Genomic DNA, 92,118 nt, shown 5'->3' on the forward strand with positions numbered 1-92,118 from the left:
TCGCCAGCCAGGTAAAGCCAAAGATCAGGTATCGGAATGCCACCGCACCGAGCCCCGCACCGATTCCGACCACGATCGCCACGCAAAACAGTCCGAGGTGGTTCGCCCTCAGCCAGCCGGCGACCACACCCGCGGCGCCGGACACCGTCCGCGGCGGCCGAACCGGATCAGCGACCGGTTTGTCCTGCCCCATGCCCGCCATCCTTTCCAACGGTCTCGACCTATCGCCTCACCGGACGTCCTGGATTCCCCTGCGGCCATCATTTGGGCAGCATGTATTGCCCCTCAAACTATCGTCCGGTGCGATTCCGAAATTGTTCGCCATGTTCCGGCCGTACGCCCGGCTGGCTCGCGGAGGTCCGAGCCTCACGCTCAACACCCGAAATCTTTGTCCGACACGCCCGCGTTGCCGCAAACGGAAAACCCCTGTCGTCACCATGGTGCCGGCAGGGGTTTTCGCTGTGTAGTGAGTCTGGTGCGCGGTACTGGGATTGAACCAGCGACCTCTTCCGTGTCAGGGAAGCGCTCTCCCGCTGAGCTAACCGCGCTTAGAGCCTTGGGACGGAGGTGGAGACGGGAATCGAACCCGTGTGCACGGCTTTGCAGGCCGTTGCCTCACCACTCGGCCACTCCACCGCAAGGGGTTGATGCCACTTGACACCCTCGAGCGGATGACGGGATTCGAACCCGCGACCCTCACCTTGGCAAGGTGATGCGCTACCAACTGCGCTACATCCGCGTGCCTCGGGCGAGATCGTCGCCCGGTGCGATGCAGAACATTAGCGGACACATGTGAGACAACACAACTTTGCATGTCAGAGCGGCGAGTCGCCCGAAAAGGGCCTGCGCATTGATGCTTCGCGGGTTGGGCGTGCTACTGTTCGTCCTCGTTCATCCGGTCTCGTAGCTCAGGGGGAGAGCGTCCGCCTCACACGCGGAAGGTCGCTGGTTCGATCCCAGCCGGGACCACAAGGGAGCCACCTGGCGACAGGTGGTTTTTCTCGTTTCTGGGGGTATGTCGGGGTGTCGGAAGGTGTGGCCGAGCCAGGCCACGATCACGGCGGCCGGAACCCCGTTTGGGTGCATCAGGGTCGCGCAGCTGTGCCGCGTCTCAACCATCCTCGTTGTCGCTGACCCACGCGGCGTGGCACCGATCCGGTAACGGTCGCGGGCGGCGCTGGAGCCGGTGCCGGTTGCGGCCGCCGTAGCATCCGGACCCGTTGGGTGACGCTCGAACCCGCGAGGACATCGGCGCCTGGTCACCCAGCTCCCGCCGTGATCGTCGTCGGGAACGGAATGTCATCGCGGACCAACTCAGTGGGGAAGCAGGGCGAGGTACCGGTGATGTGGGGCGATCCGGGAAGCCCTGGCACGCCAATATGTAGTTCGTAGCCGTCCGGTGAAAGCCCGGAGAGGTTGGGTTTGGGGATGCCGTCGCGCTCGAAGACCCACCAGCCCCAACGCTTCCACGCATCGCCAGCTAGGGAGACGAGCTGGTCTGGATGAATGTCCGGCGGCGCATTCAGATCGCCCAGCGCAGAGAACAGCTCGGTGGTGCTGTGGGGTTTGTCTTCGCAGGGTGTGTTTCCTCCGGCTGTGCCGTAGCGGCTAGCGTCGAAAGTGACGCCGTTCGGCAGCTGGTCGACCGTCTGCGTGAGGTACCGCAGCACCGTGTCCTGGGCCTCTTGCTGGCTGGCGGGAATGACGGGGTGCAGTTGCCAGCCCGAAGGCGGCGGGGGCGCCGATGTCATGGAACCTCCCAAAATAGTTGCCCCAGTGGGGACAGGCGGATCTAGCGGCTGTCCGGTGTGGCAGCCAGCTGTCAGAAGCCCCAGCAGCGCAAGTGCGGTGAATCGCCGGAGCTGCGCAGTGCCGCGTCGGTGCTCGTCGCGCACCATGACTAGCCTCCCACCGGGTAGGGCGTTTGCACGCCGGCGATCACCGCGCCCATGTTGGCCAGTGACGGGGTGTTGGGATTCCAGTAGCTACCGTGCGTGTCAAAGCCCGGTAAGAGTCCGGCTGGCCCTGCGCCAGTGCCACTTCCGGCGTAGAGGTCACGTGCCCCGAAGTCCGGGCCCATCGGGTTGGGGCCGAGGGTGTGGGACGTGACGATGTTGGCGGGGATGATCGGGTCGGACGGGTCAGTCATGGCGTACACCGTGCCCCCAGGATTGATGTTCAGGTCGCTGGCATGGTCTACCAGCATGCCTGGGCTGGCGACCGCGATGACATTGTCGGCGGCCAGCTGATGACCGTCACTGGCCGCCGCACCGACCAGGGTGGTGCCGTAGCTGTGCCCGATCACGGTGTCTGTCGAAGGTGCCCCGACGTGCGAGGCCCGCATGCCGTCCTGGAACGAGTCCAGGGCGCCGGCCCCATGTTGGGCATAGCTCGGCCAGGGAGCCTGTGCTAGCACCGACATCGGGCGGTCGTAGTCCATCCAGGTCGTCACCGATACATCCCCCGCTCGGAGATTGGGGTTGGCCGCCACAGCTGCGCCGTGCATATCTGCAGAGCGTTTGGCGTTTTCGCCCATGGTGGTCAGGTCAGCCCCGGTGCCTGGGACAAAGACAGCGTTGTGGCTGGCCGTGTCGGGGTTACCGATGGAGACCGCCGCATGCCCTTGATTGTCGAGGTAACCCAGGTAGCGCGGCAGTCCGTTGGGGTCGGCCTGCATGGCTTGTTGGACGGCGCGGTACCCGTCGAGGTTGTGCTTGGTCTCCTGCAGCCGCGAGTCGAGCACGCTCAATTGGGACAAGGTGGCCAGGTTGCCGCCCGGGGTCAGGGCGAGTTGGTCTCGACTGGCCTGGAGGCGATCGACATCGGCCTGGGCGTTGGCGATCAGTTCGGGCATGTGCCGCTCGTTGTAGCGGGTCTTGTCGTCGAACGGCATTCCCGGGTGGTTGCCGATGAAGTGGTCGCGGTCGTAGACGGCGTCTTTCTCTGCTTGCGTCAATCGATTCCACCACTGCGCGAACTGCTTCGGGTCCTGCGGCGGTGGTCCCGGCGTGTGATTGTCAGCGGCACCCGCCCCGCCATCGGTCCCGTCGTCGGGAAAGGCGAACCCGTGCAGGCCTGCGGTGGCGGTGGTGAGGTCGCGGGCGATCTCGTCTTCGTTGTTGGCCAGGGTGTGGACTTGGGACGTGATGAACTCGGCGTGGCGCTGGGCTTCGTTTTGACGCTCCTCTTGTTCGGCTGCAGAGGTGTAGTAGGTCCAGGTATCGGTGACGGAGAAAAATTCGCCGACCTGGAAGTCTTGGCGCTCGGCGGCGTTGACGGCGTCGAGCACTGACTGCTTGTTGCCGTCTTGCGCATCGGCGCCGCGGCTGGCGATCCCGGCTGCTTTCACCAGCAGATCGGCGGCGCCGCGGACTTTTACCACGTCGGCGGCGGCGCGCTGCTGGAACGCTGTGGCGCCGGCGCCTGTCCACGGGGTACCGCCGGGACTTGTCGAGGCGTCGCGGATTTCGGTGAACGCGCTCTCCCAGGTGTGGGCCAGGCTGCTCCAGGCGGTGGCGTTGGCCCGCAGGAAATCCCAGCTTGCGTTCTCGACCTGCGACAGCGTCGGAAAAGCCACCGCGATCTACCTCGGGGTCTCGAGCCCACCGGCCGCGCCACCGTCGATGCCGGAGCCACGCGGGACCAGCGGAGTGAAGCCCACTGCGCCCTGTGGCATCGCGGCCAGAGCGGCGGCTCCGTCGTTGTCCATCGTTTCGTATTCCTGTGCCGCGGTGGTGAGTTTGCCCCCGCTGGCCGTCATCCGTCCACCTAGCGCCATCGCGACCGTGCTGGTCACGACATTCGTGGCGCTCGCCGCCGCGGCGCTGGACTGCCATGCCGATGCGTTCGCAGGAGGACCTGCCGGCGCGAACTGACCCGACAATGCGGCACAGCGCTGCGCCAGGGTGCGCAGGCTGACCGGGGTGACCCGCAAAACGGGGGAGGTCATGGGGGAACTGTATTAGTGAATGACGGTTTGTGGAATTCGCTGCCTTCGCGCGGGGCGGCGCGGCACCTGGCTGGCTCCGGCGGCATGTCGAGACTTCGGTCAGCGCTGATGCCGGGATGCGGTGTTCAGCTGCACCATCACTGTGGACGGCATGCCGGCGGCGCAGTGGTTTTCAGCGCAGATGGTCGTTGAGGGCACCCTCGGCGCCGAACAGGCGTGAGCGCCAATGGTCAAGCAATACAACGGTATCCACATCGTCGGGGTGAAATCCGGGTCGTAGGTACACCGCCGCGTCCCGCAGAAATCCGCGGAAGAAAGGCCCGCGGTACAGCGCGGCGATTCCACACAACGCCCGCCGCGGATGCCGGCGCGCCGCGGGATCGCGGGCCAGCGACACGAGCAGCCCGAGTGCGATGAGCGGAACCGTGGCGGCGATCACGACCGCCATCGCCCCGATCCGGATCGCCTCGGAACCGCCGACGGCGCGATAGAGGTCAAACGCCACCGACTTGTGCTCAAGTTCTTCCACCGCGTGCCAATTCAGCAGATTCCAGACCTCCGGCGTCCCCGTAATGGCCTGGATCTCGTCGGTGGAAAGAATGCGCTCCGCCAGCACAGCGGTGTAGTGCTCCAGTGCCGCGGTCTGGGCCAGGTGCACGATGGCCGGGGTGCGTTCTTCGGTACGAATTCGCCAGCGGTGCACGGCTTCCGAGTCCTGCCAGCGGATCGGATACCCCTTGGCTGCCAGCACCGCGTTGAGCCGGCGGTGCTCCTGGCCATGGGTGGACTCCTGACCGATGAACCCGGCCACGTGCTTCTTGAGCACCGGGTCGGTGACGCGATCGGCGAAGCGGCGCACCGACCGAATGAAAGACTCCTCGCCTGCCGGAAAACCACCGGACAAAGCGGCCAGGAAGTGACTGAGCACCATATCGTCGTCGGCGAAATATTTGCCGTAGCCGTCGCGGTTGTCGAGGCCGTCGTCGAAGCGGAAACGGATCCGGCGAGCCTTTGGATAACTCGGGGCCGAGTGCGGTCGCCGTTGGCGTGTCATGAAGCAGAGCGTAGCCAGCGCCGCGCGTTCGGGCGGGGCGAGTTTCCCGGCCGCCACGCACGCTATCAGGGGTGGCCGCGCCGATACGCCTACCTCAGCGGCCGCGGCCGACGCCGGCTTCAGGCCATCTCGGGCACGTTCAGATGGGCGATGGCCAAATCGAATTCGGCGACTTCGAGTACCTCTGCGTCGGCTTCATTGACGGCCCGGGCCCAGATCGCCTGCTCGCCGCTGCGACTGGCCACCAGTGCCGCCCGGTCGTCGAAGCTGACCGACGAAACCGCGCGTCCCGAATTCCGGTCCACCAGCAAAGTGGTGCTGCAGAAACCGTGGAGATCCGCCAGCGCAGGCATCAGCGCCAGCTTGTAGGTGTCGATCATCCGCTCGCAGGCCGCCGGGTCGGTCCGCAGCCAGGTGACGCGCACACCCGCGTGCCGCCGCGACCGGTGATCGCGGCGCACCGCAGCGATCTCCCAGCGGCTCACCTCGGCGGTGGCGTGGAAGATCTCGGTGGCGCGGTCGCGCAAGTGCTCGGCGCTCGCCTCACTGGCGCGCAGGGTGTCCTCATCCAGCCACGACGAGGTGATGATGCACCTGCCGGCGTCGCGGTCGACCAGCATGGACATTCCTGCGCAGCCATCGGTGTCGGCCAGGGCTGGCATCACCACGCCGCGGACGTGGGTGATCCCCTCATCGAGAAAGGAAGGATGGGCGTGTATCGAGGTAGCGCGCGCGAACATGTCGGCCTCCGGTTGGACGGGGCGACGCCGCGGCGGCGCCGCCGGTCCCTTCCACCATGCTCCGGCGGTGTTGCGGGGACAACCCTTATTCGCCCCTCAATTCGCTGACTATTCGGTAACCGGGTCCGGCTCGGCACGATGTTGGGCGTTCAACTCCGCGATCTGGGCGCCGATGCGGCCCCTCAGCGCCAGGGCCGCGATCAGCCCGGCGAGCAGCGCGATCAGCAGCGCCACCCAGGAGAACCGGGACAGCCAGTGCTCGGCCGCCACCCCGGCGTAATAGACCAGGGCAGTGGTCCCACCGGCCCAGAGAATCGCGCCGGTCACATTGGCGACCAGAAAGTGCGGGTAGCGCATCTTCAAGGCCCCGGCCAGCGGGCCGGCCAAGATGCGCAGCAGCGCGACGAAGCGGCCGAAGAACACCGCGCTGGCGCCCCACCGGCCGAAGGACCGTTCGGCGAAGGCAACGTGGCCGGGACCGAAGTGATTCGGAAATCGCCGGCCCAGGCGGTCGAAGAGGGGCATACCGAATCGCCGGCCGATCGAATAGCCGATCGAGTCGCCGATCACCGCGCCGATCACCGCCGCCACCGCGACCCCGACCGGGTCGACCGCCAACTCGTGCCGCGATGACAACAGCGCGGCTCCGACCAGTATGAGCTCGCCCGGCAACGGGACACCCAGGCTCTCTATCCCGATCACCGCGCCGACCAGCAGGTAGACCAGGACGGGCGGGATCGAGTACAGCAGGACATCCACCGACATGCGGCCAAGCATGCCTGACGTTGCACAGGAATGCCCGTCGCGAACTGTCCGCGGTCGAATATGCGTCACCTAGTAGCGTTGCCCAGGCATTGCGATCGAATCGAGGAGCGGCAGTGGAATTCAACCTCGCCCAAGTGTTCTCAGCAGTGGCGGCGGCCAATCCCGACCGGGACTGCATCGTCTTCGGCGACCGGCGATTCAGCTACCAGCAGATCGAGGACCGGTCTCGCCGGTTGGCGCGGGCGCTGCACGAGCGCGGCCTGGGCGCACGGCGCGAGCGGTCCGAGCTGGCTCCCGATGAATCGGGCCAGAGCCACCTCGCGCTGTACCTGGCCAACGGCAACGAATATCTGGAAGGCATGCTCGGGGCCTACTACGCCCGGGTCGCGCCATTCAACGTCAACTACCGCTACGTCGCCGACGAACTGGTCTACCTGCTGACCAACGCCTCCACCGAGGCGATCATGTACCACGCCCGGTATGCCCCCACATTGGCCGAAGCGTTGCAGCAGGCCGGTGACCGGCTGCCCGCGATGCCGCTGATCCACGTCGACGACGATTCCGGCAATGCGCCGCTGCCCGGTGCGGTCCGCTACGAGGAGCTGCTGGCCGCCACCTCCGCCGAACCGTTGGGCCTGGAGCTGTCCCCGGACGACCTCTATGTGCTCTACACCGGTGGCACCACCGGCATGCCCAAGGGCGTGTTGTGGCGCCAGCACGACATCTTCATCAACGCGATGGGCGGCCGTGAGTTCGGCACCGGTGCCGTGCCCACCACGTTGGAGGAGATCGTCGAACGCACCCGAGCGGCAGGGGCGGCAGGTTCGATGACGGTGGCACCGTTGATGCACGGCGCTGCCCAGTGGGCGGCCTTCATCACGCTGCTGGGCGGGCGGCCGTTCGTGATGTCGGCGACCACCGACCGGTTCGACCCGGTCGGGACCTGGGAACTGGCGGCCAAGGAGCGGGTCATCTCGCTGTCGATCGTCGGCGATGCCTTCGCGCGTCCGCTCGCCGACGCGTTAGAAAACGCGGCAGCCGGGCACTATGACCTGTCGGGACTGTTCGTGCTGGCCAGCGGCGGTGCGCCGCTCACCGTGCCGATCAAGCAACGGATCTTGAATCTGCTGCCGCAGCTGTCGATCCTCGACGCCGGCGGCTCCTCGGAGACCGGGGCGCAGATGGGACAGACCACCAGCCGCGCGGTGGCATCCACCGGCCGCTTCACCCCGAACCCGGGCGCGGTCGTGGTCAGCGAGGACATGACCCGCATTCTCACGCCCGGCGACGACGAGATCGGCTGGCTGGCGCAGCAGGGATATGTGCCGCTGGGTTACCTCGGTGACCCGGAGAAATCCGCGCGCACCTTCCCGGTCATCGAGGGAATCCGGCATTCGGTCCCCGGTGACCGGGCGCGCTGGGACGCCGACGGCGGCATCGAGCTGCTGGGCCGAGACTCGGTGACGATCAACTCCGGTGGCGAGAAGATCTTCGCCGAGGAGGTCGAAGCCGCGATCGCCCAGCACCCCGCGGTGTACGACGTCGTGGTGGTGGGCCGGCCCAGCGAGCGGTGGGGCAACGAGGTCGTCGCGGTGGTGCAGCTGGCGCAGGGCGCCGACGCCGGGGCCGACGACATCGTCACCGAGGCCGCCAACTACATCGCGCGCTACAAGCTGCCCAAGGACGTGGTGTTCTGCGCAAAGGTGCAGCGCTCACCCTCGGGCAAGGCCGACTACCGCTGGGCCAAGGAACAGGCGCTCGCCGCGCACCAGGTCTGAGCGCCGGCCCGGCCCGGTTCAGCCGAACTGCGGCTTGCGCTTCTCTCGGATGGCGGCCAGGCCTTCGTGCACGTCGGGACCGGAGAAGCCGAGAAACTCCAGCCCCAGCGCGGTCTCGAAGGCCGGCGCGAACTGCCGATACCAATAGTTGAGGCTGTGCTTGGTGAAGCGGATCGCGTCCTGGGCGCCGTGCGCCAGATCGTCGGCGATGCGGGTCGCGGTGGCCAGCACCTCATCGTCGTCGACGCACTTGGAGACCAGGCCAATCCGTTCGGCCTCCTCGCCGTGCAGCGTCTCGCAGGTCAGCAGGTAGTACTTGGCCTTGGCCATGCCCACCAGCAGCGGCCAGCAGATCGCCGCATGGTCGCCGGCGGCCACCCCGAGCTTGGTGTGGCCGTCGATCAACCGAGCGGTGCGCCCGGCCACCGAGATGTCCGAGAGCAGCGCCACCACCAGTCCGGCGCCGACGGCCGGCCCGTTGATCGCCGAGATCACCGGCTTGGAGAAGTTGACCATGTTCAGCACCAGGTCGCGGGCCTCCCGCAGCACCTGCATCCGTCCGGCGTAGTCGCCGATGGTCTTCTCGATCAGGTCGAAGCTGCCGCCCGCGGAGAAGGCCTTGCCCTCCCCGCGCACCAGCACCGCGCGCACGTCGTCATCACGATCGATAACCGGCCACACGTCGGCGAGGTCGCGGTGCATCTGCGGGCCCACCGAGTTGAGTCCTGGCGCGTCGAGCACCAGCTCCAGCACGCCGTTGCCGCCGGGCTCGAACCGAAGGCTGGGGAAGTCGGCGGAGGCACGGTAGCGGGGGGCGTCAGTCATCCTTCGTTTCTACTCGACGGCCTCGCATCGCGGCACTGGAGGCCTCCCACCGCGCGCTCACGGAATCGCCACCAAGCGAGCTGGCGATTTGTCGTGAATCCTCAACGAGCGCAATCGTTCTAAGGTCGGTGGGACGGCCGCTGCGGGGCGGCCTAGGGGGGTCGCATTCGGCCCGCGGGATTTAGGTCCGCCTTTCTAGTTTCTACAAAATCCCTTGTGTAAACTCTCTGCCCATGGCATATGTGATCGGGAAGCCGTGCGTTGACGTGATGGATCGGGCCTGCGTGGAGGAGTGCCCGGTTGACTGCATCTACGAAGGCGGTCGAGCCCTGTACATCCACCCGGATGAGTGTGTGGACTGCGGAGCCTGCGAGCCGGTGTGCCCGGTCGAGGCCATCTACTACGAAGATGACCTCCCGGACGAGCTCCAACCGCACCTGGCCGACAACGCGGAGTTCTTTACCGAGGCCCTGCCCGGGCGCGATGAGGCGCTCGGCTCACCCGGCGGCGCCGCCAAGATCGGCCCGCTGGGCATCGACACCCCGCTGGTGGCCAGTTACCCACCCCAGGGGGAGTGAGCAACATCGCCAAGCCGCCTGTGCCACCTGGAGGACGTCGCCTCGACGTTCTGCGGCTGGTACAGGCCGCCGAGGACCCGCTGAGCATCGCGCAGATCGCCGACGAGTTGGGGGTGCACCCCAACACGGTGCGTTTTCACCTGGACACCCTGGTTGAGGAAGGCCGCGTCGAGCACACCGAACCCGACCACAAAGGGCGGGGACGGCCGGCGCTGATGTTCCGGGCCATCCGGCAGATGGACCGGGGCGGAACCCGCCGGTTCCGGCTGCTCGCCGAGATCCTCACCATCGGATTGGCCGCCGACTCCGATCCCAGCGGCAAAGCGTTGGCTGCCGGCCGGGCATGGGGTCATCGGCTGCGGCCGCTGCACCAACCGTCTGGGCCCGTCGACGCCGAGGAATCCACCGATCATCTGCTCGAGATGCTCGATGAGCTGGGCTTCGAACCCGAACGCCTGGAACCCGATGCCACCGGAGACGAGCAACTCGGGCTGCGCCACTGCCCGTTCCTGGAGCTCGCCGAAACTTCCACCCAAGTGGTCTGCCCGATCCATCTGGGATTGATGCAGGGAGCGCTGGAGGCCTGGGACTCGCCGGTGACCGTCGACCGACTCGACCCCTTCGCCAAGCCCGATCTGTGTGTGGCGCACCTGAAATCGGCGAACCTCAACGGAAGCCCGGTCGAGGCCGCGCCTCCCACCGCCGTGGGTGCCGACGGGACCACCGGGTGAGTGCCGGCGCCTCGGTTGCCATCGCTGCGACATTCATCTGGCTGGGGATGGTGACCGCGATTTCGTTCATGGAGGCGCCGCTGAAGTTTCGGGCACCCAACGCGACCATTCCGATCTGTCTAGGCATCGGCCGGCTGGTCTTTCGGGCGCTCAACTCCGCTGAATTCGTGCTGGCCGCGGTTATCGCGGTCACGTTCGCGTTCGAGCGGCCGACGGTCGGCATCGCTGTGACATATGCGGTTGCCCTGGCGATGCTGGCGGCTCAGGTGCTCGCGGTGCGCCCGGCCTTGGGTCGACGCGCTGACCAGGTGCTGTCCGGACTCGAGGCGCCCCGCTCGCGGGCGCACTACGCCTACGTGGCGCTGGAGCTGATCAAGGTCGCCGCGCTGGTGCCGTTGGGCATCCTGCTGCTGTCTCGCTGAACTTGTCCCACCGAGTGTGAAGGAGAACCGATGGAATCGACCTCGTTGAACGTGCTGGCCGACGAGAAGCTCGCCGAGGCCACCCAACATCACAGCGGTCGAGCGGCCCACACCGTCTACGGCGGATCGGTGCACCATCTGCGCCAGACCCTGGTCGCACTGCAGGCCGGCCAGTCGCTGGCCGAGCACGACAGCCCGGGGGAGTCGACCCTGCAGGTGTTGCGCGGGAGGGTGCGGCTGACCGCCGGCGATGACAGTTGGGAGGGGGCGGCCGGTGAACTCGTCACCCTGCCGCGCACCCGCCACGCGCTCGAGTCGCTGGAAGACTCCGTGGTGCTGCTGACTGTCGCCAAGAGCGCCTCGCACTGAGCGTGCCGCTGAGCACACCCTGGTCGCAGGCGGCCGGGCTGCGGTTGCCCATCCTCAATGCCCCGATGGGCGGGGTGGCCGGTGGCCGGCTGGCCGCCGCCGTCACCGCCGCGGGCGGGCTGGGCATGATCGGGATGGGCAGCACCGCCACGGCGGCGTCGCTGGCCACCGAGCTGGCCGCGCTCGGCGCCGCGCCCCGGTTCGGGATCGGGTTGGTGGACTGGGTGATCCGCGATCAACCGGACCTGTTCGAGGCCGCACTGGCTGCCCATCCGACGTTGCTCTCGGTCAGCTTCGGGGCCGACCTGTCCTGGGTGCAGCGCGCCCACGCGGCCGGGATCCTGGCTGCCACTCAGGTCTATGACGCCGACAGTGCCCGGCGTGCCCAAGACGCCGGGCTGGACGTGCTGGTGGCGCGTGGCGCCGAGGGCGGCGGCCACGGGGAGATCCGGCTGGCCACGTTGCCCCTGCTCGACGCCGTCCTGGACACCGTCGAGATTCCGGTGCTGGCCGCCGGCGGGATCTGCGGGCCGCGCAGCCTGGCCGCGGTGTTGGCCGCCGGTGCCGCCGGGGCGTGGCTGGGCACGGTCTTCTCGGCGTGCTCCGAGGCGCTGACCGGCGAGGGCGCCCGCGGCGCGGTTCCCGTCACGAGTGCTGCGCAACGAGTTCACCAGCCGCTGGACCGGCCGCGAGGACGCCCTGGCCGACGACCGGGAGGCGGGCGCGGAACTGGCCGCCGGGATTGCCGCCGACGACCAGCGCGTCGCCCCGGTCGACGCGGGTCAGGGCGTGGGCATGCTCACCGACAACCGCCTGGCGGCAGCGGTCCTCGACGAGCTGTGCACCGGGGCGCAGCGTCTGTTGGCGCGCTGGAGCTGATCCGGATCACACCGCCCGCAGATAGCGCCTGGCGATCACGCGCTGTGTCAACCGCCCGACCGGACCGCCTACCTTCGTCCACCAGGTGGCGGGCCGGGAGAACGCCCGCACCTGCGCGTACACCGTCTCATCGGCCGGGTCGTAACGCACCGAGAACAGCTCCTCGCCGGATTCAGGATGGCCCGCCAGCGTGCCGTAGGCGAAGCCGCGCCGGTCGGGCTCGTTCACGACATAGACCACCCGGCACGGCGCGCTCATGAGACCGAGCCGCACCAACGCCACCGTGCCGACATCGGCGACATCGCTGTCGGTATCCACCCGCACACCCACTCCGGCGCCGCGCTGCATGCCCCAGCGCAATACCGCGTCACCGGCCTGCTCAAAACGCCTCCGGCCCTTACCGATTGGCGCACTCAGGTCGAGGTGGTGATACCCGGCAGGAAGCGATCCAGCCGTGGCGCCCACTTCGGCATAGGTGAGCGGCAATTCACGCAGCGTGCTCAAGTCCACGGTCCAACCCTGCCATCGCGGGCGTGCCGCCGGCACCGCAATCGCCGGAACGTTAAATAGGGGGGTGAATGCCCCACACGCCGGCGGCGGTTTCAACCCGCCCGAACCGACCGAGAGGGGCGGGCCGGACTATGGCCGGTTCCTGGAGACCATGCGCGCGCTGCAAGATCACGCCCGCGCCGTCGACGCCCCCGCCGAGGTGATCACCCGCGCCGCCGACGCACTGCAGGAGGTTTGCGACCTGCTGGCCCCCTACGACACCGACGAATGGTCGTCACCGTCGGGGCGCCGGCTGGACCTGCCGATGCGCGGCAATCTGCTGCCGGTGCCGATGAAGCTCAAGAAGCACGATGACGGGCGACTGCGCGGCTGGGCCAAGTTCCGGAGGTTTCACCTGGGCCGCAATGGTGCGGCGCACGGCGGGGCGATCGGGCTGCTGTTCGACTCAGTGCTGGGAACTGCGTCCTGGATGCTGACCGGGGGGCCTTATCAGCGCACCGCCTACCTGCATCTCAACTACCGCCAGATCGTCCCGATCGATAAGGAGCTGCAGGTCGAAGCCTGGGTCAGCCGTACCGAGGGCCGCAAAATCTACGTCGAGACCAGGCTGTGCGACGGCGACACCGTGCTGACCGACGGAGAGGCATTGTTCGTGGTGCTCAAACCCGGCCAACCATGACGCGGGTGTACTCGCGAACGGTTCGCCAGCAGTACCCCGATAGCATGGTCGCGGACGTTTCTAGCCCCTAGCACCCCCTTGGAGACCACGTCATGACCGCGCCCGCCATCCCCGCCCCGGCAAGCCCGATCCGGGTGGCTGCCGGGACAACCGCGGCCGCGGCGGTACGCGCGGCGGGCCTGCCCGACCGGGGAGCCCCGGATGCCATTGTGGTGGTGCGCGACGCGCAGGGCCGACTGCGCGACCTGAGCTGGATTCCCGAGGTCGACGTCGAGGTGACCCCGGTGGCCGCCGACACCGACGACGGCCGCAGCGTGATCCGGCACTCGTGCGCCCACGTGCTGGCCCAGGCGGTCCAAGACCTGTTTCCGGCCGCCAAACTCGGCATCGGTCCGCCGATCACCGACGGCTTCTACTACGACTTCGACGTGCCCGAGGCGTTCACCCCCGAGGATCTGGCCAAGCTGGAGAAGCGGATGCGCGCCATCATCAAGGATGGGCAGCTGTTCTCCCGGCGCGTCTACGAGTCCAAGGACGCCGCTCGCGCCGAGTTGGCCGGCGAGCCCTACAAGCTGGAGCTGGTGGACGACAAATCGGGCGACAGCGACATCATGGAAGTCGGCGGCGACGAACTGACCGCCTACGACAACTTGAATCCCCGGACCCGGGAACGGGTTTGGGGTGATCTGTGCCGTGGCCCGCACATCCCGACCACCCGGTTCATCCCGGCGTTCAAGCTCACCCGGTCCTCGGCCGCCTACTGGCGCGGTGACCAGAACAACGCCAGCCTGCAGCGCATCTACGGCACCGCCTGGGAATCGCAGGAGGCGCTGGACAGTCACCTCGAATTGATCGAGGAGGCGCTGCGCCGCGATCACCGCAAGCTCGGCGTCGAGCTGGACCTGTTCAGCTTCCCCGACGAAATCGGTTCGGGACTACCGGTTTTCCACCCCAAGGGCGGAATCATCCGCCGGGAGCTGGAGGAGTACTCGCGGCGCAAGCACATCGAGGCCGGCTACCAGTTCGTCAACACCCCGCACATCACCAAGTCCGAACTCTACGAGACCTCTGGGCACCTGGAGTGGTACCGCGAGGGCATGTACCCGGCGATGCACATCGACGCGGAGTTCGCCGAGGACGGCACCCTGCGCAAGCCCGGCCAGGACTACTACCTCAAGCCGATGAACTGCCCGATGCACCACCTGATCTTCCGGTCGCGTGGCCGCTCCTACCGGGAACTTCCGTTGCGGCTCTTCGAATTCGGCAGCGTCTACCGCTACGAGCGGTCTGGCGTGGTGCACGGGCTGACCCGGGTGCGCGGGATGACCCAGGACGACGCGCACATCTACTGCACCCGGGAGAACATGCGCGACGAGTTGGCCTCGTTGCTGCGCTTCGTGCTGGACCTGCTCGCCGACTACGGCCTGGACGACTACTTCCTGGAGCTGTCCACCAAGGACCCGGAGAAGTACGTCGGCTCCGACGAGGTGTGGGAGGAGGCGACCGACACCCTGCGCGAGGTCGCCGAGGCGTCCGGGCTGACCCTGGTGCCCGACCCGGGCGGCGCGGCGTTCTACGGACCGAAGATCTCGGTTCAGGTCAAGGATGCCCTCGGCCGCAGCTGGCAGATGTCGACCATCCAGCTCGACTTCAACATGCCCGATCGCTTCGAGTTGGAGTACACCTCCTCTGATGGGACGCGCCAACGACCCGTGCTCATTCACCGGGCGCTGTTCGGTTCGATCGAGCGTTTCTTCGGGGTGCTGACCGAGCACTACGCCGGCGCCTTCCCCGCCTGGCTGGCGCCGGTCCAGGCGGTCGGCATCCCGGTCGCCGACCAGCACGTGGCCTACCTGGACGACCTCGCCGCGCAACTGCGCCGCCACGGAGTGCGGGTCGAGGTCGACGCGAGCGACGACCGGATGCCGAAGAAGATCGTGAACCACACCAACCAGAAGGTGCCGTTCATGCTGCTGGCCGGCGACCGCGATGTCGAGGCCGGCGCGGTCAGCTTCCGGTTCGCCGACCGCACCCAGATCAACGGGGTGCCGCGCGACGAGGCGGTGGCGGCCATCGCCGGCTGGATCGCCGCACGCGCCAACACCGTGCCGACCGCGGAGGCGCTCAAGACGGTCCTCGAGTCGGGCCCCGAAACGAGTGAGGCGCCGTGAGCGGCGACCAGGCCGGCGAGGAGGCGATCGTCGACACCGGCGCCGGTGAGCCCGACCGGCTGGAGCGACTGTGGACGCCCTACCGGATGACCTATCTGGCCGAGGCGCCGCTCAAGCGTGCGGATTCCGGATCGGCGCGATCCACCAGGCCGTTCACCGATATCCCCACGCTCTCCGACGAGGACGGGCTGGTGGTGGCGCGCGGTGAGCACGTCTACGCGGTGCTCAACCTCTACCCCTACAACCCGGGGCATCTGATGGTGGTGCCCTACCGGCGGTTCTCGGAGTTCGAAGACCTCACCGACGACGAGGGCGCCGAGTTGATGGCATTCATCCAGAAGGCGATCCGCGTCATCAAGGCAGTCTCACGCCCGCACGGATTCAATGTCGGGCTGAACCTCGGCGAGTCGGCCGGCGGGTCGCTGGCCGAACACCTGCACGTGCACGTGGTGCCCCGCTGGGGCGGTGACGCGAACTTCATCACGATCGTCGGCGGCGCCAAAGTCATCCCGCAACTGCTGCGCGACACCCGCCGGCTGCTCGCCGACGAGTGGGCCAAACAGCAATGAGCAGACTGCCGTTCCTGTCCCGGGCAACGTTCGCCGGCATCACCACGCCGGTGGCGCGAGTGCTGTTGCGAGCCGGCCTGACCGCCGACATCGTCACGATGGTGGGCACCGCCGGCGCGGTGCTGGCGGCGCTGACGCTGTTCCCGACCGGTCAGCTGTTCGCCGGCACCCTGGTCGTCTGGTTCTTCGTGCATTTCGACATGGTCGACGGGGCGATGGCCCGGCAAAGCGGCGGCGGCAGCGCATTCGGCGCCGTCCTGGACGCCACCTGCGACCGGATCAGCGACGGTGCGGTGTTCTGCGGACTGGCCTGGTGGGCGGCGTTCGGCCTGGACAACCCGCCACTGGTGGTGGCCACCCTGATCTGCCTGGTCACCTCGCAGGTGATCTCCTACATCAAGGCCCGCGCGGAGGCCAGCGGACTACGCGGTGACGGCGGCTACATCGAACGGCCCGAACGGCTGATCATCGTGCTGGTGGGCGCCGGATTGTCCGGCCTGCCGGTCTTCCCGCTGCCGTGGGCGTTGCCGGTGGCGATGTGGCTGCTGGCGGTGGCCAGTCTGATCACCTGCGTCCAGCGGCTGCACACCGTGCGGACCTCGCCGGGCGCGGTTGAGCCGTTGCCGCAGGTGGCCGACGGCTCCGATGGCGAGGAAACCACGGGACCGTGACTTTCATCCCGAGCGGCCTGCGAGTTCCCGGGCTCAGTGCGCTGGATGCCTGGGCCACCGACGCCGGATTCGCCGCGGGCTGGATGCTGGTGCGCGCAATGCCGGAATTGCTCGCCCGCAACGCCTTCGACGCCGGCGCCTGGTACGCGGCCCGCGGCGGGGGACCCGAGCAGCTGCGCAAGAACTTGGCCCGCGTCATCGGGGTGGCCCCGCCGCAGGTGCCGGCGGAGTTGATGCGGGCCTCGCTGGCGTCCTATGCCCGGTACTGGCGCGAGGCGTTCCGCCTTCCCGCCATGGACCACGCGGCGCTGGCAGCGCAGCTGCACGAATCGGTGCGGGGGCGCGACAATGTCAACGCCGCGCTCGAAGCCGGCCGCGGGGTGGTGCTGGCGTTGCCGCACAGTGGCAATTGGGACATGGCCGGGGTGTGGATGGCCCAGACCTACGGCGGATTCACCACCGTCGCCGAACGGCTCAAACCCGAGTCGCTGTACCGGCGGTTCCTCGCATTCCGGGAGGGTCTGGGCTTTGAGGTTTTGCCGTCGTCCGGTGGTGCGCGCCCGCCGTTCGAGATTCTCACCGAGCGGCTGAATGACAACCGGCTGGTGTGTCTGATGGCCGACCGCGACCTGACGCGCAACGGGGTGCCGGTCGATTTCTTCGGCGAGCCGACCCGAATGCCGGCCGGTCCGGCCAAACTCGCCCTGGCGACCGGCGCGGCGTTGCTGCCCGCGCATGTCTGGTTCGAGGGCGCAGGCTGGGGCGTCGACCTCGGTGCCCCACTGGACTGCAGTGGTGGGGATGTCGGCGTGATCACCCAGGCGCTGGCGAACAAGTTCGAGGAGGGTATCGCGGCTTACCCGCAGGACTGGCACATGATGCAGCCGCAGTGGATCGTCGACCTTCCCGAATCGCGACGGGCGCGCTTGGGGGAGACCTGATGCGGATCGGCATGGTCTGCCCCTACTCGTTCGATGTACCGGGCGGGGTGCAGGCACATGTGCTGCAGCTGGCGGAGGTGCTGCGCGGCCGCGGGCATCACGTCAGCGTGCTGGCACCGGCGTCACCGGATGTCGTGCTGCCCGACTACGTGGTGTCGGCCGGTAAGGCCGTCGCGATCCCCTACAACGGCTCGGTGGCCCGACTGCAGTTCAGCCCGGCTGCGCACCGCAAAGTCAAGAAGTGGCTCATGCAGGGTGATTTCGACGTACTGCACCTGCATGAGCCGAACGCCCCCAGCCTGTCGATGCTGGCGCTGAACGTGGCCGAGGGCCCGATCGTGGCGACGTTTCACACCTCGACGACCAAATCACTGACGCTGAGCGTGGTGCAGGCCCTGCTGCGGCCGATGCACGAGAAGATCATCGGCCGCATCGCGGTCTCGGATCTGGCCCGGCGCTGGCAGATGGAGGCCCTGGGCTCGGACGCGGTGGAGATCCCCAACGGGGTCGACGTGGCTGCGTTCGCCACGGCGCAGCCCTTACCGGGTTATCCGCGAGCGGGGCGGACAGTGCTGTTTCTCGGCCGCTATGACGAGCCCCGCAAGGGGATGGCGGTGCTGCTGGGCGCGCTTCCGGCGCTGGTCGAGCGGCACAGCGACGTGCAGGTATTGATCGTCGGTCGAGGCGATGAGGACGAATTGCGCCGCAGCGCAGGGAAATTGTCGAGCCATCTGCGCTTCTTGGGGCAGGTCGACGACGCCGAGAAGGCGTCGGCGCTGCGCAGCGCCGACGTGTACTGCGCGCCCAACACCGGCGGGGAGAGCTTCGGGATCGTGCTGGCTGAGGCGATGGCCGCCGGCACCGCGGTGGTCGCCAGCGACCTGGACGCCTTTCGTCGGGTGCTGGGCGACGGGGAGGCCGGCCGGCTGGTGCCGGTCGACGACTCCGCGGCGTTGGCCGCCGCCCTGATCGAGCTCCTCGACGATGACGCGCTGCGGGCGTCGTATGCGGCGGCCGGCGCCGAGGCGGTGCGTCGCTTCGACTGGCCGGTGGTCGCCGACCAGATCATCCGGGTCTACGAGACGGTCGCCGGGGTCGGCAGCAAGGTGACGGTGGGCGACTGATGGAGCTGACCATCGTGGCGACCGTACTGGTGCTGGTCGGGGTGGCGGTGCTGGCTGCCGCGGTGGCCTGGGCCTACCAGACCGCCAACCGGCTCAACCGGCTGCACGTGCGCTGCGATCTGTCCTGGCAGGCGCTGGACGGGGCGCTGGCGCGCCGCGCAGTGGTGGCCCGCCCTGGCCGATGCCGCCGAGCGGGCACCGCGCGCCGCGCGGGAGGCTGCCGAGAACGCGCTCTCAGCCGAGCTGGCGATGGTCGACGCCGAGTCGCTGCCGCACGTGATGGTCGCTGAGTTGGCGGACGCCGAAGCGAGAGTGCTGTTGGCCCGCCGGTTCCACAACGATGCGGTCCGCGACACGGTGGCACTGCGTGAACGTCCGTTGGTGAGAGTCCTGCACCTGGGTGGAACAGCCCCGATGCCAACGTATTTCGAGATCGTGGAGCGGGCAGGCATGGTCGCTCACGGTGGTCGCGGCGTCTTGGATCCGCGCATCTCGGCGCGGGTGGTGCTGCTCGACGAGGCGGGATCGGTGCTGCTGCTGTGCGGCTCCGATCCGGCGTTGGGTGCCGACGCGCCGCGCTGGTGGTTCACCGTCGGCGGTCAGGTATTGCCCGACGAGCCGCTCGCCGAGGCGGCGGCCCGTGAACTGGCCGAGGAGACCGGTCTGCAAGTCGACCCGGGCGAGCTGGTGGGACCGATCTGGCGGCGTGACGCCGTCTTCACGTTCAACGGCGAGCGCATCGACAGCCAGGAGTTCTTCTTCGCCTATCGCACCGCGCGGTTCGAGCCATCCGGGGCCGGCCGGACCGGGTTGGAGCAGCGCTGCCTGCACGGTCACCGCTGGTGTGACGCCGCAGAGATCGCGGTGTTGGCCGCCGGCGGTCAAAAGGTCTACCCGCTGCAACTGGGTGATCGTCTCGCCGAGGCTGCTCGATCGGCCGACGGCAGCACCGGAGCCGATGGGAGTCTTCGCCGGATTTCCTGACCTGCGCGGCTTAGGCTGAACACGCCTCGGGCAAATCGTTCCCGCTACCTCCGGAGCCGCCAAGGAACCTGACGCCCGCACGCTCGGCGCGAATCGAAGAGCGGCCGCTGGCGCAGGCGGCCGAGGCATATGCCGCCATGGAAGCCGGGCGCGCCCGCTACCGCATGGTCTTGACCATGTGAACAGGCGCGCTCGCGGCATCGGCGGAAAATTCGCTGGTGGTTGCCCACTATGCTGGTTGGGTAGCAGGACCAGCAACGATGAGGGGCAACAGTGGATAGCGGGTCGCAGAACGGCCAGAACGGCCAGAACGGCGTGACCACCAGCGAACAGACCGGCACCGCCCGGGTCAAGCGCGGCATGGCCGAGATGCTCAAGGGCGGCGTCATCATGGACGTCGTCACCCCGGACCAGGCCCGCATTGCTGAGGCCGCCGGCGCCGTCGCGGTGATGGCACTGGAGCGGGTGCCCGCCGACATCCGTGCCCAGGGCGGCGTTTCGCGGATGAGTGACCCGGACATGATCGAGGGCATCATTGCCGCGGTCACCATCCCGGTGATGGCCAAGGTGCGAATCGGGCACTTCGTCGAGGCGCAGATCCTGCAGAGCCTCGGGGTGGACTACATCGACGAGTCCGAGGTGCTCACGCCCGCCGACTACACCCACCACATCGACAAGTGGCGGTTCACCGTGCCGTTCGTGTGCGGGGCGACCAACCTGGGCGAGGCGCTGCGCCGGATCACCGAAGGCGCGGCCATGATCCGCTCCAAGGGTGAGGCCGGCACGGGCGATGTCTCCAACGCCACCACCCACATGCGTTCCATCGGTGGCGAGATCCGCCGGCTCACGTCGCTTTCCGAAGACGAATTGTTCGTTGCGGCGAAGGAACTGCAGGCGCCCTACGAGCTGGTCGCGGAAGTAGCCAGGGCCGGGAAGCTGCCCGTAACGTTGTTCACCGCCGGCGGCATCGCCACCCCCGCGGATGCGGCGATGATGATGCAGCTCGGCGCCGAGGGCGTGTTCGTCGGCTCAGGCATCTTCAAGTCCGGAGACCCCGCAGCGCGCGCCGCGGCCATCGTCAAGGCCACCACCTTCTACGACGACCCCGATGTCTTGGCGAAGGTGTCGCGCGGGCTGGGCGAGGCGATGGTCGGCATCAACGTGGAGGACATCGCGCAACCGCACCGGCTTGCCGAACGCGGCTGGTAGAAGTGGCGATGAGCGCTTGCGTGCAGAGCAGACGGTCATAGCGTGGCGATCGAAGAGATCCTCGATCTCGAACAACTCGAGGTCAACATCTATCGCGGGAGCGTGTTCAGCCCGCTGTCCGCGGACAACCAGCGCACCTTCGGCGGGCACGTCGCCGGTCAAGCGCTGGTCTCGGCGGTGCGCACGGTAGATCCCCGTTACCGGGTCCACTCGCTGCACGGATACTTTCTGCGTCCCGGTGATGCCAAGGCGCCCACGGTGTTCCTGGTCGAGCGGGTCCGCGACGGTGGTTCGTTCTGTACGCGGCGCGTCAACGCCATCCAACACGGCGAAACCATCTTCAACATGTCGGCTTCGTTCCAGACCGAACAACAGGGCATTGAGCACCAAGATGTGATGCCCGACGCACCCGACCCCAAAGACCTGCCCGACATCGCCGCGATGAAAGCCTTCGATGACGAAGGCTTCAAGGCGTTCGCCGAGTGGGACCTGCGCCGGGTGCCGCGCGAGCAGCTGCCCCATATGCCCGGCAAGGTCGCCGAGCAGCAGGTCTGGTTCCGCCATCGCGACCGGCTGCCCGACGATCCGGTGCTGCACATCTGCGCGCTCGCCTACATGAGCGACCTGACCCTGCTGGGCACCTCCTGGGCGATCCACCCCGGTGAGCGGGACCACCTGCAGGTGGCGTCGCTGGATCATGCGATGTGGTTCATGCGCCCGTTCCGGGCCGACGAATGGCTGCTCTATGACCAGTCATCGCCGTCGGCGGGCGCCGGCCGCGCGTTGACCCAGGGCAAGATCTACAACCGATCCGGGGACATGGTGGCCGCCGTCATGCAGGAGGGGCTGACCCGCTATCCGTCCGGATATCAGCCGACCGGCCAGTGAGCGGCTCGCACATCGGCGTGCTCGCACTGCAGGGCGACGTCCGTGAACACCTCGCCGCCCTGAGCGCGGCCGGGGCCGATCCGGTGCCGGTACGCCGCCGCTGTGAACTGGACGCGGTCGACGCGTTGCTGATTCCCGGTGGGGAGTCGACCACGATCAGTCATCTGCTGCGCGAGCTGGAGCTGGTGGACCCGCTGCGGGCTCGGCTGGCCGACGGGATGCCGGCGTACGGTTCCTGTGCGGGAATGATCCTGCTGGCCAGCGAGATCATCGATGCCGGCGCACCGGGGCGCGCCGCCATCCCGTTGTCCGGGATCGATATGGCCGTGCGGCGCAACGCTTTCGGTCGTCAGGTCGATTCGTTCGAGGGCGACGTCGACTTCGACGGTCTGGACGAGCCGGTGCACGCGGTGTTCATCCGGGCACCCTGGGTGGAACGGATCGGCCCTGGTGTTCAGGTACTCGCCGAGGCCGCCGGCCATCCGGTCGCGGTGCGGCAAGGGCACGTGCTGGCCACCTCGTTTCACCCGGAGGTGACCGGCGACCGCCGGATTCACCGGCTCTTCGTCGACATTGTCGCGGGGCAGGCCTGACCATCGCCTTCGCAGCCAGCCGGCAGTTGGGTGACCGGGACTACTGTCGCTGGAACCGGCCAGGCATGATGTCCGCATGGCAGATCTCGCGCGGGGCGGATTTCGCCGCGCAGTAAAACTGGCAAGCCTCCCGGCCGGAGTCGCAGGCCGCGCAGCGCTCGGTGTGGGCAAGCGGATGACCGGCAAGACCAAAGACGAGGTCAACGCCGAGCTCCTGGAGAAGGCCGCCGACGAGATGTTCAAGGTACTCGGTGAGCTCAAGGGCGGCGCGATGAAGGTCGGCCAGGCACTGTCGGTGATGGAGGCCGCGATTCCTCCGCAATTCGCCGAGCCATTCCGCGAGGCGTTGGTCAAGCTGCAAAGCGAGGCGCCTCCGCTGCCGGCCGCCAAGGTGCATCGGGTGCTCGACGCCCAGCTCGGCACCAAATGGCGAGAGCGTTTCGCGTCCTTCGACGACACCCCCGCTGCTTCGGCGAGCATTGGGCAGGTGCACCGGGCAGTCTGGAAGGACGGCCGCGACGTCGCGGTGAAGATCCAATATCCCGGTGCCGACGAGGCGCTGCGCGCCGACCTCAAGCTGATTCAGCGATTCAACTGGGTCGCCAAGCAAGTGGTTCCCGGCGCCGATGTGGACCGGCTGATCTCGGAGATCAACGACACCCTGGAAGCCGAACTGGAATACCGGCAGGAGGCCGACAATCAGCGCGCCTTCGCCAAGGCCTATGCCGGAGACCCGAAGTTTTTTGTGCCAGCGGTGATCGCCAGCGCGCCGAAAGTCATCGTCTCGGAGTGGATCGACGGCCGGCGCCTGTCGGCGATCATCAACAGTGGCACCAAAGCGGAGCGAGACGCCGCGTGCGCGCTGCTGCTGGAGTTCACCTTGAGCTCACCGGCCCGCGTCGGACTGGTGCATGCCGACCCGCACCCGGGCAACTTCATGATGCTGCCCGACGGCCGGCTGGGCGTGATCGACTTCGGCGCGGTCGCCGAACACCCCGAGGGTATTCCCCCGGGGTTCGCCGAACTGCTGTGCTGGGCGCGTGACGAGCAGTGGGACGAGGCGATCCGGCTGCTCAAGCAACTCGGATTCATGCCGAACGACTACGACCTGAGTGCCGAGCAGCTGGTGGAGTACATCCAGCCGCTGTGGCCCTACATCGATCCGCTGCGTTCGGGGGAGTTCCACTTCACCCGCAAGTGGTTCCAGAAGTCTGCGCTGGTCACCACCGATCCGATGGCGGAAGGCTTTGCCGACCGATTCAAGATGGCTCGCCGGCTGACCATTCCCGCTGGTTACGTCATGTTGCTGCGCACCCTGGGCGGCCTGCTCGGAGTCGCGGTGCAGCTGGACGCGCACGTCGACTACGCCGCGCTGATCGAGCGCTGGGCACCGGGGTTCTTCCCGCCCGAGCAGCCCCCGGCGCGCGACCAGGACTGACACGTAGACTCGTCGCGCAAAGTTTTGATGCGACAGTGAGGTGGGGCAATCGATGAGCGGCCATTCCAAGTGGGCGACCACGAAGCATAAGAAGGCTGTCATTGACGCTCGTCGTGGCAAGAATTTTGCTCGGTTGATCAAGAATATTGAGGTTGCGGCGCGGGTTGGTGGTGGCGATCCGTCGGGTAATCCGACGTTGTTTGACGCTATTCAGAAGGCGAAGAAGAGTTCGGTTCCCAACGACAATATTGAGCGGGCGCGGAAGCGTGGTGCTGGTGAGGAAGCCGGTGGGGCTGATTATCAGACCATCACCTATGAGGGGTATGGGCCCAACGGCGTGGCGGTGCTCATTGAGTGCCTGACCGACAACCGCAACCGTGCTGCCAGTGAGGTGCGGGTGGCGATGACCCGCAACGGTGGCCAGATGGCCGATCCCGGGTCGGTCGCCTACCTGTTCAGCCGCAAGGGCATGGTCACCTTGGACAAGAACTCCTTGACCGAGGATGACGTGTTGGCGGCGGTGTTGGATGCCGGTGCTGAGGACGTCAATGATTTGGGGGACAGCTTCGAGGTGATTTCGGAGCCGGGTGATCTGGTGGCGGTCCGCAGTGCGCTGGTCGATGCCGGTATCGACTACGACTCCGCAGAGGCCAGCTTCCAGCCGTCGGTCAGCGTCCCTGTTGATGTNGACCGACAACCGCAACCGTGCTGCCAGTGAGGTGCGGGTGGCGATGACCCGCAACGGTGGCCAGATGGCCGATCCCGGGTCGGTCGCCTACCTGTTCAGCCGCAAGGGCATGGTCACCTTGGACAAGAACTCCTTGACCGAGGATGACGTGTTGGCGGCGGTGTTGGATGCCGGTGCTGAGGACGTCAATGATTTGGGGGACAGCTTCGAGGTGATTTCGGAGCCGGGTGATCTGGTGGCGGTCCGCAGTGCGCTGGTTGATGCCGGTATCGACTACGACTCCGCAGAGGCCAGCTTCCAGCCGTCGGTCAGCGTCCCTGTTGATGTTGAGGGGGCTCGTAAGGTGTTCAAGCTGGTCGAGGCTCTTGAGGACAGCGACGACGTGCAGAACGTCTGGACCAACGTGGACCTGTCCGACGAGGTCCTCGCCGCACTCGACGCCGAATAGGCGATCGCGGCCGGCTCCCGTTTAGCTCACCGGGAATGCAATCCGGTACAGCTCTGTGGGGCTGGCTTTCAGCATCCGAGCGATCTCACCGTTAAGGCTTTGCCGTAGGTCGGCCGACGATAGCTCCTCGATCCCCGTCGCTGAGCGCAGGAACGGCTCGAACAGCTGCCAACCCAACTGCAGCGCAATCACATTGGCGGCAGCGAGACGGCCGGTGAGCTCCTCTTCGTAGCTGCACTGGACGTGCTTCACCAGATTTGCTGCGATGGGGAACCGCTCCTGGAGCTGCCCGACCGGGAAACCGTCGAGGATGGCGCGGGCCAGCACCCGCCATTGCAGCTCGGTCTTGGCCGCGATTACGTCCGCCGACGCGCCGGCCTGTACCGCCGTGGAAACTTCGTCGGCCAGATGATTCAAAACCGCCTTGACCAGCTGATCCTTGGTTCCGAGGTACCGGAACACCAGTCCATGGTTCACCCCAGACCGAGCGCCGATGTCGCGAATCGAAGTGGCCGCGGGCCCACGCTCGGCGAACAGGTCGGCCGCATGGATCAGCACTGCGGCAATGGCCTCTTCGCGGGCCGCCGAAGCGTTGTCGTCGACTCGGGCGCCTGTTGCATCATTGTCAGCCACATCGCTACGCTAGCCGCACCACTTCGGTGTAGTCGCTTGACTAGCGGGCGCGCGTCGCGGCGGGCCCGCATGCTGATCCACCAATCCACGGAGGTCCTGATGGCCGCTCCCACGCAGGTCACCGGCCGAGTGGTGCCGGGCTGCCAGGAGTCGCGGGACCGTCAGCTGAACCGCCAGGGGCGATGTCGCTCCTGCTTCCCGTGACATCACGGGCCGGGTTACCCGTTCGGTGACCGCGAAGCGGGCACCTGTCAAAATTGCCACAGTCGGTACGCCACATTCTGGCTGTGCTTCGATACTTCCTACTCGCGGCCCATACGTTCGCCACCGATAGCCGCGGTCATCTCGCCGATTCGCCTGACGGCGAAGACGGTCGGATCTTCTTGCGCGTCGCCGAGTTCGCGGCGCCGCGCAGTTCCTCGACGCGAATCATTCTGTCGTCGAGTCCATCACGCTGTTCACCGTGAAGCCTGCCTGCGAATCCGCACGCACCAATGAGCCTTAACTTCGACAGTAAGGCGCTGTGTGACAGCGTCATTCAATGAATCGACCGTATGAAGGTGTCGTTCTCCAGGGCAAAGGCTGCGTACGTCCGAATCAGCGTCCAGCGTTGCTTGCCTGTCTCGTTCGATGTTCAAGTGCCGGTGCACCTTTCGGAACCTACTGATTCAAACTCAACTCCAACCCCTTTTCAGGATTAACATAACTTCGTTGAATGCTGAAACATGTTTCAGTACAACAAATTTCGCCACGGCCCGGATGCCATTCGCGGCTCGTCTCCTGCCACCGTGGGGCAGTGCGACTCGGGTCGGTGGTCGACACGCATTCGGCCCTGGTGGTCGTATGGGTACCCACGAGGCCGTTGCAAGGAATTTGCCACCCAGTGCGGAAGGAGATTGGTCATGCCGCTACATGTCGTCCCCGAAGGACTGGCCGCCGCCTGCGCACGCGTGGAAGCACTGACAGCCAAACTGGCGGCAGCACACGCCAGCGCGGCGCCGGTGATCACGGCGGTGGTTCCTCCTGCAGCCGACCCGGTCTCACTGCAGAGCGCAGCCACGCTCAGCCTCTTCGGCAGCCGGCATGAAGTGGTGGCGACCCAGGGCACGGCCGAACTCGGCCGATCAGGGATCGGAGTGGGCGAGGCTGGCGTCAGCTACGTCGCGGGCGATGCCGCCGCGGCGTCGGCGTATCCGAATTGGCCGCTGGCGTGACCGCCCCGGCCTGGATGGCATTGCCGCCGGAGGTTCATTCAGCACTCTTGAGCAGTGGGCCGGGTCCCGGCCCGGTGTTGGCAGCAGCTGGGACGTGGAGTTCCTTGAGCGCCGAATACGGCTCGGCGGCAGAAGAACTCAGCGAGGTGCTGGGGGCCGTAGAGAGTGGGGCATGGCAGGGCGCCAGCGCCGAATCGTACGCGGCAGCGAATGTGCCCTACCTGGCCTGGCTGACGCAAGCGAGCGCCGACAGTGCCGCGGTGGCCGCCCAGCATGAGACTGTGGCCGCCGCCTATACGGCCGCGTTGGCGGCGATGCCGACACTGGCGGAACTGACCGCGAACCACACGGTTCACGGCGTCTTGCTGGCGACCAACTTCTTCGGAATCAACACCGTCCCCATCGCAATCAACGAGGCCGACTACACGCGGATGTGGGTTCAGGCCGCCACCACGATGAGCACTTACCAGGCGGTTGCGGGCGCCGCCGCGGCGTCAACGCCGGAGACCCCTCCGGCGCCGGCGATCCTGAAGTCGGCAGCGCCGGCGGAGACCTCGGATCCAGCAGACCCGTGGGGCCCGGCCCACACCTGGACTGATTCCTTGCTAGACGGTATCGCGCAGGTGCTGCGGTATGTGGGGGTCAACTGGGAGCCCGGGTCCGGCACTATCAACGGGCTACCTTATTCGGCTTTCACCAACCCACTGACCGGGTTGTATTGGGTCAAGAACACCGTCACCCTCATCCAAGAGGTCGACTACGTCATTGCAAACGTGGGGGCTCACCCGGAAGTCGCCCTGCTCTTGCTCAACCCGGCGACCCTCTCGACGTTCTTGATCGCGCACCCGCTGGTCGCCATCGAACTCGGCGCCACAATAGCGTCTACCCTTACCGCGCCGTTGGCGAGCTTGAGTGCGTTCGCGGCACTGGCAGCCCTGCCCTGGCCGACCGACGTACCTCTTCTGGTCGACTCGGTGCCCGACGCCGCCGCGGCGCCGGCCCCGGTGGCGACGGTCTCCAGCCCGCACCTGGTGAGCGTGGCCGGGTCAGTGCCCGCTGGGGGATCTCCGGCGGCAGGGCTGCCGGCCAGCGCCTCTGCCGGTGCAGGGGCGCCGGCACCGGCGCCGGCGGCAGTCGGGGGAGTGGGAATCGCGTTCCCCTACATGATCGGATTCGGTGGCGGTCCCGGGATTGGCTTCGATTCCACCAACAGAACCGGAACCGGCACCGGTGCACGAGCGAAGAGCCCGGCTTCGGACTCCGCGGCCGAAGAATCCGCCGCGCGCCGGCAGGCACGCAAGCGCCGGCGCCGGCGGACGCAGTTACACGATCACGGCGACCAGTTCGCCGACATGACTGTCGACCCCGAATGGGAGTCGCCAGACGACACCCCGAGTGCTTCGCAGAGCAACGCGGGACAGCTCGGGTTCGGCGTCGGCGCTGTCAAACACGATGTGCAAGAGGCGGGTTTGACCACTCTCGCCGGGGATTCGTTCAGTGGGCTTCCCGTTCAACCGTTGATGCCGAGCACCTGGACCGGTCAGTCGAGTGAAGACGTGGATCACGACCGGCGATAGCTGATCGTCGGTGAACGCAGGGCAATCGATGGCGAATTGGAGATCAACCGTGAGTTTGTTGGATGCGTCTGTTCCGCAGCTGTTGGCGGAATGGGCGTTTGGGTCGAAGGGGCGGACTGCGCTGTCCGAACTCGGGTGGTCAGTGTGACCGCGCCGGCGTGGATGGCATTGCCGCCGGAGGCCCATTCCGCACTGTTGAGCAGTGGCCCGGGCCCAGGCTCGGTGTTGGCTGCGGCCGCGACATGGAAAACACTGAGCGCCGAGTCCGCTTCGGCGGCCGCGGAACTCACCGAGGTGCTGGTAGCGGTACAGGCCGGGACATGGCAGGGGCCGAGCGCGGAAACCTACGTGGCCGCCAACGCGCCCTACCTGGCGTGGTTGACGCAGGCCAGCGCCGACAGTGCCGCAGCGGCCACCCAGCATGAGGGCGTGGCAGCCGCCTATGTCACGGCGTTGGCGGCGATGCCGACGATGGCCGAATTGGCCACCAATCACGCCGTTCACGGAGTGCTGCTCGCGACGAACTTCTTCGGGGTCAACACCGTCCCGATTGCGCTCAACGAGGCCGACTACACGCGGATGTGGGTTCAGGCCGCCACCACGATGAGCACCTATCAGACGGTCGCGGGCATGGCTGCCGCGTCATTTCCGGAGACCCCAGCGGCTCCGGCGATCCTCACGTCAGCGGCTCCGGTGAGTGCCGCGGATTCGTCGGACCCGTGGGGCCCTGCCCACACCTGGACCGACCCGTTCCTCGAAGGCCTCGCGGACTTCATCGACTCGTCCTTGGGCCTGCGTTGGGACCCCGTGACCGGCACCATCGACGGACTGCCATATACCGCCTACACCAACCCACTGACGTTGGCCTACTGGCTCAAGAACACGTTGACTCAGATCCAGGAGATCGACTACATCGTCGCCAATCTTTCGGCGAAGCCGGAGGTGGGCCTGCTGCTCCTCAACCCGGTGACCCTCGCGCCGTGGTTGCTCGCGCATCCGCTGACCCTCATCGAGGTGAGTGTCGCGGTCTCCTCCAGTCTTGCCGCGCCCTTGGCCAGCATGAGTGCGCTTGCGGCGCTGGCCGCTCTGCCACGGCCGTTCGAGCTGCCCATGGTGATCGACGCGGTTCCCGACGTCGTCGCGGCGCCCGCCGCGTCAACCACCACAGGGTCGAACGTTCATGTGGTGAGCGTGGCGGGGTCCGTCCCGGCCGGCGGATCCCCCGCAGCCGCCCCACCNGTGCGTCACCGCCGGCACCGCCTGCGCCCGCCACAGCGCCGGGATTGGCGTTTCCGTACATGACCGGATTCGGTGGCGGCCCTGGAGTCGGATTCGATTCGAACAACAGGACCGGAAGCGGCACCGGCTCACAGGCAAAGAGCCCGGCATCGGACTCCGCGGTAGAGGAGTCGGCCGCCCGACGAGCGTCGCGGTCGCGGCGCCGGCGGCGGACGCAGATTCATGAGCACGGCGAGCAATACGCCGACATGAACGTCGAAGTGGACGCCGAATGGGCGCCGTGCGGCGGACCGATCGCATCGCAGGGCAGCGCAGGCGGTCTCGGTTTCGGCGGAAATGTCGTCAAACACGGTGTGCGAGAAGCCGGATTGGCCACCCTGGCCGGCGATTCGTTCAGTGGCGTCCCGATTGAGCCGCTGTTACCGGCCAGCTGGACCGGTCAGTCGACCGAAGGAGTGGGAGACAACGCAGAGAGCTGATCGTCGGTGAACACAAGGCAATCGATGTGGATAGGGAGATAAGCGATGAGTTTGTTGGATGCACACATTCCGCAGTTAGTGGCGTCTGAGTCGGCGTTTGGTGCCAAGGCGGCGTTGATGCGGTCGACGATGGCGCAGGCGGAGCAGACAGCGTTGTCGGCGCAGGCGTTTCACGTTGGTGAGGCGGCTGCGGCGTTCCAGGGGGCACATGCCCGGTTTGTGGCCTTGGCGGCGCGAGTGAATGCGTTGCTCGACCAGGCGCAGGTCAATTTGGCGGATGCGGGCAATACCTACGTGGCTGCCGACGCGGCCGCGGCAAGCACTTACACCGGATTCTGACGAGAAGGGATTGTGTGATGTCACAGATTCTGTACAACTACCCGGCGATGCTGTCGCATGCCGCGGAGATGAATGGGCATGCGGGCACGTTGCAGGCCGTGGGTGCCGATATCGCCAGTGAGCAGGCGGCATTACATGCGGCGTGGCAGGGCGATACCGGATTGACGTATCAGGCGTGGCAGGCGCAGTGGAATCAGGCGATGGAGGAGTTGGTGCGGGCCTATCACGCGATGGCCACGACCCATGAGACCAACACGTTGGGGATGCTCGCTCGCGACACCGCTGAAGCCGCCCGCTGGGGCTGACGCCCGCATCTGACCGAAAAAGAACTCTGCCGAAACAGATTCGGTAGTTCAGCGCGTGGAATCCCCATCAGCGCGCCGACTCGAACCCACTCATGAAACCAGCCAGATCAACAGAGGAGAAGTCTCATGTCCAGCCAATCGCTTTCCGCCCGCTCCGACTTGGACGTGGTGAAACTCGGCGAATACATCGGCGCCCGGATCGACGGAGTCCAGTTGGGCGGTGACTTGGACGAGGAGACCGTCGCCGCGATCAACGACGCGTTGGTGACTCACAAGGTCATCTTCTTCCGTGGGCAGCACCATTTGGACGATGTCAGCCAGTTCGAGTTCGCCCGGCTGCTGGGTACCACGACGGCCCCCCACCCGCTGTTGCAGGGCGAGGGCGCCATTCTTCCCATCGACTCGTTCGGCGGCACCGCCGCGAACAGCTGGCACACCGACGTCACGTTCGTGGATCGGGTTCCCAAGGCGTCGCTGCTTCGGGCCGTAGAGCTGCCGCCCTACGGTGGAACCACCCTGTGGGCGAACACTGTCACCGCCTACGAGCAGCTGCCCAATCCGCTGGCCCGGTTGGCGGAAGAGCTTTGGGCGGTGCACAGCAACGCCTTCGACTACACGCAGCTCGACTTGACGGACTCCAAGCAGCTTGAGAAGTACGCCGATCTGCTGCAATCGGAGGAATTCCAGGCATACGTCCAAACGTTCAACTCCACCACGTACGAGACGCAGCACCCCGTGGTGCGGGTGCACCCCGAGAGCGGGGAACGCTCTCTGCTGCTGGGCAACTTCGTGCAACGAATCGCGGATGTCAAGCACTCCGAGTCGCGTGCGCTCTTCCAGCTCTTCCAGGAGCGGATCACCCGGCCGGAGAACACCGTCCGGTGGAACTGGCAGCTGGGGGACCTGGCGATCTGGGACAACCGCGCCACCCAGCACTACGGAGTCTCCGATTTCGGTCAGGCACACCGGCGTTTGCACCGCATCACCCTTGCCGGCGACATTCCGATCAGTGTCCACGGTGAACGCAGCCGCGTCATCCAGGGCGACGCTTCGGCGTACTCCGTCATCGGAGAGCCGCGAGCGGTGGCGTAAGCCACCGTTCGCCCCGGGCCGTGCAGCATTGAGTGGGAAGTGATTCAAGAATGAATAACCGTGACGTGGGCGTGCTGGAGGCGCGTACCCGCACAACCAAGGTGGATGCCGACATCGTCAGCCGGTTCGCCACCTGCAGTCGGGCGTTGGGTATCGCGGTCCACGGTCGGCAACGGCCCGCCGACCTGGACGCGGCCCGCACCGGCTTCGCCGCGCTGACCCGTGTGGCCCACGAGCAATGCGATGCGTGGGTGGGACTGGCCGCTGCCGGCGACACGTCGGCCCGGGTGGTGGAGGCGGTCTGGACTACCGCGCCGACGGTGGGTGCGCTGCAACGGCAGCTCGACCTGCAGCACGGTGCGCTGGGCTTCCACTACGACTCTGGCCTGTATCTGCAGTTCCGTGCCACCGAACCCGACGACTTCTCACTGGCGTACGCCGGCGCGCTGGCCGCGGCCGGCCGATATGGAGAGGCGTACCGGTTGGTCGCCGAGATCGCCGAGCGCCGACCGGGTTTCCGCGATGCCCGTTGGCTCGCCACGGTGATCCACTATCGCGCCGAGCGATGGTCGGATGTCGTCAAGCTGTTGACCCCCATTGTCAATGATCCGGAGTTGGACGAGCTGTTCGCCCATGCGGCCAAGATCGCCCTGGGATCTGCGCTGGCGCGGCTGGGTATGTATGCCCCGGCGTTGTCGTACCTGGAGGAGCCGGAGGGGCCGATCGCGGCAGCGGCCACCGACGGGGCGTTGGCCAAGGGATTGGTCCTGCGCGCGCAGGACGACGAGGAATCTGCCGCCGAGGTGCTGCAGGATCTCTATGCCGCCAACCCGGAGAACGAGCAGGTTCAACATGCCTTGCTGGACCGCAGCTTCGGGATCATCACGACCACCGCGGATCGGATAGCGGCGAGAACCGACCCTTGGGACCGCGGCACCGAGCCCAACGAAGCCGATTTCATCGATCCTGGCGCGCATGAGCGCAAGGCGGAGCTGCTGGCCGAAGCGGAGCGTGAACTCGGCGAGTTCATCGGTCTCGATGAGGTCAAGGATCAGGTGCAGCGGCTGAAAAGTTCGGTGGCGATGGCTATCCGGCGTGAGCAGCATGGTCTGGCCGTGGCCCAGCGCGCCCATCACCTGGTCTTCGCCGGGCCTCCCGGGACGGGTAAGACGACCATCGCTCGTGTGGTGGCGAAGATCTACTGCGGCCTGGGCCTGCTGAAGAAAGAGAATGTGCGTGAGGTACACCGTGCCGACCTGATCGGTCAGCACATCGGTGAGACCGAGGCCAAGACCAACGCCGTCATCGACAGTGCGCTTGATGGCGTGCTGTTCCTCGATGAGGCGTACGCCTTGGTGGCCACCGGGGCCAAGAACGACTTCGGGCTGATCGCCATCGACACGCTGCTGGCGCGGATGGAGAACGACCGTGACCGGCTGGTGGTGATCATCGCGGGTTACCGGGCTGACCTGGATCGATTCCTGGACACCAACGAAGGTCTGCGGTCCCGCTTTTCTCGCAGCATCGACTTCCCGTCCTACACCGCGGGCGAGTTGGTCGAGATCGCCACGGTGATGGCCGAGCACCGGGACAGCGTCTTCGAACCGAGTGCGCAAGAAGACTTGCAGGCGCTGTTCGGTCAGCTGGCCGAGGCGTCGCACCCCGACGCCAACGGAGTCGACCGGCGCAGTCTGGACATCGCCGGCAACGGCCGCTTCGTGCGAAACCTGGTCGAACGCTCCGAGGAGGAACGCGAGTTCCGGCTCGATCATTCCGAACAAGCTGGCACCGAGGCATTCACCGACGAGGAACTCATGACCATTACGACCGAAGATGTTCGTAACTCGGTGACGCCGTTGCTGCGTGGCCTGGGCCTGGAGGCCAAGGTATGAGCACACATTCGGACCGGTCCGATCTGGCCGAAGACGGGCGGCGTTCGTTCGCCTCGCGGACCCCGGTCAACGAGAACCCCGACCGGGTCGAGTACCGGCGCGGTTTTGTCACCAAGCATCAGGTCAGTGGCTGGCAGTTCGTCATGCGTCGGATTGCCTCGGGCCTAGCCCTGCATGACACCCGGATGCTCGTGGAACCGCTGCGCACCCAGTCCCGTTCGGTATTGATGGGGGTGGTCCTGCTGGCCACCGGAGTGGCCGGTAGCTTTGCCCTGTCTTTGATTCGGCCGGGTGGATCAGCCGGCAACGATCCCGTCCTGGCAGACCGGTCCACGTCGGCGCTGTATGTGCGCGTCGGAGATGAGCTGCACCCGGTGCTGAACCTCACCTCCGCGCAGCTGGTCGCGGGACGTCCGGTGAACCCGACTGCAGTGAAAGCTGCCGTGTTGGACAAGTTTCCGCGTGGCAACCTGCTGGGCATTCCGGGTGCACCGGAGCGGTTGGTGCAGAACACAGATGCCGATGCGAACTGGACGGTGTGCGACGCGGCGTCCGGCAGCGCCGGGGGCGTGACGTTGATCGCCGGACGGTTGGACACCGACGGGAGTCGCGCTGACGCCTTGGGTGCGCAGCATGCGGTGCTGGTCGACAACGGTGCCGGCGCATGGTTGCTCTGGAACGGGAAGCGCAGCCGGATCGACCTCGGCGACCGGGCCGTCACCGCCGCACTGGGATTGGACGCGGGCGCATCGAGGCCTCGGCCAATCGCTCCGGGATTGTTCAACGCGATTCCGGAAGCGCCCGCGCTGGAGGCGCCGGTGATCCCCGATGCGGGAAGTCCGCCGCCGTTCGCATTGCCGGTACCGGTAGCCATCGGCTCGGTGGTCGTCACGCATGAGATCGACGACAGTTCCGATACCGCCCTGCGTTACTACGCGGTGTTATCCGATGGGTTGCAGCCGATTTCTGGTGTGGTGGCGGCGGTGTTGCGTAATTCGGATTCGTTGGGTTTGGATCGGCCGCCGGTGTTGGGTGCTGATGATGTTGCGCGGTTGCCGGTTTCGCGGGTGTTGGATGTGTCGCGTTTTCCGGAGCGGCCGGTGATGGTGGTTGATGCGGTGTCGGCGCCGGTGACGTGTGCGCAGTGGAGTAAGCCTGCGGGGGCGTCGATGAGTTCGTTGACGTTGTTGTCGGGTTCGACGTTGCCGTTGGGTGAGGGTGTGCGCACGTTGGATTTGGTGGGTGCTGGGGTGGGCGGTACCGCGGCACGGGTGGCGTTGGCGCCGGGGTCGGGTTATTTCGTTCGCGTTGGCGCCGGGGTCGGGTTATTTCGTTCAGAGTGTCAATGGTGATCCGGCGGCTAATGCGAGTGTGGGTCCGTTGTTTTGGGTTTCTGATACCGGTGTGCGGTATGGGATTAACACTGAGTCCGGTACTAGTGGGGGTGAGGGGGACACCATCGGCGCGTTGGGTTTGAGTGAGCCGGCGTTGCCGATTCCGTGGTCGGTGTTGTCGCAGTTTGCGGTGGGTCCTGTGTTGTCGCGTGGTGATGCGTTGTTGGCTCATGACGGGTTGGCGCCTGATGGGCGTGCGGTGCGTCGTGTGACGGGTGAGTTGGGTGGCGTTTCGAGTGGTGGAGAGTCCCGATGAGTCGTTTGATTTTTGAGGCACGTCGTCGGTTGCCGGTGCCGGTGACGGATCGGGGCACGATCACTGTGGAGCCGCCGCCGGAGTTGCCGCGGTTGGTTCCGGCGTCGTTTTTGCAGCGGGCGTTGCCGGTGGTGATTGTGATTTTGATTGTGGGCATGGTGATTGCCATGGTTGCGACGGGGATGCGGTTGGTGTCTCCGGTGATGTTGTTTTTCCCGTTTGCGTTGTTGGTGGCGGCGGCGGGGATTTATCGGGGTGGGGATAAGAAGGCCCGCACGGTGGAGGTGGATGCCGAGCGGGCGGATTATTTGCGGTATTTGTCGGTGGTCCGCGACAACATTCGGGGGTCGGCGGCTAAGCAGCGGGCGGCGGCGGAGTGGTCGCATCCGGATCCGGTGGATTTGGTGGCGGTGCCGGGTTCGCGGCGCCAGTGGGAACGCGATCCGCATGATGAGGATTTTTTGGTGGTGCGTACGGGCCGCCATGCGGTGGGGTTGGCCAGTGCGGTGCGGGTGAGTGATACCGCTGATGAGATTGATTTGGAGCCGGTCTCACACAGTGCGTTGCGCAGTTTGCTTGATACCCAGCGCACGGTGCGTGATGTGCCCGTGGGTGTGGATGTGGGGAAGTTGTCGCGGATCAGTGTGCTCGGCCAGGGCCAGGACGCTGCCGCGGAGGTGCGGGCGGCGGTGCGGGCGTGGGTGGCTCAGGCGGTGAGCTGGCATGACCCGACGATGTTGGGGGTGGCGTTGGCCTCTGCGGAGTTGGAGTCGGACGCGTGGAGCTGGTTGAAGTGGTTGCCGCATGCTGATATTGCTGGCCAGGTTGATGGGGTGGGTCCGGCCCGGTATTTGGCGACCAGCGGTGAGGAGTTGGTGTCGTTGTTGGCGCCGGTGCTGGCGACGCGCCCGGCGTTTACCGGTGAGGCCGGTGAGAGCGCGCGGCATGTGTTGGTGATCATTGATGATCCCGATTTTGATGTGGCGGCTTCGGTGTTGGGTTCGGCCCGCGCCGGGGTGACCGTCATCCAGCGCAGCACGATCGAGCCCAATCGGGAGCAGTATTCCGATCCGGAGCGTCCGATCCTGCGGATCAGCGCGGGTGGGGGGTCGATTGATCGTTGGCATTCTGGTGGTTGGCAGCGTTATGTCGATAACGCCGATCAGCTCGGTGTGGAGGAGGCGGCGCATCTGGCGCGCCGGTTGTCGCGGTGGGATTCCAATCCGACGCATGCCGGGTTGCGGTCGGCCGGCACCCGGGGTGCCAGCTTCACCACGTTGTTGGGTATTGCCGACGCCTCGCGCCTGGATGTTCCGGCGTTGTGGGCGCCGCGCACGCGTGAGCAGGAGTTGCGGGTGCCGATTGGGGTGACCGCGACGGGGGAGCCGTTGTTCTTCGATCTCAAGGATGAGGCCGAGGGTGGGATGGGTCCGCATGGGTTGATGATCGGGATGACCGGTTCGGGTAAGTCGCAGACGTTGATGGCGATCCTGCTGTCACTGTTGACGACGCATTCGGCGGATCGGTTGATCGTGATCTACGCCGATTTCAAGGGGGAGGCCGGCGCGGACATTTTCCGGCATTTCCCGCAGGTGGTTGCGGTGATCTCCAATATGGCCGAGAAGCGCTCGTTGGCGGACCGGTTCGCCGACACCCTGCGCGGTGAGGTGGCGCGGCGGGAGTTGTTGCTGCGGGAGGCGGGTCGGGCGGTGCAGGGCAGTGCGTTTAATTCGGTGACTGAGTATGAGGCGGCGATCGCGGCGGGGCATTATTTGGCGCCGATCCCGACACTGTTCATTGTGGCTGATGAGTTCACGTTGATGTTGGCTGATCATCCCGAGTACGCCGAGTTGTTCGATTATGTGGCCCGTAAAGGTCGTTCGTTCCGGATCCATATTCTGTTCGCGTCGCAAACGTTGGATGTGGGCAAGATCAAGGACATCGACAAGAACACGTCGTATCGGATCGGGCTCAAGGTCGCTTCGGCCAGTGTGTCGCGGCAGATCATTGGGGTCGAGGACGCTTATCACATCGAGTCGGGTAAAGAGCACAAAGGTGAGGGCTTTTTGGTGCCGGCCCCGGGTGCGGCGCCGATCAAGTTCCGTTCCACGTATGTCGATGGGATTTATGATCCGCCGGCGCGGTCGCGGGCGGTGGTGATGCAGGCGTTGCCGGAGCCGAAATTGTTCACCGCCGGGGCCGTTGATTCGGGGCAGCAGACCACGATCGTTGAGGCCGAGGAAGAGGTGGTGGGTCCGCCCCGCAAGTTGATCGCCACCATCGGCGAGCAGTTGGCGAACTACGGTCCGCAGGCCCCGGCGTTGTGGTTGCCGCCCTTGGATGAGCCGATCGCGTTGGCGGCGACGTTGGCTGGGGCGGGGATCAGTGAGCGGGCGTTGCGGTGGCCGTTGGGGCAGATCGACAAACCCTTTGAGATGCGCCGTGACCCGCTGGTCTTTGATGCCCGTTCGGCCTCGGGGAACCTGCTCATTCATGGGGGCCCCAAGTCGGGGAAGACCACGGCATTGCAGACGTTCATCCTCTCCGCCGCGGCCCTGCATTCGCCGCGGGAGGTCAGTTTCTACTGCCTCGATTACGGCGGCGGGCAGTTGCGGGCCGTGGAGGGGTTGGCGCATGTGGGCAGTGTCGCCTCCGGCCTAGAACCCGAGAAGTGCGTGAGGCGGGCCGTGCGGTGCAGGGCAGTGCGTTTAATTCGGTGACTGAGTATGAGGCGGCGATCGCGGCGGGGCATGATTTGGCGCCGATCCCGACCCTGTTCATCGTGGCTGATGAGTTCACGTTGATGTTGGCTGATCATCCCGAGTACGCCGAGTTGTTCGATTATGTGGCGCGTAAAGGCCGTTCGTTCCGGATCCATATTTTGTTCGCCTCGCAAACCCTGGATGTGGGCAAGATCAAGGACATCGACAAGAACACCTCGTATCGGATCGGGCTGAAAGTCGCCTCGGCCAGTGTGTCGCGGCAGATCATCGGCGTCGAGGACGCCTATCACATCGAATCGGGTAAGGAACATAAAGGTGAGGGCTTTTTGGTGCCGGCCCCGGGGGCGGCGCCGATCAAGTTCCGCAGTACGTATGTCGATGGGATTTATGACCCGCCGGCCCGGTCGCGGTCGGTGGTGATGCACGCCCTGCCGGAGCCGAAATTCATCTTGTCGGCCGCGGCCTTGCATTCGCCGCGGGAGGTCAGTTTCTACTGCCTGGATTACGGCGGCGGCCAGCTGCGGGCCCTGGAAGGTTTGGCGCATGTGGGCAGTGTCGCCTCGGGCCTGGAGCCTGAGCGGATCCGGCGCACCTTCGGTGAACTCGAACAATTGTTGACCGCACGTCAGCAGCGTGAAGCGTTCCGTGATGGCAGCATCGGTGCCCTCAACGACGGTTACGGTGAAGTGTTCTTGGTGATCGACAATCTGTATGCGTTCAGTCGCGATAACACCGATGCGTTCAACACCCGCAATCCGTTGCTGGCCAAGGTCACCGAACTGGTCAACGTCGGCCTGGCTTACGGCATCCATGTGGTGGTCACCACCCCCAGCTGGCTGGAAGTCCCGCTGGCTATGCGCGACGGGCTCGGCCTACGCCTGGAACTGAAGTTGCATGATGCCCGTGACAGCAATGTGCGGGTTGCGGGGGCGTTGACCCGCCCCGCCGAAGCGGTGCCGGCTAATCAGCCGGGTCGTGGTTTGACGATGGCCGCCGAGCATTTCTTGATCGCCCAACCCGACCTGGGCCAGATCGAGGCGATCAATGCTCGCCATCCGGGTTTGGCGGCGCCGCCGGTGCGGTTGTTGCCGACCAACCTGGCCCCCGAAGAAGTCGGGGTGCTCTACCCCGCGGTCGATCATGTGGTGATCGGGGTCCGCGAAGAGGACCTGGCCCCGGTGCAGGTGGACTTCACCACCAACCCGCTGCTGCTGGTGCTCGGGGACGCCAAATCCGGCAAAACCACCCTGCTGCGTCACCTCATCCGCACCGTGCGCGAACACTCCACCGCTGATCAGGTCGCGTTCACCGTCATCGACCGGCGCCTGCACCTGGTCGATGAACCCCTGTTCGGCGACAACGAGTACACCGCCAACGTCGATCGGGTCATCCCGGCCATGCTCGGATTGTCGGCGTTGATCGGCTCCCGGCGCCCCCCAGCAGGATTGTCCGCCGCGGACCTGGCGGCCTGGAGCTATGAAGGGCACACCCACTACCTGATCATCGACGATGTTGATGCCATCCCCGACACCCCGGCCCTGACCGGCCCCTACGCCGGGCAACGACCCTGGAGCACCCTGATCGAACTGCTCTCCCAAGCAAGCGATCTCGGCTTGCGGGTCATCGTCACCGCACGCGCTACCGGCTCAGCGCACGCATTGATGACCAACCCCCTGCTGCGGCGGCTCAACGACCTACAAGCCACCACCCTGATGCTCTCGGGCAACCCCGCCGACAGCGGCAAAATCCGCGGCCAACGCTTCGCACGCCTACCCGCAGGACGAGCAATCCTACTCACCGACAACGACGAACCCACCTACCTACAACTAGTCAACCCAACATTCAGCCACACCTTGACGCGCTAGGAGAAGAACCCATGTCCCTTCTGAAGTTGAGGACCCCGTAATGGCCAACGCTGTGATACCGATCGTGCGGATTGCTGTGCTGGCCGAGAGTCGGCTGACGGAGATCGCTCTGCCCGCGGACCTACCGCTGCGCGAAATCCTGCCCACCGTACAGCGTTTGGTCGCGCCGACCGACGAGGCCCAGGACAGTGCCGGCGACACCGATCGACTCAGCCTTGCGCCGATCGGTGGCGCACCTTTCAGCCTGGACGCCAGCCTGGACACCGTCGGCGTGGTCGACGGCGACCTCTTGGCCCTGCAGCCGGTGCCTTCCGGTCCCTCGGCGCCCGGCATCGTCGAAGACATCGCGGATGCCGCGGTGATCTTCTCGACCTCTCGGCGCAAGCCTTGGGGGCCGCGGCACATCGGAGCCGGAGCACTCGGGTCTGCTGTCGGATTGGTCTTGGCGGCAACGGGTCTGGCTGTCACCTATCGGGTGGTCACCGGAGCCCCGGCAGGCCTGTTCGCGGCCGGCGCGATCGCTGTACTTGCCGTGCTCGCCGCGTTGATCGCACGCCCACCGTATGACGGAGCGTTGTCCGCAGCCGCGCTGGCGCCGATCGCCGCGGCCCTGGCCTTGGTGGTGCCGGGGCAGTTCGGTCCGGCGCAGGTGACGCTGGGAGCCGCCGGCATTGCTGCGTGGTCGTCGATTCGCGTCATCGGCTCACGCCGTGACCTCGGATTCTTCACGGCGACAACCGTGGTCGGTGCAGGCGTCGCCCTGGCGGCTGCGGTCGAGGCGCTGTGGCCGTTGCCGCTTGGCAGCATCGGCGGTGGCCTGCTCGTGCTGGCCCTGTTGCTCACCGTCTCGGCTCCCCAACTGTCTGCGTTGTGGGCACGGTTGCCGCTGCCGGTCATCCCCGCGCCCGGAGATCCGACCCCGGCAGCTCCGTCACTGCGGGTGCTGGAAGACCTGCCGCGTCGGGTGCAGGCGGGCGAGAGTTACCAAACCGGATTCGTCGCCGGTGGCGTGCTGCTCGGCGCCCTTGGCTCGTTGGCGATTGCCGCTCAACCCGAAACGGTTCCGGTGTGGGGATGGTATGCGGTGGTGGCCAATGCGGTAGCGGCTGCGCTGCGCGCACGGGTGTGGGATTCGGCCGCGAGCAAATCCTGGCTGTTGGCCCAGCCCTACCTGGTGACGGTGGCACTGTTGGTGCTCTACGGCGCAACCGGCCGCTACCTTGCCGCGCTCATCGCGGTAGCGGTGCTCGCCGTGCTGGTATCAGCATGGGTGTTGGCCTCCGCGGTTCCGGCAGTCGCCGATCCGCGCAGCTATTCGTTGCCGGTACGCCGACTGGTCGGTTTCCTTGCCTCGGGTCTGGATGCATCGCTGATACCGGTAATCGCCTACCTGGTAGGCATCTTCGCCTGGGTTCTCGATCGATGAGCCGTACTCGAATCGGATCGACACCGGGGTTCTCCCGGGCGATCCGGCTCGGCGGTGCGGCCGGGGTCCTGGTCGCGACGCTGTGGACGCCCCCGCCGGTCTTGGCGGCAGCGGCACAGGTGTATAAGAGGCAGAACAGCGAGTGCAGCACCACCGAGCTCACCGCCGGCACCGATCTCAAGGATCCCCCTGCCGCGCAACGGCAGATCGATCTGCCCGCGGCGTGGCAGTTCTCCCGCGGCGACGGCCAAACGGTGGCCGTCATCGACACCGGGGTGCGGCCCGGCCCGCGCCTGCCTGCCATCGAGCCCGGTGGCGACTACATCGGTACCACCGACGGCCTCACCGATTGCGACGGGCACGGAACGCTGATCGCCGGGCTTATTGCCGGCCAGCCCGGCGACGACGGTTTCGCCGGCGTCGCGCCCGCGGCACGGCTGCTGTCCTTGCGCGCCACGTCTGCAAAGATCACCCCGGCAACCTCCAACGGTGATCCGGAGTTGGCGCAGGCGGCCTTCACCGTGACGGCCCTGAGCCGGGCAATCGTGCATGCCGCGGATCTTGGTGCGCGGGTGATCACCGTCTCCGCGGTGCACTGCGTGGCCGCGGACCGCAACGTCGACCAGTCCGAACTCGGTGCGGCCATTCGCTATGCGGCGGTCGACAAGGACGCCGTTGTGATCGCCGCCGCCGGCGACAGTGGCGCCGCCGGGTCGGCCGGCAGTGGAACCGGTTGCCAGTCCAACCCGTTGACCGATCTGAGCCGACCCGACGACCCGCGCAGCTGGGGGACCGTGGCATCGGTGTCGATCCCGTCGTCCTGGCAACCCTATGTGCTGTCGGTGGCATCGCTGGCACCTGGCGGCCAGCCCTCGAAATTCACGACAGCCGGACCATGGGTCGGTGTCGCCGCGCCCGGAGAGAACATCGTGTCGGTGAGCAACCGCGACGACGGTGGCCTGGCCAACGCGCTACTCGGAGGCAGGCAGAAACTGGTGCCGCTCAGCGGGACCGGTTACGCGTCCGGCTATGTGGCCGGCGTCGCGGCGCTAGTCCGGAGCCGGTATCCCGAACTGAGCGCGGCACAGGTGATCCGCCGACTCACCGCCACCGCGCACAACACGGCCCGCGCACCGTCCAACCTTCTCGGCGCCGGAGCCGTTGACCCGGTGGCCGCATTGACCTGGCAGCTGCCCGCCGGACCGGTCCCCAACGCGGAGCCGGTCAAACGGGCGGCCCTGCCGCCGCAACCGGCACCGAAGAACTACACCCCGCAGCTCGTCGCCTTCGGCGGCGCAGCCGCGCTGGGATTGATCGTGGGCGCCGCCGCAATCGGGGCGCGCCGTAGAAAGGAGACCACCCCGTGAGTACCCACCGATCATCCTGGCCCGGTACCGGCCGAATCGCCCTGGTGCTCTTCGCTGCCGTGGCCGCGACTGCCGCCTACCCCTGGCACTCGACCCGCGAGCGTTGGGTGCTGGCCATCGGCGTCGCCGTTGTCGCCGCCTTGTTGGTGCGCTGGCGTGGGTTACCCCTGACCACGCTGCTGCGGCGCCGGGTGGCACTCAACCGCGGCAGGCACGGAGAACGCCGGATCCGTAGAACCGTCACCGATCCCCGGGTCACCGCGCTGCTGAGTATCGCGGCACCGCACGACGACACCGATGCGCTTCCACTGCCGCTGATAGCCCGCTATCTGGACCGCTACGGTTTGCGAGCCGACACGATCCGGGTCACCAGCCGCGACGTCGGGGACCATGGCGGCGTGCGGGAACGGGCCACGTGGATCGGGCTGACCTTCTCAGCCGTCGACAATCTCGCTGCGCTGCAGGCCCGTTCCCCGGACATCCCGTTGGACAAGACCGCTGCGATTGTGGCCCGCCGACTCGCCGATCACCTCCGCGAATCCGGTTGGGCGGCCAGCGCCGTCGAGCCCGGCGACATCCCGCGGCTGGATGCCGCAGGCTCCCGCGAGACCTGGCACGGGATCGTGCAGGAAAGCGGCGACCACCTTGCCGCATACCGGCTTACACCCGGACACGACTTGCCGGACCTGCTGGCGAAGGTCTGGTCTTACCCGGCACCGGAAACCTGGACGGCCCTGGAGGTCGCCGGCTCCGGCGACGATCAGACCCTGGCCTTCGCAGCCGCATTCCGCACCGGCGCCCAGCCCGTTGGTCTACCGTTACGCGGTCTGAGCCCGCAGCCGGGCAACCAGCGGGCGTCGCTGGCAGGGCTGCACCCGTCGTCGGCCCAGCGGCTCGACGGCCACGCCGTCGTGGCCCCCGACTGGCTGAGTCGGCTGCGGTGGCCCAGCAGCACCGTGCGGCGATCGCTGGTTGACTCCGGCTTGGGCTAAACAGCATTCGGTCTTGACGGACTCAGCCGGCTTGAGCCAATAGGCGATTGCGTGCGTCGATAGCTGCCTGGGTGGCGGGCACCAACAGGTCCCCGCCGGCACCTACCGTGCCCTGGGCATAGCTGACGTGCGGGCGCTGATCACGCTCATACTGGGTGAACGCTGCTTCCAGGTCCTTGGCGTTCTCGGACAATGCCTTTGCCAGCAGCCATGTTCCGGTGATGGCCAGGCTGGTACCCCGCCCGGATAGTGGGGATGCGCAATGAGCGGAGTCGCCGACGAGCACGACCCGTCCCCGATGCCACGACGGCATGTGGATCTGGCTCATGGAGTCGAAGTACAGCTCCGGGTCGCGGCATGCCGCGTCGAGCAGCTCGGGCACCCGCCACCGGTCGTGTCCGGCGAACTCCTCAGTGAGAATGCGCTTTTGCGCATCAAGGTCCTGGTAGTCGTAATCGATCCAGGATGAGCGGAAGCTCAGCACCGCCAGCGCCACATCGCGATAGGTGACGATCCCGGCCATGCGCCCCGGGAAGTTGTAGATCGGGTTGGGAGCACCGTCGACGTGGTAGTCCGGCAAGTTCGCTAAGGCGGTGTAGAAGCCGAGATGACGCAGGTATTGGCGCTCGGGGCCGAAAATGAGCCTGCGGGTGGCAGAGTGCAGACCATCGGCACCGACGACGAGGTCGTAGCGGCCCCGCTCGCCAGAAGCAAACCGCACGTGGACGCCGCGACCGTCATCGCGGAGTTCGGCGATGGACTCGCCGAATGTCAAGGCGACGGACGGCCCGAGGGCCTTGCGGAGCACATGCGCGAGGTCTTCTCGAGCGATTTCGGTGTCGTCGGGCGAATCGTTGATGTCCTCGACCGGTAGATCGGCCACCCGGTCGCCGTTGTCGTCGACGAAGCAACTGCGCGCCGTCATGTCGACCTGTAGTGCCCGGATCTCATCGAGAACGCCCATCTGCCGGGCCACGGCCAGCGAGTCACCGCGAATATCAATCGGTGATCCGTTGACCCGAAGGTGTTGTGCGCGTTCGACGATGGTGACGTCATGACCGGCATTGCCCAGATTGATACCCGCGGATAGCCCGGCCATACCCGCGCCGGAAACCAGAATTCGCATCAGCTCGCCCCTTTGAGATAAGATCCATGGTGTATCTAACGAACAGTAGCGATCAAATTTAGGAAACGCAATGTCTCTTACTTCTGGCGCTGCTCCGCAGCGCCGCCGCGGTCCCGCGCTAGAGAACGCGCTGCTGGCTGCGGCCTGGGACGAACTGAATGAGCGCGGCTACGACGACTTCACCGTCGACGGCGTCGCCGCCCGGGCCGGCACCAGCCGTGCGGTGCTGTACCGACGCTGGCCCGGCAAGCCGGAACTGGTGCATGCCGCGTTGATCGCTGCAGTCAAGAAGGATCCAATCACCGTGCCGGACACCGGCAGTCTGCGCGGCGACGTGATCAATCTCCTGCGGCAGGCCAACAGTCAACGTGGCCACCTCGCCGTCACCGTCATCACCCGGCTCGGCGGTTTCTACCGCGACACCGGCACCAAAATCGCTGATCTGCGCGACGCGCTTGAGGGTGAGCGTGGCGCGTCCATGGAGGAACTCATCGCGCGCGCTGTCGCCCGCGGGGAGATCCGGCCCGACCAGATCAGTGGCCGAGTTGCCCAGTTACCCGTCGACCTGCTGCGTCACGACGTGTTGTTCACGCTGGCGCCCCTGACCAATGAAGCCATCGACGAGATTGTGGACGCGGTGTTTTTACCCCTGGTCTGGCTCGGTGCAGACGCCAAGATCTAGATCAGTGCGGCGATTAGTCCGATTGCAGGGCGATGCGCAGCGCGTCGATCTGATCGAGTTCGGCTTGCCCGGCCTGCACGTGGACCGCATGCAGAGCGCCATTCCAGGCGAACGGCGGTTGGTAGTCATCGGCCACCGGTAGGCCGCGGTCGTAGCCGAGGGTGAGGTGCGTGCCCCCGTGCTGCCAGATGAACGGAAGCGCGTGTTCGGTCTTCGTGGTTGCGACAACGGTGTCGTCGACGACGGCGTCGACGACGACGTCCCCGGACGCCAGGCGCAGCACGCAGCCGATGAGGTGGCGCCCCGTGGGCAAGCGCTCCGAGGATCGCAGGTGCAGCGGTCCGCTGGGCAGTGCCACGGCGATGTTGAGGCTGCCGTCGATGACGTAGGCGGCCAGCCCTCCGTTGCGGTCACCGATGGCGAACAACACCCCGCTGGGGGTGTCCTGCTGCGGCACATCCACATCGGCGAGGATGTGACCTCCACCGGCCAGCATCGGCAGCGCCTCGTCGAGCACGGGACCGGCTTGCGGATAAAGAGTGACCTTCAGGCCAACCGGATACGGCGGCTGTGCCGCGGCAGCCAGTCGTCCGATCAGCGAGTCAAGCAGCGGCAAAACATTGTTGGCAGCCGCCTCCTTTGCCCACTGCTCCTGAAGCTGCTCGACGACGTCGGGGTGTTGCTCTGCGAGATCGTCCGCCTCCGAGAAATCCTCGTCGAGGCGGAACAACGACCACCGGTCGGTCTCGAAATCGCGGCTCCCGGTGAGCAGCACATCCTCGTCCATAACACCGACCGGAACGTGGTCGGTGGTGGCCTTCCAGCCGTCGGCGAAGATCGCCCGCGAGCCCATCATTTCGAAGTACTGCAGCGAACGCGGGTTAGGTGCCGCGGGATCGGTGAACGACGGCAGCAGGCTGGCCCCCTGAACGGGCTGTTGGGCAATGCCGTCGACCGAGTCCGGGACGGTCACGCCGCACGCATCGAGCACGGTCGGAAGGACGTCGATCGCATGGGCGAACTGACCACGAACGCCACCGCCCTCACGAATTCTCTTGGGCCAGTGCGCGATGAACGGCACCCGGGTGCCGCCCAGCCAGGTGTAGCGCTTCCACAACCGAAATGGCGTATTCCCGGCCCACGCCCAGCCCCACGCATAGTGCGGATAGGTGCGCGGCCCGCCCCACTCGTCGAGCTGCGCGAGGTTCTCGGCGAGATCATCACGTACCCGATGGGTGAACCGGTGCTCATTGACGGTTCCGGACACGCCGCCCTCGGCGCTGGCGCCGTTGTCCGACATCAACAGAATCAACGTATTGTCGAGCACCCCAATGCGCTCGAGGGTGTCGACCAGCCGACCGATCTGTGCATCGGTGTGGCTGAGGAACCCGGCATAAACCTCGTGCATGCGGGCGTACAGCCGACGCTCGTCCGCGCTGAGGTCATCCCAGGACGGAACCCAGGGTGGCCGGGGAGTCAGGGTCGTGGTGGCCGGGACAACGCCGGACTTCACCTGCCGAGCGAACAGGTTGTCGCGCCAGCGATCCCAGCCGATGTCGAACTTGCCGGCGTAAGCGTCCGCCCATGAGCGTTCCACGTGGTGCGGCGAGTGCATCGCCCCCGGGGTGAAGTAGAGGAAGAACGGCTTGCCGGGGGCGCTGGCCTGCTGGCTGAGCACCATCCGGATCGCTTCGTCGGCAAGGTCTTCGGTGAGGTGGTAGCCCTCGTCGGGCCGAGCGGGTGCTTCGACGAACGAATTGTCGCGAACCAGCTCCGGCGCCCATTGATTGGCGTCGCCCCGCAGAAAGCCGTAGTAGCGTTCGAACCCCAACCCGAGTGGCCATTGGTCGTAGGGCCCGGCCCCACCACGCTCGCCGCGCGGCACCAGATGCCATTTGCCCGTCGCCAGTGTGCTCCAGCCCGCGTCCCGCAGGATTCGGGGCAGCGTGGCCGCCGAGCGGGGAATGTGTGCGGTGTAGCCCGGATGCGTGGTGGGCAGATCGGCGAGGAACCCCATCCCGACTGCATGGTGGTTGCGGCCGGTCAGCAGCGCCGCCCGGGTCGGGGAGCACAGGGCGGTCACGTGAAACCGGTTGTAGCGCAGTCCTCCGGCCGCCAAGCGATCGATGGTCGGCGTCGAGATATCCGAGCCGTAGCAGCCGAACTGAGCGAACCCGAGGTCGTCGAGCAGGATCACCACGACATTGGGCGCGTCCTGTGGGGGGCGCTGGGGCTGGCTCATCTCGGTGTCGCCTTTCGCTATGACCTGCATGTAGTCAAGTGACTACTTCTGTTGGGAACACTATTGAGCGCTGCTGCGGATCGCAAGGTGCAGAGGGAAATTCGTCGGGACAAGGGTGATCGCGGCCCCGCTGGAGCGGTCTAGCTGGCCACTGTTTGTCCGGTTGCGGGTAGGGCGCCGGCCTGGCGGTCCGAGCGGTAGGCGGGATCGAGGCGGCGGACTGTGGCGACGAGCAGCAGTGCGATGATGGGCGCGATCACGCCGTACAGCGCTGGCACAGTACCGATTTCGGGGCTGTCGAGAAGCTGCGGACTCAGGGAGATCGCGGTGGCCACCATTGCGTTGTGCATCCCAATTTCAAGGCTGATGGCGATCGCCTGCCGCGGAGCGAGTTTCATCCACCGAGGCACGAGATAGCCGACGGTCAAGCTGACGGTGGCGAAGGACACGACGGCACCGGTGAGTGCGCCGAGGTTGTTCTCCAGTGTCGTTCGTCCGCCGACGATCGCCGCGATGGAGATCGCGACCAGCAGCGTGGCCGCGGCGACCCGGACCGGCCGCTTCAAGCGACGAGCGAGGTCGGGGAAGCGTTCGCGAATGGCGACACCGATTGCGGTGGGAATAAGGACCAGTCCGACCACTGCGACGAACTTGTCCAGCTGCAGCGGGACGCTCCTTCCCTCGCCGGTGAACCAGCTGATTGAAAATGCCAGGATCGCTGGTAGGGAGGCGATCGAGATCACGGCGTTGATCGCGGTCAGTGTGAGATTGAGGGCAAGGTCGCCATTGACCAAGTGGCTGAAGACATTGGCCAGCAGGCCGCCGGGGACGGCGGATATGAGCATGAGCCCCACCGCGAGCTTCGGGGGGAGGTCGAACGCTTCGGCAATCAACAGGCAGAAGGTCGGCAGGACTATCGCCTGGCAGATCAGGGCGACCGCGAGCGGGCGCTTCAGTGCGGCGGCCCGCCGGAAGTCGGCGACGGTGAGCGTCATTCCCAGCGCGAGCATGGCCGTCACTACGACCAAGGGGTAAAACCGGTTATCCATGATGCTCCGCGGTGTTCGTGCGCAGATGCCTTGACGTTTGGGCGGCCCCGGGCGTCGGCGCGATGATGCAGTGACTGCTCAGCTTGCCGTAATCGGTCGCATTCTGGCCCGAAGATCCAGACGCCTGCAGGGCACGATGTGGCGCGCAAGCGATACGTTGAGCAAACGGATACTCCAGCTGTCCCTGGCTCTTCGGCGTCGATGTGCGTTGCCTTGACTTGCCCGCCACGCCCGCCACACTGATCGGCTCCGCAGCCGGCATGCCCTGATGATTTATGGCCGCTGAGACCGCGCGTTGTGTCGGGAAAGTCCGCCTTGGAGCTCGTGTAATCCACAGCGCCCCAAGGGAAGCCCAGGAAGCGCTGAGGGAATCTTCCGCATTGCGGGCCCGGCATGGCTGCGCTGACCTGCCTGCCGCGCATCGTCTCGCCGGCCCAGAGCGTGGGCTCCAGAATGGCGATGGCCACGGCGGGCGGGCGCTGCCGTCCCGGCGATGCAGGCCATCGGCTGGCTACACCGGCCCAACCTGGTGAACAGGCTGGAATCTTTTTGAGCCGAATCGGCCGCCGCAACGCTTAGGTGCGTTCCGCCCCGTTGAGTACCGGCGTTTCCGAAGCGCCCGCGTAGACTCGCCGGGCGAACCTTTATCAGAAACAGTGAGGTGGGGCAATCGATGAGCGGCCATTCCAAGTGGGCGACCACGAAGCATAAGAAGGCTGTCATTGACGCTCGTCGTGGCAAGAATTTTGCTCGGTTGATCAAGAATATTGAGGTTGCCGCGGGCCTTGCCCCCATGTAGTGGACACGGGATTTGTGGTTAAGCAGCTTCGGGCAGCGTAGCCGGTGTCAGGGTCCTTTCGTAGGTGGCAGGGCTGGATTGACGGCAGTGGGAGTGCCGTCGTTTGGTGTTGTAGCGGGCCAGCCATCGGAAGACCTCCCGGCGGCAGGTCGCCGCGTCCGGCCAGCAGGCACGGTCCTGCAGGATCTCGCGTTTGAGGGCGGCGTTGAACGATTCGGCCAGGGCGTTGTCGGCGCTCGTTCCCACCGCTCCCATCGACTGGATGACCCCATACTCGCGGCAGAGGGACACGAAATCCCTTGAGGTGTACTGACTTCCGTGGTCCGAGTGGAACACTGCACCGGCCAACGTGCCGCGTAGCGCGGCAGCGGCGTTGAGGGCGTCGGTGACCAGTTCGGTGCGCATGTGATCGGCGATCGCCCACCCCGCTACCCGCCGCGAGCAGCAGTCGATCACCGTGGCCAGGTACAGGTTGCCGCCGGTGGCCAGTGGCAGGTAGGTGATGTCGCCGACATAACGGGTGTTGATCTGCGCGGCGGTGAAATCCCGCTTCAGCAGATCAGGGACTTTCTGGCTGGCCGGATCCGCCGCGGTGGTCTTGACCCGCCGCCGGCGCCGATAACCGACGATCCCGGCGCCGCGCATCACTCGAGCGACCCGCTTGTGGTTGACCCGCTCACCGTCGGGCGCACCATCGTTGAGCTCGGCGGTGATCCCCGGCTCCCCGTAGGGGTTGTCCTCGCCGTTCACCACCCGGATACGGGCGGCCAGCGCCTCATCAGCGGCGGCCTTCGCGGCGCGGGAATCGGCGCCGGCGAGCCAGGCGTAGAACGATGAACGCGCGACCTCCACGACCGCGCAGAGCCACTTCACCTCGAAGGCGTGTAGGTGGTCGGCGACGAACTGGAAGCGGCTCACCAGTTCGTCTCCCCGGCGAAATATTTGGCTGCCGACCGTAGAATGTCCCGCTCGGTGGATAGCCGAGCCTCGGTGGCGCGCAGCGTCTTGTTCTCGGCGCGCAGCCGCACCAGTTCCTGCTCCGGGCTCTCGGCCCCTGGCGCAAGCTCGGTCTCTACGCTGCCGCGGCGGTGCCGAATCGCCACGCCGGCCGACTTGCACCACGCTGAGAGCGTGGCTTCGCTGACACCGAGCTCGGCAGCGATCTGCGTAATCGTCGCACCCTCGGTATCCCGGTACAGCGCGACCGCGTCACGCTTGAACTCATCGGGGTAATTTTTCCTTGCCATCGGGTTGGATCATCTCGCTTCCCCCAGGACATTCCTGGGATTGAGCGTGTCCAACACACGGGGTCAAGTCCCTCGGTCGTATCGGCCTGTGCCGAGGCCTACCGCAATCAGATGCGCGAACTGGCCCGGCTCGGCGAGCTCGACGTGTGGTACGCGCAATCGGTCATCGACTCTGAATTGCTCGCCGCTGTAGAACCGGTCTACGCCAAGGCGATCCGGCGTACCGCGGTCGGTGCCCTCTCCCGCGGGCGGCAGCAGGCCGTCGACAAACTCACCCGCTCGCACCACGGCCGCCGGCACCTGATCAGCGATCCGCCCCTGATCGTTCCGGCCGGTGACTTGGTCAGTGACGTCGTGGCGCAGCTCTACAACAAGTACATGCGGAAGCTGATCAAGGACTACGTTTCCAGCCTTCCCGACGATCGGCGGGTGCTCGCACGGCGGTACCGCTACGTAGAAGTGGCCCGCAAGGTGGTCGGTGTGGGCAGCGTCGGAACCCGAACCTGGATCGTGCTGTTGGAGGGCGTCGGCACCGGAGACCCGTTGCTCATGCAGGTCAAGGAGGCACGGCCCTCGGTGTTGGAACCCCACCTGCAGCGCAGCCGCTACGCCAACGCGGGGGAGCGGGTTGTGGCGGGGCAGCGGCTGATGCAGGCCACCAGCGACATCCTGCTGGGCTGGCTGCACGCTATCGGCCCCGACGGGCACCATGGCGACTACTACGTACGCCAGCTGTGGGACATGAAGGGCTCCGCCGACGTCGAGTCGATGAGTCCTAAGGTGCTTACCGCCTACGCACAAGCGTGTGGGCATGCACTGGCCCGAGCGCATAGCCGTTCTGGCGACCGGGTCGCGATCGCGGCTTATCTCGGCAAGGGGGATAACGCCGACCGGGCGCTGACCCGGTTCGCCTTTGCGTACGCCGAGCAGAACATGCGCGACTACGAGGCGTTGCAGGCGGCGGCGGAGAGCGGGCGTATCACCGCCGCGTGATGCGTGTCGCAGCCCAAGGGCGTCACCGGCCACCACTAGACTGTCGAACAATTGTTCGGTGCTGGAGAGGAATCCGATGCGGGTGATGGGCGTCGACCCCGGGCTGACGCGGTGCGGGCTGTCAGTGGTCGAAGGCGGGCAGGGGCGTCAGGTCACCGCTTTGGATGTCGATGTGGTGCGCACCCCGGCCGACCAGCCGCTGCCGGAGCGGTTGCTGACCATCAGCGACACTGCCGAGCACTGGCTCGACACCCACCACCCCGAGGTCATCGCGATCGAGCGGGTGTTCGCCCAGCAGAACGTCTCCACCGTAATGGGCACCGCGCAGGCCGCCGGGGTGATCGCGCTGCAGGCCGCCCGACGTGGCATCACGGTGCACTTCCACACTCCCAGCGAGGTCAAAGCCGCCGTGACCGGCAACGGTTCGGCCGACAAGGCGCAGGTGACGACGATGATCACCCGAATTCTCGGGCTGCAGCAAAAGCCGACTCCCGCCGACGCGGCGGATGCGCTGGCGCTGGCGATCTGTCACTGCTGGCGGGCCCCGATGATCGCCCGGATGGCCGCAGCCGAGGCGCTGGCCGCCGAGCAGCGGCGTAAGTACACCGCCAAGCTCAAGGCGGCCCGGGCATGATCGCGTCGGTACGTGGCGAGGTGATCGACATCGCGCTGGACCATGCGGTGGTCGAGGCGGCCGGGGTGGGCTACAAACTGATGGCCACGCCGGCGACCTTGTCGACGCTGCGCCGCGGCAGCGAATCCCGCTTGATCACTGCGATGATCGTGCGCGAAGACTCGATGACGCTCTACGGGTTCCCGGATGGTGAGGCGCGGGACCTGTTCCTCACGCTGATCGGGGTCTCGGGTATCGGACCCAAGATCGCCCTGGCCGCCCTGGCGGTCTATGACGCGCCCACCCTGCGCCGGGCGCTCGCCGACGGGGACGTCACCGCATTGACCCGGGTGCCCGGGATCGGCAAGCGCGGTGCCGAGCGGCTGGTGCTGGAGCTGCGCGACAAGATCGGTGCGGTGGCCGCTTCCGATGGCGCTGTGTTCAGCGGTCATGCGGTGCGTGCTCCGGTGATCGAAGCCCTGATCGGGCTCGGCTTTGCTGCCAAGCAGGCCGAAGAGACCACCGACAAGGTACTGGCCGACGCTCCCGACGCGACCACCTCCGACGTGCTGCGCACGGCGCTGAGCCGGCTGGGGAAGACCAAGTGAGCCAATCCGGCGGTTCAGCGAGGTTCGACGCAGGAGAGGCGAAGCTGGGACCGTCGCATGAACCCGGCGAACCCGAAGACCGCGAGGTGTCGCCGGCGCTGACCGTCGGCGAGGGCGACATTGACGCCGGTCTGCGTCCGCGCAGTCTGGCCGAGTTCATCGGCCAGCCCCGGGTGCGCGAGCAACTGCAACTGGTGATCGAGGGCGCCAAGAACCGCGGCGGCACACCCGATCACATCTTGCTGTCCGGCCCGCCGGGGCTGGGAAAAACGTCACTGGCGATGATCATCGCCAGTGAATTGGGTAGCTCGTTGCGGCTGACCTCCGGTCCGGCGCTGGAGCGTGCCGGTGATCTGGCCGCGATGCTGTCGAACCTGGTTGAGCATGACGTGCTGTTCATCGACGAGATCCACCGCATCGCCCGGCCGGCCGAGGAGATGCTCTACCTGGCGATGGAGGATTTCCGCGTCGACGTCGTCGTCGGGAAGGGGCCCGGTGCCACCTCTATTCCGCTGGAAGTGGCTCCGTTCACCCTGGTCGGTGCCACGACCAGATCAGGTGCGCTGACCGGCCCGCTGCGCGACCGGTTCGGGTTCACCGCCCACATGGACTTCTACGAACCGGCCGAGCTGCAGCGGGTGCTGGCCCGCTCGGCGAAGATCCTCGGGATCGAACTGGGCGCCGAGGCGGCGGCGGAGGTCGCGCGGCGCTCCCGTGGCACGCCCCGGATCGCCAACCGGCTGTTGCGCCGGGTGCGGGACTATGCCGAGGTGCGTGCCGACGGAGTGATCACCCGCGACGTCGCCAAAGCCGCACTGGCGGTCTACGACGTCGACGAGCTGGGCCTGGACCGGCTGGACCGCGCGGTGCTCTCGGCGCTGACCCGAAGCTTCGGCGGCGGGCCGGTAGGGGTCTCCACCCTGGCGGTTGCGGTAGGCGAGGAAGCTGCCACCGTCGAAGAGGTCTGCGAGCCGTTCCTGGTGCGCGCCGGAATGGTCGCCCGCACCCCCCGTGGCCGCGTTGCGACCCCGGCGGCGTGGACGCATCTGGGCATGGTGCCCCCAGCTGGCGCAGGCGGGCTGGGGCAACAGGGGCTGTTCGAGTAGGCAGACAGAGTTGTGAATGAGCGACGGCGCTTTGGACCGCCGCTCGGTAGGCTTTCGTCGCATGACGGAGGAGATGCGTGATTTTCGCAGCGAGATGCGTGATTTTCGTCAAGCGACTACCACCAGCTTCAACGCTATGCGAGAGGACCTAGTGGACATGCGAGAGGACCTGGCGGATCTGCGGCGCCACGTCGACGACGGATTCACTGGGATCGGGACACGCCTGGACACCACCGCAGCCGGCCTGGCGCACATTACAAAGTTGCTGACCAGTCTGATTGCCGAGAGCGAGACCGACTGAACCGTTCGGGCTAGAGTCTCGCCAGCTCGCCAGCCAGCACGTCCAGGCCCTCGGCCAGCAGCTCGTCGCTGATGGTCAGCGGCGGCAATAGCCGCACCACGTTGCCGAACGTCCCGCAGGTCAACACGATCACACCCGCCCGATGACACGCCGTCGCCAGGGCTGCGGTCAGGGCGGGGTCCGGCTCGCTCGTGTCGGGCTGTACCAGCTCGACGGCGATCATGGCGCCGCGGCCGCGGACATCGCCGATCCGGTTGTCGTCGGCCTGCAACCGGCCCAGCCGTTCGAAGATCAATCGCTCCATCTGGCGGGCCCGGCCCACCAGGTCGTCAGCCTCGACGGCGGCCAACGCCCCCAGCGCCGCCGCACAGGCCACCGGGTTGCCGCCGAACGTGCCACCCAGGCCGCTGACGTGCGGGGCGTCCATGATGTCGGCGCGGCCGGTGACGGCCGCCAGCGGCAACCCGCCACCGATTCCCTTGGCGGTGCAGATCAGGTCGGGCGCTATCCCGGCCGGGCCTTCATGGTCACAGGCGAACATCGCCCCGGTGCGGGCGAAACCGGACTGCACCTCATCGGCGATGAAGACGACATCGTTGTCGCGGCACCACGCCAGCAGCGCCGGCAGAAATCCCGGCGCCGGGACGATGAACCCGCCCTCGCCTTGGATCGGTTCGATGACCAGCGCGGCCAGATTGTGGGCACCGATCTGGCTCTCCAGGATGCCGATGGCCCGGTCGGCGGCTCGTTCCCCGTCGTTGCCCAGCTCCTTGTCGATCAGGCTGTCGCGGTAGGGATAGGACGCCGGCGCGCGGTAGATATCGGGCGCGAACGGGCCGAATCCGCTCTTGTACGGCATCGACTTGGCCGTCAGCGCCATCGTCAGGTTGGTGCGGCCGTGGTAGCCGTGGTCGAACGCCGCCACCGCGGTCTTGCGGGTGTAGGACCGGGCGATCTTGACGGCGTTCTCTAGGGCTTCGGCGCCGGAGTTGAGCAGCACCGATCGCTTTTCGAACTGGCCTGGAGTGATCCGGTTCAGTGCTTCGGCGACGGCCACATATCCCTCGTAGGGCGTCACCATAAAACAGGTGTGGGTGAACTCCGCGACCTGCTGCTCTACCGCGTCCACCACCCGGGGCGCTGCGTTTCCCACCGTGGTCACCGCGATCCCCGAGCCCAGGTCGATGAGCCGGTTACCGTCGACGTCTTCGACGATGCCACCGCCGGCCCGAGCCGCGTACACCGGCAGCGTGCTGCTCACCCCGCGTGCCACGGCCATCGCGCGGCGGCGCGCCAGCTGAACCGAGCCAGGTCCGGGGATCTCGGTGGCCAGGTGACGGCTCTGCAGCGGCGGCGGCACGGACATGGGGCGGGCCTCCTTAGCGGTCTTTGCCGCGGATCAGATCTGGCCGAGTGGCCGGCACGCGTTGCCGAAGGGCTGCCAGTATTCGCCGGGCGGGCAGTCCAGCGGGGTCGGGCCCTGTCCGAGCGGCATGCAGGTGTTGGTGCTGGGCTCCCAGTACTGACCGCCCGGGCAGGCGAGCGGGGTCGGGCCCTGTCCGAGCGGCATGCAGGTGTTGGTGCTGGGCTCCCAGTACTGACCGCCCGGGCAGGCCAGCGGCTCTGCCGATCCGATGGCGGGCATAGCGATCGCTCCCACTGCCAGGGGAGCCGCTGCCAAGGCAACGGCGGTCGCCAGACCACACGCGAAGTTCCTCATCGGCCAACCTTCCCTCGAGAATTCTGACCCCCCGTCACCGACAGCCTAGGGGGTGGACGGCGGTACCGATGCACGGTCGCCGGACACAGTGGCACACTGTTGTCATCACAGTGGCCCGCCACACCTCAGGTGGTCCGGTGCCAAAGAATCATTCGAACAAGTCGAAAGATCGGTTGTCGTCATGGAAAACATGGTTGCCTTCCTGCCGCTGCTCCTCGTCATGGGCGCCTTCATGTTCTTCGCCTCGCGGCGGCAGAAGCGCGCGATGCAGGCCACCATCGACCTGCACGAATCGCTGCGGGTGGGCGACCGGGTGCACACGACATCCGGGCTGCAGGGCACGATCACCCGCATCACCGACGACGACGTCGACTTGGAGATCTCGCAGGGTGTGGTGACCACCTGGTTGAAGCTGGCGGTGCGGGACAAGATCGAGCCCGAGGAGCTGACGGCCGAGGCGGCAGTCGAAGAGGCCGTCGAAGGCGCCTAGCGGCGATCGCGCGAGCGGCGGAGCCGGGCGAAGCGGGTCGTCGCCATCGACTCAGCGGCTCGCCGCCATCAGGCTAGCCAGCTGACACGCCCCGACGCGCGGAACGCCCGCCCAACGATCATCCCGGCCAGCCGGGCACGTACCCTTTTGCGGGTGCAGTGGTACTGATCGCTGCGGGCGGTCCGCGCATCGGCCAGCCCCGACGATCATGAGAGCGCATTGCGCAATGAGCGAAGGAGACTCAACAACGTGGCATCGCCTTCGGCGCCGGTGCACCCTGCCCGCAACCTGGCGGTGTTCCTGGCATTGCTCATCGGCGTCTACCTGCTGGTATTCCTGACCGGAAACAAGCTCGCCGAACCCAAACTCGGTATCGACCTGCAGGGCGGCACTCGTGTGACGCTCACCGCGCGCACCCCGGACGGCTCCAAGCCGACCCGTGACGCGCTCAACCAGGCGCAACAGATCATCAGCGCCCGGGTCAACGGACTCGGTGTGTCGGGCTCTGAGGTCATCATCGACGGCGACAACCTGGTCATCACGGTGCCGGGCAGCGACGGCAATGAGGCCCGCACCCTCGGCCAGACCGCTCGGCTCTACATCCGGCCGGTAATCAACGGTGTCTCGGTGCAGGAGGCTCAGGCAGCTGGCCGGATGCCCGGTCTCGGCGGTGGCGGCATGCCCGGCGTCCCGGGCTTGCCGCCCGGCGCCGGTGGTGGTGCGCCCGGTCTGCCTCCGGGCCTCGGCGGTGGCGGTGTTCCTGGCTTGCCTCCGGGCCTCGGTGGTGGCGGTGTTCCTGGTCTGCCTCCGGGCCTCGGTGGTGGCGGGCCGGGCTCGTTCGGGGGTAACGGGAACGGCGTGCCCCTTCCGCAGCAGCCGCTGACTCCGCCGGCCCAGCCGCGGCCACCTCGGCCAGCCCCGGCCCCGAAAACACCAGCGAGACGGCCACTCCCGGCGCCTCGACCGTTCCGGCGCCGAGTGCACCGGGATCGCCCGCCGAGTTGCCGGCTAACCCGGGCGCGCAGATGCCTGCCTTGCCGGGCCTTCCCGGACTGCCCGGTATGCCGGGCCTGCCCGGCCAGGGTGATCAGGCCCAGGGACTGGCGGCCCGTATCGCCGCCGAGAAGCGCTTGCGGCAGAGCGACAACAAGGTGGTTCAGGCGCTGGCCCTGCAGATCCAGGCCGGACGGTGCGACAAGGAAGACATCCTTGCCGGCAACGACGACCCCGACCTACCGTTGGTGACCTGCTCGCAGGACCACCAGACCGCGTACCTGCTCGCTCCGTCGATCATCAGCGGTGACCAGATCGCCGACGCCAGCTCGGGCATGGACCAGCGCAGCGGCGCCAACATCGTCCAGGTGCAGTTCAAGAGCGGCGCCGCTGACGTCTGGGCCGACTACACGGCCACCCACATCGGCACGCAGACCGCGTTCACGCTGGACTCGCAGGTGGTCAGTGCCCCGCAGATCCAGGAAGCCATCCCCGGTGGCCGCACCCAGATCACCGGTGGCTCACCGGGATTCACCCCGGAGGCCGCGCGCCAGCTGGCCAACGTCTTGAAGTACGGATCGCTGCCGCTGTCGTTTGAGGCCTCGGAAGCCGAAACCGTCTCGGCCACACTGGGAATGACCTCGCTGAAGGCGGGTCTGATCGCCGGTGCGATCGGCCTGGCCCTGGTGCTGGTCTACTCGCTGATCTACTACCGCGTACTCGGCGTGCTGACCGCGCTGTCACTGGTGGTGGCCGGAGCCATGGTGTACGCGATCCTGGTGTTGCTGGGCCGATACATCAACTACACGCTCGACCTGGCCGGTATCGCCGGCCTGATCATCGGTATCGGCACCACCGCAGACTCGTTCGTGGTGTTCTTCGAACGCATCAAGGACGAGATCCGGGAAGGCCGCTCGTTCCGCTCGGCGGTGCCACGCGGGTGGACGCGGGCCCGCAAGACGATTGTGTCCGGCAACGCGGTCACCTTCCTTGCGGCGGCGGTGCTCTACTTCCTGGCGGTCGGCCAGGTGAAGGGCTTCGCGTTCACCCTGGGGCTGACCACGATCCTCGACCTGGTGGTGGTGTTCCTGGTGACCTGGCCACTGGTCTACCTGGCGTCCAAGTCGCCGACGCTGGCCAAGCCGTCTTACAACGGCCTCGGCGCGGTTCAGCAGGTCGCACGGGAGCGGCGGGCGGTCGCCAAATCGGGAGGCGCAACGGGCGGCAAGTCCGGAACCAAAGCGCGCACGCGGGTAACCGCCCAGTCGACGGAACAGGGATAGCCAGATGGCCAAACCGAGCACCAGTAGTGGCACGAAGCGCGCGACGAAATCCGCGAAAAACGACGCCGCAGCCGTCGAGGTCACCAAGAGCCGGACCGCTGTAGATGAGGCCGCCCGCAAGAAGGCAACCTCCATCAAGGCGCCGAAGCACAGTTTCCTGTCGCGGCTCTACACCGGTACCGGCGCGTTCGAGGTTATCGGTAAGCGGCGGATGTGGTACGCGATCAGCGGCGCAATGGTCGCGATCGCGATCGTCAGCATCCTGGTCCGTGGCTTCACCTTCGGCATCGACTTCGCCGGCGGCACCAAGGTCTCGTTCCCGCGCGGCGACACCACCGTCACCCAGGTCGAAGAGGTGTTCCGCAAGAGCATCGGCAACAGTCCCGAGTCGGTTGTCGTGGTCGGCAACGGCAACTCGGCGACGGTGCAGATTCGGGCCGAGACGCTTACCAACGAGCAAACCGAGAAGCTCCGCGACGACCTCTTCGACGCCTTCCAGCCTGTCGGCCCCAACGGTGAGGCGAGCAAGCAGGCGATCAGTGACTCTGCGGTGTCGGAGACCTGGGGTGGGCAGATCACCAAAAAAGCCGTGATCGCCCTGGTGGTGTTCCTGCTGTTGGCGTCGCTGTACATCACCGTGCGCTACGAGTGGTTCATGACCATCTCGGCGATGATCTCGATGGTCTTCGATATTCTCGTGACCGCCGGGGTGTATTCGCTGGTCGGATTCGAGGTCACGCCGGCCACCGTCATCGGCCTGTTGACCATCCTCGGGTTCTCCATCTACGACACGGTCATCGTGTTCGACAAGGTCGAAGAGAACACCAGCGGCTTCGAGCACAAAACCCGCTACACCTATGCCGAACAAGCCAACCTGGCCATCAACCAGACCTTTATGCGGTCGATCAACACCAGCCTGATCTCGGCGTTGCCGATCATCTCGCTGATGGTGGTCGCCGTATGGCTGCTGGGTGTGGGAACGCTGCAGGACCTCGCGCTGGTGCAGTTGGTCGGTGTTGTCGTCGGCACCTATTCGTCGATCTACCTGGCCACACCGCTACTGGTCACCCTGCGCGAACGTACCCAGCTGGTGCAGAACCACACCCGCCGGGTGATGCGGCGCCGCAACGCCGCGGCCGGTTCGAAAGCGGCGCCGGCCGGCACCGAAGGCCCGGACGACTCCGAAGACACCGTTGCCGCTGGAGACGAGGGTGCGGTGGCGACGGCGCCGGGCCGTCCGGCGGCCGGCGCAAAGCCGGTCCGCCCCACCAGCCGGCGCAGCCAGGGTCCGACCGGCAAGCCGGGCGCTGGTCGGTAACCGGCGATGGCGGCCCGCTGTCGGCACGCTGCGACGTGGGTGGTGGCGATCGCCACCAGCCTCGGCGTCTGGTCGGTACCGGCGTGCACCAGTGCCACCGTCGATCAGATCGATTACGCCGTCGACGGCGGCCTGATCACCTACAACAGCACCACCGTGGCCGGTGCGGCGTCGGCGGGGCCCCAAGCCTTCTCGCGGACCCTGATCGGTTTCGGCTACCACGGGCCGGGCGGCCAGATCGTGACCGATCACGACTTCGGCAGCATCTCCGTGGTGGGCCGCGCCCCGCTGGTACTGGACTACCAGATCGCCGAGGCGGCGGTGTACTCCGACAACAAACCCATTACTTGTGACGATCTGGTGCTGGCATGGGCGGCCCAGTCCGGCCGCTTCCCGGGTTTCGATGCCGCAAGCCGAGCCGGCTACCTCGATATCGAGAACATCGAGTGCCAGCCCGGTGCCAAGAAGGCCCGGGTGTCGTTCTTTCCCGACCGCAACATCGTCGACTACGAGGAACTGTTCACCGCGACCTCGATGATGCCGTCGCACATCATCAGCGAGAAGCTCGGTGTGAACACCACCGAGGCTGTGCTGGGCAAGCTCGGGCCCGCCGATGAGGTCATCGGCAAGATCGCGCAGGCCTGGAACACCACCTGGCAGCTCGACCGCGGTGCTGACCTGCGGCACTTCCCGTCGTCGGGGCCCTACAAGATCGACGCGGTGCTCGACGGCGGCGCCGTGGTGCTGGTGGCCAACGACCTGTGGTGGGGCGCCAAGCCGGTCACCAAGCGGATCACGGTGTGGCCGCAGACCGCCGACATCGCCGACCGGGTCAACAAGCGCGTCATCGAGGTCGTCGACGTCGCGACCGGATCCGCCGGGTCGCTGATCACCCCGGATGACTACCAGAGCAGCGACAGCCCCTCGGGCGGTATCGAGCAGCTCATCTTCGCTCCGGCCGGCCCGCTGTCGGAGACTCCCGCGCGCCGGGCGGTGGCCCTGTGCACCCCGCGCGACGTCATCGCTCACGACGCGGGCGTGCCGGTGGTCAACTCCCGGCTCAACACCGCCATGGACGACGCCTTCGACCAGGCCGAGAACGTGCCCGAGGCCGAACAGTTCGCTCGGGCAAATCCCGACGCGGCTCGCGACGCGCTGGGCGGTAAACCCCTGACGGTGCGCATCGGCTACCGCGGCCCCAACACCCGGCTGGCCGCGGTGATCGGGGCGATCACCAGCGCGTGCGCCCCCGCGGGCATCACCGTCACCGAGGTGGCCTCCGACACCATCGGCCCACTCGCCCTGCGCGAAGGGCAGATCGACGTGTTGCTCGCCAGCACCGGGGGATCCACCGGCAGCGGGTCGAGCGGATCGTCGGTGGTGGACGCCTACGAGTTGTTCAGTGGCAACGGAAACAACCTGTCCGGTTACCGCAACGACCAGATCGACGGGATCATCTCCGCGCTGGCCGTCACCGCCGACCCGGCCGAGCTGGTCCGGCTGCTGGGGGAGAGCGCCCCGGTGCTGTGGGCCGACATGCCGACGCTGCCGCTGTACCGCCAGCAGCGCACCCTGCTGTCGTCGAAGAAGACCTACGGTGTCGCTGCCAACCCCACCCGGTGGGGCGCGGGCTGGAACATGGACCGCTGGGAGCTGCAACAGTGAACCAGGCCGGGCCTGCGGCAGGCGCCGGTCAGATCATCGCGTCGCTGATCCGCGAGGTGGCCGACTTTCCGGAGCCGGGAATCGCGTTCAAAGACCTGACCCCGGTCTTTGCCGACGCCCGGTATCGACGCACGGGGGTTTCTGCTGGCCGGGGCGGTCGCCGACCGGCTCGGGGTGGGCGCGCTGGCGGTCCGCAAGGGTGGCAAGCTGCCACCACCGGTGCTCTCGGAGCGTTATCAGCTCGAGTACGGAACCGCCGTGCTGGAGATTCCGGCAGACGGAATCGACGTGGCCGGTCGCCGGGTGGTCATCCTGGACGACGTGCTGGCCACCGGCGGTACCCTGGCCGCTACGCGGCGATTGTTGGATAGGGCGGGAGCCGAGGTGGTTGCGGCGGCGGTGGTGCTGGAGCTGGCGGGGCTGGGCGGACGCGCCGCCGTGGCACCGTTGCAGCTGGACAGCCTGCACCTGATTTAGTCGATATTCTCGTGGTCGGAGGTGAGCACAGTGGGCCCTGAACCAGGCTTAGCGCAAGGCTCCGAGCCGGGCTCCGACGCAGCTCGGTACAGCGCCGACGCCAGCCAGCCGGTGGCGGTGTCGGAGGCCATTGCCCAGGACTCGCCCGCCGAGCGCACCGATCTGTTGAAGGTCCCCACCAGCGCCTCCCGGCGGGTGCGGGCCCGGATTGCCCGGCGCATTACCGCCCAACGCGGCGCGCTGAGCCCGGTGCTGGAGCCGCTGGTGGCGGTGCACCGGCAGTACTACCCCAAAGCCAATCTGGCGCTGCTCCAACGCGCCTACGAGGTCGCCGAGCAGCGCCACGCCACGCAGCTGCGCCACTCGGGGGACCCCTACATCACCCACCCGGTGGCCGTTGCCACCATCCTGGCCGAGTTGGGCATGGACACCACCACGTTGGTGGCCGCGCTGCTGCACGACACCGTCGAGGACACCGGATACACGCTGACCGCGTTGGCCGCCGAGTTCGGCGACGAGGTCGCTCACCTGGTCGACGGGGTGACCAAGCTGGACAAGGTGGTGCTGGGCACTGCCGCCGAGGCCGAGACCATCCGCAAAATGGTCATCGCGATGGCGCGTGACCCTCGGGTGCTGGTGATCAAGGTCGCCGACCGGTTGCACAACATGCGCACCATCAGGTTCCTGGCGCCCGAAAAGCAGGCCCGCAAAGCGCGCGAGACGCTGGAAGTTATTGCGCCGCTGGCACATCGCCTCGGAATGGCCACCGTCAAATGGGAGCTCGAGGATCTGTCGTTCGCGATTCTGCACCCCAAGCGCTACGAGGAGATCGTGCGGCTGGTGGCCGACCGCGCGCCATCACGCGACACCTACCTGGCCAAGGTGCGTGCCGAGATCGTCAACACGCTGGCGAAGTCGAAGATCACCGCGACCGTGGAGGGCCGGCCCAAGCACTACTGGTCGATCTACCAGAAGATGATCGTGCGGGGCCGCGACTTCGACGACATCTACGACCTGGTGGGACTGCGGATTCTCTGCGACGAGATCCGGGACTGCTACGCCGCGGTCGGTGTCGTGCACTCGCTGTGGCAGCCGATGGCCGGCCGGTTCAAGGACTACATCGCCCAACCGCGCTACGGGGTCTACCAGTCGCTGCACACTACGGTGATCGGGCCGGAGGGCAAGCCACTGGAGATCCAGATCCGCACCCGGGAGATGCACCGCACCGCCGAATACGGCATCGCCGCGCACTGGCGCTACAAAGAGGCCAAGGGCCGCAACGGTGTTCCGCACCTCAACTCCGCCGCCGAGATCGATGACATGGCCTGGATGCGCCAGCTGCTGGACTGGCAGCGGGAGGCGGCGGACCCCGGTGAATTCCTCGAGTCGCTGCGCTATGACCTGGCGGTCAAAGAGATCTTCGTGTTCACCCCCAAGGGCGACGTGATCACGTTGCCCACCGGCTCCACGCCCGTCGACTTCGCCTACGCCGTGCACACCGAGGTCGGCCACCGCTGTATCGGTGCCCGGGTCAACGGCCGGCTGGTGGCGCTGGAGCGCAAGCTTGAAAACGGGGAAGTGGTCGAGGTTTTCACCTCGAAAGCGCAAAACGCCGGGCCGTCGCGGGACTGGCAACAGTTCGTGGTGTCGCCGCGGGCCAAGGCCAAGATCCGGCAGTGGTTCGCCAAGGAGCGCCGCGAGGAGGCGTTGGAGTCCGGCAAGGACGCGATGGCCCGGGAGGTGCGTCGAGCGGGGTTGCCGCTGCAGCGACTGGTCAACGGCGAATCGATGGCCGCGGTGGCCCGCGAACTGCACTACAGCGATGTGTCCGCGCTCTACACCGCGGTCGGCGAGAACCACATCTCGGCGCACCACGTCGTGCAGCGGCTGGTGGCTCAGCTCGGTGGGGTGGACCAGGCCGAGGATGATCTGGCCGAACGCTCCACCCCGCTGACCATTTCGCGCCGGGAGCGTCACACCGACGACGTCGGTGTGGCGGTTCCCGGCGCCACCGGGGTGCTGACCAAACTGGCCAAGTGCTGCACCCCGGTGCCGGGCGACGAGATCATGGGCTTCGTCACCCGCGGCGGCGGGGTGTCGGTACACCGCACCGACTGCACCAACGCCGACTCTCTGCGCCAGCAGGACGAACGGATCATCGAGGTCAAGTGGGCGCCGTCGCCTTCCTCGGTGTTCCTGGTCGCCATCCAGGTCGAGGCGCTGGATCGGCACCGGCTGCTGTCGGACATCACCAAGGTGCTCGCCGACGAGAAGGTCAACATCTTGTCGGCATCGGTCACTACGTCACGAGACCGGGTGGCGATCAGCCGGTTCACTTTCGAGATGGGCGACCCGAAGCATCTCGGCCACCTGCTCAACGTGGTCCGCAACGTCGAGGGCGTCTACGACGTCTATCGGGTGACCTCGGCGGCATAAGGGCTGCGCCGGGACGCCTGGACGTCACCGCGAGCGTGCACAGTTGCACGCCCGCCTCCGCCCGGCGTGTCGTGTGCAGACGCGCGCTCGCGGCTACCGGCTAGTCGGCCCGCACCGACTTGACGGTCACCTTGGTTGCCGGCGGCCCGTCGTCGCCGCCGCCCTGCACGCCGGCCGCGGCGATCTTGTCCAGGGTGGCCAGGCCGTCGTCCTGGATCTTGCCGAAGACCGTGTACTGCGGCGGCAGCATCGAATCCTTGTAGACCAGGAAGAACTGGCTGCCGTTGGTGCCGGGCCCGGCATTGGCCATCGCCACCGTGCCGCGCGGGTAGATGACCGGCTGCTGGGCCGCGGGATCACCCAAGGTGTACTGGTCGGTGGGGTATTCGTTGTCGAACTCGTAGCCCGGTCCGCCGGTGCCGTCGCCGGCGGGATCCCCGCACTGCAGCACGCTGAGCGTCGGCGATGTGGTCAGCCGGTGGCACTGGGTGCCCGAGAAGAAGTCCTTGGCCCCAAGGCTGATGAAACTATTCACGGTGCAGGGGGATTGGGCGTTGTTGAGCATCAATCCGATGGGACCCTGATCGGTCATCATCGAGACGCTGACCTCGGCCGGATCGGTCGGGACCTTGCCGGACCGGGGCGGCTCGACGGCCTTGGAGGCCGGGCGCGCCTTCGGGTACTGGCAGTCGGCGCCCAGCTGAGGCGATGCGGTGAACTTCGGTAGCTGCCCGGCGCTGCCGGTCGGCGCCCCGGAAGCGTCAGAGGAGTCTGCCGATTCCGAGGTGCTCGAGGCGGACGAGCCGCTCGCGTTGACGTTGCCCGGATCGTTGTCGCGCAGCACCACGAACACCACCCCGGCGATCAGCAATACCGCCGCCACGGCGCCGACGATCATCAGCAGCCGGCGCTGCTTGCGGGCTGCCTCGGCACGCTGCTGCACCTGTTGGTCCAGATTGCGCTTGGCGGCGGCACGCCGCTCTGAGTTCGTGGGCACCGGCGGTAACCTCCTGGCTCGCTGATTGAGTCGGGCCTCAAGTCTGCCAGAGCGCGCCGGCGCCGACCGCGTCACCGCCGGCCGGGCGGGTAATGGGAAACTGGTCGGCGTGTTGGTCACCGGATTCCCCGCTGGGATGCTGGCGTGCAACTGCTATGTGTTGGCGCAGCGGCAGGGCTCGGACGCCATCGTCGTCGACCCCGGGCAGCGCGCGATGGCCCGGCTGCGGCGGGTGCTTGACGAGAACCGGCTGACGCCGTCGGCGGTACTGCTCACGCACGGCCACATCGACCACATCTGGTCGGCGCAGAAGGTCTCCGACACCTACGGCTGCCCCACCTACATTCACCCCGAGGACCGCTTCATGCTCACCGACCCGCTGCGCTCGCTGGGCACGGTCCCCGGGCAGGCGTTGTTCGGAGTGTTGAGCAAGGCGATGTTCGCCGAGCCCAGGCAGCTGATCGAACTGGATCGTGACGGCGACAAAATCGGCTTGGGCGACACCACGGTCACCGTCGACCACACACCCGGCCACACCCGCGGATCGGTCGTCTTCCGGGTCGAGGGTGACGCTGCCGAAGTCGTGTTCAGCGGGGACACCCTGTTTCAGAACTCGGTCGGCCGTACCGACCTGCCCGGGGGAAGCGGCCGTGATCTGCTGACCTCGATCGTCGACAAGCTGCTGTGTCTTGACGACGGATGCGTGGTGCTGCCCGGCCACGGACCCAAGACCACTATTGGCGCGGAGCGCCGATACAACCCATTCCTAGAAGGGCTCAGTGCGTGAGCACGTTTGCCGCACCCAAAGGGGTGCCCGACTACATTCCGCCGGCCTCGGCCGGCTTCGTCGCCGTCCGCGACGGACTGCTGGCGGTCGCTCGCCGCGCCGGTTACGGCGACATCGAGCTGCCGATCTTCGAGGACACCGCCCTGTTCGCGCGCGGGGTGGGGGAGTCCACCGACGTGGTCTCCAAGGAGATGTACACGTTTGCCGATCGCGGGGATCGCTCGGTGACCCTGCGGCCCGAGGGCACCGCAGGCGTGATGCGCGCGGTGATCGAGCACGGTCTGGACCGCGGTCAGCTGCCGGCCAAGCTCTGCTATTCGGGGCCATTCTTCCGTTACGAGCGCCCACAGGCCGGGCGCTATCGGCAGCTGCAACAGGTCGGGGTCGAGGCGATCGGGGTGGACGACCCGGCGCTGGACGCCGAGGTGATCGCGGTCGCCGATGCGGGCTTCCGCTCCCTGGGCCTGGCCGGCTTCCGGCTGGAGATCACCTCGCTGGGCGACGACACCTGCCGCCCTGCCTATCGAGAGTTACTGCAGCAGTTCCTGTTCGGGCTTGACCTCGACGAGGAGACCCGCCAGCGCGCGCAGCTCAATCCACTGCGGGTGCTCGACGACAAGCGCCCGCACGTGCGTGAGATGACCGCTGACGCCCCGGTCATGCTCGATCACCTCTCCGATCCCGCCCGGACGCACTTCGACACCGTGCTGGCACACCTGAAAGCGCTCGGGGTGCCGTATGTGGTCAATCCGCGCATGGTGCGCGGCCTGGACTACTACACCAAGACCACCTTCGAATTCGTGCACGACGGGTTGGGTGCGCAGTCGGGGATCGGCGGTGGCGGCCGCTACGACGGGCTGATGCGTCAGCTCGGTGGACAGGACCTCTCGGGGATCGGCTTCGGCCTCGGCGTCGACCGCACGCTGCTCGCGCTGGCCGCCGAGGGCAAGACCGTGGGGCAGAGCACCCGGTGTGAGGTGTTCGGGGTGGGTCTGTCCGAGGCGGCCAAGCTGCGGCTCGCTGTGATCGGCGCGCAGTTGCGGGCCGCCGGGGTGCGGGTGGACCTGGCCTACGGGGACCGCGGCCTCAAGGGCGCGATGCGCGCCGCCGACCGCTCCGGGGCCGTCATCGCCTTGGTCGCCGGGGACCGCGACCTGGAGGCAGGCACCGTCGGCGTCAAGAACCTGGCCACCGGGGAACAGGTCGACGTGCCGATCGACGACGTTGTCGCCGAGGTGCGCACGCGGGTGAGCGGCGGCTGACAGCCGGGGCCGATGTGGCGTGAGGGGCAGCTACCGGACCTCGTCGGAGCCGGCCCTCCGGTAGCGTGGCGCGGTATGACGATCTTGCGGAACGTGACGGTCAAGTTCGGGACGGTGTTGCTGATGGCAGCCGCCGGAATGGCGGCCAGCCATGCGACGTCGCTTGCGGACCCGGAGACCAGCCCGGCATCGCCCACCGAGAATCCGGCGGCATCTCCCACCGAGAACGCGGCGCCGTCGCCGACGCCCACCCCGACGGAGAACGCGACCGAGCCGTCGGCCGACGCCCCGAAGAAGACCACGACCGGCGGCCACGAGGTCACCTACACCATCACCGCTACCAGTGATCTGACCGGCAACATTTCCTACATCAAGACCGACCCGCCCAGCATGGCTGCTTACAACGCCAACTCCTCGGAGTACCTCGAGACGGTCCGGGTGCCCATCGGTGGGGGACAGCCGGTGGTCTACACCACCACGCTGGCCGATCCGAGTCAGTGGGCGCTGGTCACCGCCAGCGGGGGGTTGCGGACCAACCCGGAATTCCACTGCGACATCGCGGTCGACGGCGAAGTGGTGGTGACGCAACAGGGCGGCAGCGGCGTGTCCTGCGCTACCCGGCCATGGTGACGGATCCGGCTCAGTCGGCGAACACGTACACCCAGGCTCGCGCACCCGAGCGCAGCGGCACCGAGATCCGCCGGTAGGCGTCGACCTCGTATTCGTCAGCGGCCGCCAGTTCGGCGGTGCTGATCGCGAACACCGTGCCAGGCACAGCTGCGTCCTGCGCGTCGGAAGGACGCAGGATCGGATGGCGGTCGCTGCCACTGACAGCCACCACGTGCGGATCGGTGATCGTCACGTAGTCAAGGTCATAGCCAACGATCGCGTCGGGCCGGCCGTCGAGTTCGCGCCCGAACGTGCTGCGTTGCACTTCCGGTAGCTGCAGGGTGCCGTAGGAGAACAGCAGCTCGCTGCTCACTGCGCGCCACCGTCGGCTGCGACGACGAGGACCTCGGCAGGTTGGGAGCCCACCGGGCGGAGGCGATGGCTGATCGAGGCATCGAAGTAGGCGCTGTCACCGGCGCTCAGCGTCAACGTCGCATCGCCGTACTCCAACTCGACGGTCCCGGTGTGCACGAAAAGGAACTCCTGGCCCTGATGAACCGGGTGCGGCGGATGACCGTCGCGATTGGTACTCCCGGTCGGACGAACCACAAAAGGGGACATCGTCTTTCCCAGCATGTTCGCGGCCATCGCTCGGTAGCGCTGCCGATCCCCGCTGCGGTCCGCGGCCCGGTCCACGGCGATCTTGTCCTCGGTGCCGCGCTCGGAGAACAGTTGGGCCACATCGACGTCCAGGGCCTGCGCCACCTTGATGGCCACCGCGATGGACGGCGTGCTGCGACTGCGTTCGATCTTGGACAGGTAGCTCTTGGTCAGCCCGGTCCGCTCGGCGAGGCCTTCGAGGGTAAGTCCTCGCTGCTTGCGGACGGCGCGCAGCAATTCCGTCATGCATCCATAATGGCATAGCGGATGACACAAGGTGTCCTATCGGCTAGGGTCGTGTCATCGACTTCCCGTCACCGAGGAGCTGCCATGGGCGCCACGTTCGACGATTCCAAATCCGACCTGATGCAACGCGCGGAGCACCGCTTGGCGGAGAACTTCACCGGAAGCCAGTGGTCCACGCGCCAGAAATTGGCGTTGACCTGCCGGGCGTTGTTCGACCGCGGTCATGACTCCGGCCTGGCCGGACAGATCACCGCCCGCGCCGAAGCGCCGGGCACCTACTACACCCAGCGGCTCGGTCTCGGGTTCGACGAGATCACCGACGCCAATCTGCTGCTGGTCGACAAAGACCTCAACGTGATCGAGGGCGAGGGGATGGCCAACCCCGCCAACCGATTCCACAGCTGGATCTACCGGGCCCGCCCCGATGTCCAGTGCATCGTGCACACCCACCCGTTTCACGTCGCCGCACTGTCCATGCTGGAGACCCCGCTGATCGTCTCGCACATGGACACCACACCGCTCTACGACGACTGCGCCTTCCTGCCGCTGTGGCCGGGGGTTCCGGTCGGAAACGAGGAGGGCGAGATCATCTCCGCGGCTCTCGGCGACAAGAAGGCGATCCTGCTAGCGCATCACGGCCAGATCGTGGCCGGTGCCAGCGTGGAGGAGGCCTGCTCGCTGGCGGTGCTGATCGAGCGTGCCGCCGCGCTGCAGCTGGCTGCGATGGCCGCCGGGACCATCAAGGAACTCCCGGAGAAGCTGGCCCGAGAAGCCCACGACTGGACCTTGCTGCCCAACCGCAGCCAGGCCAACTTCGCCTACTACGCCCGCCGCGCGCTGGCCGGCCACCCCACTGTGATCAATCAGTAGCGGGATCACCCGATCAGCAAGGAGTCCCTCGTGGCAGCACAGTTATCTGGCGTCATCGGCTACCCTGTGACGCCGTTCCGTGACGGCGGAATCGACACCGCGGTCCTGACCACCGTCATTGACCGGCTCGTCGAGGCCGGCGTGCACGCCATCGCCCCGCTGGGCAGCACCGGTGAACTCGCCTACCTCGACGAAGACGAATTCGACACCTGCGTCGACGCCTCGATCGCCGCGGTCGCCGGGCGCCTGCCGGTGCTGGTCGGGGTCTCGGATCTGACCACAGCCACCACGGTGCGCCGCGCTCGCTATGCCGCGCAGGCCGGCGCGGATGCGGTGATGGTCTCGCCGGTGTCGTACTGGAAACTGTCTGAACGCGAGATCACGGCGCACTATGGGGCCATCTCCGATGCCATCGACATTGACATCGTGGCCTACAACAATCCGGCGACGTCCGGGATCGACATGAGCCCGGAGTTGCTGGTGGCCATGTTCGAGCGCATCGAGCACGTGACCATGGTCAAGGAGTCCACCGGCGATCTGAGCCGGATGCGGCGGATCGCCACGCTGTCCGACGGGCGCCTGCCGTTCTTCAACGGCAGCAATCCGCTGGTGCTCGACGCGCTACGCGCCGGCGCGGCCGGCTGGTGCACCGCGGCCCCCAACCTGCGTGCGCAGCCCTGCCTGGATCTCTACACCGCGGTCACCGCCGGTGAACTGGACAAGGCCCAGGCGTGCTATGACGACCTCAAGCCGCTGCTGGAGTTCATCGTGGCCGGCGGGCTACCCACCACGGTCAAGGCCGGCCTGGAGATGCTCGGGGTGCCGGCCGGGGAACCGCGTCGGCCGCTGTTACCGCTCGACGAGGCCGGACGCGCGCAGCTGCGTGCGCTGGTTACGGGCTAGCCCAGATTCGAGGCGGCGAAGGTGTCGCACTGGTTGGGGTCGCCGGTCTGATAGCCGACGGTGAACCAGTGCTGACGCTGCGCTGACGCACCGTGGGTCCACGATTCCGGGTTGACCCGGCCAGTCGCGGCCTCCTGGATGCGGTCATCACCCACCGACGACGCCGCCGACAATGCATCGCGGATGTCGGCATCGGTGAGTGGCTTCAGGAACGGCACCCCGGTGCCCTCCTGCTTGGTCACCGACGCGTAGTGCGCCCACACGCCGGCGTAGCAGTCGGCCTGCAACTCGGTGCGGACCCCGGCCCCGGTCGCACCCTGCGCGCCGGTTTGGGCCCGGCCGAGCACGCCCAGCAGGTTCTGCACGTGGTGGCCGAACTCGTGGGCGACCACGTACTCCTGTGCCAGCGGCCCGCTGCTGGAGCCGAACCGGTCGACGAGCACCTTGAAGAAGTCGGTGTCGAAGTAGGCGGTCTGGTCTGCGGGGCAGTAGAACGGTCCGACCGCGCTGCTGGCCACCCCACAGGCCGTGGACGTCTGTCCGCTGAACAGCTGCACGCGCGGACGCGTATAGCCGCGCAGCAAGTCCGACCACACCGCGTCCACCGAGTTGGCCGTGGCGACCACCCGGCACTGCACGTACTTATTGGCGTCCTGGCCGGTGCGGCACTTGTCGAGATCGAACCCCGGCGCCGTGTACTGGCCCTGGTCCACCGGCTGCTGGCTGAGCACATCGCCGGGATCGGCTCCCAGCAGCAGCGCCACCACCAGGATCACCAGCCCGGCAACGCCGCCTCCGATCGCGATCCCACGGCCGCCGCCGCCAGAGGAGGTGGTGCTGGTATCGATCTGCATACCCTCGTTGAAGGTCATCGCACGCTCCGTGGAGTTGTCCGTAGTTTGATAGTGGCCCGCCGACCGATTGGGGCACCTTAGCTTCGCATATCGGCACCGGCCTCCAAGCCCGGTTTAGTGCGGTTGAACGCGTCGAATCCCACGTCTTGGCTAAGTGAAGACAGCTTTGTCTGACCAGATCCCAAAGCTTTACTGAATGTTTGTCCCGGCGCTGTACCACGAGTTCGCGTCGGTGTTACGTTCTGCATCCGGCCGCAATGGGATGCCTCCAGCGACGGCCGCTGCAGCTACCTGCCCCCAGAGTCAAGAGAGGCCGTCGGCTCGGTGAACGTTTCAACTCGTGCTTCCAGCGCCCCGTGGTGCGCCGGCCACAAGTTGTCGTTCGCCCCGACCGCCCCAGCTTTATCAGACCGTTATTACAACTGTCCGCTAGAGTGACCTACGTCAAGTATTGACGCAGACTTCGTATACCCAACACTTCCCCGAGACGCTTGCACGACCCCCCAGGAGGAACAATGTCGTTCGTAACCGCTCAGCCAGAGATTCTGACAGCGGCCGCCGGAAGCCTTTCCGGAATCGGCGACTCGATGACCGCGGGGGTCACCGCCGCTGCTGCTCCCACCACGGGTGTAGCCGCGCCCGCCGCCGACCTGGTGTCGGCGCTGACTGCTGCCCAGTTCTCGGCCCACGGGTCCCTGTTCCAGGAAGTCAGTGCGCAGGCCGCGGCGGTGCACCAGCAGATCGTGGCCACCTTGGGGAGCAACGCGAGCGCCTACGCTTACACCGAGGCTGTCAACGCCGCGACTGCTGGCTGAACCGGGGCGCATAGATGAGTTTCAGTATCTTTCCGCCCGAGATCAACTCCGGGCTTATCTATACCGGCCCCGGTTCCGGTCCACTTCTGGAAGCCGCGGCAGCCTGGACTCAGCTGTCGAGCGAGTTGATGACGTCGGCGACAGCGACGCACTCGGTGATCGCGAACCTGGACTCGACCTGGACGGGGGCCGGCTCGGCTGCCGCCACGGCCTCGACCGCGCCGTATGTGGCCTGGCTGGAGCAGGCCTCGGCCACCGCCGCCAACAACGCTGCGCTGGCCACCCAGGCGGCCGCCCTGTTCGAGGCGGCGCGGGCCGCATCGGTGCCGCCCCCGGTGATCGCGGCCAACCGCGCGATGCTGCTAGCACTGGTCTCCACCAACTTCTTCGGACAGAACTCCACGGCGATCGCTGCGACCGAGGCCCAGTACGAAACGATGTGGGCGACCGACGGCGCCGCCATGGACACCTACAGCGGGTCTGCGGAGGCCAACAACAACGCGTTGCAGCAGGTGTCGAACCCGCCGCAGACCGCAAACGCCGCGCAGACCCCCACACCGGGATCGGCCGACGCCACCGGCGGGGGCCCGTTACCCGGCACCGGTGTCACCCCCAACCCCGGCTACAACTTCACCACGGTCGGCGGGTATCTCACCTCTCTTGGGTTGGACACGAGCGTGTTACCAGCCAGTATGGACACCTTGCTCGCCACTCCGATGTCCCAGCTGAGCGCAGCGCTCTCGCCGGTGACCGGGGCTTCCTCCGTCGGCATGATGGGGGTGCGTTTCCTGATGATGCTGCCGCAGCTCGCCCGGATGGGCGCGATGGGCGGGACGGCGGGAGCGCTGGCCGGGCAGACCGCCGGCGCGAGCGGCGCCGGCACGCTGATGACCCAGATCGGCGACTTCGTCAACGACAAGCTGCAAGGTGCGGTCGGCGTGCTGGCCGGCCACTTCAGCTCGGCCACCAACGCGATCTCCGCCAAGCTCGGCCAAGCCGCTTCGATGGGCGCGCTGAAGGTGCCGGGAGCTTGGGCGTCGGCCGCCGACGGTATGGTCCGCGCCGCCCCGGTACTGCCTGCCACCACGGTCAGCGCCCCGATCCAGACCATGTCGGCGGCCTCCGGGCTGCCCGGTGGTCCGTTCGGCCACGCCATGATGGGCGCGATGGCCGGACGTGGAATGGGCGCGGTGGCCGCCAAGGCCCCCAAAGTTATGCCCCGTTCGCCGGCCGGCGGGTAGCGGAAGGGGCCTGAACACACACGTGTCCGCCGGGCCGGCGCCCGGCTACCACAACGAATTGAAGAGCACGAGGGAGAAAATCATGGCAACACGTTTTATGACTGATCCGGACGCGATGCGTTCGATGGCGGGCCGTTTTGATGTGCATGCGCAGACGGTGGAGGACGAGGCTCGTCGGATGTGGGCGTCGTCGACGAACATTTCCGGTGCGGGTTGGGGTGGTCTGGCGGAGCGGACCTCGATGGACACCATGGGTCAGATGCAGACCGCGTTTCGCAACATTGTGAACATGTTGCATGGGGTGCGGGATGGTCTGATTCGCGACGCTAACCACTACGAGCAGCAGGAAGCTGCTTCCCAGCAGATCCTGTCGAGCTAGGAGGAGATTCGCAGATGTCGATTAATTACCAGTTCGGTGATGTGGATGCGCACGGTGCGTTGATTCGTGCTCAGGCTGCTTCGTTGGAGGCTGAGCACCAGGCGATCGTGCACGATGTGTTGGCTGCCGGTGATTTCTGGGGTGGTGCGGGTTCGGTGGCGTGCCAGGAGTTTGTGTCGCAGTTGGGTCGCAACTTCGCGGTGATCTACGAGCAGGCCAACAGTCACGGTCAGAAGGTGCAGTCGGCCGGCAACAACATGGCCAACACCGACGCGTCCGTCGGCTCCAGCTGGGCCTGACCCAAGCCAATCTCGATCAAGAGACCGGCGCAGCCCGCAGGCTGCGCCGGTCTCTTGCGTTCCGGGGGAGAGGATGCCGCCCCAGCTTGTCCAGCGTGCTGTGGTCAGCCTGTGATGGCTGCCGACGAGCATGCACCTAGCACCGTGGTGGACAGGAACGTCGCGGCATTGGCCAGATAGTTGTCGGTCGGGTCATAGGTCGGCAGTGCCAACACAAACGCCCGCCGGTACTGGGCGGACAGCTCCGCGAAGTCCTGCAGGGTGGGGTTGTTGCTGCGGCGGCCCAGCTGCTGCATCTTGTTGGCCAGGCTGATCATGATCGGGCCAACTGCCAGGTTCACTGCCTTCTGCTGCGGGTTCCAATACGTCCCAGGGATGCTGGGATCGATGCCGTGCCATTCGGCGGCATCGACACCGAACTTGTCCAGCGTGGCCTTCCAATCCGCGCACACCGGATTAGACCCGGTCAGATAGCGCTGCGGGTTGGCCGGGTTGCCGGGTGAGGCGGTCTTGGTGGGGGCGGACTGCGCCTCGATCATCGGCGCGCGGGTCGCTGCCGATCCGTTGTTCGCTGCGGCACAGATCGCGGCCAGCGCCGAGGCGGCGCTGTGTGCGGTGCCGGCCAGCGGAGCGTCCCGCTCGGTGTAGGTGGGAATGTGCTCGACGAAGGTCCGGGCGTAAGCGATGAACTGCTCGTAGAGTTCGCGCATCACCCGGTGCGGGGTCAGCTTCACCAAACCGACGGTCTGGGCGGCAGCATTGCGCACCACCTGGCCGGCGGCCAGGTACTGCTTCTTCTGCTCGTCATTCCACGCCGAAGCCGGAATCGACTGGTCGCGCTCATTCCACTTGCCCTGTCCCAGCATCGACAGCGTGCTGGACAGGTTGCTGCTGATCGATATCCATGCGGTACAGCTGGGGTCATTGATGATGATTGAGACTGGGTCGGTGTCGTCGGCGCTGGCGATACCCGAGGCCGCCGCGCTGCGGCTGGAGGCCGAGCCGGCCAGCGAACTTTTGCCGGGGTCGCCGCCTAGCAGCACTACCGCGACCAACACCAGCGCGACCACGGCCAGCACGACTACCGCGGCCAATCCCCATTTGAGGCTCTTGTTCTGTTTCGGGGCAGCGACTTCGTCGTAGTCCTCGTCCTCGTCTTCGTCCTCGTCGTCATAGTCAAAGTCGAGATCGTCGGTGCCGTTAGTCACAGTGAGCCAGCTTAAAGCACCGACCGGCGCGGAGCAGTGTCACGAGAGGGCTCTAGACTTGGCGACCGTCAAACCGTTACCGAACCATCTGTCACCAAGGGGGTATTTGTGCTGCGCAGCCACGACGCCGGCTCACTACGGGCCATCGACGCCGGGCGCAGCGTCACGCTTGCCGGTTGGGTGGCGCGCCGACGTGATCACGGCGGGGTCATCTTCATTGACCTGCGTGACGCTTCCGGGGTGGCGCAGGTGGTGTTCCGTGACGCCACTGTCCTGGAGCAGGCGCACCGTCTGCGGGCCGAGTTCTGCGTGGCAGTCACCGGTGTCATCGAGGTTCGCCCGGAGGGCAATGAGAATCCCGATCTGCCCACCGGGGCCATCGAGATCAACGCTACGAGGCTGACGGTTCTCAACGAATCTGCGGCTTTGCCGTTTCAGCTCGACGAATCCGCCGGCGAGGAAGCTCGGCTCAAGCACCGCTACCTGGACCTGCGTCGCGAAGACGGGCCCGGCGCCGCGCTGCGACTTCGTTCGCAGGCCAACGCCGCAGCCCGTTCGGTGCTGGCCGAGCAAAAATTCGTCGAGATCGAAACGCCCACGCTGACCCGCTCGACCCCGGAGGGCGCCCGCGACTTCCTGGTTCCGGCACGGCTGCAGCCCGGTTCGTTCTACGCGCTGCCGCAGAGCCCGCAGCTGTTCAAGCAGCTGCTGATGGTGGCCGGCATGGAGCGCTATTACCAGATCGCCCGTTGCTACCGCGACGAGGACTTCCGCGCCGACCGCCAGCCGGAGTTCACCCAGCTGGACCTGGAGATGAGCTTCGTCGACGCCGAGGACGTGATCGGCATCGCCGAACAGGTGCTCAAGGCGCTGTGGGCCCTGATCGGCTACGACCTGCCGCTGCCGCTGCCCCGGATGACCTACGCCGACGCGATGCGCCGGTTCGGTTCGGACAAGCCCGACCTGCGATTCGGTCTGGAACTGGTCGAGTGCACGGAGTTTTTCTCCGACACCACCTTCCGGGTCTTCCAGGCTCCCTACGTGGGCGCGGTCGTCATGCCCGGCGGGGCGTCTCAGCCGCGCCGCACGCTGGACGGCTGGCAGGAATGGGCCAAGCAGCGCGGAGCCAAGGGCCTGGCGTACGTGCTGGTCGGCGAGGACGGGGAGCTGTCCGGACCGGTGGCCAAGAACCTGACCGACGCCGAGCGTGCCGGGCTGGCCGGGCATGTCGGTGCCGCGCCGGGGGACTGCATCTTCTTTGTGGCCGGGCCGGCCAAGGGATCCCGGGCGCTGTTGGGGGCGGCTCGTGGTGAGATCGCCCGGCGCCTGGACCTGATCGACCCGAACGCCTGGGCGTTCACCTGGGTGGTTGACCCGCCGCTGTTCGAGCCCGCCGACGACGCCACCGCCGCTGGCGACGTGGCCGTCGGCTCGGGGGCCTGGACCGCGGTGCACCACGCCTTCACCTCGCCCAAGCCGGAGCACGCCGGCAGCCTGGAGACCGACCCGGGCTCGGTGCTCGCGGACGCCTATGACGTGGTGTGCAACGGCAACGAGATCGGCGGCGGCTCGATCCGTATCCACCGCCGCGATGTCCAGCAGCAGGTCTTCAAGGTCATGGGGATCGACGAGGCATCGGCGAACGAGAAGTTCGGATTCCTGCTGGACGCATTCAGTTTCGGTGCACCGCCGCACGGCGGGCTGGCGTTCGGCTGGGACCGGGTGGTGGCGTTGCTGGCCGGCGTCGACTCCATCCGCGAGGTCATCGCGTTCCCGAAGTCCGGCGGCGGCATCGATCCGCTGACCGACGCCCCGGCACCGATCACCGCGGCGCAGCGCAAAGAAGCCGGTATCGACGCGGTGCCCCAGCAGCGCTGAAGTAGGCGCTAGACAGCTGCAAGGTGATCGGCAAGGCTGACGGGCATGGATTCGGCTGAGTTCGCCCGACTGGTGATCGCCAACATGCCGTTCGCGGCGGCGTTGCAGATTGAGATCGCTGAACTGTCACCGCAAGAGGTGCGCGCGACCATGGTATGGGCGCCGGAGCGCTGCACCACCGGCGGCATGCTGCACGGGGGAGCGTTGATGGCGTTCGCCGACACCGTCGGCGCGGTGTGCGCGGTGGCTAACCTGCCCCAGGGCGCCAGCACGTCGACCATCGAGTCGAAGACCAATTTCTTCCGCGCAGTGCGGGAAGGCAGCGTGACGGCGACCAGTGTGCCGCTGCACGTCGGACGCACCACCATCGTCGTGCAGACCGACCTGACCGACGAGCGTGACAAGCTGGTCGCGCGGGTCACCCAAACCCAGGCGGTGCTGTCGCCGAAGTAGCGGGACTCACCAGAACGGTTTGAGCAGCTGGCGCATCGCCGGCGGCACCCAGCCTTTCACCGACGACGGGAATACCCGACCTGGGCCGCATTTCGGCCAGGCATACGGGCCCTGCTCGTCGAGGACCCGCGTGGCGACGGCGATCTGTTCCTCCCGAGATGCCTGCGCCGGTGACCCCACTCCGCCGAATGCACGCCAGGTCGATGGTTTGAACTGCAGACCGCCGTAAAAACCATTGCCGGTGTCGGCGGCCCAGTTGCCGCCGGATTCGCATTGGGCGACCGCGTCCCAGCCCAGTGCCATGTTGTCCGCGTGCGCCACCCCCGCCGAAGACAGCAGCGTGCCCACAATCCCCCCGGTGATCAGCCCGGACGTCGCCCACGTGAGCTGGCGCCGTCCGAACTGCACGACACGCCGTGTCGTGTTCCGGTACATATCACAACCTCCGTGATAGGTGTCTATCAGTGAGGTTTTAGAGCATAACGCGATAAATGATGAAATTGCACATTTTGGTCAGCTAAAGATGCAAATGGGTTTGTTGTTATTGGTTGAGGCAAAAGTAAACTAAAGGTGTTTGAGTTAACTAAGTTGTGATTGTTACGTATGTTGCGAGAGATCTCTTATAAATTAAGAGAATTTTGAGTGACTAATGTTACTGAAGTGACAATTGGGACTAGAGTGGCGTCTGAGTAGTTGTTCACACTCGGGCCCCGCCGCGACGGCCGGGCCGAAAAAAAATCTCCAGAATCGCGCGCCTGGTTCCCCGGCGGCATGACCGGGCGCGCCTAGGCTGCCTCGGGTGGCCGACCGCTATGGAACCGACATTCTCGCCGACAACCCGCACGCCGCCCGCAGGGTCCGCTCGGTGGAGGTGCCGGTGGAACGCGGCATGGTGGTCGAAGACGCCGAAAGCGGCTACGTCGGGGCCGTCGTGCGGGTCGCCTACGGTCGGATGGACCTCGAAGACCGGCACGGCGGCACTCGCGGATTCCCCGTCGGCCCCGGCTACCTGATCGACGGCAAACCGGTGATCTTGACCGAGCCCCGCCCGACCGCACCCACGGCGCCCGACCGGACGGCATCGGGTTCGGTGGCGGTCCGCGGCGCACGCGCCAAGGTCGCGCTGGCCAGTCGGATCTACGTGGAGGGCCGCCACGACGCCGAACTCGTCGAGCAGGTCTGGGGTGAAGACCTGCGCATCGAAGGTGTGGTGGTGGAATACCTCGGCGGCATCGATGACCTGGCCGGCATCGTCGCCGAATTCCAGCCCGGTCCGGGCCGCCGACTTGGGGTGCTGGTCGACCACCTGGTCGACGGCTCCAAGGAGACCCGCATCGCCGAGGCGGTCCGCCGCGGCCCAGGCGGTGCGCACACCCTGATCGTCGGGCACCCCTATGTCGACATCTGGCAGGCGGTGAAGCCGGGGCGGCTCGGACTGCAGGCGTGGCCCACGATTCCGCGCAACGTGGAGTGGAAGCACGGGATCTGCGCCGCGCTGGGCTGGCCGCACGCGGCTCAAGCCGATATCGCCGCCGCCTGGCAGCGCATCCGGGGCCGGGTGCGGGACTGGACCGACCTGGAACCGGAGCTGATCGGCCGGGTCGAGGAGTTGATCGACTTCGTAACCCAACCCGCCGGCTGATTCGGCTGAATCGGGCCACCGGGGCCGCCTGAGCCGGTTGGATGGCAGGCATGAAAACAATTGCCGCCGTGGCACATGCGCCTAACCAGCCCTTCGAGATCATGGAGCTCGATCTCGACGGTCCCGGCCCGGGTGAGGTGCTGATCAAATTCACCGCCGCCGGGCTGTGCCATTCGGATCTGCACGTAGCCGACGGCGACTGGCCGAACCGGTTCCCGATCGTCGGCGGGCACGAGGGCTCCGGGATCATCGAGGACGTCGGCCCCGGGGTCACCAAGGTCAAGCCCGGCGATCACGTGGTGTGCTGCTTCATCCCCAGCTGCGGCAGCTGCCGGTACTGCTCGACCGGCCGGCAGAACCTGTGCGACATGGGCGCCACCATCCTGGAGGGCTGCATGCCCGACGGCACGTTCCGATTCCACTCCGGTGGAACCGATTACGGCGGCTTCTGCATGCTCGGCACCTTCGCGGAACGGGCCACGGTCTCGCAGCACTCGGTGGTCAAGGTCGACGACTGGCTGCCGTTGGAGACCGCGGTGCTGGCCGGCTGCGGGGTGCCCACCGGCTGGGCGACGGCCAACTACGACGGCGGGGTGCGCGCCGGGGACACCGTGGTGGTCTACGGCATCGGCGGGGTCGGGATCAACGCCGTGCAAGGGGCCGCGCACGCCGGCGCCAAGTACGTGGTGGCCGTCGACCCGGTGGAGTTCAAACGCGAGACCGCCCTGAAACTCGGTGCCACCCACGCGTTCGCCACCGCCGAGGAGGCGATGGAGAAGGTCGCCGAGCTCACCTGGGGGCAGATGGCCGACCAGGCGCTGATCACCGTCGGCGACCTGGGGTTGGCCGTCACGACCGCGGCGATCAACACGGTCGGCAAGGGCGGCACCGTGGTCGTCGCGGCGATGGCCCGCTTGGAGGACCTCGACGTGCAGGTGTCGGGCACCATGTTGGCGCTGTTCGGCAAGACCATCAAGGGCACGCTGTTCGGTGGGGCGAACCCGCAGTACGACATCGTGCGCCTCCTGCGCCTCTACGACGCCGGCCAGCTCAAACTCGACGAGCTGGTCACCCGGCGCTACACCCTGGAGCAGGTCAATGAGGGCTATCAGGATCTGCGCGACGGCAAGAACATCCGCGGGGTGATCGTGCACCGCTGAGGCAGCGCCCCCATTGCGCCCAGCGTGTAACCAGCCCGAAAAATCACCGCTCAACTCGTCCTGAGTACACGTTCGGCGCGAGGTCTGCCGGAAAGGGGACTGCGGCGCCGACGCTGCGACACTGGCTTAGCCTGGAGGCGTGTCCGACGGACTGTTCGACCTGACCGGCGCACCGGCGTCCCAGCCTGAGCCGGGCGCTGCCACCTCCACACCGCTGGCGGTGCGGATGCGGCCGGCCTCCCTCGACGAGGTGGTCGGCCAGGATCACCTGCTGGGCCAGGGCTCCCCGCTGCGCCGGCTGGTCGACGGCTCCGGGGCGGCCTCGGTCATCCTCTACGGACCGCCCGGCACCGGAAAGACCACCCTGGCCTCGCTGATCTCCGGGGCGACCGGCCGACGATTCGAGGCACTCTCGGCGCTGAGTGCCGGGGTCAAAGAGGTGCGCGCGGTGATCGACACCGCCCGCCGCGCGGCCGCCTACGGCGAGCAGACCGTGTTGTTCATCGATGAGGTGCACCGGTTCTCCAAGACCCAGCAGGACGCGCTGCTGGCCGCGGTGGAGAACCGGGTGGTGCTGCTGGTGGCCGCCACCACCGAGAACCCGTCGTTCTCGGTGGTCGCCCCGCTGCTGAGCCGGTCGCTGATCCTGCAGCTGCGGCCGCTGGGGCCAGACGACATCGCCACGGTGGTGCGCCGCGCCATCGACGACGAACGCGGCCTGGGTGGACGTATCGAGGTGGCGCCCGATGCCGTCGACCTGCTGGTTCGGCTGGCCGCCGGCGACGCCCGCCGGGCCTTGACCGCACTGGAAGTGGCGGCTGAGGCGGGCCAGCGGGTGACCGTCGAGACCGTCGAAGGATCCCTGGATCAGGCGGCGGTGCGCTACGACCGCGACGGCGATCAGCACTATGACGTCATCAGCGCGTTCATCAAGTCGGTGCGGGGCTCGGACGTCGACGCCGCGTTGCACTACCTGGCCCGCATGCTGGTCGCGGGGGAGGACCCGCGGTTCATCGCGCGCCGGCTGATGATCCTGGCCAGTGAGGACATCGGGATGGGCGATCCGACCGCGCTGCAGACGGCGGTGGCCGCGGCACAGACCGTCGCGCTGATCGGCATGCCCGAGGCGCAACTGACCCTGGCGCACGCCACCGTGCACCTGGCAACCGCCCCGAAGTCCAACGCGGTGACCACCGCGCTGGGCGCGGCCATGGCCGACATCCGGGCCGGCAAGGCCGGGGCGGTTCCGGCGCACCTGCGCGACGGGCACTATGCGGGAGCGCAGTCCCTGGGCAATGCGGTCGGTTACCGGTACGCCCACGATCATCCGGATGGTGTTGTGCCGCAACAATATCCACCCGACGATCTGGTGGGTGTGGACTACTATCAGCCCACCGGCCGGGGTGCTGAGCGCGAGATCGGCGGGCGGCTGGCGCGGCTGCGGGCGATCATCCGCCGTCGCTAGATCACCAGGTGCCGGCGGCGAGGTCGGCGAACAGGTTGCTCACCGTGTCGGGCACCGCATCCAGCGCCGCGGAGATGCTGGTCACCCCGTCCTGGAATGCCGTGGTGAGCGCCGCCGAATCACCGGACGCCAGGGCATCCAGGACGTGATCGAATGCCACCTGCGGAGGCAGCACCAAGTCGCGCCAGATCAGGAAGAGGTCACCCAGTGCGCCGGGGTTCTCCGGGACGGCCTGGCCGGCCCAGCTGAGCAGCGTCCAGCCGTCGGTGGGGTTGCCCTCGACCTGGATCAGTCCGGCGTTGGGTACCAGCGCGGGCGTCCCGCCGTTGCTCAGCGACGCGATCACCGTGTTGACCAGCGCCATCGGGTCGGGATTCTTGACGTTGAGCATGGTCCAGATCATCATCGACGCCTCGCTGCTGTAGGCCACGTCGGTGATGTTGCCGTCGTTGCTGACCACCGGATTGGCCAGCGCCGCGTTGTACATCGCATCGACGGACGCGGTGTAGTTGTCGTTGACGACCACCCCGTTGTACTCGTTGGCGCCCGGAATCTGAAATGCGTTGACCAGGCCCAACATCCACAGCACCACGGCCACGTCGTAGTAGACGCCGCCGAGGCTGAGCACCGGCTGGTTGGCGAAGATACCGCCGTCGACCTCGACTAGCCCGTTGAGGATCTGCGGGTCCATGCCCTGCAGCGTGGCGAATTGCGCCGCGGTGTCCTGGGCGTCGGTGTCCGGTCCGGAGAACAGGCCGGCGACGTGGTGCGGCCCGCCGACCTCGGCGTAGATCTGGTTGGCGGTGTCGATCGCCTGCTGCTTGCCCAGGTCGCTGATCCCCGCCCCGGGGAATTCCGGAGAGAACGGGATTCGCGAGTTGGCCGGGGCCATGTCTTCGGCGTGCCGGACGATGTCGAGGACGATGTCCTGGGCGGTCAGCGTGATGTCCCGAGCAGTCAGCATCGGCAGGGCATGCGGTGGCGCCGCGATCGGGGTGATAAGGCCGGCGCCGAGTAGCGCGATTCCCGTGGCGGTGCAGCAAGAGCGTATCTCCGGCATTTCGAGGCCCCCCATTCATCAGCTACGGCACGGTGTCAATTAAGGAAAATGCCAGGCGAGGCTAGCAATGGGGCTTGGTGGCGACAACAGTTTTCAGCGGCAGGGGCGGATATTGCCAGCAAACGCGCAGCGTCGGCCGGCCGAGGTGAAGATGGCGCAGCACAGCCTGGCGCGGGAGGCGCTGATCAACGGGGTCTGAGTGCTCCGGCGAGCAGACGCGAAAGCCCCTTTCAGAGGCCCCAAATGGGGGTTTTCACGTCTGCTCGCCGGGGGAAACCCAACCCGTAGGCTGGGCAGTGATGAACACCGAAGTACTTGACATCGACACCGCCCGGCGTCGAACCGTCGACCTCACCGAGCTGGTGAGGTCGTTCTGCGCCGGCGCCGGTGACAGGCTGTGCAACGTCTTCGTGCCACACGCGACGGCGGGGGTGGCGATCATCGAGACCGGCGCCACCTGAGGATCCTTGCCTGCAGGGAACGCGTTCGGCGGCCCGGTACTGTAGTGCCGTCTAAACGGGCGAGACGGCGGGAAGCGATAGATAGTGCAGACACACGAGATCAGGAAACGCTTCCTCGATCACTTCGTGAAAGCGGGCCACACCGAAGTGCCGAGCGCTTCGGTGATCCTTGATGACCCCAACCTGTTGTTCATCAACGCCGGCATGGTGCAGTTCGTGCCGTTCTTCCTGGGTCAGCGGACCCCGCCGTATGCCACCGCCACCAGTGTCCAGAAGTGCATCCGTACTCCGGACATCGACGAGGTGGGCATTACCACCCGGCACAACACCTTCTTCCAGATGGCCGGCAACTTCTCGTTCGGCGACTACTTCAAGCGCGGCGCTATCGAGCTGGCCTGGACACTGCTGACCAACAGCGTCCAAGACGGCGGATATGGGTTGGACCCCGAAAAGCTTTGGGCCACCGTCTATCTCGACGACGACGAGGCCATCGCGTTGTGGCAGGAGATCGCCGGATTGCCGCTCGAGCGCATCCAGCGGCGCGGGATGGCCGACAACTACTGGTCGATGGGCATCCCCGGGCCCTGCGGCCCGTCCTCAGAGATCTACTACGACCGCGGACCCGAGTTCGGCGTCGACGGCGGCCCGGTCGCCAACGAAGACCGCTATATCGAGATCTGGAACCTCGTGTTCATGCAGAACGAGCGGGGCGAAGGAACCTCCAAGGAGGACTTCGAGATCCTCGGCCCGCTGCCACGCCAGAACATCGACACCGGGATGGGGGTCGAGCGGGTCGCTTTCCTGCTCCAAGGCGTGAACAACGTCTACGAGACCGATCTGGTTCGCCCGGTCATCGATCTGGTCGCCACCCGTGCGCCGCGTGGTTATGACACCGGCAATCATGCCGACGACGTGCGGTACCGAATCATCGCCGACCACTCCCGCACCGCGGCCATCCTGATCGGCGACGGCGTGAGCCCCGGCAACGATGGCCGCGGCTACGTGCTGCGCCGACTGCTGCGGCGGGTGATCCGATCGGCCAAGCTGTTGGGCATCGAGGGCCCGATCGTGGGCGAACTGATGGCAACCGTGCGCGACGCGATGGGTCCGTCCTATCCGGAGCTGGTGACCGACTTTGACCGGATCAACCGGATCGCGGTTGCCGAGGAGACCGCCTTCAACCGCACCCTGACATCGGGCTCCAAGCTGTTCGAGGACGCCGCGGCAGCCACCCGGTCCGCGGGGGTCACCGTGCTGTCCGGCAGCGACGCCTTCGCCCTGCACGACACTTACGGTTTCCCGATCGAGCTCACCTTGGAGATGGCCTCGGAGGCCGGCCTGCAGGTCGATGAGGCCGGGTTCCGCGCGTTGATGGCCGAGCAGCGGCAGCGCGCCAAGGCCGACGCCGCCACGCGCAAGCACGCGCACGCCGACTTGAGCGCCTACCGCGAGCTGATCGACACCGGTCCCACCGAGTTCACCGGGTTTGACGAGCTCACCACGGAGGCTCGCATCCTGGGCATTTTCGTGGACGGCAGGCGCGTGCCGGTGGTGTCGCACGAGGATGTCGTCGCCGACAACATCGAGCTGGTGCTGGACCGCACCCCGCTCTACGCCGAGGCCGGTGGGCAGATCGCCGATGCCGGCACGATATCGGGGACCACTGGCCCTTCCAAAGCCACGGTTACCGACGTGCAGAAGATCGCCCAAACCCTGTTCGTGCACCGGGTCACCGTCGAGTCCGGCGAATTCGTCGAGGGTGACACGGTCACCGCAGCGGTGGACCAGGGCTGGCGCAAGGGTGCCACCCAGGGCCACTCGGGCACTCACATGGTGCACGCCGCGCTGCGGCAAGTGTTGGGGCCGGGCGCCGTTCAGGCCGGCTCGCTGAATCGGCCCGGCTATCTGCGATTCGACTTCAACTGGCAGGGCGCGCTCAGCGATGAGCAACGCCGCCAAGTTGAGGAAGTCACCAACGAGGCGGTACAGGCCGACTTCGAGGTGCACACCTTCACCGAAGAACTGGAGAAGGCCAAAGCCATGGGCGCCATGGCGATGTTCGGCGAGAAGTACCCCGAGAAGGTGCGCGTCGTCGAGATCGGCGGGCCATTCTCGCTGGAACTGTGCGGCGGCACCCACGTGCATAACTCGGCGCAGATCGGTCCGGTCACCATCCTGGGCGAATCGTCGGTCGGCTCGGGGGTGCGGCGAGTCGAGGCCTACGTCGGGCTGGACTCCTTCCGGCATCTGGCCAAGGAGCGGGCGCTCATGGCCGGGTTGGCCTCGTCGTTGAAGGTCCCCTCGGAGGAAGTTCCGGCCCGGGTGGCAAACCTGGTCGAGCGACTCAAGGCCGCCGAGAAGGAACTGGACCGCGCCCGGCTGGCGAGTGCACGAGCGGCTGCGTCGAATGCCGCAGCCGGGGCCGAACAAATCGGTAACGTGCGCCTGGTGGCGCAGCGTATGTCGGGCGGAATCGGCGGCGGCGACCTGCGTTCGCTGGTCGGCGACATCCGCGGCAAGCTGGGCGAGGAGCCCGCAGTGGTGGCGCTGATCGCTGACGGTGCGGACAGTGTGCCTTACGTGGTGGCCGCCAACGCCGCCGCGCAAGAGCTCGGGTTGCGTGCCGACGATCTGGTCAAAGACCTGGCGGCGGCGGTATCCGGCCGTGGTGGCGGCAAAGCCGATCTGGCGCAGGGGTCCGGTAAGGATGCCGGCGGGATCGATGCCGCGCTCGCGGCGATCCGAACCGGGGCGAGCCGACGAGCGCCTGAGCACCGTCAGCGCGGCGCGGCCGCGTGCAGCGACCGGGGTGCGCTCCAAGCGTCAGCGTTCGGTGATCGACCAGGCTGCCGCCGTGACGATCCTGCAGAGCTGGCTCGACCAGCGCCGGGCCCTGGCCGCGCCGGCCCCGGCTGCGCCGACGGAGGACAACGATGTCTGACGATGGATCCGGGAAGAAGGCCAAACCGGTGGCTGTCGGGCCGCCGCGGCGCCGGATGAGCCGGACCCAGCGGGCCCGGGAGAACCGGCGACAGCGCCAGCACAACCGACACCGGCGGGTGGCCCGGAGCCTCGGTGTCGCGCTCCTCGTGCTGGTCGCGATCGCCGGGGTCTTCCTGGGGTCGAAGTATTGGCACGCCAGCGGTCCCGTCGTCGACTTCACCGGTGACGGTGGCCAGCAGGTGCTGATCGAGGTGCATGAAGGTGACTTCACCACCGCGATCGCCGAAACCATGCTGGAAGCGGGGGTGATCGCCAACGTCGGAACGTTCCTGTCCGCCGCGCAGGGCAACTCCGCCATCGCGGCGATCCAGCCCGGCTTCTACCGGTTGCGGGCGCAGATACCGGCCGCCACCGCGGTGCAGCAGCTCACCGACCCGGGGAGTCGGGTGGGCAAGCTGGTGATTCCGGAGGGCCGCCAACTCGACGACACCACGGATATGAAGACCGACCGGGTGACTCCGGGGGTGTTCACCCTGATCGCTGAGGCTAGCTGCCTGGATCTCAATGGCGATCGCACCTGTCTTAAAGCCCAGGATCTGCGTCGGGCGGCGGAGATCGAGACGCCGCAGGCACTGTCCGTACCGGACTGGGCCCTCGGGCCGGTCAGCAAGATGGGGCGCGACCACCGCCGGATCGAGGGACTGATCACGGCGGGCACCTGGAACGTCGACCCAACCGCGCCGGCACCCACCGTGCTGTCGAAGCTGATCGGCCAGAGCAGTGCAGAGCTCGATAAGTCCGGCCTGCCCGGCACCGCCGAGCAGCTGGGCATGACTGCCTACGACATGCTGGTGGTGGCGTCGCTGGTGCAACGCGAAGCTCTACCGCACGACTTCGCCAAGGTAGCCCGGGTGATCGACAACCGGCTGGGCGAGCCGCAGCGGCTGGAGTTCGACTCGACGGTCAACTATCCGCTGGACCGCCAGGAGGTGGCCACCACCGACGCCGACCGGGCCAAGGTGACGCCCTGGAACACCTACGCCTCTGATGGTCTGCCGGCCACCCCGATCTGCTCACCGGGAAGGGACGCTTTGCACGCCGCCGAGCATCCAGAACCGGGCGACTGGCTGTACTTCGTGACGATCGACAAGGACGGCACCACGCTGTTCACCCACAACTACCAGCAGCACCTGAACAACATCGAGATGGCGCTGGACAACGGTGTCCTCGACAGTTCCCGCTGAACCTGGACCGCGCCGGGCCGCGGTGCTGGGTTCGCCGATCGCCCACTCGCGCTCACCGCAGTTGCATCTGGCGGCCTACCGGGCGCTCGGTCTGGCGGGCTGGACCTATGAGCGCATTGAGTGCGGCGCCGCGGAGTTGCCGGGGTTGGTCGCCGGGTTCGGGCCGGAATGGGTCGGCGTCTCGGTCACCATGCCGGGCAAGTTCGCCGCCCTGGCTTTCGCCGACGAACGCACCCGGCGCGCCGAGCGGATCGGGTCGGCGAACACGCTGGTACGTACCGCGACCGGGTGGCTGGCCGACAACACCGATGTCGACGGGGTGAGCGGGGCGCTCGGTTCGGTGTCGGGGGCAGCGATCGTACTGGGCTCCGGCGGGACCGCCCCGGCCGCGGTGGTGGCGCTGGCTGAACTGGGCGCCGGCCACATCACGGTGGCCGCGCGCAACGCCGACAATGCTGCGCGAGTGGTGGCGTTGGCCACCGAAGTCGGTGTGCCGGCTCGCTTCTGCGCGCTCGATGACCCCGGCCTGGCCGCGGCGGCCGCCGACGCCGCGGTGCTGGTCAGCACACTTCCGGCGGACGTCGCCGCACGATATGCGCCGGTCCTGGCCGGCGTGCCTGTGCTGTTGGACGCCATCTACGACCCGTGGCCGACGCCGCTGGCAACGGCGGTGAGCGCCGCCGGTGGCACCGTGATCAGCGGCCTGCAGATGCTGCTGCATCAGGCGTTCACTCAGGTCGAGCTGTTCACCGGTAGGCCCGCGCCCCGCGCCGAGATGACTTGCGCGGTCGCCGACCTCGCCTGAACATGGCGCCATGGCGGGGTTGCAAGCGGTGGCGGCGGGTTCCGTGTTGGCATGGCTGGTGCTGCTGAGCGGCTACGACATCCGGCAGCGCCGGTTGCCGAATTGGTTGACACTGCCCGCGGCCGTGTTGGTGCCGGCGGTGGCTGCCGCGGTCGGTCGAGGACCCGCGGCGCTGGCCGGCGCGGCGGCTCTCACCGGGGTCTATCTGGTAGTTCACTTGGTGGCCCCGGCCGGATTGGGTGCCGGCGACGTCAAGCTGGCGGTCGCGCTCGGAGCGCTGACCGGTTCCTTCGGCGCCGACCTGTGGCTGCTGGCCGCGCTGGCCGCTCCGCTGCTGACTGGGCTGTGGGGGTTGTTCGTCGCGGCGGCGGGGCGCGGGCGGACGGTGCCGCACGGACCGTCGATGTGCCTGGCCAGCGCGCTCGCGGCGGGCCTGGGTATGTGTTGAACAGGCGGGTGCCCACGTCCTTCCCGGGTGTGAAGCTCAGGGAACCCAAATTAACGTCGAGTGTGACCTTGTCAGAAAACGTTTGCCGCTCAGCCCACTATTAGGTAATATCGACCGCATTGAACTGCTGCTGACCGGTGCGTAGCCAGAGGGGGTGACCGTGAAGCGAGTTGCAATTGCAGGCGTGGCAGCTGCTGCGGTTGTCGTCGGTGGGGGCATCGTGCTTGCCAGCAACATGGTATCGCCGTCCTTGCCTGACGTGCAGGTTCCGGCGATTCAGCTGTCCAGCGCAGAAGGAAACGACGCCACCGTGCAGTGGCTGGACCTGTTCGCGCAGACCTCGGCCGCCAACGCGGACTCTTTCGGCGGCTATCTGCTGGACCCGAGTTCCGCCGTCCCGCCGGGTGAATCGCCGTTAGTGCTGATCGACCCGGAGACCTCCCCGGAGGACTTCGAGCAGATCCTCGACGGGGTGGTCGGCAATGTCGGTAGCCAGCTCAACGCGGTGACCTCGCCGAGCAACGGCCCCGACGCAGTCACCTATCTGATCCTCAAAAACGGTTCCTGAACCCGGCTAACGGGTCAGCGAGCCGGATCGAATCCCGGTTGTCGCTGCGCGAAGCAGCCTGCGTATGCAACCGTAAACTCCTCCAAGCCCGGGCGGGCCTGACCGGCATGGGAAGATGGGACACGTGTTGCGTTGGATAACCGCCGGGGAATCGCACGGTCGCGCATTGGTGGCCATGGTCGAGGGCATGGTCGCCGGAGTGACCGTCACCTCGGCTGACATCGCCGATCAACTCGCCCGTCGGCGCCTCGGCTATGGCCGCGGGGCCCGGATGAAGTTCGAGGCCGACGCGGTCACGGTGCTCTCGGGGGTGCGGCACGGTATCACCCTGGGCGGCCCCATCGCCGTCGAGATCGGCAACACCGAATGGCCCAAGTGGGAGACGGTGATGTCGACCGATCCGGTCGATCCGGCCGTGCTGGACAGCGAGGGCGGCGCCCGTAATGCGCCGCTGACCCGGCCACGGCCCGGCCACGCAGACTTCGCCGGCATGCTCAAGTACGGCTTCGACGACGCCCGCCCGGTGCTCGAACGTGCCAGCGCACGAGAGACGGCCGCCCGCGTGACCGCGGGGACCATTGCGCGGGCGTTCCTGGACCAGGCCCTGGGCGTTCAGGTGATCTCCCACGTGATCTCGATCGGCGCCTCCGACCCCTACGACGGTCCGGTGCCGCAACCGGCCGACCTGGCCGCTATCGATGCCAGCCCGGTGCGTGCCTTCGACGCCGGCGCCCAGGAATCCATGATCGCCGAGATCGAGGCGGCCAAGGCCGACGGCGACACCCTCGGTGGTGTGGTCGAGGTGGTGGTGTCGGGCCTGCCTATCGGCTTGGGCTCCTTCATCAGCGGTGATGACCGGCTCGACAGCCAGTTGGCTGCCGCGATCATGGGCATCCAGGCGATCAAGGGTGTCGAGATCGGCGACGGTTTCACCACCGCCCGCCGGCGCGGCAGCGCAGCCCACGACGAGATGTACCCCGGACCCGACGGTGTGGTGCGCTCCACCAACCGGGCCGGCGGGCTCGAGGGTGGCATGACCAACGGTCTGCCGCTGCGGGTGCGTGCGGCGATGAAGCCGATCTCCACGGTGCCGCGGGCGCTGGCCACCGTCGACATGGCCACCGGCGAGGAAGCGGTCGCGATCCATCAGCGCTCCGATGTGTGTGCGGTACCGGCCGCCGGCGTGGTGGCTGAAGCCATGGTGGCGTTGGTGCTGGCCCGCGCCGCGCTGGCCAAGTTCGGCGGCGACTCGCTGGCCGAAACCCGGCGCAACATCGAGGCCTACCGACGGTCGGTGGCTGACCGCGTGCCGGCGGCCGACCAGGAACGGGCCTCGGGGTAGGCGATGGCGCCCAGAGCGGTTCTGGTGGGGTTGCCCGGGGCAGGCAAGTCCACGATAGGACGGCGCCTGGCCAAGGCCCTCGACGTTGAGATGCTCGACACCGATGCCGCCATCGAGGCCCGCACCGGCCGCACCATCGCTGACATCTTTGCCACCGATGGCGAACCGGAATTCCGCCGCATCGAAGAAGAGGTGATTCGGGAGGCGCTGGCCGGGCATGACGGAGTGTTGTCGCTCGGTGGCGGAGCCATCACCACCCCCGGGGTGCGCGAAGCGCTGGCCGGACACCCGGTGGTATTCCTGGAGATCAGCGCCGCCGAAGGCGTGCGGCGCACCAGCGGCAGCACGGTACGGCCCCTGCTCGCCGGTCCCGGTCGGGCCGAGAAGTTCCGTGAGCTGATGTCGCAGCGGGTGCCGCTCTATCGGAGGCTGGCCACGATCCGGGTCAACACCAACCGGCGTAACCCGGGTGCGGTGGTGCGCTATATCGTGTCCCGGCTGGAGGCCGGCGCACCGACCGGCCGAACCCACCCGCAACCGGCGGCACCAGTGCCTGCCGACCCGCCGGTTACCCC

The 92,118-nt window shown here is 67.0% G+C and carries 78 protein-coding genes, 4 tRNA genes and 14 pseudogenes (1 of these 96 only partly in view); 70 read left to right on the forward strand and 26 right to left on the reverse strand.

Going from position 1 to position 92,118, the window contains the following annotated elements; genetic code table 11:
- From BN4346_RS35785 to BN4346_RS35800, 4 genes are all read right to left on the reverse strand, one after another.
- Nucleotides 1-193: the beginning of a chloride channel protein gene (locus BN4346_RS35785; protein WP_067972608.1), read on the reverse strand. Its footprint begins 1,814 nt before the window's first position; only the first 193 of its 2,007 coding nucleotides appear in the window; the start codon lies at nucleotides 191-193; its stop codon lies off the left edge, out of view.
- A 280-nt stretch (nucleotides 194-473) separates the two neighbouring features.
- Nucleotides 474-548: transfer RNA gene (locus BN4346_RS35790), tRNA-Val, on the reverse strand.
- 17 nt (nucleotides 549-565) lie between these two features.
- Nucleotides 566-636 (reverse strand) — tRNA-Cys (locus BN4346_RS35795).
- Between the two features lie 30 nt (nucleotides 637-666).
- A tRNA-Gly gene (locus tag BN4346_RS35800) sits at nucleotides 667-739 on the reverse strand.
- Nucleotides 740-897: 158 nt separating this feature from the next.
- Here BN4346_RS35800 and BN4346_RS35805 point away from each other — a divergent pair.
- Nucleotides 898-969 (forward strand) — tRNA-Val (locus tag BN4346_RS35805).
- 290 nt (nucleotides 970-1,259) lie between these two features.
- On the opposite strand, the gene BN4346_RS35810 is transcribed toward BN4346_RS35805, so the two are convergent.
- The 6 genes from BN4346_RS35810 to BN4346_RS35835 all read right to left on the reverse strand — a co-directional run bounded on the left by BN4346_RS35810 (nucleotide 1,260) and on the right by BN4346_RS35835 (nucleotide 6,508).
- Nucleotides 1,260-1,751, reverse strand: coding sequence for a hypothetical protein (locus BN4346_RS35810; RefSeq protein ID WP_067972611.1), 492 nt, complete (start codon nucleotides 1,749-1,751; stop codon nucleotides 1,260-1,262).
- A 149-nt stretch (nucleotides 1,752-1,900) separates the two neighbouring features.
- The gene (locus tag BN4346_RS35815; protein ID WP_067972614.1) at nucleotides 1,901-3,577 is read right to left on the reverse strand and encodes an alpha/beta hydrolase; all 1,677 of its coding nucleotides are present in this window, start codon (nucleotides 3,575-3,577) and stop codon (nucleotides 1,901-1,903) included.
- Between the two features lie 6 nt (nucleotides 3,578-3,583).
- The gene (locus BN4346_RS35820; RefSeq protein WP_067972617.1) at nucleotides 3,584-3,949 is read right to left on the reverse strand and encodes a hypothetical protein; all 366 of its coding nucleotides are present in this window, start codon (nucleotides 3,947-3,949) and stop codon (nucleotides 3,584-3,586) included.
- Nucleotides 3,950-4,121: 172 nt separating this feature from the next.
- Nucleotides 4,122-5,003 carry a metal-dependent hydrolase gene (locus BN4346_RS35825; RefSeq protein ID WP_067972853.1) on the reverse strand — a complete coding sequence of 294 codons (882 nt, stop codon included), beginning with the start codon at nucleotides 5,001-5,003 and terminating at the stop codon, nucleotides 4,122-4,124.
- A gap of 119 nt (nucleotides 5,004-5,122) precedes the next feature.
- On the reverse strand, nucleotides 5,123-5,743 hold the full coding sequence (locus BN4346_RS35830; protein WP_067972619.1) for a hypothetical protein: 621 nt from the start codon (nucleotides 5,741-5,743) through the stop codon (nucleotides 5,123-5,125).
- 108 nt (nucleotides 5,744-5,851) lie between these two features.
- A complete protein-coding gene (locus BN4346_RS35835) occupies nucleotides 5,852-6,508 on the reverse strand; it encodes a DedA family protein (RefSeq protein WP_067972623.1) in 657 nt (218 codons plus the stop codon).
- A 113-nt stretch (nucleotides 6,509-6,621) separates the two neighbouring features.
- Between BN4346_RS35835 and BN4346_RS35840 the strand changes: the two genes are divergently transcribed.
- Nucleotides 6,622-8,286: an acyl-CoA synthetase gene (locus BN4346_RS35840; protein ID WP_067972626.1), complete on the forward strand. Its 1,665-nt coding sequence runs from the start codon at nucleotides 6,622-6,624 to the stop codon at nucleotides 8,284-8,286.
- Between the two features lie 18 nt (nucleotides 8,287-8,304).
- Here BN4346_RS35840 and BN4346_RS35845 read toward each other — a convergent pair whose 3' ends face one another.
- Complete coding sequence (locus tag BN4346_RS35845; protein ID WP_067972629.1) at nucleotides 8,305-9,111, reverse strand: enoyl-CoA hydratase/isomerase family protein; 807 nt, start codon at nucleotides 9,109-9,111, stop codon at nucleotides 8,305-8,307.
- 233 nt (nucleotides 9,112-9,344) lie between these two features.
- On the opposite strand from BN4346_RS35845, the gene fdxA reads away from it, so the two are divergent.
- The 5 genes and pseudogenes from fdxA to BN4346_RS35870 all read left to right on the forward strand — a co-directional run bounded on the left by fdxA (nucleotide 9,345) and on the right by BN4346_RS35870 (nucleotide 12,090).
- Nucleotides 9,345-9,689: a ferredoxin gene (gene fdxA, locus BN4346_RS35850; protein WP_024441594.1), complete on the forward strand. Its 345-nt coding sequence runs from the start codon at nucleotides 9,345-9,347 to the stop codon at nucleotides 9,687-9,689.
- Complete coding sequence (locus tag BN4346_RS35855; RefSeq protein ID WP_067972633.1) at nucleotides 9,686-10,420, forward strand: helix-turn-helix transcriptional regulator; 735 nt, start codon at nucleotides 9,686-9,688, stop codon at nucleotides 10,418-10,420. The genes fdxA and BN4346_RS35855 overlap by 4 nt, the downstream gene beginning before the upstream one ends.
- Nucleotides 10,417-10,842 carry a hypothetical protein gene (locus tag BN4346_RS35860; RefSeq protein ID WP_067972636.1) on the forward strand — a complete coding sequence of 142 codons (426 nt, stop codon included), beginning with the start codon at nucleotides 10,417-10,419 and terminating at the stop codon, nucleotides 10,840-10,842. Before BN4346_RS35855 ends, BN4346_RS35860 begins: the two co-directional genes overlap by 4 nt.
- Nucleotides 10,843-10,872: 30 nt before the next feature.
- On the forward strand, nucleotides 10,873-11,211 hold the full coding sequence (locus BN4346_RS35865) for a cupin domain-containing protein (protein ID WP_067972638.1): 339 nt from the start codon (nucleotides 10,873-10,875) through the stop codon (nucleotides 11,209-11,211).
- A gap of 65 nt (nucleotides 11,212-11,276) precedes the next feature.
- Nucleotides 11,277-12,090 (forward strand): annotated as a pseudogene (locus BN4346_RS35870) (NAD(P)H-dependent flavin oxidoreductase).
- 6 nt (nucleotides 12,091-12,096) lie between these two features.
- On the opposite strand, the gene BN4346_RS35875 reads toward BN4346_RS35870, so the two are convergent.
- Nucleotides 12,097-12,600, reverse strand: a complete 504-nt coding sequence (locus BN4346_RS35875; protein ID WP_067972641.1) for a DUF1990 domain-containing protein — start codon at nucleotides 12,598-12,600, stop codon at nucleotides 12,097-12,099.
- 64 nt (nucleotides 12,601-12,664) lie between these two features.
- Between BN4346_RS35875 and BN4346_RS35880 the strand changes: the two genes are divergently transcribed.
- From BN4346_RS35880 to BN4346_RS35940, 13 genes and pseudogenes are all read left to right on the forward strand, one after another.
- Nucleotides 12,665-13,279 (forward strand): PaaI family thioesterase, encoded by a 615-nt coding sequence (locus BN4346_RS35880; RefSeq protein ID WP_067972644.1) that lies wholly within the window; start codon nucleotides 12,665-12,667, stop codon nucleotides 13,277-13,279.
- A gap of 92 nt (nucleotides 13,280-13,371) precedes the next feature.
- Nucleotides 13,372-15,450: a threonine--tRNA ligase gene (gene thrS / locus BN4346_RS35885; protein ID WP_067972648.1), complete on the forward strand. Its 2,079-nt coding sequence runs from the start codon at nucleotides 13,372-13,374 to the stop codon at nucleotides 15,448-15,450.
- Nucleotides 15,447-16,019: an HIT family protein gene (locus tag BN4346_RS35890; RefSeq protein ID WP_067972651.1), complete on the forward strand. Its 573-nt coding sequence runs from the start codon at nucleotides 15,447-15,449 to the stop codon at nucleotides 16,017-16,019. Before thrS ends, BN4346_RS35890 begins: the two co-directional genes overlap by 4 nt.
- The gene (gene pgsA, locus BN4346_RS35895; RefSeq protein ID WP_067972654.1) at nucleotides 16,016-16,690 is read left to right on the forward strand and encodes a phosphatidylinositol phosphate synthase; all 675 of its coding nucleotides are present in this window, start codon (nucleotides 16,016-16,018) and stop codon (nucleotides 16,688-16,690) included. The genes BN4346_RS35890 and pgsA overlap by 4 nt, the downstream gene beginning before the upstream one ends.
- 17 nt (nucleotides 16,691-16,707) lie before the next feature.
- Nucleotides 16,708-17,631 (forward strand): phosphatidylinositol mannoside acyltransferase, encoded by a 924-nt coding sequence (locus BN4346_RS35900; RefSeq protein ID WP_235653742.1) that lies wholly within the window; start codon nucleotides 16,708-16,710, stop codon nucleotides 17,629-17,631.
- Nucleotides 17,631-18,755, forward strand: coding sequence for a glycosyltransferase family 4 protein (locus tag BN4346_RS35905; protein WP_067972660.1), 1,125 nt, complete (start codon nucleotides 17,631-17,633; stop codon nucleotides 18,753-18,755). The genes BN4346_RS35900 and BN4346_RS35905 overlap by 1 nt, the downstream gene beginning before the upstream one ends.
- Nucleotides 18,755-19,739 (forward strand): annotated as a pseudogene (locus BN4346_RS35910) (NUDIX hydrolase). The gene BN4346_RS35905 and the pseudogene BN4346_RS35910 overlap by 1 nt, the downstream one beginning before the upstream one ends.
- 273 nt (nucleotides 19,740-20,012) lie before the next feature.
- Nucleotides 20,013-20,948 (forward strand): pyridoxal 5'-phosphate synthase lyase subunit PdxS, encoded by a 936-nt coding sequence (gene pdxS, locus BN4346_RS35915; RefSeq protein WP_067972664.1) that lies wholly within the window; start codon nucleotides 20,013-20,015, stop codon nucleotides 20,946-20,948.
- 42 nt (nucleotides 20,949-20,990) lie between these two features.
- Nucleotides 20,991-21,836, forward strand: a complete 846-nt coding sequence (tesB, locus tag BN4346_RS35920; protein WP_067972667.1) for an acyl-CoA thioesterase II — start codon at nucleotides 20,991-20,993, stop codon at nucleotides 21,834-21,836.
- Nucleotides 21,833-22,429 (forward strand): pyridoxal 5'-phosphate synthase glutaminase subunit PdxT, encoded by a 597-nt coding sequence (gene pdxT, locus BN4346_RS35925; protein WP_067972670.1) that lies wholly within the window; start codon nucleotides 21,833-21,835, stop codon nucleotides 22,427-22,429. Before tesB ends, pdxT begins: the two co-directional genes overlap by 4 nt.
- 76 nt (nucleotides 22,430-22,505) lie before the next feature.
- Nucleotides 22,506-23,867 carry an ABC1 kinase family protein gene (locus BN4346_RS35930; protein WP_067972672.1) on the forward strand — a complete coding sequence of 454 codons (1,362 nt, stop codon included), beginning with the start codon at nucleotides 22,506-22,508 and terminating at the stop codon, nucleotides 23,865-23,867.
- A gap of 52 nt (nucleotides 23,868-23,919) precedes the next feature.
- Nucleotides 23,920-24,558: pseudogene (locus tag BN4346_RS35935) on the forward strand (YebC/PmpR family DNA-binding transcriptional regulator); the annotation flags it as partial.
- Nucleotides 24,557-25,003 (forward strand): annotated as a pseudogene (locus tag BN4346_RS35940) (YebC/PmpR family DNA-binding transcriptional regulator); the annotation flags it as partial. The pseudogenes BN4346_RS35935 and BN4346_RS35940, both read left to right, overlap by 2 nt.
- Before the next feature lie 21 nt (nucleotides 25,004-25,024).
- Here the strand turns inward: BN4346_RS35940 and BN4346_RS35945 are convergent.
- Entirely contained in the window at nucleotides 25,025-25,636 is a 612-nt protein-coding gene (locus BN4346_RS35945) for a TetR/AcrR family transcriptional regulator (protein WP_078058643.1), read from the reverse strand.
- A gap of 902 nt (nucleotides 25,637-26,538) precedes the next feature.
- Here BN4346_RS35945 and BN4346_RS35950 point away from each other — a divergent pair.
- The 14 genes and pseudogenes from BN4346_RS35950 (at nucleotide 26,539) to eccE (ending at nucleotide 43,796) form a co-directional block, all read left to right on the forward strand.
- Nucleotides 26,539-26,850, forward strand: a complete 312-nt coding sequence (locus BN4346_RS35950) for a PE family protein (RefSeq protein ID WP_067972675.1) — start codon at nucleotides 26,539-26,541, stop codon at nucleotides 26,848-26,850.
- Nucleotides 26,847-28,427, forward strand: coding sequence for a PPE domain-containing protein (locus BN4346_RS35955; RefSeq protein WP_067972678.1), 1,581 nt, complete (start codon nucleotides 26,847-26,849; stop codon nucleotides 28,425-28,427). Before BN4346_RS35950 ends, BN4346_RS35955 begins: the two co-directional genes overlap by 4 nt.
- A gap of 144 nt (nucleotides 28,428-28,571) precedes the next feature.
- Nucleotides 28,572-29,129: pseudogene (locus BN4346_RS50045) on the forward strand (PPE family protein); the annotation flags it as partial.
- Between the two features lie 596 nt (nucleotides 29,130-29,725).
- Entirely contained in the window at nucleotides 29,726-30,145 is a 420-nt protein-coding gene (locus tag BN4346_RS50050) for a PPW family C-terminal domain-containing PPE protein (protein WP_067972684.1), read from the forward strand.
- A 45-nt stretch (nucleotides 30,146-30,190) separates the two neighbouring features.
- Nucleotides 30,191-30,484, forward strand: coding sequence for a WXG100 family type VII secretion target (locus tag BN4346_RS35965; protein ID WP_067972686.1), 294 nt, complete (start codon nucleotides 30,191-30,193; stop codon nucleotides 30,482-30,484).
- Nucleotides 30,485-30,501: 17 nt separating this feature from the next.
- A complete protein-coding gene (locus BN4346_RS35970; protein ID WP_067972689.1) occupies nucleotides 30,502-30,789 on the forward strand; it encodes a WXG100 family type VII secretion target in 288 nt (95 codons plus the stop codon).
- 126 nt (nucleotides 30,790-30,915) lie between these two features.
- Nucleotides 30,916-31,881, forward strand: a complete 966-nt coding sequence (locus tag BN4346_RS35975; RefSeq protein ID WP_067972692.1) for a TauD/TfdA dioxygenase family protein — start codon at nucleotides 30,916-30,918, stop codon at nucleotides 31,879-31,881.
- Between the two features lie 50 nt (nucleotides 31,882-31,931).
- Nucleotides 31,932-33,773: a type VII secretion AAA-ATPase EccA gene (gene eccA / locus BN4346_RS35980; RefSeq protein ID WP_067972695.1), complete on the forward strand. Its 1,842-nt coding sequence runs from the start codon at nucleotides 31,932-31,934 to the stop codon at nucleotides 33,771-33,773.
- A pseudogene (gene eccB / locus BN4346_RS35985) lies at nucleotides 33,770-35,423 on the forward strand (type VII secretion protein EccB). The gene eccA and the pseudogene eccB overlap by 4 nt, the downstream one beginning before the upstream one ends.
- Nucleotides 35,420-38,104: pseudogene (eccCa, locus tag BN4346_RS35990) on the forward strand (type VII secretion protein EccCa); the annotation flags it as partial. The pseudogenes eccB and eccCa, both read left to right, overlap by 4 nt.
- Nucleotides 38,105-38,589: 485 nt before the next feature.
- A pseudogene (eccCb, locus tag BN4346_RS35995) lies at nucleotides 38,590-40,011 on the forward strand (type VII secretion protein EccCb); the annotation flags it as partial.
- A gap of 40 nt (nucleotides 40,012-40,051) precedes the next feature.
- The gene (gene eccD, locus BN4346_RS36000) at nucleotides 40,052-41,437 is read left to right on the forward strand and encodes a type VII secretion integral membrane protein EccD (protein WP_067972698.1); all 1,386 of its coding nucleotides are present in this window, start codon (nucleotides 40,052-40,054) and stop codon (nucleotides 41,435-41,437) included.
- Nucleotides 41,434-42,804 carry a type VII secretion-associated serine protease mycosin gene (gene mycP, locus BN4346_RS36005; RefSeq protein WP_067972701.1) on the forward strand — a complete coding sequence of 457 codons (1,371 nt, stop codon included), beginning with the start codon at nucleotides 41,434-41,436 and terminating at the stop codon, nucleotides 42,802-42,804. The genes eccD and mycP overlap by 4 nt, the downstream gene beginning before the upstream one ends.
- The gene (eccE, locus tag BN4346_RS36010) at nucleotides 42,801-43,796 is read left to right on the forward strand and encodes a type VII secretion protein EccE (protein WP_067972704.1); all 996 of its coding nucleotides are present in this window, start codon (nucleotides 42,801-42,803) and stop codon (nucleotides 43,794-43,796) included. The genes mycP and eccE overlap by 4 nt, the downstream gene beginning before the upstream one ends.
- A gap of 22 nt (nucleotides 43,797-43,818) precedes the next feature.
- Here the strand turns inward: eccE and BN4346_RS36015 are convergent, their stop codons facing one another.
- Nucleotides 43,819-44,922 carry an FAD-dependent monooxygenase gene (locus tag BN4346_RS36015; protein ID WP_067972707.1) on the reverse strand — a complete coding sequence of 368 codons (1,104 nt, stop codon included), beginning with the start codon at nucleotides 44,920-44,922 and terminating at the stop codon, nucleotides 43,819-43,821.
- A 70-nt stretch (nucleotides 44,923-44,992) separates the two neighbouring features.
- Between BN4346_RS36015 and BN4346_RS36020 the strand changes: the two genes are divergently transcribed.
- Nucleotides 44,993-45,604, forward strand: a complete 612-nt coding sequence (locus BN4346_RS36020) for a TetR/AcrR family transcriptional regulator (RefSeq protein ID WP_067972710.1) — start codon at nucleotides 44,993-44,995, stop codon at nucleotides 45,602-45,604.
- A 13-nt stretch (nucleotides 45,605-45,617) separates the two neighbouring features.
- Here BN4346_RS36020 and BN4346_RS36025 read toward each other — a convergent pair whose 3' ends face one another.
- Together BN4346_RS36025 and BN4346_RS36030 are read right to left on the reverse strand one after the other, a co-directional pair.
- Nucleotides 45,618-47,846, reverse strand: a complete 2,229-nt coding sequence (locus BN4346_RS36025) for an arylsulfatase (RefSeq protein ID WP_078058647.1) — start codon at nucleotides 47,844-47,846, stop codon at nucleotides 45,618-45,620.
- A 140-nt stretch (nucleotides 47,847-47,986) separates the two neighbouring features.
- Nucleotides 47,987-48,895, reverse strand: coding sequence for a bile acid:sodium symporter family protein (locus BN4346_RS36030; protein ID WP_067972713.1), 909 nt, complete (start codon nucleotides 48,893-48,895; stop codon nucleotides 47,987-47,989).
- A 673-nt stretch (nucleotides 48,896-49,568) separates the two neighbouring features.
- Between BN4346_RS36030 and BN4346_RS36035 the strand changes: the two are divergent.
- A pseudogene (locus BN4346_RS36035) lies at nucleotides 49,569-49,676 on the forward strand (YebC/PmpR family DNA-binding transcriptional regulator); the annotation flags it as partial.
- Nucleotides 49,677-49,712: 36 nt separating this feature from the next.
- On the opposite strand, the gene BN4346_RS36040 reads toward BN4346_RS36035, so the two are convergent.
- Nucleotides 49,713-50,941, reverse strand: a protein-coding gene (locus BN4346_RS36040) for an IS3 family transposase (protein ID WP_096867526.1) whose coding sequence is annotated in 2 segments (ribosomal slippage) — nucleotides 49,713-50,629 and nucleotides 50,629-50,941 — 1,230 coding nt in all. Because the reading frame shifts where the segments join, the coding sequence is not laid out codon by codon here.
- Nucleotides 50,942-50,980: 39 nt separating this feature from the next.
- Here BN4346_RS36040 and BN4346_RS36045 point away from each other — a divergent pair.
- The 5 genes from BN4346_RS36045 to BN4346_RS36065 all read left to right on the forward strand — a co-directional run bounded on the left by BN4346_RS36045 (nucleotide 50,981) and on the right by BN4346_RS36065 (nucleotide 54,562).
- A complete protein-coding gene (locus BN4346_RS36045) occupies nucleotides 50,981-51,934 on the forward strand; it encodes a DUF2252 domain-containing protein (protein ID WP_268811498.1) in 954 nt (317 codons plus the stop codon).
- Nucleotides 51,935-52,010: 76 nt separating this feature from the next.
- A complete protein-coding gene (gene ruvC / locus BN4346_RS36050; protein ID WP_067972723.1) occupies nucleotides 52,011-52,568 on the forward strand; it encodes a crossover junction endodeoxyribonuclease RuvC in 558 nt (185 codons plus the stop codon).
- Nucleotides 52,565-53,155, forward strand: a complete 591-nt coding sequence (gene ruvA / locus BN4346_RS36055; protein WP_067972726.1) for a Holliday junction branch migration protein RuvA — start codon at nucleotides 52,565-52,567, stop codon at nucleotides 53,153-53,155. The genes ruvC and ruvA overlap by 4 nt, the downstream gene beginning before the upstream one ends.
- Nucleotides 53,156-53,199: 44 nt before the next feature.
- Nucleotides 53,200-54,261 carry a Holliday junction branch migration DNA helicase RuvB gene (ruvB, locus tag BN4346_RS36060; RefSeq protein WP_067972862.1) on the forward strand — a complete coding sequence of 354 codons (1,062 nt, stop codon included), beginning with the start codon at nucleotides 53,200-53,202 and terminating at the stop codon, nucleotides 54,259-54,261.
- 61 nt (nucleotides 54,262-54,322) lie between these two features.
- On the forward strand, nucleotides 54,323-54,562 hold the full coding sequence (locus BN4346_RS36065) for a hypothetical protein (protein ID WP_067972729.1): 240 nt from the start codon (nucleotides 54,323-54,325) through the stop codon (nucleotides 54,560-54,562).
- A 10-nt stretch (nucleotides 54,563-54,572) separates the two neighbouring features.
- On the opposite strand, the gene gabT is transcribed toward BN4346_RS36065, so the two are convergent.
- Both gabT and BN4346_RS36075 read right to left on the reverse strand, forming a co-directional pair.
- Nucleotides 54,573-55,928 (reverse strand): 4-aminobutyrate--2-oxoglutarate transaminase, encoded by a 1,356-nt coding sequence (gene gabT, locus BN4346_RS36070; RefSeq protein WP_067972732.1) that lies wholly within the window; start codon nucleotides 55,926-55,928, stop codon nucleotides 54,573-54,575.
- A 33-nt stretch (nucleotides 55,929-55,961) separates the two neighbouring features.
- Nucleotides 55,962-56,282, reverse strand: coding sequence for a hypothetical protein (locus BN4346_RS36075; RefSeq protein WP_067972736.1), 321 nt, complete (start codon nucleotides 56,280-56,282; stop codon nucleotides 55,962-55,964).
- Nucleotides 56,283-56,463: 181 nt separating this feature from the next.
- Here BN4346_RS36075 and yajC point away from each other — a divergent pair, with 181 nt between their 5' ends.
- From yajC to BN4346_RS36110, 6 genes and pseudogenes are all read left to right on the forward strand, one after another.
- The gene (gene yajC / locus BN4346_RS36080; RefSeq protein WP_067972741.1) at nucleotides 56,464-56,772 is read left to right on the forward strand and encodes a preprotein translocase subunit YajC; all 309 of its coding nucleotides are present in this window, start codon (nucleotides 56,464-56,466) and stop codon (nucleotides 56,770-56,772) included.
- Between the two features lie 249 nt (nucleotides 56,773-57,021).
- Nucleotides 57,022-59,048 (forward strand): annotated as a pseudogene (gene secD, locus BN4346_RS36090) (protein translocase subunit SecD).
- A 4-nt stretch (nucleotides 59,049-59,052) separates the two neighbouring features.
- Nucleotides 59,053-60,366 (forward strand): protein translocase subunit SecF, encoded by a 1,314-nt coding sequence (gene secF, locus BN4346_RS36095; RefSeq protein ID WP_067972744.1) that lies wholly within the window; start codon nucleotides 59,053-59,055, stop codon nucleotides 60,364-60,366.
- Nucleotides 60,367-60,372: 6 nt separating this feature from the next.
- Entirely contained in the window at nucleotides 60,373-62,031 is a 1,659-nt protein-coding gene (locus BN4346_RS36100; protein WP_067972747.1) for an ABC transporter substrate-binding protein, read from the forward strand.
- A pseudogene (locus BN4346_RS36105) lies at nucleotides 62,028-62,508 on the forward strand (adenine phosphoribosyltransferase). Before BN4346_RS36100 ends, BN4346_RS36105 begins: the two are co-directional and overlap by 4 nt.
- A 111-nt stretch (nucleotides 62,509-62,619) precedes the next feature.
- Nucleotides 62,620-64,944 carry a RelA/SpoT family protein gene (locus BN4346_RS36110; protein ID WP_067972749.1) on the forward strand — a complete coding sequence of 775 codons (2,325 nt, stop codon included), beginning with the start codon at nucleotides 62,620-62,622 and terminating at the stop codon, nucleotides 64,942-64,944.
- A 100-nt stretch (nucleotides 64,945-65,044) separates the two neighbouring features.
- Here the strand turns inward: BN4346_RS36110 and BN4346_RS36115 are convergent, their stop codons facing one another.
- Nucleotides 65,045-65,941 carry a peptidylprolyl isomerase gene (locus BN4346_RS36115; protein WP_067972751.1) on the reverse strand — a complete coding sequence of 299 codons (897 nt, stop codon included), beginning with the start codon at nucleotides 65,939-65,941 and terminating at the stop codon, nucleotides 65,045-65,047.
- Nucleotides 65,942-66,050: 109 nt separating this feature from the next.
- On the opposite strand from BN4346_RS36115, the gene BN4346_RS36120 reads away from it, so the two are divergent.
- From BN4346_RS36120 to BN4346_RS36130, 3 genes are all read left to right on the forward strand, one after another.
- Nucleotides 66,051-66,728: an MBL fold metallo-hydrolase gene (locus tag BN4346_RS36120; protein WP_067972754.1), complete on the forward strand. Its 678-nt coding sequence runs from the start codon at nucleotides 66,051-66,053 to the stop codon at nucleotides 66,726-66,728.
- Nucleotides 66,725-67,990, forward strand: a complete 1,266-nt coding sequence (gene hisS, locus BN4346_RS36125) for a histidine--tRNA ligase (RefSeq protein ID WP_067972757.1) — start codon at nucleotides 66,725-66,727, stop codon at nucleotides 67,988-67,990. Before BN4346_RS36120 ends, hisS begins: the two co-directional genes overlap by 4 nt.
- A 75-nt stretch (nucleotides 67,991-68,065) precedes the next feature.
- Nucleotides 68,066-68,620 (forward strand): hypothetical protein, encoded by a 555-nt coding sequence (locus BN4346_RS36130; RefSeq protein ID WP_067972759.1) that lies wholly within the window; start codon nucleotides 68,066-68,068, stop codon nucleotides 68,618-68,620.
- A gap of 10 nt (nucleotides 68,621-68,630) precedes the next feature.
- Here the strand turns inward: BN4346_RS36130 and BN4346_RS36135 are convergent, their stop codons facing one another.
- Both BN4346_RS36135 and BN4346_RS36140 read right to left on the reverse strand, forming a co-directional pair.
- Nucleotides 68,631-68,972 carry a gamma-glutamylcyclotransferase family protein gene (locus tag BN4346_RS36135; RefSeq protein WP_067972762.1) on the reverse strand — a complete coding sequence of 114 codons (342 nt, stop codon included), beginning with the start codon at nucleotides 68,970-68,972 and terminating at the stop codon, nucleotides 68,631-68,633.
- The gene (locus BN4346_RS36140; protein ID WP_067972765.1) at nucleotides 68,969-69,505 is read right to left on the reverse strand and encodes a helix-turn-helix domain-containing protein; all 537 of its coding nucleotides are present in this window, start codon (nucleotides 69,503-69,505) and stop codon (nucleotides 68,969-68,971) included. The genes BN4346_RS36135 and BN4346_RS36140 overlap by 4 nt, the downstream gene beginning before the upstream one ends.
- Nucleotides 69,506-69,589: 84 nt before the next feature.
- Here BN4346_RS36140 and BN4346_RS36145 point away from each other — a divergent pair, with 84 nt between their 5' ends.
- On the forward strand, nucleotides 69,590-70,375 hold the full coding sequence (locus BN4346_RS36145) for an aldolase (protein ID WP_067972769.1): 786 nt from the start codon (nucleotides 69,590-69,592) through the stop codon (nucleotides 70,373-70,375).
- A 30-nt stretch (nucleotides 70,376-70,405) separates the two neighbouring features.
- Entirely contained in the window at nucleotides 70,406-71,278 is an 873-nt protein-coding gene (locus BN4346_RS36150) for a dihydrodipicolinate synthase family protein (RefSeq protein ID WP_067972772.1), read from the forward strand.
- On the opposite strand, the gene ypfJ is transcribed toward BN4346_RS36150, so the two are convergent.
- On the reverse strand, nucleotides 71,275-72,150 hold the full coding sequence (ypfJ, locus tag BN4346_RS36155; protein WP_067972776.1) for a KPN_02809 family neutral zinc metallopeptidase: 876 nt from the start codon (nucleotides 72,148-72,150) through the stop codon (nucleotides 71,275-71,277). The two genes, BN4346_RS36150 and ypfJ, sit on opposite strands and share 4 nt — an antisense overlap.
- A 497-nt stretch (nucleotides 72,151-72,647) precedes the next feature.
- On the opposite strand from ypfJ, the gene BN4346_RS36160 reads away from it, so the two are divergent.
- The 4 genes from BN4346_RS36160 (at nucleotide 72,648) to BN4346_RS36175 (ending at nucleotide 74,866) form a co-directional block, all read left to right on the forward strand.
- Nucleotides 72,648-72,947: a PE family protein gene (locus tag BN4346_RS36160; RefSeq protein WP_067972779.1), complete on the forward strand. Its 300-nt coding sequence runs from the start codon at nucleotides 72,648-72,650 to the stop codon at nucleotides 72,945-72,947.
- 14 nt (nucleotides 72,948-72,961) lie between these two features.
- Nucleotides 72,962-74,188: a PPE family protein gene (locus BN4346_RS36165; RefSeq protein WP_067972782.1), complete on the forward strand. Its 1,227-nt coding sequence runs from the start codon at nucleotides 72,962-72,964 to the stop codon at nucleotides 74,186-74,188.
- An 82-nt stretch (nucleotides 74,189-74,270) separates the two neighbouring features.
- On the forward strand, nucleotides 74,271-74,567 hold the full coding sequence (locus BN4346_RS36170; RefSeq protein WP_047317297.1) for a WXG100 family type VII secretion target: 297 nt from the start codon (nucleotides 74,271-74,273) through the stop codon (nucleotides 74,565-74,567).
- A gap of 14 nt (nucleotides 74,568-74,581) precedes the next feature.
- Nucleotides 74,582-74,866, forward strand: a complete 285-nt coding sequence (locus tag BN4346_RS36175; protein WP_067972786.1) for a WXG100 family type VII secretion target — start codon at nucleotides 74,582-74,584, stop codon at nucleotides 74,864-74,866.
- A 104-nt stretch (nucleotides 74,867-74,970) separates the two neighbouring features.
- Here BN4346_RS36175 and BN4346_RS36180 read toward each other — a convergent pair whose 3' ends face one another.
- A complete protein-coding gene (locus BN4346_RS36180; protein ID WP_067972789.1) occupies nucleotides 74,971-76,074 on the reverse strand; it encodes a hypothetical protein in 1,104 nt (367 codons plus the stop codon).
- A gap of 108 nt (nucleotides 76,075-76,182) precedes the next feature.
- Here BN4346_RS36180 and aspS point away from each other — a divergent pair, with 108 nt between their 5' ends.
- Nucleotides 76,183-77,952 carry an aspartate--tRNA ligase gene (aspS, locus tag BN4346_RS36185; RefSeq protein WP_067972792.1) on the forward strand — a complete coding sequence of 590 codons (1,770 nt, stop codon included), beginning with the start codon at nucleotides 76,183-76,185 and terminating at the stop codon, nucleotides 77,950-77,952.
- Between the two features lie 45 nt (nucleotides 77,953-77,997).
- Nucleotides 77,998-78,405: a PaaI family thioesterase gene (locus BN4346_RS36190; protein WP_067972795.1), complete on the forward strand. Its 408-nt coding sequence runs from the start codon at nucleotides 77,998-78,000 to the stop codon at nucleotides 78,403-78,405.
- Nucleotides 78,406-78,411: 6 nt separating this feature from the next.
- Here the strand turns inward: BN4346_RS36190 and BN4346_RS49740 are convergent, their stop codons facing one another.
- On the reverse strand, nucleotides 78,412-78,840 hold the full coding sequence (locus tag BN4346_RS49740) for a transglycosylase family protein (protein ID WP_208863240.1): 429 nt from the start codon (nucleotides 78,838-78,840) through the stop codon (nucleotides 78,412-78,414).
- 364 nt (nucleotides 78,841-79,204) lie between these two features.
- Here BN4346_RS49740 and BN4346_RS36200 point away from each other — a divergent pair, with 364 nt between their 5' ends.
- The 3 genes from BN4346_RS36200 to BN4346_RS36210 all read left to right on the forward strand — a co-directional run bounded on the left by BN4346_RS36200 (nucleotide 79,205) and on the right by BN4346_RS36210 (nucleotide 82,672).
- A complete protein-coding gene (locus BN4346_RS36200; RefSeq protein WP_067972798.1) occupies nucleotides 79,205-80,047 on the forward strand; it encodes a DUF3097 domain-containing protein in 843 nt (280 codons plus the stop codon).
- Nucleotides 80,048-80,097: 50 nt separating this feature from the next.
- Nucleotides 80,098-81,207 (forward strand): NDMA-dependent alcohol dehydrogenase, encoded by a 1,110-nt coding sequence (locus tag BN4346_RS36205; protein ID WP_067972801.1) that lies wholly within the window; start codon nucleotides 80,098-80,100, stop codon nucleotides 81,205-81,207.
- 139 nt (nucleotides 81,208-81,346) lie between these two features.
- On the forward strand, nucleotides 81,347-82,672 hold the full coding sequence (locus tag BN4346_RS36210) for a replication-associated recombination protein A (protein WP_067972804.1): 1,326 nt from the start codon (nucleotides 81,347-81,349) through the stop codon (nucleotides 82,670-82,672).
- Between the two features lies 1 nt (nucleotide 82,673).
- Here BN4346_RS36210 and BN4346_RS36215 read toward each other — a convergent pair whose 3' ends face one another.
- Nucleotides 82,674-83,732: a histidine phosphatase family protein gene (locus BN4346_RS36215; RefSeq protein ID WP_067972807.1), complete on the reverse strand. Its 1,059-nt coding sequence runs from the start codon at nucleotides 83,730-83,732 to the stop codon at nucleotides 82,674-82,676.
- Nucleotides 83,733-84,031: 299 nt separating this feature from the next.
- On the opposite strand from BN4346_RS36215, the pseudogene BN4346_RS47705 reads away from it, so the two are divergent.
- The 9 genes and pseudogenes from BN4346_RS47705 to BN4346_RS36260 all read left to right on the forward strand — a co-directional run.
- Nucleotides 84,032-84,187: pseudogene (locus BN4346_RS47705) on the forward strand (secondary thiamine-phosphate synthase enzyme YjbQ); the annotation flags it as partial.
- 90 nt (nucleotides 84,188-84,277) lie between these two features.
- Nucleotides 84,278-86,941, forward strand: a pseudogene (alaS, locus tag BN4346_RS36225) (alanine--tRNA ligase); the annotation flags it as partial.
- 7 nt (nucleotides 86,942-86,948) lie between these two features.
- Nucleotides 86,949-87,134, forward strand: a pseudogene (gene ruvX, locus BN4346_RS36230) (Holliday junction resolvase RuvX); the annotation flags it as partial.
- Complete coding sequence (locus BN4346_RS36235; protein WP_067972867.1) at nucleotides 87,127-88,380, forward strand: endolytic transglycosylase MltG; 1,254 nt, start codon at nucleotides 87,127-87,129, stop codon at nucleotides 88,378-88,380. The pseudogene ruvX and the gene BN4346_RS36235, both read left to right, overlap by 8 nt.
- Nucleotides 88,358-89,185 carry a shikimate dehydrogenase gene (locus tag BN4346_RS36240; protein ID WP_067972808.1) on the forward strand — a complete coding sequence of 276 codons (828 nt, stop codon included), beginning with the start codon at nucleotides 88,358-88,360 and terminating at the stop codon, nucleotides 89,183-89,185. Before BN4346_RS36235 ends, BN4346_RS36240 begins: the two co-directional genes overlap by 23 nt.
- Nucleotides 89,186-89,195: 10 nt before the next feature.
- Nucleotides 89,196-89,633: a prepilin peptidase gene (locus BN4346_RS36245; RefSeq protein ID WP_067972811.1), complete on the forward strand. Its 438-nt coding sequence runs from the start codon at nucleotides 89,196-89,198 to the stop codon at nucleotides 89,631-89,633.
- Nucleotides 89,634-89,817: 184 nt separating this feature from the next.
- Nucleotides 89,818-90,201 carry a hypothetical protein gene (locus BN4346_RS36250; protein ID WP_067972870.1) on the forward strand — a complete coding sequence of 128 codons (384 nt, stop codon included), beginning with the start codon at nucleotides 89,818-89,820 and terminating at the stop codon, nucleotides 90,199-90,201.
- A gap of 115 nt (nucleotides 90,202-90,316) precedes the next feature.
- Complete coding sequence (gene aroC / locus BN4346_RS36255) at nucleotides 90,317-91,543, forward strand: chorismate synthase (protein WP_078058644.1); 1,227 nt, start codon at nucleotides 90,317-90,319, stop codon at nucleotides 91,541-91,543.
- Nucleotides 91,544-91,546: 3 nt separating this feature from the next.
- Nucleotides 91,547-92,118 (forward strand): shikimate kinase (locus BN4346_RS36260; protein ID WP_067972817.1); only part of this gene is annotated, 572 nt, incomplete at its 3' end.

Origin of the sequence: Mycolicibacter icosiumassiliensis (assembly GCF_900078685.2) — a bacterium.
GTDB lineage: Bacteria > Actinomycetota > Actinomycetes > Mycobacteriales > Mycobacteriaceae > Mycobacterium > Mycobacterium icosiumassiliensis.

Coding starts and splice junctions, on each gene's coding strand:
- BN4346_RS35865 (WP_067972638.1), top strand. CDS start 10,873: ATGGAATCGACCTCGTTGAACGTGCTGGCCGACGAGAAGCTCGCCGAG.
- BN4346_RS36145 (WP_067972769.1), top strand. CDS start 69,590: ATGGGCGCCACGTTCGACGATTCCAAATCCGACCTGATGCAACGCGCG.
- BN4346_RS36020 (WP_067972710.1), top strand. CDS start 44,993: ATGTCTCTTACTTCTGGCGCTGCTCCGCAGCGCCGCCGCGGTCCCGCG.
- BN4346_RS36175 (WP_067972786.1), top strand. CDS start 74,582: ATGTCGATTAATTACCAGTTCGGTGATGTGGATGCGCACGGTGCGTTG.
- BN4346_RS36190 (WP_067972795.1), top strand. CDS start 77,998: ATGGATTCGGCTGAGTTCGCCCGACTGGTGATCGCCAACATGCCGTTC.
- thrS (WP_067972648.1), top strand. CDS start 13,372: ATGACCGCGCCCGCCATCCCCGCCCCGGCAAGCCCGATCCGGGTGGCT.
- BN4346_RS35905 (WP_067972660.1), top strand. CDS start 17,631: ATGCGGATCGGCATGGTCTGCCCCTACTCGTTCGATGTACCGGGCGGG.
- BN4346_RS36215 (WP_067972807.1), bottom strand. CDS start 83,732: ATGCCGGAGATACGCTCTTGCTGCACCGCCACGGGAATCGCGCTACTC.
- BN4346_RS35950 (WP_067972675.1), top strand. CDS start 26,539: ATGCCGCTACATGTCGTCCCCGAAGGACTGGCCGCCGCCTGCGCACGC.
- BN4346_RS36140 (WP_067972765.1), bottom strand. CDS start 69,505: ATGACGGAATTGCTGCGCGCCGTCCGCAAGCAGCGAGGACTTACCCTC.
- BN4346_RS36030 (WP_067972713.1), bottom strand. CDS start 48,895: ATGGATAACCGGTTTTACCCCTTGGTCGTAGTGACGGCCATGCTCGCG.
- BN4346_RS36245 (WP_067972811.1), top strand. CDS start 89,196: ATGGCGGGGTTGCAAGCGGTGGCGGCGGGTTCCGTGTTGGCATGGCTG.
- BN4346_RS36100 (WP_067972747.1), top strand. CDS start 60,373: ATGGCGGCCCGCTGTCGGCACGCTGCGACGTGGGTGGTGGCGATCGCC.
- BN4346_RS50050 (WP_067972684.1), top strand. CDS start 29,726: ATGACCGGATTCGGTGGCGGCCCTGGAGTCGGATTCGATTCGAACAAC.
- BN4346_RS35820 (WP_067972617.1), bottom strand. CDS start 3,949: ATGACCTCCCCCGTTTTGCGGGTCACCCCGGTCAGCCTGCGCACCCTG.
- ypfJ (WP_067972776.1), bottom strand. CDS start 72,150: ATGACCTTCAACGAGGGTATGCAGATCGATACCAGCACCACCTCCTCT.
- yajC (WP_067972741.1), top strand. CDS start 56,464: ATGGAAAACATGGTTGCCTTCCTGCCGCTGCTCCTCGTCATGGGCGCC.
- ruvC (WP_067972723.1), top strand. CDS start 52,011: ATGCGGGTGATGGGCGTCGACCCCGGGCTGACGCGGTGCGGGCTGTCA.
- aroC (WP_078058644.1), top strand. CDS start 90,317: ATGGGACACGTGTTGCGTTGGATAACCGCCGGGGAATCGCACGGTCGC.
- eccD (WP_067972698.1), top strand. CDS start 40,052: ATGGCCAACGCTGTGATACCGATCGTGCGGATTGCTGTGCTGGCCGAG.
- BN4346_RS36205 (WP_067972801.1), top strand. CDS start 80,098: ATGAAAACAATTGCCGCCGTGGCACATGCGCCTAACCAGCCCTTCGAG.
- BN4346_RS36160 (WP_067972779.1), top strand. CDS start 72,648: ATGTCGTTCGTAACCGCTCAGCCAGAGATTCTGACAGCGGCCGCCGGA.
- BN4346_RS36025 (WP_078058647.1), bottom strand. CDS start 47,846: ATGAGCCAGCCCCAGCGCCCCCCACAGGACGCGCCCAATGTCGTGGTG.
- BN4346_RS35970 (WP_067972689.1), top strand. CDS start 30,502: ATGTCACAGATTCTGTACAACTACCCGGCGATGCTGTCGCATGCCGCG.
- mycP (WP_067972701.1), top strand. CDS start 41,434: ATGAGCCGTACTCGAATCGGATCGACACCGGGGTTCTCCCGGGCGATC.
- BN4346_RS36015 (WP_067972707.1), bottom strand. CDS start 44,922: ATGCGAATTCTGGTTTCCGGCGCGGGTATGGCCGGGCTATCCGCGGGT.
- gabT (WP_067972732.1), bottom strand. CDS start 55,928: ATGTCCGTGCCGCCGCCGCTGCAGAGCCGTCACCTGGCCACCGAGATC.
- BN4346_RS35965 (WP_067972686.1), top strand. CDS start 30,191: ATGAGTTTGTTGGATGCACACATTCCGCAGTTAGTGGCGTCTGAGTCG.
- BN4346_RS35830 (WP_067972619.1), bottom strand. CDS start 5,743: ATGTTCGCGCGCGCTACCTCGATACACGCCCATCCTTCCTTTCTCGAT.
- BN4346_RS35975 (WP_067972692.1), top strand. CDS start 30,916: ATGTCCAGCCAATCGCTTTCCGCCCGCTCCGACTTGGACGTGGTGAAA.
- BN4346_RS35825 (WP_067972853.1), bottom strand. CDS start 5,003: ATGACACGCCAACGGCGACCGCACTCGGCCCCGAGTTATCCAAAGGCT.
- BN4346_RS49740 (WP_208863240.1), bottom strand. CDS start 78,840: ATGTACCGGAACACGACACGGCGTGTCGTGCAGTTCGGACGGCGCCAG.
- BN4346_RS35930 (WP_067972672.1), top strand. CDS start 22,506: ATGGCAGATCTCGCGCGGGGCGGATTTCGCCGCGCAGTAAAACTGGCA.
- BN4346_RS36075 (WP_067972736.1), bottom strand. CDS start 56,282: ATGAGGAACTTCGCGTGTGGTCTGGCGACCGCCGTTGCCTTGGCAGCG.
- BN4346_RS36165 (WP_067972782.1), top strand. CDS start 72,962: ATGAGTTTCAGTATCTTTCCGCCCGAGATCAACTCCGGGCTTATCTAT.
- BN4346_RS36065 (WP_067972729.1), top strand. CDS start 54,323: ATGACGGAGGAGATGCGTGATTTTCGCAGCGAGATGCGTGATTTTCGT.
- BN4346_RS35810 (WP_067972611.1), bottom strand. CDS start 1,751: ATGACATCGGCGCCCCCGCCGCCTTCGGGCTGGCAACTGCACCCCGTC.
- fdxA (WP_024441594.1), top strand. CDS start 9,345: ATGGCATATGTGATCGGGAAGCCGTGCGTTGACGTGATGGATCGGGCC.
- eccA (WP_067972695.1), top strand. CDS start 31,932: ATGAATAACCGTGACGTGGGCGTGCTGGAGGCGCGTACCCGCACAACC.
- secF (WP_067972744.1), top strand. CDS start 59,053: ATGGCCAAACCGAGCACCAGTAGTGGCACGAAGCGCGCGACGAAATCC.
- BN4346_RS35835 (WP_067972623.1), bottom strand. CDS start 6,508: ATGTCGGTGGATGTCCTGCTGTACTCGATCCCGCCCGTCCTGGTCTAC.
- BN4346_RS35845 (WP_067972629.1), bottom strand. CDS start 9,111: ATGACTGACGCCCCCCGCTACCGTGCCTCCGCCGACTTCCCCAGCCTT.
- BN4346_RS36170 (WP_047317297.1), top strand. CDS start 74,271: ATGGCAACACGTTTTATGACTGATCCGGACGCGATGCGTTCGATGGCG.
- BN4346_RS36235 (WP_067972867.1), top strand. CDS start 87,127: ATGTCTGACGATGGATCCGGGAAGAAGGCCAAACCGGTGGCTGTCGGG.
- BN4346_RS36130 (WP_067972759.1), top strand. CDS start 68,066: ATGACGATCTTGCGGAACGTGACGGTCAAGTTCGGGACGGTGTTGCTG.
- ruvA (WP_067972726.1), top strand. CDS start 52,565: ATGATCGCGTCGGTACGTGGCGAGGTGATCGACATCGCGCTGGACCAT.
- pgsA (WP_067972654.1), top strand. CDS start 16,016: ATGAGCAGACTGCCGTTCCTGTCCCGGGCAACGTTCGCCGGCATCACC.